This window comes from Parasegetibacter sp. NRK P23 (assembly GCF_023721715.1).
GTDB lineage: Bacteria > Bacteroidota > Bacteroidia > Chitinophagales > Chitinophagaceae > Parasegetibacter.
In genome coordinates this window covers 1,174,440-1,289,782 of record NZ_JAMDLG010000001.1, presented here as the reverse complement: position 1 = coordinate 1,289,782, position 115,343 = coordinate 1,174,440, and the positions used below count along the sequence as shown (strand labels likewise).

The window sequence follows — 115,343 nt, the reverse complement described above, 5'->3', positions numbered from 1 at the left end:
CAGATCGAGAGGGTTTCGTTTACGTTGTGGTCGGTGATCAGGATACCGATGTTCTTGAATTTGAGCCGGGCCACCACCATCTGGATATCTTCCACCGCGATGGGGTCCACACCGGCGAAGGGCTCATCCAGGAGAATGAATTTGGGGTTTACCGCCAGCGCACGGGCTATTTCGGTACGGCGGCGTTCTCCTCCGGAAAGGGAATCTCCGTTGTTTTTGCGCACATGGTGCAGCCTGAACTCGGTTAAAAGATCCTCCAGTTTTTCTTTTTGTTCGGCTTTGGAAAGTTTGGTCATTTCCAGCACGGCTGAGATATTATCTTCCACGCTCAGTTTTCTGAAAACGGACGCTTCCTGCGGCAGGTAACCGATGCCCATTTGGGCACGCTTGTACATGGGGAGTTTGGTAATGTCCTCTTCTTCCAGGAAAACGCTGCCTTCATCCGGTTTGATGAGCCCAACTACCATATAGAATGTGGTTGTTTTCCCGGCCCCGTTCGGCCCGAGCAGTCCTACGATTTCTCCCTGTTTCACATCTACGGAAACATGATTCACCACTGTTCTGCTGCTGTAACGCTTTACAAGGTCTTTGGTATGGATGGTCAAACTCAAAATAAAATGATTGAATGGCAAAAATAAGGGATGGTGTTTATACGCTTTTCCTAAAATTCAACGTATTATAATAAATTAACTGTTTTTCTTGTAGGTTTGCCCCGTTAAAAACTGCACATGAAGGTAATTGACCATATCCGACAGGCCAAAGATACCCTGGTCTCATTCGAAATTCTTCCTCCTTTGAAAGGGAAGACCATCCAAAGTATTTACGACCATCTTGATCCGTTGATGGAGTTTAAGCCGTCCTGGATCAATGTGACCTACCACCGCGCCGAAACCATGTTCAAAAAGAAACTGGACGGCAGTTTCTCTAAAATAGAAGTCCGCAAGCGCCCCGGAACTGTAGCCATTTGCGCGGCCCTGCGCAACCATTATAACGTGGACACCGTTCCCCACCTGATTTGTGGCGGTTTTACCAAAGAAGAAACGGAGAACGCGTTGATAGACCTGAACTTCCTCGGCATCGACAACGTGCTGGTGTTAAGGGGTGATGCCGCTAAAAATGAGGCCTCCTTCGAACCACATCCCGGAGGGCACCGCTACGCCATCGACCTGATGCGCCAGATATCCAACCTGAATACAGGGATTTACCTGGAGGAGGATATTCAGAACGGAGGTAAAACGAATTTCTGCATGGGCGTGGCAGGCTACCCCGAAAAACATTTCGAGGCCCCGAATCCGGAGATCGATATGGAATACCTGAAGAATAAAGTAGAGGCGGGTGCAGAATACATTATGACCCAGATGTTCTTCGATAATAAAAAGTATTTCAAATTCGTGGACGATTGCCGTGCCGCGGGTATCGAAGTGCCTATCATCCCCGGGTTGAAACCACTGACCACCAGGAAACAACTCACCGTACTGCCCCGTGTTTTCCATATTGATCTTCCTACAGAACTCAGCCTGGAAGTCATGAAGTGTAAAACCGACGCTGAAGTGGAGGAAGTGGGCACCGAATGGCTGCTGAACCAATCCCGGGAGTTGAAAAAGAACGGCGTACCCGTATTGCACTACTACACTATCGGTAAACCGAAAGTGGTGTATAATGTGGTGAAACAGATTCAATAGGAACTACCGGTTCTGTAAAATAAATTGGGGGCGAGAATATCGCCCCCATTCCTTTTGTAGTAGTTCTGCTTTTATATTATTCAAAGCCGGGATCAGAGCCCACAGGCCGGTATCGGATCACGTTTCTCTTTAGGCAGAAACTATGCCAACTACTTTCCTGCGTTTCCGAAAAGTTGCTTTCTTTCCTTTTCATGGACGGTAACGGGGTATGCTTTTTCAAGTTTTTTCACCCATTCATCTTCCAGAAATTGCTGGTAATCGTTTAGTACAAACCCCCGGGCCTCATCGAAGTTACGTGGGTGTTTTTCCGGATACAGTTTAAAAATGTAGGCAAACAGCACTGTGCCATCGGCCTGCAGTACCTGTTCTGTAAAGCCCTTTTCTTTCAACGGGGCATTGCCGCTGATGGGCAGTTGCGTCAGTTCCATTTTTGCGGAATCCGCTGTGGCCCTTCCTTCCATGCCATCTGTAATTTGCTGCCATTGCCCCGGGTTGGCCGTTATCTTTCTTTTCAGTTCACCGGCGGCCATCTGATCGGTGCAGGTGAGCAACACGGCTTCCGCAGAAGGTTCCCAGAAATATTTCTCCTTGTTTTGCTGGTAGAACCTGACCAGGCCGGAACTGTCTGCGGATGATTTGTTCCATACTTCCTGCTGCATGATCTCAAAAAGCATATTGCCCTCTTTGAACTCCCTGAACTGTTCGGCGAAGGCGGGCTGAAATTCCTCCAGGTGGTCCCGGTAATATTGCATGGCCTCGTAGCGGCGCATGGTTTCCAGCAACTCGGGATAGGATTTGGGTTGTTCCTGGTTGTTCAGTGGATTCCTGGCCACACGTATGTACCTGCACCATTCCAGTGCGTCCATTGTTCGGCTACCGGTAGACAAAACCGGGGTGCGTGTGCTGATTTTATTGTGGGGTACAATGGTATCGGTCTGAAGGTTCTTTTCAGAAAAATCGAAAAGGTCCTTTTCAGGAACGAGTAGCTTACTGCCCGCCTTTCTGATCACCATATCAATGAGTGCATCCCTGGCTTGTTCGGAGCGGCTATCCTGGTAAATCTGCTGGCGGATGGATTCCACATACAGCGGATCCGCACTGATAACAGAACGTGGGATCAGCTTCATCCTTTTGATGATGTGATAGCCATAAGCGGTAAGTACCGGTTTGCTGATAGCGCCATCTTTGGTCAGCGCAAAGGCTGCGTTTTCAAATACTTCATCGTTTTCACCCGTGGAGAATGGGGCGAGTTCGCCTCCCTGCTGGAAACTGCCGTTGTCGTCGCTCACAGCTCTGGCCACGTCCGCGAAAGGGCGTCCTTTGAGCAGTTCGTTGTAAACGGAATCTGCTTTTTTCAAGACAGCAAGGGAATCTTTTGCACTTGCTTCCGGAGGGAAAGTAAGCAGGATATGCGCCACACTCAATTGTCCGGGATTGGGGCGAACGGCTTCTTTCCTGAAAATATGGTAACCGGCGCTGCTTTTCAGTGGTGCCGAGAAAGTGCCTGGTTTTAATTCGTATAAAACAGATTCAGGCGTATACGGCAGGGTAAAAGCGGTGACCCAGCCAATGCGACCATTTTTGTGCGTACCATTTGAGGAGAACTTCGCCGCTACTTCCTGGAACGGCATTCCCTTCTTCAGCATATTGTGGGCCGCGTTGATCTGTGCAAGGGCTCCGGCTTCATCTTTGGCAAAAGGAATGAAAATCTGCGCCGCGAGTACATCTGTTTTTGCCCTGCTGATGGCTTCTTCCGTGAGCGATTGAATGCGCGCGCCATCCAGCATATATGGTTCTGCGATCTGAGAACGGAACTGCTCCGCTTCCTGGCGTTGTGCCGGCAGGGTATCGATACCTTTCGCGATGGCGGCTTTCACTTTCAGTTTGTACCTGATGTACAGTTTCAGGTAATCCTGCATTGCCTGAATACTGCTGTCGGTGGGATTGTTTTTTTTGAAGGCTTTCTTGAAAGCCTCTGTGGAAACGGATTCCCCGCCAACGGTAAAAAGCGTTTGGGTGAAAGCGGTAGCAGAGAGCAGCAGTAAACTACAGAAGAATAGGGTTTTTTTCATAAAATTGGGCATCGCTTATTTCTTTTTCATTTCTATCACCTTGTCCACCTGGTCGTAGGTAAGTTTTTTGGCCACGATGCGTTTGTTCTCGTCCAGCAGGTAAATTACCGGGGTTTGGTACACATCATACAACTGGCGGTAATTGGGGCGTCCGGCGTTATAATCGGCTTCGCGGTCGGCTTCTGTTTGGTACACATGCGTCCAGCCGGTGAGCTTATGCTCGTTGATGAACGTTTTCCAGGCGGGTAATCCGCCATCTACCATTACGCCGTACACCGCGATGCCCATGCTTTTCCATTTGGCGTTGTACATCGAATCAACTTTGGGCACCACTTCCTTGCAATGTCCGCAGGTAGGGTCCCAGAAAACCACCACGGTATAGGGTGCTTTTACCTCATAAAGCGGGCGTTTTTTTCCTGTTGTATCCACCAGGTCGAGTGGGGAAGCGGGTAAACCCAGTTGGTTGGCCATTAAACTGTATGCCCTTTCATTGATGTATTTGCGTTGCTTTTCCGACAGCCAGGTGGCTTGTCCGGCATTGATGTATTTCTCGAACAGGTAGATGAATACCTTGTCCTGCCCCATGAATTCGGGGTTGATGTATTTGTCGATGAATTCACTCAGCAGGAACTTGAACATTTCCTGGGTGCCGGTGGCTTCCTGCAACATGTAATCCGTTTCCACGATGATGGAATCCGGTTCAGGGGAAACGAGTTGCTCGTAATACCTTTTCAGTTTGGGTTTGAAGAAGGGGGTTCTCACGAGGCGGTCGTCTCCGAAATGGATACCATCCCAGTAATGGGATTTGTAGTACCGGTAAGCGAAAGCGGAATCATATTTGCCACCCGGATGTTGGTTGGCGGGCGGCACCACCGGTTCGCGCAGCGCGTTAAACAACGCGGAGAGCATACCCGAAGGGTTCTTCTTTACATAATCGGTGCGGTAATTTTCTATTTCCTTACTCAGGGCGCGCATCTGTTGCTGAAGGTTTTCTTTTTCAGCCGCATCGCCAGAGGCCTTTAGTTTACCCTGGAGTTGGTTGAGTATTTTCCCTTTTTCATCGGTGAAATTTTGATACGCGCGAAACGCTGTATTATCGGGCGAGCCGGTATATACTACCTTTTTAAGGTCCGCAGTATCTGCCGAAACAGCGAACTTTTGCAGTTTATCGATCAGCATTTCAAAAAGGATCACTTTCGCGGGCGATACCATCATATATATACCCGGGGGAAGCGGCTTTTCTCCCTTAAAGACTGCATTGCTTGAGCCATCCAGCATGGCGGAATCAGCGAGGCCTTTGATGTCGCCGTAATGGTACGCGAGGTAGATTTTTTCGTTTTTGAAAGGCTTCAGGGTTACTTTGATCTCGTAGCCCTGCGCGCTGGCAAGGGCGGAGGTAAAAGTGAGCAGAAAGGCGGAAAGGATATTTTTCATATTTATTTTTGGTCTGTCAATCTTATTTTTTTCTCGCAACGGCGCAACGACGCAAGGCATTGTGAAGTTGGCATCGCATTATTAGAAATTTCAGGTGGATTATTTTCTATACAATCATCAAATCAAAGACGGCAAACAAACGATCCCGTTGCGTCGTTGCGCCGTAGCGAGAAACTTTCCCGAAACCTGCAGCACCTGCACCACTACTTGCGTCCTTGCCCCCTTGCGTCTTTGTGTGAACCCAAAATACTTCTTCGCGTGAACCCAAAATTATCCAAATAAACGGATTGGCCCTGAATCTATTGTAATGGTTACTTTTGCACCGTGCCAAAAAGAAAAAAGAACATCGAACTCTCCAATGTACTCGTGGAGCAATACGCCGCGGAAGGCAAATCCCTCGCGCGCGTGGAAGGAAAAGTGATTTTTATAGAAGGAGCCGTTCCCGGCGATACGGTGAACCTGCGCCTGGGCAAGAGCAAAAAAGACTGGGCCGAAGGACATGTGACCGGTTTTACCGGCTATTCCCCCGACCGGGTGGAGCCTTTCTGCGCCCATTTCGGGGTTTGCGGCGGTTGCCGCTGGCAGATGCTTCCCTATGATAAGCAATTGGTTTACAAGCAGCAACAGGTGGTGGACAACCTCACCCGTATCGGCAAGGTGCCGCTTCCCCCCATGGAATCCATCCTGGGTGCGGAAGATACCCGGTACTACAGGAATAAGATTGAGTACACCTTCGGCAACAGGAGATACCTGCTTCCTTCCGAACTGAATAATCCGGACATCGATCCGAACCAACCCGTGGCCGGTTTCCACGCCAGGGGGATGTTCGATAAGCTGGTAGATATAGACGTATGCCATCTTCAGGAGGAACCCACCAACCTGATCCGGAAGTTCATCCGTGATTTCGCGGTACAAAGGAATCTTTCTTTCTATGATATACGCGCCCACCAGGGCTGGTTGCGCACCATGCAGGTCCGGTTGTGCACCACCGGGGAAATTATGGTGAACGTGGTATTCGGGGAAGAACGCAAAAAGGACCGGATCGCGTTGTTCGACGCGTTACTGGCGCAGTTCCCGGCCATCACTACTTTGTTGTACACCATCAACCTGAAATGGAACGACTCTATCTCCGACCAGGAACCCATCGCCTACCACGGCAAAGGTTTCGTGATCGAGCAACTGGAAGATTTCCGTTTTAAGATCGGGCCGAAATCATTCTTCCAGACCAATACCCGGCAGGGAACGGCGCTTTACCAGGTTACCCGGGAATTCGCTGAACTTACGGGGAAGGAAACTGTTTATGACCTCTATTGCGGTACGGGTAGTATTGGCATTTTCGTGAGCAAACTGGCCGGAAAGATCATTGGGGTGGAAATGGTACCCGAAGCCATTGAGGATGCAAAGGAAAACGCGGCATTGAACGGATTGCCGAACAGCGAATTTTATGCGGGAGATGTGATCGATATATGCGATGACGCGTTTTTCAACCAGCATGGCCGACCGGACGTGATCATCACCGATCCGCCGCGCGCGGGGATGCACGATAAACTGGTGCGGAAGATACTGGAAATGGAAGCGCCCACCGTAGTATATGTGAGTTGTAATCCGGCCACACAGGCCCGGGATTTGATAGGACTGAGCGAGAAGTACGACGTAACCCGGGTAAGACCGGTTGATATGTTCCCGCATACCCATCATATTGAAAACGTGGTTCAACTGAAACTGAAGAGCCGATCCTAAAATAAGTATATGACCCAATTTCGTCCGGGCGGATTCCAGGTATTGCCGCTCGTTATTAAGAATTTACTGATCATCAATGGACTTGTTTTCCTGGCCCAGACCGTATTGGAGCAGCAAGGCATGGGCGGAGAACTGATGAATCTTTTCGCCCTGCACCATGTTCAATCTCCGCTATTCAGCCCATACCAGCTGATTACCCACCTGTTCATGCACGGGGACCTCGGGCACATCTTCTTCAACATGTTCGCCCTCTGGATGTTTGGGAGTATCCTGGAAAACCTTTGGGGGCCGAAGCGCTTTCTGATATTTTACCTGGCTTGCGGCCTTGGAGCGGCGGTTATCCACCTGGGTACGATCTGGATCGGCTTCCACCAGTTCCTGGATACCTATGCATTGTTCAAACAAAACCCTTCTCCTGAAATCTTTGCGCAATTGTACCAGGATCATCTGAAAGGAACGGGCTTAGGTATCACTGCACGAGACGTATACGATAACTGGATGAACAACCCTCAGATGGGGTACGCACGCAGTACTGAGGCCATGACCATACTTGAAGCCTATAAACAATATACGGATTACGAACCCACCATCGGTGCTTCCGGCGCTGTTTTCGGTTGCCTTGCGGCATTCGGCTACCTCTTCCCCAACAGCTATATCTATCTGTATTTCTTCGTGCCCATCAAAGTAAAATGGTTCGTGCTGGGTTATGCGGCGGTGGAACTGTTTATGGGATTGCGCAACTCAGCAGGCGACAACGTGGCGCACTGGGCGCACCTTGGCGGCGCGCTGGTCGGCTTCCTGCTGGTGTACTTCTGGAACAAAACCAATCGCCGGACGTTTTATTAATAAGGGTTTATTTTAATTAATCGGTAACTTAGCAATACGGTCATTTTTAAATGTTGTCGTCAATATTTAAAAGCTAAAATCTCACTCATGGGCGTACTCGAACAGAACAGGAGAAGAAGAATGTTCCTGGGGCAGGAAGGAAATCAGCTCACCTACCTGATCATTTTCCTGGCCATCATTTTCGTGGCTTTCAAGTTCATTTATATTATTTACCTGTTGTCCGATATGAAGGATGAGCTTTACAGACCGGACGTGCACAACTGGCTGACCCTGCCCGCAAGTCTGGACCAGTTACTTACCCGTCCATGGACCATCCTCACTTACGCGTTTATGCATTTCAAAGTGTGGCACGCGCTGGGTAACCTGTTGTGGATTTGGGCCTTCGGCTTCATATTACAAGACCTGGCCGGTAACAATAAGATTATTCCCCTTTTCATATATGGTGCGCTGGCCGGCGGGATCATTTACCTGGTAAGTTTTAACCTGCTGCCGGTTTTCAAACCCAGTGTTCCGGTTTCCACCCTGGAAGGGGCTTCCGCCGGAGCCATGGCCATTGCTGTTGCGGCCACTACGCTGGCACCCAATTACAGACTTTTCCCCATGATCAATGGCGGCATTCCGTTGTGGGTGCTCACCACTGTATTTGTGATCATCGATTTCGCCAGCATTGATTCCACCAATCCCGGGGGACACCTGGCGCATCTTGCGGGCGCGGTGGTTGGCTTCGTTTTCGTCAGGCAATTGCGGCGCGGCCACGACTGGGGCGCATGGATGAATAACTTCGCTACCTGGCTCAACAATCTTTTCAATCCTGATAAACCAAAGAACAGAACCCCGTTGAAGGACCAGATGTTCTACAAATCCAAAGGAGAACCTTACAAAAAAATCCCGCAGATCACCCAGCAACGGATTGATGCGATACTGGATAAGATCAACCAGAAAGGGGTTCATTTATTAACGGAAGAAGAAAAGGAAATCCTGAAAAGGGCCGGAGAAGGAGAGGCGTAATCAATTTTATTCATGGCGGGGACTATCAGAAAAATAGCGAAGAAATTTTTTATTGTTTCCAACATCGTACTAACGGTATTCGTTGCAATAGCGTGCCTGGTGCCCTGGCTCAATCCGGGCACTTATTGGTGGAGCGCTATCCTTGGTTTAGGGATGCCGGTGATGATTGGGGTACAGCTTATTTTCCTGGTGTTCTGGCTGATCGCGCGTTCGCGCTGGGCATGGCTTCCCGTTGTTTCTATCCTGCTCTCGTTTCAGCAGATCGCGGCTTTTTTCGCCTTCAGTACCAGTTCCTGGAAAGAGGAAAAAAAAGAAGGAACGCTCCGCGTGATGACCTGGAACGTTTCGCGCTGGGATGAATACAACAGGAAAAAAAGAGGGGGAGTAAGTTACCGGGATGTGATGCTGGATGTGGTACGGAAACAGAACGCAGACATATTGTGTTTCCAGGAGTTTTTTGAATCGAAGATGGCAAAGCGGTACGATCCGAACATTGTTGAATTCACCCGTAAAATGGGGTATCCCTATCATTATTTCGCGGTGGAGCAGAAAATATATTCCGGAGATTACCTGATCGGAAACATCATTTTCTCTCGCTACCCAATTATTGATACCGGTAAAGTACAACTTGGAGAAAGCAAACGGGTGGAAAATATGGCTTTCGCCGATGTGTTGGTCAAAGGAAAAAAAATCAGGATAATGACCACGCACCTTCAATCTGTATTGTTTAACGAAGGCGACTACCGGGGAATCGATAATATCGGGAACAGTAAAGAGGAAACCCTGCGGGCTTCCAAAACTATTCTCTCTAAATTGAGAAGAGCTTATTACTATCGCGGTCTTCAGGCGGATAAACTGAAGGGAGAAATGGACAAAAGTCCTTATCCGATTATCCTTACGGGCGATTTTAATGATGTCCCCACATCCTATACCTATTTTACACTCAGGGGTAAAAAGAAGGATGTTTTCCTGGAAAAAGGTGGCGGAATCGGAAGAACCTTCAGGATGATTTCGCCTACTTTAAGGATCGATTTTATTCTTGCTGATCCTTCCATAAAGGTAGAGCAGTTCAAACGGCCCACCGTTCATTACTCAGATCATTACCCTCAAATTGCAGACCTGAATATTGATGCGCTGGTTCAGCCTCAGCCCAAAGATCCAGGCTAACCTTGCCGCCCGAAAACGTATATTTGCATCCTTCAATTATGAGCAACTTAAAAGTATTCAACTCCTATACAAGGCAGAAAGAGGCTTTCCAACCCATTGTTCCGGGATATGCGGGCATGTACGTCTGCGGACCTACGGTTAGTGGCGAAAGTCACCTCGGCCACGCGCGCCCCTTTATTACGTTTGACATCATTTACCGCTACCTCATGCACCTGGGGTACAAAGTCCGTTATGTACGCAATATCACTGATGCCGGGCACTTTGAAGAGGAGGGCCGTGCGGCGGAGGATAAAATTTCTTCCAAGGCGGTACTGGAAAAGTTGGAACCGATGGAACTGGTGCAGAAATACACCAATCTTTTCCATTGGGCCATGCGCAGGTTTAACAACCTGGAACCCAGTATTGAGCCTACCGCTACCGGACATATCGTGGAACAGATCGAAATGATCAAACAGATCATCGCGGAAGGATATGCTTATGAAAGCAATGGCTCCGTTTATTTCGATGTGAAGAAATACGCGGAAACGCATCCTTACGGAAAACTGAGTGGCAGGATCGTGGATGAATTGCTCGAAACCTCCCGTGAACTGGAGGGTCAGGACGAGAAGAAGAACAAACAGGATTTTGCTTTGTGGAAAGCCGCGCCACCCGAACACATCATGCGGTGGGCGAGTCCCTGGGGTGAAGGTTTTCCCGGCTGGCATATTGAATGTTCCGCGATGAGTACCAAGTACCTCGGCGAGGAATTTGACATACACGGCGGAGGCATGGACCTGATGTTCCCGCACCACGAAAGTGAGATCGCGCAAAGTTCCGTTTGCAACGGCGGTCACGTGCCCGCAAGGTACTGGCTGCACAACAATATGATCACCATCAACGGTAAAAAGATGGGAAAAAGCTACAACAACGTGATCAAGCTCACCGAGTTGTTCAGTGGCGATCATCCCATTCTCGAAAAGGCTTATAGTCCGATGACGGTGCGTTTCTTCATTCTTCAGACCCATTACCGCAGTACGCTTGATTTCAGCAATGAAGCGTTGCAGGGGGCGGAAAAAGGATTGAAAAGGCTGTGGGAAGCGTATGCGCATCTCCGTAAACTGGAAGGCACATCAGCCTCTCCGGCCGATAGCGAACTCGATGCCCGTGTAAACACGCTCGTGGATGAGTTCGAAGTGTTTATGCAGGACGATTTCAGCACCGCGAAAGTACTCGCCAATATGTTCGAACTGGTGCCCGTGATCAACTCCATTAAAGATGGGCATATTGATGTGAACGCTTTATCCGCCGCCACGCTGGAAAAACTGAAAACAGGGTTCACCACTTTTCTTGAAAATGTATTCGGACTCACCGAAGAAGAAGCCGTTCAGGACGATAAACTGAACGGGGTGATGGAACTACTGATCGAGATCAGGAAGGAAGCCCGTGCCAGGAAAGATTACGCCACTTCCGATAAGATACGCAACCAGCTCAGTGAACTGGGGATTTTATTGAAGGATGAAAAGAACGGGGGGATGAGCTTTTCGCTGAAATAAGGATTACAGATAGCCTTCAAGTAAATTGTTCAGCAGTACCTGTTCTTTAAGTTGACCTAAAGCTTTAGCTTACCCTTAAAACATCGGTACACTGCTCAGCGGCAACCTGTTCAGTTTCCTTACGATTTCTCTCTTCAACCCAAGTCCAGCCTGGCGAAGGCAATATTTATGGTGCATCCTGAACACGGGGCGGAGGAAAGGTGAAAGTGTGCGGATCAGCTTTCTTTCAGGCGTGATGGACCATTCGAAGGTGATCCGGCATCCGGCATCCACGTCTTCCAGTGTCCAGCGTCCCATCCCTGACAGGTCACCGTGGGTTTCAAACAGTATATGTGAGGGATCGGTGATCTCTTTTACGGTGTGTTCCAGGTGAAGTACGATGGGCAGGAGCCCACGGATATCCATCGCGCATTTGGCGCCCACTTCATTTGAAGGGGTATTGCCCTTCGGGAGCGATCTTTTTACTACGGAACCCCACCACTCCGGATAGGCGGAAGTATTGGTAAGATAGCCAAATACGATGGTGGATGAAACAGGTACCATCAGGTGCGCTCGGAAGTAGAATACGTTTTCTGACATGGTTTTTCAGTTTTTACGTTCGCGACAGATACGGTCCGGGACACACTACTTCATTCGTTATTTTACAAGGGGCGGGATAGGAACAGAGATACAGTTGCTTAGCAGATATCCGGGCAGACGTTAAAAATATTAAATCTTACAAGGGCCTTCCATCTACAAATGGAAATGTAATATAAGTAAATTATACTACATATAGCAAAGCCCCCGGATTTTTGTATTAGGTTTGCACCCGACTATAAAAACAAATAAAATATGTCTTTAATCTCAGTAGGAACCATGGCTTTCGACGCCATTGAGACACCTTTCGGCAAAACCGACCGTATTATCGGAGGCTCAGCAACTTATGTGGCTTATGCCGCCAGTAACTTTGTAAAGCCAGTTCAGCAGGTGTCAATTGTAGGGAACGATTTTCCCCAGGAAGAAATGGACGAACTCTCTTCCCGTGGCGTGGAACTGGATGGCGTAGAGATCGTTAAGGACAAAAAATCTTTCTTCTGGAGCGGTAAATACCACCTCGATATGAACACCCGGGATACGCTGGTAACCGACCTCAATGTACTGGCAGATTTTGATCCCGTTATCCCCGTAAGCTACCAGGGCGCCGAATTCCTGATGCTGGGTAACCTTGATCCGAAAGTGCAACTTTCCGTGATCAAACAAATGAAGCAGCGTCCCCGCCTGATCGTGATGGATACCATGAATTTCTGGATGGAGATCGCATTACCCAAACTGGAGGAAGTACTCAAAGAAGTGGACGTGCTGATGGTGAACGACAGTGAGGCCCGTCAACTCAGCGGACAGTTCTCCCTCGTAAAAGCGGCTAAGGTAATCATGGGCATGGGTCCCAAATACCTCATCATCAAAAAAGGGGAACACGGCGCATTGCTGTTCCACGAGAACAATGTATTCTTTGCACCCGCCCTTCCCCTCGAAGATGTATTCGATCCAACAGGCGCGGGAGATACCTTCGCCGGTGGATTTATAGGCCACCTCGCCCGTACCAAAGACATCTCCTTCGAGAATATGAAGACAGCCATCATTGTGGGTTCCGCCATGGCTTCTTTCTGCGTGGAGAAATTTGGTCCCACACGTCTCAAAGAGATCACCAAAGCAGATATCGACGAACGCATTCAGCAGTTTGTTAACCTGGTGAACTTCGATTTCTCATTGACTTCAGAATAGCAGCCTGATTTCCGTGCTGCTTCTCTGCGGCAGCGCGGAGCAAGTAGCTATGTTCATCCACGGAAGAATTCACCCGTGATAACGGTTTTATATAAAGGCGCCTGGTATGTAGAAACATACGGGCGCCTTTTTTGGATGGAGTACTATCTTCCATAAATGCTGATCGCCCTCTTCCAATGTCTTACGCGTCCATTGGCATGGAAGTATTGCACCAATAGCAGGTAATGCCCTGCAGGCGCCATCTTCCCGTTCTCTGCAACACCATCCCATTTGAGTAACCCCGAGGTTCCCGCCAGTAACTGCCGCGCGATGGTTTTAACGGCGCGTCCCGAAAGATCGAATACCTGAACCGTAATTATCCACCCGGGTTCAGCAAAGTTGTATTCCAATAGCAGGATATCCTGGTGACCATCTGCGTTAGGCGACACAAGGGAATAGGGCAGACTAAAAAACTGCCTCGCTGCCATCGCTTCATTTTCCACCTGCTGCGCGTTTTTATACCCCGGCGTTCCTGCCGAAGAGTGCCAGTTGTTGGGATCATTACTGTCTCTGCCCGTGAATATCCTTTCAAGGGGTACGCCTTCTTTGTTAGTGAGCAGCTGGTGGTGCCACCGTTCTTGATAGGATACTTCATCCACGATTGCTCCCCGGCTATTGAAGAGTAATACTGTACCCTTGTCATCGGGGTAGGAGGGCATAGTTTTCAACGGAAACAATCTTGCGCTATCCTTTACTAGGTATTGTTCCTTCAGGAACCTTGTTTCAGCGGAGTATACGATGTACTCACCGGGAAACAACAACCTTGTTTCAGGGCTTAAAGGCCCGGATAATGTTATGGCGCCAGCGGTATTCATCCCGCCTAAATACATTCCGGAAAGATCTATTGCGCCCGGCCCTTTGTTGTGTAATTCAATATAATCTTCTGCGGGAGGGTGTGGGTTAAACAGGAGTTCGTTCAGCAGCACTTCCTCTTTTCCGGGGACGATTGGCATTGCGGTGGGCAATACAACCGGGGCGTGCTGTACAGCACCATTGCAACCGCGCATGTTTTGAATGGCTATGCTGTATAGCTGTTTTTCACGGAATGCATCGCTGAAATGTAAGGATATCGCATCGTTCCAGAACTGCTCTTTAAAAACCGTATCCGGATTTAAGCCACTGATCTTTTCGACAAATAAATCCCGTGCTATACTCTTTGTATCAAAGCTCATATTCATTTGCACAACGATGGTGTTGAGATCAGTCATAAAACTATGTACCGGCACAATGGCAACAATGGGTAATGGTTTCATGATCCTGCCTGCTTTTCCGGGACTTCCTCCTTCGGGGTCAGCGGAGGCGCTCCAGTTTCTGCTGAAGTCGGTTTGCGTGTGTACGTCAAGGCAGGGCTGTGCCGTATCAATCATTTCCAGCGACCAGCCACCTTGCTGTTTAAAACTTTCTCTGTACCAGCTTATGGCGTAGGATATAGCATGTATTGTTGCGCCGGAGGCGTCTTTCAGTTGAAGCACATCGCCTGCATTATCAAGAGATGGGAACCTTGTAACGCCAATGGTTTGACCAAATACCTGGAACTGCGCAACATTCGAGGTGGCGCATAACAGAAGAAAGGCGCCTGGATCGAGACGGAAGTTTCCTTGTATGGAACCAGAACCGGTTCGGTCGCTCAGTGTCCATCCCTCCAGGAATACAGGGTTGCCGCTCCGGTTCAATACCTCCACATATTCAGCCGCGGGCAATTGAACGGGGGGATCGGGGTCGGCCATCAGTTCCGTGATCACCACATCGTATCTGCTTACCTGTTGGCTTTCCGACTTTATTCCTGTTAAGATCAGTAAAATCATCGTTATTATCCTTCTCCCCCAATTCATACACACTCATTTTAAGTAGGGCAGCATTCCTGCAGGGAACACCGCCCGGTTGAAAAACTCAAAGGTAGAATGGTCGGAAAAACCTGACAATGTGAAAAACACCGAAAACCCGGCAGAAAAAAGCGGAAAATATTTTTGGAAATCACGGATGTTTCACTTTAATTTTGCTCCCGCATGAACATGATGAAACATACAAAACGCATTAAGAAACAGTTTCCACTTAAGGAAGGTGCATAAGCGTTCTGTGTTTACAATAGAATTGAGGGCCTTCCAGATTGGAGGGCCTTTTTTTATACTAATAATTAACCAACTAAAAGAACAAAAACAAACATGAAAGTAGCTGTAGTGGGAGCAACCGGCCTGGTAGGCTCCAAAATGTTGCAGGTATTAACGGAACGCAACTTCCCGGTAACTGAACTTATTCCCGTGGCCTCTGAAAGATCCGTAGGCAAACAGGTGGAGTTTAAGGGAAAGCAATATTCCATTGTGAGCGCCGCCGATGCCATTGCCGCCAAGCCCAATGTAGCTATTTTCTCCGCCGGAGGAAGTACTTCCCTGGAGTGGGCACCAAAATTTGCTGAGGCTGGTATTACGGTGATCGACAATTCTTCCGCCTGGAGAATGGATCCCACCAAAGCGCTGATCGTGCCTGAGATCAATGCCGATTCGCTTACCGCGGCCGATAAAATCATCGCTAACCCCAATTGTTCTACCATCCAGATGGTGGTGGCATTGAACCCGCTGCACAAAAAATATAAGATCAAAAGGATCGTGGTGTCCACTTACCAGTCTGTAACAGGAACAGGGGTGAAAGCCGTGAACCAGCTGATGAACGAAAGGAAAGGCGTGGAAGGTGAGATGGCGTACAAATATCCCATCGACCTGAACGTGATTCCGCAGATTGATGTATTCCTGGAAAACGGTTATACCAAGGAAGAAATGAAAATGGTGAAAGAAACCAAGAAGATCATGCGCGATGACTCCATCCGTGTGACGGCCACCACTGTACGTATTCCTGTAATGGGCGGACACAGTGAGAGCGTGAACGTGGAATTTGAGAACGATTTTGACCTGGCTGAAGTTCGCTCCCTGCTCAGTGCAGCGCCTGGCGTGGTAGTGGTGGATGATCCTGCCAACGCGCAATATCCCATGCCGATGGATGCACACGAGAAAGACGAAGTATTCGTGGGCCGTCTTCGCCGCGATGAAAGCGCTCCGAATACCCTGAACATGTGGATCGTAAGCGATAACCTCCGCAAAGGTGCCGCCACCAACGCCGTTCAGATCGCGGAATACTTGAATGGGAAAGGATTGCTTTAGTGGTCTTCCAATAAACTCCGGTTTAAAAAATCCAGCAGGGGCTTCAAGGTTTTGAAGCCCTTTGCTGTTTCCGGGAGAAAATTGGTGGCAAGTACTTCTTTATCCGGCACTTCCCGTCCGGCGATAAAACTTTTCAGTTTCAGGTATTCAATGCCGGTATGGTCCTTTTCATAACCTTTCGGTGCGTTGGCCAGGCTGTATTCAGGGCTTTTGTCGAGGTCGCCGTAAGTTTGAATGAATGATTTATTGCGGATGAGCTTTCCAAACTCATCGTAACAATAATCGATTTCCTGCCGTACTTTCTTCAGTTCCGGGGCCATGGGCATGTAAAGTCCTCCGCCAATAAAACTCTTGCCAGGTTCCAGGTGAACATAGTAACCCGCAAGCATGGCTTTTTTTCCGCCCCTGCAAATGGAGGCGCCGAAATTGGTTTTATACGGAGATTTATCCTTCGAAAACCGCACGTCCCTGTTGATGCGGAACATACAGTCTTTCGCGGTAAGGTGCGCTATCGTGGGATCTAACTTAGCCATCGCGGGGATCAGCTTGTCGATGAAACCCGCGAAATCCTTTCTGGCGTTTTCGTATGCTTTTCTGTTGGCATCGAACCATTCTTTGTGGTTGTTCTTTGCCAGGTCTTTCAAAAAAGAAAATGTACTACCCTGTATCATCGTCATATCCTGGTTATATCCTGCCCCAGTTCTCCCCGCTTTTAATGCGGTACAACGTCATTTCACTCACGCCATATTTTTCAGCGAGTTGCTTGATGGTGAGTTTACGTTTGGGATCGTTGAGTGATTTTTTAATGGTTTTAACCTGTGTGGCATTGAGTTTAAGCCCTTTGGTACGCGTAGCCTGAATTTGTTTGTAGGCGATTTTCTGCGGACTTTTCTGCTGGTGCGCGATCATCTCTTCCAGCGTGGCCCATTTCAGGTTTTTAAGTGTGTTATCGGTTTTGTTGTGATTCAGGTGGATCACATACTTGTATTTAGGAGAAGGTTTCTTCAGAAAGAGTTTGGCTATTTCACGGTGGATGTAAAGTGTGCCGTTGCTATCGGGCCGGTGAAGGTTTAGGGTTCTGTAGCCTGTAGTGAGGGAGCCGTTCAGCAGCTTTCCGTCTTCGTTTACCTCTTCGGAATAACTGGCAACACGGCCGCTCGATGATAGTGCATATTTTTTCCTGAGCTGTTTCCAGCCGGGGAATGGCAAGTGTTTCCACACTTCGCCGGGCAGCTTCTTTACCATAACATGTTGATTTATTTTAAAGTTACAAAAGCTATCCCGAACTTCTCAAAATATTATCGGTGATATTTAACCGAAGAGCTGAAGAAACTCGTCTTCCGTGATCACCCTTACGGTCGGGATCTTTTTTGCTTTTTCCAGTTTGGACCCTGCTTCTTCCCCTGCCACCAGGTAATTGAGTTTGCTGCTTACCCCGCTCAGCAATTTTCCGCCGTTCTTTTCCACCAGTTCTTCGGCTTCGCTGCGCTTGAAGCGGGTGAGGGTGCCGGTGAAAAGGAAGGTCTGGCCGCTCAAGCTTCCGCCCGCCACCTGTCCTTTCTGGGTATTCTTCAGGTTCAGTCCGGCTTTTTCGAGCTGTTCAAGGAGGTGAAGGTTATCCTGGTTGGAGAAAAACTGGTGGATGCTCCCCGCTACTTTGGTGCCCACATCTTCCAGTTCGCGGAGTTTTTCTTCAGAATAATTCCTGAAATCGAGCAGGTGCTCCACGGCGCGGGCCAGCACTTTCGCGGTGGTTTCGCCCACATAACGGATGCCCAGGGCGAAAATGATCCGGTGCAGGGGTTGCTGCTTCGATTTTTCAATAGCCTCCTGTAGGTTGGTAATGGATTTTGGGCCGAAACCTTCGAGTTTCCCGATGGCTTCGAAATCAAGTGCGTAAATACCGGGGATATCGTGCAGTAATTTCAGGTCGTAGAACTTCCGGATGTTCGATTCACCCAAACTCCTGATGTCCATGGCGTCTTTGCTTACGAAATGGATCATTCTTTCCACTACCTGTGCCTCGCAGTTAAGGTTGATACAGCGCCATACGGCTTCGTCTTCGGGCTTAAAGAGGGCATCGCCGCAAACCGGGCAATTTGTCGGGAAAATGATCGGTTCTTCTTTCCCTGTTCTCAGTTCCGCTAAAGGTTTCACGATGTAAGGAATAACATCTCCGGCCCTTTCCACCAATACGGTATCACCGATATGCAGGTCCTTCTCGCGCACTACATCTTCATTGAAAAGAGAGATAGAGCCCACGGTTACGCCACCGATGGGAACGGGGTCGATCTTCGCGACTGGCGTAATGCTGCCCGTACGGCCCACCTGGAACTCCACCCTGCGGAGGATGCTGGTACCCTGGCGCGCGCGGAATTTGTAGGCCATGGCCCAACGCGGGTGGTGTGTGGTCATGCCCATCTTATCCTGAAGGTCATTCCGGTTCACTTTGATGACCATACCATCTATCTCGTAGGGCAGTTCATCGCGTCCGGCTTCAAAGCCCGCGCAGTAATCAATCACACCATCGATGCCCGGGAATACTTTCATTTGTTTTACCGGGCTCCTGAAACCCATGTTCCACAACAGTTCCAGCGATGCGCTATGGCTTTGCAGCGCTGCCGGCATTTCGCCCGTAAGGGTTACGTCGCTCACATGGTAAAGAAAGGCTTCCAGGTTGCGCCTTCCCACTTCTTTGGGGTCTTTGATGCGGAGGGAACCCGAGGCCGCGTTGCGCGGATTAGCGAGCGGGGCCAGGTTCTGGGCCACCAACTGCGCATTGTAGGCTGCGAAATTATTTTTATTGATGAGGACTTCTCCCCTGATTTCAATTTGTTGAATGCCGAATTTGGAGAAAGGCGCTGAAAGCGGCACCGAGCGGATCTGCTTCACATTGGTGGTAATTTCTTCGCCTTCCACCCCATCGCCGCGAGTGGCGGCTCTTACAAGAAGGTCATTCTCATAAATAAGAGAGATGCTGGCGCCATCGAATTTCGGTTCCACACAATATTCCACGGTATCGAGGCCTGTCAGTTCCCTGGCCTTACGGTCCCAGTCGCGAAGGTCTTCGGCATTATAGGAATTTTCCAGCGAAAGCATCGGCACAAGGTGTTGCACAGTGGTGAAAACACTGGTAAGTCCTTTGGCGACACGCTGTGTAGGCGAATCGGAAGTGATCAGTTCAGGGTGGTCTTCTTCAGTTTTTTCAAGCAGTTTATACAGTATATCATATTCACCATCGGAGATAAGCGGGTTATCTTCCACATAATACCGGTGTTCGTGGAATTTAAGGATATCGCGGAGTTGCGCGATCTGTTGTATATCAAAGGAGGAAGGCGTTCTGAGCCATTCAAGTGTTTGTTCCTGGTAAGACCTGATAATATCGCTGGTAAACATGGGATCGAGTTAGATCGCAAATATAGGGATTGACCCGGTGCCATCGCTATAGCGGTGCCACCGGGTAGGGTGAAAACCCGCCGAGTTTCGCCTTGTTTTTCTTTTGATGCGATCCGTTTCTGAACGGGTGCGGAAGGAAGAGGGTAAGAAGTTGGTTTTGGGTGGGTTTAGGGCAAATCGGTGCCACCGACGTTGTTTTCCCATAGGTGCCGAGGTGATAAAACCTTTAGAACATCGTTTTTTAAACCGGTCTTACACGATGAAAATACGTCTAATGTGAAGGCGCTGCACGAGCATAAAAGCATGAAGTGTTGCCCAAAAGAAAGCCCCTTCTCCCGTATTACCGGAAAAAGGGGCGGCAGGTTTTATAATCACGAAGTGTTTCAGCGGGTAAAAAATATTATTGTGTATTTTTTACACAACTAAGGTAAAAACTTTTTACCTTCATTCAGCGAAAAAGGACAGATTTTTTTCTGAAATGAAAACGATGCCTGCCTGAACGCATAAAACCTGTATAATGAACCGATTGCTTGTTCACCTCCTGGTGGCCGCTGTTTTCATGTGCCAGCATGCCAGCGCGCAACTGCTTACATGGTCGCCCGCATTTCCCACCGCGGAAGACACGCTCCTGATTACTTTCGATGCCGCTAAAGGGAATAAAGGACTCAACAATTATTCCGGTGATGTTTACATTCATACCGGTGTCATTACTTCTGCCAGCACTGGTCGTACAGACTGGAAGCATGTGGTGTCGGAATGGAATACCAATAACGCGGCTTTTAAACTTACGCCCATCGGCAACAACAAATACCAGATCAGGCTGGACACCTTGCGCAAATATTACGGCATCACTGCCGGTGAGCAACTGCTGCGGCTGGCAATGGTGTTCAGAAGTTATAACCCGGGCGGAAGTGTGCTGGAAGGGAAAGTATCTGACCTTTCCGCTGATCAGGGCAATATGTATATCCCTGTGTATTCTAACAATGACCTGAAGGTGGCGCTCTTTCAGCCGGAGTCGGAACCGCGTTACAACCGGTATGTGCTGCCGCTTTTGAAAACCGTGGGCGAAACGGTAAATGTGGCGGCGTCGTCTAACTTGCAAAGTACCATACGACTGCTCTTCAATGGAACGGAACTGGCCGCTGCTTCCAATGTAAAGGCGTTGAATGGGGTGGCAAATATTGTATCTCCAGGCAACCAACGCATTATTGCTGAAGCGGTGTCGGGACCAAATACTGTTCGCGATACCATTGATTTTTTTGTGGACGGGAACGTGGAAACGGCACCCCTTCCTGCCGGTGTAAAAGATGGGATCAATTACCTGAACGGGAACACGTCTGTTACCCTGGTGCTGTATGCACCCGGTAAGAACACGGTACGCGTGCTGGGTGATTTCAACAACTGGACCGAACGCCAGGAGTACGCCATGAAAAAAACACCGGATGGAAACAGGTGGTGGCTCACGATAACCGGACTCACTGCCGGAACAGAATATGCGTATCAATACCTGGTGAATGGAACATTGCGCATCGCCGATCCTTATGCTGAAAAAATACTGGACCCCTTCAACGATGGAGAGGTGATTTCCACCGGTGTTTACCCGGGATTAAAACCATATCCAGCAGGAAAAACAACGGGCATCGTAGGTGTTTTACAAACGGGAAAAACACCGTACAACTGGCAGGTGAACAACTTCGTTCGTCCCGATAAAAGAAATTTACTCGTCTACGAGGTGCTGGTGCGCGACTTCCTTTCCGGGCACAACTGGAAACAATTGAAAGATACTATTCCGTACTTCAAAAAACTGGGCATCAACGCGATCGAGCTGATGCCCTTCAACGAGTTCGAGGGCAATAAGAGCTGGGGGTATAACCCAAGTTTCTATTTCGCGGCGGATAAATTTTATGGCACTGAAAATGATTTGAAAGCCTTTATTGATGAATGTCATAGAAACGGAATCGCTGTTATTATGGATATGGTGCTGAACCACTCTTTCGGCCAAAGTCCCATGGTACAATTGTATTTTGACGCGGCGAACAACCGTCCTTCCGCGGAAAGTCCATGGTTCAATCCAACGGCAAAGCATCCTTTTAATGTGGGGTACGACATGAACCATGAAAGCGCGGCCACAAAATATTTCTTCAGCAGGGTAACGGAATACTGGCTGAAGGAATACCGCATTGATGGCTACCGGTTTGATTTGTCCAAAGGGTTTACGCAGAAAAATTCCTGTACAACGGGCGATTGCGGTTCTAATACAGAAGTGAACAACTGGAGCGTGTACGATGCTTCCCGGGTCGCCATCTGGAAGGCCTATTACGATACGCTTATGAAGCATGCCAATGGCTCTTATGTAATACTGGAGCACCTTTCTGAAAACAGTGAGGAGAAAGAACTCTCCGATTACGGCATGTTGTTCTGGGGAAAGGCGACAGAGCCTTTCAACGAAGCGACCATGGGGTATAACGATGGTGGAAAATCAGATTTCTCATATGGATTGTTCACTTCCAGGGGATGGAACAACCCGCACCTTGTTACCTATATGGAAAGTCATGATGAAGAAAGACTGATGTATAAAAACCTGCAGTTCGGCAGTACTTCCAACGCATCACACAACGTGAAAACACTGCCCGTGGCACTGTCAAGAAACGGAGCCGCCGCCGCTTTTTTCTGGCTGATGCCGGGTCCGAAAATGATGTGGCAGTTCGGGGAAATGGGCTACGATTATTCTATCAACTATTGCAGCAACGGAACGGTTCAGAACAGCTGCCGTGTAGACGATAAGCCCATCCGCTGGGATTATTTGCAGAACACGGACCGGAAAAACCTGGTGAACGTTTATGATAGCCTGTTGCAACTCCGGAACCACCCGCTCTTCAGAGATACCTGGATCAGTAAGGACATCGGCTTTTCGTTGAATGGTACAAACGGGCTGAAATATATGATCGTCCGTACTTTCAATGATACGGCCTCCGTTGTGGTGGTGGGTAATTTTGGTGTTACGGCGCAAACCATCGGCGTTACCTTCCCGAAAGCGGGCAACTGGTACAGGTATATGGTGCCTGAAATCTACACGGCCAGCGGAACGCAGCAGCAGATCAGTCTCGCGCCCGGCGAGTACAGGATTTTCCTCAGCAGGAATCTTTATGGGCTGGGTATTACCCCGGTTCAGGATATAGACAACCAGGGGCGGTTACTTAGTTTTGGCATTTATCCCAACCCGGTAAACCAGGCTTCCAGCATAGTCTATCAGCTTCCCGAACCCGGAAAATTACAGATCAGCATTCATGATATCTCGGGGCGGCAACTGGGTGGAACTTACCAGGTGAATACGATAGCCGGAAAAGGACAACTACCGGTTACGGCCATCACCGGAAGTGTACCGCAGGCGGGAACATATATCATCAGGTATTGCTGGAAGAATAAGATGTACGCGGAAAAATTCAATGTTTTTTCCTCCTGGTAGCGATGTTTTTTCACGGAGAACATTCCGGTATTATACGCACCGGTCTTGGAAATCCGTTAAACTGAAATAACTTGCGATACCCGAATAACATTAAACAGCCAGCCATGACGAGACGACCAGCAGCGCAACCGAACATCAATACCACACCCATCAGCATCGCCGATTATTTCAAGGTGGCCATATCCGTGGATTGCGTCATTTTCGGGTTCGATGAAGGGGTGCTGAAGGTGCTGCTCATCAAGTGTAACCTGGACGAATTTAATGGGGAATGGTCGCTGCTGGGAGATCTGGTGCGCCCGGATGAAGACCTCGACAAAGCTTCTTACCGCATCCTGAAAGAACGCACCGGGCTGGATGATGTATACCTTGAACAGGTGCATACATTCGGTTCTCTCAACCGGCACCCCAACGGAAGGGTGGTTACTACGGCTTATTATTCTCTTGTAAATATCCAGCACCACGAACTCCAACTTTCAGACAACGAACTGCATTGGCACCCCTTCAACGAAATCCGTTCCATGGCCTTCGACCACATGCAGATCCTGCAAACCTGTTATACCCGGCTTCAGCAAAAAGTATTGCGTGAGCCGGTGGTGTTCAATCTGCTGCCCCCGAAGTTTTCCCTCCGCGATTTACAATCTTTGTACGAAGCGATCCTCGGCGTGGAAATGGACCGGAGGAATTTCAGAAAGAAATTCTTCCAGATGGGCTTCCTGGTGGATACGGAACAGATGGAAGACAATGTGCCGCACCGCCCGGGAAAACTCTACAAATTCAACCACAGAAAGTACAGTAAGCTCAGCAAAAAAGCACTGGATATCAATTTCTGATAGTGCGGGTGAGGCAGAAGGGTTTAACTGGCAGATAAATTTTGATGCTTCTTAGCCTGTGCTATGCGGGTGGAACGGCTACATGATTGAGTTTAATGTAGCAACCTCAGCATTTAAAAGTGTAGCACTTCCCAATTCAATGCAAAAGCTTCGCGATTCAACACAGAATTGAATGAGCTGAAACGCATGCCCATCATTGTTTTAAAACACCTTATGCGTTGTAAGCATGTTTTGATACAATGGTTGTATTTCTCAGATTCGCATATTATAAAATTGTATTCCTTGATTGATGAGTCGCAGTTTTTAATGATCGATCTATCAGCTTAATGATTTTTGTATTCTTTTGATATAAGCCGGTTGAACGATTTTCATCCCTTTCAGGAAGATCGTTTAACAATACATGCTTTTGTATTGTCTCCTGTCAACAAATGAGGTTTGGTGCATCATTGCGCCGGATTACCCTGTCTTTTCTTGTAAACGATTGCGCTGGGAATTCCAAATAAAACCCCGCATTTTATTTTGGTTTAACAGAATTTTTATTTTAACATTGTGTAAAATATACACATTAGTGTATCGCGGATTATAAAACCTATTAATTGCCATTATGACTGCCAGGAATCTAACGAGGATGCTTGTTGCGCTCTGCACATTATTGTGCATGGTTTCAACAGAAGCTGCTGCCCAGCAGCGCACCATTAACGGGAAAATTTCAGATGGCCGGAACGGTCAGCCCATATTCGGGGCTTCAATTCTCCTAAAAGGAACAACCAACGGAACATCTTCGGGTGCCGATGGACTTTTCAGTTTAAGCGTTCCCGCTGATGCATCAGTATTGGTCATCACTTCCGTGGGCTATGCTTCCAGGGAAGTATCTATCGCTTCCGGAATGCTCGACATCAAACTGGATCCTTCCACCGCATCTTTCGATGAAGTGGTGGTGATCGGTTACGGAAGTCAGCGCAGGAGGGAAGTGACCGGTGCCATTACCAAAGTGACCAGCGAAAAATTAAATTCAGTACCGGTGCCCAGCTTTGAAGCGGGTTTGCAGGGACGTGCCGCGGGCGTACAGGTGGTGCAGGGCAGCGGGCTTGCAGGGTCGGGCTCGGTTGTGCGTGTACGTGGGTTGAATTCCATCAGTGCGGGAGGCGATCCGTTGTATGTGGTAGACGGTGTTCCCATCACCCAGGACAATTTCCTTCGTGGTAACAGTGGTGCCATGAACCAGAATCCACTGGCCGCTATCAATCCGCAGGACATTGAATCCGTGGAAATTTTAAAAGATGCGGCGGCGGCTGGTATATATGGAAGTCGTGGTGCGAATGGAGTGATCCTCATCACCACCAAGCGCGGTAAAAGCGGCAAGCCTTCTTTCAATTATTCCAATAGGGTGGGTTTCAGTACTTATGCGAATCGTCCGGATTTTCTGGGTACCGAAGATTGGCTCGCCTTGCGCCAGGAAGCCTGGGTGAACGATGGCAATTCAGGTTTGGCACCGCTTCCGGGAAACGTCAGTTGGGAAAAGGCCAGGCAAACGAACACCGATTGGTGGGACCTGCTTACCCGCACCGGCGTAATGCATGAACATAACCTGAGTATGAATGTGGGTTCCAAAAAGGTACGTGCATTCGTAAGTGCCAATTACAGCGACCAGCAAAGTTACCTGAAGGGAAACTCATTTGAACGTTACGGTTTGCGCGCCAATGTTGATTATACGCTCAATTCAAAATTCAAGGCGGGCATAACGGCCGGCTACAACAGGGGCAATAACCAGCGTGTACCCGCGGCGTGGGCGGGCGGTTTGGGCGATGTGATGAGTACGGCATTGCCTTTCTTCCCTGTATACAACGACGATGGTTCTTTCTTTACAGGAGGGGCTAACCCGGTTCGCGTGATAGAAGGCAATACCTGGTATAACAGAGACGATCGGATCATGAGTTCCGTTTTCTTTCAATATACGCCCGTCAAAAACCTAACCTTAAAAGTTGTAGGTTCCCTGGATTACCTGCGTGGCCTTGAAGATAAATTTGAAACGCCGGAATTCCGGAATAACAGCGACATGCTGGGTTTCACCAGGAGAAGTCCTTCAGAAACCGTGAACCAAAGTGGAACATTCACCGCTGAATATAAGTGGGATATAAAAGATGACCATCGTTTTGTGCTGCTTGCCGGTACTGAAGCGCAGGAATCAAGAACCAGGTTCTTCAGCACAGACTTTGGTAAAGCAACCAATACGCCATGGTATGATGATGTGCCCGCGTTCGAAGCGTTCAGGGATAGCCTCAGGGCAATTGGCCAGGCAGTGTGGAACGAGACCAATGCTTTCACCTTTAATTCTTTCTTCGCAAGGGTGAACTATAGTTACAAAGACAAATTCTTTGCACAGGCCTCTATGCGTGCAGACGGATCTTCCCGCTTTGGAACCAATTATAAATATGGGTACTTTCCCACAGTGGCACTCGGATATGTGCTTACTGAAGAAAAGTTCTTGGAAAATGTGACCTGGATCAACTACCTGAAACTTCGTGCAAGTGCTGGTCTTACAGGAAACTCTAATTTCCCGAGCGGTCTTTACAGATCACAGTACAGGCTCGACGGTTTATATAATAACCAGCAGACTTATTTCCTGGAGAATATTGCAAACCCGGATCTTCACTGGGAGAAGGTGGTAAACTATGATCTGGGAGCGGATTTCACTCTATTTAACAACAGGGTTACAGGTGAACTTTCCTATTACAACCGAACCACAAGAGATGTGATATTGAACGCTGGGGTAAGTCCCTCAACCGGATTCAAAGATGCCTATCGCAATGTTGATGCCGTGATCATTAACCAAGGTGTTGAACTTGCCCTGAATGCAAAACTGGTGCAGAAGAAAGATTGGGACTGGAGTGTGGGTGGCAACATCAGTAAAAATTATAACGAAGTGAAGAGTCTGGGTGATCTGAGTGCTGATGCCATTGGTGGAGGTACCAACGATACGCGTATTGCGGTTGGTTATCCGATCGGCACAAACTATGTGGTACGTTATGTAGGTGTTGATCCGAATGATGGTCTTCCTATCTGGCTGGATGTAAACGGAAAGCAAACCAAAACCTTCTCATTGGATAATCGTGTTCCTGTTGGAGCCGTGATTCCTGATTATGTTGGCGGCATTAACTCCACGCTCCGCTACAAGGCTTTTGAACTCAGTACATTGCTTAGTTTCACTATCGGAGGAAATATTTACGACGGAAGCGGCAAGCGCCAACTCGGAATCGTTACCGATTGGAATATGCGCACAGAAATAGCGGACCGATGGATGAAGCCCGGTGATATCGCACGTTATCCAAGGCTCACCATGAACCCAGCTACATATAACGGATTGTCCAGTGAATGGCAATACAATTCCACGATGTTCCTCTACGATGCCTCTTATATGCGTTTGCGGGAATTGACATTATCTTATTCTATCCCGCAGGAAACTTTACGGCGCATCGGTCTTCGTAACGCCAGGATATTCGTTACCGGCATGAACTTGCTCACTTTCACGAAATACCCCGGTGGGGATCCTGAAATCGCGCGGGACTTTGAGAATGCACAGGATCGTAACCTGAGCCCCAATGTTACCTACCTTACGCCGCCTCAGCAGAAGTCTGTAACATTTGGCCTTAACCTTTCCTTCTAACCGATAACATCAAGACAATGAAACCTATATCATTTTTGTATATAATGCTTGTCGCGGCGTTGCTCGGCAGCATGACTTCCTGCAAGAAATTCCTGGAAAGACCGCCGTCCGGTAAGTTAGATGAAGATTCTGTAATTGTTTCCAGTGAAGGAATAGAACTGATGTTGAACAGCGCCTTGAAATCAATGGCAAGTGAACAACTGTATGGCGGACGGATGGTAGTGTTGAATGAACTGGTGGCCGACCAGTTGGATGCCACGCTTCTTACCGGAGATTACGGTGAGATATATGGCCGTAGAACATCCATTTTCGGGGACTATAAGAATAATTTCTACGTGGATAATTACCATGTCATTACCCAGGCGAACAGGGCGCTTGAAAAAATGGATGTGGCAGATGCTGCGGATACCACAAGGTTCATTGGGATGGCGAAATTTATCAGAGCCGTGGCGCATTTCGAACTGGTAAGACTCTTCGCGCAGCCGTATGGCAATACTACGGATAACAGCCATCCGGGTATTCCGCTGAGAACTTCCACCGGCCTGGCATCTCTTCCCAGGGCCACTGTGGGTCAGGTGTACGCGCAGATTGTGGCCGACCTTATTGATGCCGAGGCGAAACTGCCGGAAGTGGTAGGTGGGGTTCCAGGCAAGGCCGCCGCAAGAGCGTTTCTCGCTAAAGTGTATTTCCAGATGAATAATTTCGGCGAAGCTTACAGGATGGCGAATCTTGTATTAACTGCTAGTAGCGCATCCACCTATCAGTTCAATACTTCCGCATCTGAGTTTACCACACGTTATTCGCTGAATGGAACAAAGGAGGCCATCTATAAGCTGGTAAACACCACTAATATTTTTGAACCCGGGGCGCATCTTCGCGGTCAGTTCAGAAGTGATGGAGGAAGAGTTCCCGTGCTGCACTTTACAGATGACCTCTATGCCCGTTTCCAGAATACCGGCGATCAGCGTGCGGTATGGTTCAATACCACTTTTAATGAAGGGCTGAACTCCTTCACCAAATACAACCTGGACCGCTTCGAAGTTCCGGTAATCACGGTAACTGAAATGAAAATTATCCGTGCGGAATCCGCCGCTGAAACAAATGCCAATCTTTCCGTAGCGGTAACAGATATCAACGATATCATGACCCGCGCGTACGGCAACACATCGCGCAACCTGCCTTCTAATGCCGCGGCTGCGGACATCATTAACGCCACGCGCGCCCAGTACCTGCTGGAGTTTGTTGGCGAAGGTCGCCGGTTGCAGGAAATTAAAAGGATTGGCGCCAGGAACAAAACAAACATTGACCGTCGCGGCGCCACATGGAATTGTCCCGGTATGGTGCTCCAGTTTCCACAGGGTGAAATGGCCGCCAATGTAAACTTTCAACGCAATCCGGAAGGCGGATGCAATTAAATCATGATCAATTGACGCATATGAAAAATATATTCGCATTCCTGCTTGCCGCAACGCTTTTCACTGCCTGCAAGCCTGAGACCATCGGTGATATACCACACCAGGAAACCGCGGTGATTCCCAGCCTGGCCGGTACATGGCAGCTTTCGAAAGTAACACTTACCGACAAAGGATCGGAGATCAAAAACTCGCCTTTTCTTACCAAAGACGTAACGTCACTTTTTCCCTTTACCGACTTTAAACTTACGTTCAATGTAAATGGCGCGACGCCTTCAACTTTCACCACCACAAAAGGGAATGCGCCTGCCGTAATCGCATTGGCGGGCGGCAACTGGAAGGTGGACAATGCGGAGGCGCCCAAAATGATTGAGTTCATCAACGGCACGGATACTTTAAGATCGACCATAGGCGCGTACCCTACAGGCTTCCGCACTACTTTCAGCCTTAGGGTGGAAAAGCGCGACAACGGATCCGGTCCTGTTGAAGTGATCTACGATTACATATTCACCAAACAATAAATGCCTGCACAATGAAAAAGACGCTTTTTGCTATTTTAATGCTGTGCTCCTTATCGGTGCAGCGCACAAACGCCCAGGTTACTTCCAGTCCGTTGATTTATACCGCCATTGATGAAGTGACCATCACCGTAGATGTAACCGGTACACCCATGGCGGGAGAAGCCAACGCGTTCATCTGGATTTTCAGTAATCCCGATGCCACCGATGCGGAAGCCGCTACCACACGGCCGAAAAAAGATGGTGCTGTAAACGGCGCGTGGGGGAATTCCTCCGATGCCGCAAAAATGACCGCGGCAGGTAACAATAAATGGAGTTTCACCTTTAAAGGCAACGAACTTTTCGGGTTGCCACCTTCTCAACTTGTTTCTTACGGTTTTCTGGTAAAGGCAAAAGACGGATCAAAGCAAACGCCCGATTATAAGCCATTCAAATTCGATCCCCTGGTTTTCGTTCCCACCAAAATGCGGGTGTTCCCGAATAAGGTTGGCGCCACCGATGTGATTGGCGTAAACTTCGACCAATCCCTTACAAATGTGACCGACGAACAGCGGATGATGCCGGTTTCGGTAACGGTTATTTTAGAAGGTCCGGGTAATGTAGTATTGGGCACCAAAGTAATCGCTTTGAAAAAAGAGAGTACCACTATCTGGGCCGCCTACTTCATTCCTACCTACACATTCGGAGTTACAGAAGCGCAAGCTTCCGGAGGCAGATTCCGGTATAAATTTAATGGAACCATACCAGGTGCGAATGGCGCGGTGTTGAATGTTTCCACGGAAGAAGTTACAGTCCCCCTTATTATGCTTAAATAATGCTTGTCATGAAAAAAATACTTCCATACATACTTGGCATCGCGGCTTTTGTGGCGGGATGCCAGAAAGCCAATTTTGATATGAACACCACAGGCGAGGGCCTTGGGGAGTTCACTATTACAGCACCGCAGAATGGAACGGTGCTCAACCTGAACAGCGCCACCCCCAATGCGACCGTTCAGCTTACCTGGACGGCGGCCCGGCCAGGATTGAGTACTGCACCAACTTATGCATGGATCGCGGCATTACGCACAGGAAGCCTTGATAATCCGATCCTGGAGTATCCTTCGGACAATGGCGGAAAAGCTACAACACTTACGCTGACGCAGAAACAACTGGACGATTTTCTGAAACTGAGAAACGTACCCGAAGCCGCCCCCGTTGAACTAAAATGGACCATCGTGGCCACCAACGGCGAAACCAGGATCCGTTCCAACGACTCCTTGAACATTACCATCCGGCGTTTTGGTGATGGGCTCACACCCTTCCTGCTGCTGGCTCCGGTTAACAGCATGGCTACCAACGAAATTTCTCCTTCAAGTACAACTGATAGTGTGAAATTCATTTGGCAAAAAGCCACGCCGGGAAAACCCGCCAACACTGTAACCTATAAAATTCAGGTGTTTAATGATGCTGAAGTGCCGGGTACACCACTTTTTGAGGCGCCTTCTAACAGGAACGGCCTCGATACTGTAAAAGCGTGGTCATATAAAGATTTCAGTGACGCACTCACCGCGGCGGGCTATACGGATCTTGGCTCTGTGGTAAAATTGAAATGGAGGGTAGTGGCTACTTCAGGAACTGTAACGGTAAATTCCACCTATGCCAATGATGTGGCTTACCTGCGCGAAGTGAAGATTTACCTCGTTGGTGGCAGCACGCCCGCCGGCTGGGAGCCTGCCAACGCGATACAGATGATTCCAGATGCTAAGTTTCCAAGCGTGTATTACATCTATGTACACCTGAATGCGGGTGGTGGTGGATTGAAGTTCCTGAACCAGAAACAATGGCCAGGTGGGGATCTTAATTCAACGGATTGGGGCATGAAGAAAGGTGCGCCTGGCGATCTTGCCGCTGATGACGAAGACAATGTGCCCGTTCCTGCCGATGGTGTTTACCGTGTATCCGTGGACCTGAGGAACAACAAATACTATGTACAGGCCGACCATGGCCGCATGGGAACAGTAGGTGACGCCACCAATGCGGGATGGAATCCGCCTGGTGTATTCCCCACGCAGGGAATGGCTTATATTAAACCCAACCGGTTCCTGGGATTACTAGATTTTAAAGGTGGTGGGTTCTTTAAAATGATCGATGGCAATTCCTGGCCCGATGGTGGAGGTCCTGTGAACCAATCAAAGGATTTTGGAAAAGGCGCTTCCGCTGGCGCGATGCTGGCCGAGAACGAAGGCAACTTCGATGGCCCTGCTACTGCTGGTCTATACCGCGTGATCTGGGATGGCACCGATGTGAAGAATCTCAAATACGAAATTGGTCCCGGTATCATGAAAATTGTGGGTGATGCGCTGACCGATTACCCCGCCTGGAACCCCGGAGGTTCCCCCCAGATGAACTACGAGGGCAACGGTGTCTGGAAGTTCACGCTAAAACTCACCGGTGGGAAGGATTTCAAATTCCTGGCCGGAGCCGACTGGGGCGCTTTGGATTATGAAGATGCCGGCGGCGGAAAGATCAAATATGAAGGCGGAGATAACTTTAAATCGCCTGCCACCAGCGGCACTTATCAGGTAATACTGGACGAGTATAAGGGTACAGTACAGTTGGTGCAGCAGTAATGCTATCGGCTACGAAAATTTTTCTTGAAATATATTGAACGGGGTAAAAACGCAAGAGCGGATCGTTAAAAAACGGTTCGCTCTTTTTTGCTTTTTGGAGGCGGGAGCCGGTGTTTTAACGGGTACCCGGTGCCACCGACGGGCTTTTTACGCTGCTGCTCGGCGGAAAACTCCGGCTGTGGTGGGTGAATTTCCTCCTGCAGCGTGGGTTTTTCAACTGAAATTTGCCTTCTGTCGCACATGAATAAAATTTAAGCGCAAAAATTTTATTGAAAATCAATTAATTGCAAAAGCATCATTAAAAAATAACCTGCAATCTTTTGGAATATCGCGTGCAATCGTCCTACCTTTGCCACCCGTTATAAACCAACGGGTTTTTTCACCAACATTGCCAGGGATGGCGGCAGTGTTCAAATTTTTTAACAATGAGTAAGTTACATTTTACTACCAAGCACGCCAACGCGGCTACCGTACAACGGAACTGGTATGTTGTTGACGGTACCAATCAAACCGTAGGACGAGTGTGCGCCCGTATCGCAGCAATCCTGCGCGGGAAGAACAAGGCGTACTTTACGCCCCACGTTGATTGCGGTGATTACATCGTATTCATCAATGCAGACAAAGTTGTTTTCACAGGGAACAAACTGGAAGACAAAACCTACATCAACTTCTCCGGTTACCCCGGCGGTAAGAAGGAAGAAACAGCCGGAAGCCTTATCAAACGCAGGCCAGAAGCGCTGATTGAAAGAACCGTAAAAGGAATGTTGCCTAAGAACAGACTCGGCCGTAAAATGGTGAAAAAGCTGTTCGTTTACGCTGGTGCTGAGCATCCGCATGGCGCACAAAAACCCACGGAACTGAAATTCTAATTCCCACAACTTCAAATGTATCCCGGAATCATCCGGTACAAATAAACAAATATGGAAAAGCAAAAAAATGCCGTTGGTCGTCGTAAAGAAGCTGTGGCACGCGTGTTCCTCAGCAAAGGTGAAGGAAAGATCACCATTAACGACAAAGACTACAAAGCGTATTTCCCACTGGTTTACCTGCAGAACCAGGTAGAAGCTCCCCTCAAAACAATCGAAGCGCTCGATAAATTCGATATCAAAATCAACGCCCAGGGCGGTGGTGTGAAAGGACAAGCCGAAGCTGTGAAGCTGGGCATCGCCCGCTCACTCTGCGAACTGAACCCCGAATTCCGTCCCGCGCTGAAAGCCGCCGGTCTCATGACCCGCGACCCACGCTCGGTTGAACGTAAGAAACCAGGTAAGAAGAAAGCACGTAAGAGCTTCCAGTTCAGCAAACGTTAATCGCTGTATGTTGCTCCTGCAAGGAGTTCAGAAAGCAATCCTATTCATATTATACAATCGTTTATACAAATGGAAAACAACACTTCATTACAGCAACAACTGCTCGAAGCTGGTGTACACTTTGGTCACCTGAAGAAGAAGTGGAACCCCAAGATGTTGCCTTACATCTTCGCTGAGAAGAAAGGTATTCACATCATCGATCTGAACAAAACCGTAGAAGGCTTGCAGGAAGCTGCCGCCGCTATGAAGCAGATCGCGAAAAGCGGTAAAAAAATCATGTTCGTTGCTACCAAGAAGCAGGCGAAAGAGATCGTTACCGAATGCGCACAGCGTGTGAACATGCCTTACGTTACTGAACGCTGGCTCGGTGGTATGCTCACCAACTTCAATACCGTTCGTAAGAGCGTGAAGAAAATGCAGAGCATCGAAAAAATGCTGAACGACGGTACACTCGACAGCATCACCAAAAAAGAACGCCTCACCCTCACCCGTGATAAAGAGAAGATGGAAAAAGTGCTGGGTGGTATCGCACAACTCGGTCGTGTTCCCGCTGCATTGTTCCTGGTGGACATCGGTCATGAGCACATCGGTCTCGCTGAAGCAAAACGCCTCGGCATCACCACGCTGGGTATGGTAGATACCAACTGCGATCCCAACAAAGTGGACTTCGCAATCCCCGCGAACGATGACGCTACCAAATCCATCGCCATCATCACCAACTACATCACCGCTGCTATCGCTGAAGGTCTGGCTGAACGTCAGGCTGCCAAAGACGAAGAAGTGGAAGAAACAGAAAGTGACGACAAGAACGTGAAGTTCGAAGTGGAAGGTGAAGAAACAGATAAGTCCGGAAGGAAAGTAAGAGGTACCAGCCAACCCAAACGCCGTGTTCCAGGTGGCGCCAGCCGTCGCCCTGCAACTGGTGGAGGACCCCGCTAGTACTTTGCAATAGAATTGATCAGCACCCGGCACACTTCGGTTTGCCGTGCTGGTCAATTTGGTTATAGCCCGATTTCTATTTTAAACAATATAAAAACTGAAGTATGTCTGTAGCAATTACTGCAGCCGATATCAATAAGCTCCGCCAGGCAACCGGCGCCGGTATGATGGACTGCCGCAAGGCCCTTACCGAGAACAATGGTGATTTTGAAGCAGCAATCGACTGGCTCCGTAAGAAAGGCCAGAAAGTAGCCGCCCTCAGAAGCGACCGTGAAGCAAAAGAAGGTGTGGTGCTGGCTAAAACCACCGCCGACAACAAAACAGGAATCACCCTCTGCCTGAGCTGCGAAACTGACTTCGTTTCTAAAAACGCCGAATTCGTTGCCTTCGCGCAGAGCATCATCGATGCCGCTATCGCGAACAACGTGAAAGACGCGGAAGAACTGAACGCCGTTGAAATTGGCGGACTGAAAATCGCTGATATGGTAAACGATAAACTCGCTTCCATCGGTGAGAAAATCGGTATCTCCAAATTCGTTCGCGTAGATGCGCCTTATGTTGCTTCCTACATCCATGGCGCCAACAGAATGGGCGTACTGGTAGGGTTCAACAAAGATGCCGCTGAAGCCGGTAAAGATGTGGCCATGCAGATCGCCGCGATGAACCCCGTTGCCATCGATCCCGAAGCCGTTCCCGCCGCTACAGTTGAGCGTGAAAGAGCCATCGTTACCGAAACCATCCAGGCTGATCCTAAAATGGCCGGTAAACCCGCCGAAATGATCGCTAAGATCGCCGAAGGTAAACTGAACGCCTTCTTCAAAGAAAGCACTCTTCTGGCGCAGGCTTTCGTAAAAGATGGCAGCAAATCAGTTGCCGACTACCTGAAATCTGTGGACGCAGAACTGAAAGTGACCGAGTTCGCTCGCGTGGCACTCGGATAAGCGTTTCCCGATATATTTCGCAGAGGGCGTATCATTCAACCGGTACGCCCTCTTCTATTTAATGCGCCTTAGAAGCTGTAGCCAAGAAGTGAACGCATCGCAGTACAGGGTTTCTTTGCGTCCTTGCTCCTGCGAGGCTGCGAGACTGCGAGTCTGCGACGAACGAAGCAGGAAGCAGGAAGCACGAAGCAAGTGGGCGCTTTGCGTCTTTGCTCCTTAGCGGTCTTTGCGTGAACCCCCGCATTTTTTTCTACCCGCCACCTTCATTTAAACGGTAAACATTATCTTGCAGCCGATTTTCTCATTAAAATCTTCTCTATTCATGCAGCCCAGGTACAAAAGAATCTTGTTGAAATTGTCAGGTGAGTCTTTAATGGGAGATAAATCATTCGGCCTTGATCCGGCCATGATCGCCCGTTACGCGCAATCCATCCGCGAAATACACGATCTGGGGGTAGAAATCGCCATTGTAATTGGCGGAGGAAACATTTATCGCGGCATGAACGAAGCTGAAACCGGCATTCAACGTGCCCAGGGCGATTATATGGGGATGCTGGCCACGGTAATCAACGGGATGGCCCTCCAGGCCGGACTGGAAAAAGAAGGCATGTTTACCCGCCTGCAGAGCGCCATTAAAATGGAGCAAATCGCGGAACCCTATATCCGCCGCCGTGCGATCCGTCACCTGGAGAAAAAACGCCTCGTAATCTTTGGTGCAGGTACTGGAAACCCTTATTTCACTACTGATACCGCCGGTTCGCTCCGTGCCATCGAGATACAGGCCGATGTGATCCTTAAAGGAACACGCGTAGACGGCATCTACACAGCAGATCCCGAAAAGGACCCCACCGCTACCAAGTACGATACCATTACTTTCAATGAATGCATCCAGAAGAACCTGAAGGTGATGGACATGACCGCGTTCACACTCTGCATGGAGAACCAACTTCCAATTATCGTTTTCGATATGAATAAAGAAGGTAACCTGAAAAAGGTGGTGATGGGCGAGGAAGTGGGTACATTGGTGAAAGGATAATCTATAATTCTGGATTTTGAATGTTGGATTTTGGATGGGGTGGTTGATCTGCTGCTGCTTAGCGTAACACATTCAGCAACGTATTACAAGGCTATCCAACATTTTAAATTCAACATTTTAAATTTACTATGTCTTCCATAGCTGATATCCGCAAAGATTATAAACTCCGTTCCCTCGCTGAAACTGATGTGGCGGCCGATGCCGTTGCCCAGTTTGGCAGGTGGTGGGAAGAAGCTGTTGCTTCACAGATTGATGAGGTGAATGCGATGACGCTGGCCACGGCTTCGGCAGATGGTGTTCCTTCCGCCCGCATTGTACTCCTGAAAGGGTACGATGAAAAAGGATTTACTTTCTTTACGAACTATGAAAGTTTCAAAGGGCAGCAACTGGGTGAAAATCCCCGCGCATGCCTGGTGTTTTTCTGGAAAGAACTGGAAAGGCAGGTGCGCATTACCGGTATCATTGAAAAAGTTTCGCAAAAAGAAAGCGAGGAATACTTCATCTCCCGCCCACAAGGCAGCAGGCTAGGTGCTTGGGCTTCTCCACAAAGCCAGGTGATTCCCAACCGGGAATGGCTGGAAACGAAAGAAGCGGAATTAAAAGCTATTTACGGAGACAATGATGTGCCCAAACCCCCGCATTGGGGCGGCTATCGGCTGAAGCCTATTGTTGTGGAATTCTGGCAGGGAAGAGCCAGCAGGTTACACGACCGGATTCAATATACTTTACAGGATGAAGGTGCCTGGAAGATTGAACGACTTGCGCCGTAGGAAATTTTGAATGTTGAATGCTGAATTTTGAATGGGGCCGTTTGTAAGTAACAGATGAATTTGTTCAAGCTGCTACAATTCAAGGCATTAATCCAACATTCAAAATCAACTTACTTCTTCTTCGCCCTTTGTGGCTTCGCTGGTCTTGATTTACCATAAGACCCCTGGAATATCTTTCCTTTCTTGGTTTTTTTGTCGCCTCTGCCCATAGCTTGATTTTTTAATTTGTGAATAGTATCGGATGTCAAAAATAGAAAAAGCTCCGATACAAAGTTGCACCGGAGCCTTAAACTATAAAAACAGTTCAATTATATCTTGGCGGAAAGTTCTTTACCGGCTTTGAATTTAGCCACTTTCTTTGCCTTGATCTTGATAACGGCACCTGTTTGTGGGTTGCGGCCATTACGGGCAGCACGCTTGGTAACGGAGAAAGTACCAAAACCTACCAGGGTAACTTTACCACCACCTTTCAGGGTTTTGGTAACAGCTTCTGTGAAAGAATCCAGTGCTGCGTTGGCCTGAGTTTTAGTAACGCCGGCATCATCGGCAATTTTAGCGATCAATTCAGCTTTGTTCATAGTGAGATGTTTTAATAGATTTTGTATGGAACAAATATAGACGCTTTTTCTTCCCGGCAAAATTTTTTTGGTGAATTTCCTGGTCCGTGTTTTTCCCTGTAATCCCCACGGGATAAGGCTTTGGAATGATACGTGAAAATACTGATTACCATACGGTGATTTCCCTGTTCCGCTGAAACCCTTACTGGTAAAGGATTTCAGCGGAAGGATAATGAAACCCTTACTGGCAAAGGGTTTAGGAAGAATTTACGATTTATTCCGGATAAAAAAGAGCACGCTTTTTGTTTTCCACAATTAGTTCACAACCTGTAATACGGACCGGAAAGCAAGGTACTGATCGCCCCATTTGTCTAGCACTTTCTGCCGGAGTTGAGGCGCATTTTCTGAAATATAACGGTTGTAATCTTCCGGCGTTCGTGCCGTATATTGAATGGCATAGGTGGGGCCTTCGGTTTCATCTGTTTCCAGAAGGCGCAACATCCTGTATTCAAAAAAAAGTCCGGTGGCCAGTACTTCAGGAATATGAACCTGCTTCATCCACGCAACGAATGCATCATTGATGGCCCAGGTAACTTTCGCGGTAACGTTGTAAACGATCATTATAAGGCTATTTCAAGGTAAACGGGGCAATGGTCGCTGTGTTTTACATCGGGCATAATGGAAGCACCTTGAAGGCGTGCACGAAGGTCTTCAGTAGCTGTGATATAATCAATCCTCCAGCCTTTGTTCTGTAAACGAACCGAGGGAAAACGCTGGCTCCACCAACTGTAGTGGTGCGGCTCCTGGTTAAAGTGGCGGAAAGTATCTATATAACCTTTCTCTAAGAACTGGTCCATCCAGGCACGTTCTTCAGGAAGAAATCCGGAAGACTTCTTGTTGCCCTTCGGATCATGGATATCAATCTCCTTGTGGGCGATGTTATAGTCGCCACAAATGATGAGCCTGGGATGTGTTTTTCTCAGCTCCTGTACGTAATCCTGGAATTCGTTCAGCCACTGGTATTTATAAGACTGGCGTTCGTCTCCACTTGTTCCAGAGGGGAAATAGGCGTTGATCAAAGTAAGGTCGCCCAGTTGCATCCGGATCACCCTTCCTTCAAAATCGCTTTGCTCAATGCCGGATCCCAAAGCCAGTTCATCTGGTTTGATCTTCGTTAGAAAAGCCACGCCGCTGTATCCTTTTTTCTGTGCGGAGAACCAGTAATCGTGGTAGCCAAGTTCCGCGAACAACGCGTGGTTCACGTTTTCACGGGTAGCTTTGGTTTCCTGCAAGCAGATGATATCGGCGGGATCTGTCTGAAGCCATTCCACAAAGCCTTTGTTCATGGCGGAACGGATACCGTTCACATTATAGGAGATGATGCGCAGGTTGTTCATACATTTATTTGAAGCAAATTTAACTACTTAACCGTTTCTATTGTAGTATCTTAGTTAAAGAAGAACCATAGAAAAGAAAGAATTATGAGCCAGAAGCCCAAACAAGTGCTTGAACGTATCATCCCAGCGAAAGAACCCATTTACCTGGAGGGCCCCAAGAGCCGCGGATACGAGTTCATGTTTGCCCTCAAAGTTTTTACCCAGTTCATAAAAGGTTTCCGAACGCTGCATTTTCTCGGACCATGCGTAACCATTTTCGGTTCGGCGCGCTTTAAGGAAGATCATCCTTACTACGAAGCGGCGAGGGAGTTCGGAAAACGCATGGCCGGATTGGGACTTACCACCATGACCGGCGGGGGACCCGGGATTATGGAAGCCGGTAACCGCGGGGCTTTCGAAGCAGGCGGCTATTCGGTTGGTTGTAATATCGTGTTGCCCTTTGAGCAGCATTCTAATCCCTATCTCCACAAATCCATCACCTTCGAGCACTTTTTCGTACGCAAGGTATTGCTGGTGAAGTATTCCTACGCGTTTATTATTATGCCCGGTGGTTTTGGAACGCTGGATGAGTTTTTTGAGACCGTTACACTGATCCAGACCAAGTCCATCACACAGTTCCCTATCGTATTATACGGGAAGGAATACCACAAGGAGCTAATGGAGCATATTCACGCCATGGCGAAGAATGGCACCATTTCAGAAGAAGACCTGTCTCTCGTGTTGTTAACGGATGATATTGATGAGGCGACCAACCATATTTCAACCTATATCACGGGGAATTACAAGGTGAGGCCACGCCGCCGCAACTGGTGGATGTTCGAAAAGCGATAAGTTTTATCCGGATTATTATTGTGTAAAAAATACACATTAGTATGATTTTGTACTAACTTCGGGTGGTATTGCAAAACCATAAATGACTTCCCATGTTAGTACGTAAATGGCTGTTCAGCCTTGGAGGCCTCCTGCTGGCCGTTTCTTCCTTTGCACAACAATGGCAGATGAATTCACCTACTGCTGTAACCCGGATGGAATTTAGTTTGGATGAAAGGGGCATTCCCCGGTATGCGCTTTATTACAAAGAGAAACCTGTAATTTACCCATCGGAATTGGGTGTTTCCCTCAAAGATGCGCCCGCTTTTTCACGGGGTTTTCAAATGGTGTCGATCGATTCTTCTTATACGGATGAAACCTGGCAACCGGTTTTGGGAGAAGAAAAGAACATCAGGAACAGGTATAAGGAAATGAAGATCACGCTCCGCGAGCAACTTGCGCCTGCCCGTTCCTTCAACATTATATTCCGTGTTTTCGATGATGGAATCGGTTTCAGGTATGGCTTTCCGAAGCAGGCGGGCCTGGATGATTTTATCGTTACGGAAGAAAATACCGCCTTCCGGCTCACGGCTGACCACAAAGCTTTCTGGATACCCGGCGACTATGATACCAATGAATTTCCCTACAACACCACCCGTCTCAGTGAAGTAGATGCCAGTGATCCGCGTTTCACGCAGCACATTCATGCGATGACTTTTTATGCGAAAAATGCGGTGCAAACCCCGCTGATGCTGAAAACGGATGATGGATTATACATCAACATTCACGAAGCGGCGTTGGTCAATTATCCGGCCATGCAATTGCTTGTGAACAAGAAGGACCACGCACTCCAAAGCACCCTCGTGCCAGATGCGCTGGGCAACAAGGCTTATCTTCAGGCTCCTGCCCAAACACCATGGAGAACCATCATCGTAAGTGATCAGGCGAAGGACATCCTCGCTTCCCGGATGATCCTGAACCTGAACGAACCTTCAGCAGTAAAAAACACCTCCTTCATAAAGCCCGTGAAATACCTGGGAATATGGTGGGAAATGCACGTAGGTAAGTCGACCTGGGACCTCGCTGCTACGCAAGTGGCGGGTGAAAAGCTGAAAGAGAGCAAACATGGCGCCACAACTGAACGCACGAAATTCTACCTAGATTTCGCGGCGAAACATGGCTTCCAGGGGGTACTCGTTGAAGGCTGGAATACTGGATGGGAAGACTGGTTCGGAAAATGGAAAGAGGATGTATTCGATTTTGTAACGCCATACCCGGATTATGATATCGCGGAGCTGAGCAGGTACGCAAAAGAAAAAGGCGTTGAACTGATTATGCACCATGAAACATCGGGTGCTGTAACTTCTTACGACCGCAGGCTGGATACGGCTTTCCGTTTCATGAAACAGTATGGCATCAATGCAGTAAAAACCGGTTATGTGGGCAAGGTCATTCCCCGGGGAGAACACCACGACGGGCAGTGGATGGTGAACCACATCAAACGGGTAGCAGAAAAGGCTGCTACTTATGGAATCATGGTGAATTCACATGAATCTGTGCGTCCTACTGGGTTACACCGCACCTATCCCAACTATATTGCCGCGGAAGCCGCCAGGGGTATGGAATACAATGCCTGGAGCAGCGGCAATCCACCGGAACACGAAACCATTCTGCCGTTTACAAGAATTATGGGCGGCCCGATGGACTACACGCCCGGAATCTTCCGCATCAAACTCGACTACTGGCAACCTGGTAAAAAAGAGCAGGTGCAAACCACGCTGGCCAAGCAACTTGCGCTGTATGTAACATTGTACAGTCCTTTACAGATGGCCGCTGATCTCCCTGAAGTGTACGAAGAAAAAATGGACGCCTTCCAATTCATCAAAGAAGTTTCCGCCGATTGGGACACGACAGTTATTCTGGCCGCTGAACCCGGGGAATACCTCGCCATCGCCAGGAAAGAAAAGGCTGGAAAAGACTGGTTCATCGGCGCAATCAGCGATGAACAGAAAAGGGAGATGAGTATCCCTTTAACGTTCCTTGAAAAGGGGAAAAAATATACGGCTGTTCTTTACAAAGACGCTCCCGGCGCACATTGGAAGGATAACCCGGAAGCCTATAGCATAGAAAAAAGGAAAGTAACCGCAAGAACTGAGCTAAAGCTAACGCTGGCTGCCGGCGGGGGCTGCGCCATACATATTTCGGAAGAAGAATAAGCCTTTTCAAAAATAATAGGCTTACCGTGTTTTAACCGTCCCCGGTGGCACCGCTATAGCGGTGCCACCGGGGACGGTGTTTTCACCTGGATGCCTTTCATATTCCCGAAACTTCATTTATCTTCGCATTTCAATGGGCGGATTTGTTTATTGTTCGGCCCGGTAAACAGAACTAATAAACGCTGGAAAGACATTCAAAAACCATCTTCCCCACGTTTATAGTAGGCTGTTTGCCAGGCTGTTGTATATAGTCTGCCGCTAAATTTTTGCACTATGAGCAAGCGTATTCAGGATTGTTTGAAAGAACGGATATTGATTATAGACGGCGCTATGGGTACCATGATCCAACGCTATAAACTGGAAGAGAAGGACTACCGGGGCGACCGTTTTGCCAACTGGTACTGTGATGTAAAGGGGAACAACGATCTCCTGAACATCACGCAGCCTGCCATTATCGAAGCAATTCACCGCCAATACCTGGAAGCAGGGGCAGATATCATTGAAACAAATACCTTCAGCAGCACTACCATTGCGATGGCTGACTACGATATGCAATCGCTGGCCTACGAACTCAACCTGGAAGGGGCGAAGGTGGCCAAAAGGGCCGCGGATGCCTACACCGCTATGAACCCGGATAAGCCCAGGTTCGTTGCCGGGGCGATAGGCCCGTTGAACAAAACACTTTCCCTTTCCCCCGATGTGAACAACCCCGGTTACAGAGCTGTCACTTTTGATGAAGTGGTAGCTGCTTATACCGAACAAATTCAGGGACTGGATGATGGTGGTGCGGACTTGTTGCTGATTGAAACAATCTTCGATACGTTGAATGCCAAAGCTGCGATTTTCGCGATCAAAGAATTTTACAGGAAAACTGGCAAGAAAGAACTGCCGATCATGATCAGCGGTACCATTACCGATGCTTCGGGCAGAACCCTGAGCGGGCAAACGCTGGAAGCATTCTACATTTCGGTAATGCACGCCAATCCGCTGAGCATCGGGCTGAACTGCGCGTTGGGGGCCACGCAGATGCGGCCACATATTGAGGAGTTGAGCCAGATTGCGGCCTGTAACACATCTGCTTATCCGAACGCGGGCCTGCCCAATGCTTTCGGGGAATACGATGAAGCGCCGCATGAAACGGCACACATCATTGAAGAGTGGGCCAAAGAAGGTTTTTTGAATATTGTGGGTGGTTGCTGTGGCACCACGCCGGATCATATTAAGCACATTGCGGAGCAGGTGAAGGGGTTTTCACCGCGGCGATTACCGGTGTTAGAACAGGCTTTATAAGGTGAAAAAACGGTTTCCGGGAGCAAAGTATGTGCTGAACTTGCAGTAAAAAGCAAATGAGCAGATTACCGGATACCACGAAGATCATTGAAAAAATTTACGAGGTAAGAGGGCATAAAGTTATGCTGGATGCCGATCTGGCTGAAATGTACGGCGTAGAAACCAAAGCATTGAAGCAGGCCGTTAGGCGGAACCCTGCCAGGTTCCCGGATGATTTTATGTTTATCCTTACCAGGCTTGAGTTTCAGCGTTTGAGGTCACAATTTGTGACCTCAAACGCTGAAACTGGCCGTGGTGGCGCACGCGCGCTTCCCATGGCCTTCACAGAGCAGGGTGTGGCCATGCTTTCCAGTGTATTGAAATCGGAACGCGCCATACAGGTGAACATTGCCATTATCAGGGTGTATGTTCAAACCAGGGCACTTTTCTCAGGGCAACATGAAGTGTGGAAGAAATTACAGGAACTGGAAAAGCATGTGGTGGAAAATGATGATGAGATCAAAGAGATTTTTGGCATTTTAGAAAAATTACTCGTCCAGGAAGAGAAACCACGCAATCCGATCGGTTTCAGAATCCCGGCAAAAGAATAACCCAGCATGAGCGCAACAACCATTCGTCCGTTTTTGAGACTGAGCGGCCTTGAACCCCTGGTGGTTCGGCCGGAAACGAATTTTATCAACGTGGGTGAAAGAACCAACGTTACCGGCTCTAAAAAGTTCGCCCGCCTGATCAGGGAAGGGAAATACGAAGAAGCGCTGTCCGTTGCCCGTCAACAGGTGGAGAATGGCGCGCAGGTGATAGACGTGAACATGGATGATGCCCTGCTGGACGGTGTTCAGGCCATGACCACCTACCTGAACCTGTTACAAAGCGAACCCGATATCGCAAAGATCCCGGTGATGATCGATTCCTCGAAATTCGAGATTATTGAAGCGGGGTTGAAATGTGTGCAGGGCAAATGTATCGTCAACTCCATCTCCATGAAAGAAGGAGAAGAGAAGTTCATCCGCGAAGCCATCATTTGTAAAAACTATGGTGCCGCGGTGGTGGTGATGGCCTTTGATGAAGTGGGCCAGGCCGATACAAAGGACCGTAAAGTGGAAATATGCCATCGGGCGTATAAAATACTTACAGAACAGGTAGGCTTTGCTCCCCAGGATATCATCTTCGACCCGAACATCTTCGCGGTGGCTACCGGGATCGAAGAACACAACAATTACGCGGTGGATTTCATTGAAGCCACACGTGAAATAAAAAGACTGATGCCGCTGGCCAAAGTAAGCGGTGGTGTGAGTAACGTTTCCTTCTCCTTCCGTGGCAACGATCACGTGCGGGAAGCCATTCACTCCGTTTTTCTTTTCTACGCCATCAAAGCCGGGATGGATATGGGTATCGTAAATGCCGGACAACTGGTGGTGTATGATGAAATTGAACCACAACTCCGTCAGCTCTGCGAAGATGTGTTGCTGAACAGAAATAACGACAACAACGAAGCCACTGAAAAACTGATCAACTTCGCTGAGACAGTGAAGGCAAAAGGCAAGGAAATCGTAAAAGATGAGGCTTGGCGCAATGAGCCGGTGGAAAAACGACTGGCGCACGCACTGATCAATGGTATCACTGATTATATAGATGCGGATACGGAAGAAGCAAGGCAGCAATATGCCCGTCCGCTCGAAGTGATTGAAGGTCCTTTGATGGATGGCATGAACATCGTTGGCGACCTGTTCGGTGCAGGTAAAATGTTCCTGCCACAAGTGGTGAAAAGCGCCAGGGTAATGAAGAAAGCCGTGGCGGTGCTTACGCCTTATATCGAAGAAGAGAAAAGAAACAATCCCGCGGCCTTACAAGGCGGCGCGGCCAGAATATTACTGGCCACCGTAAAAGGCGATGTACACGATATCGGAAAGAATATCGTAGGGGTGGTGCTCGGTTGTAATGGTTACGACATCATTGACCTCGGCGTAATGGTGCCGGCAGATAAAATACTGGAAACCGCAAAAAGAGAACGTGCGGACATTATCGGGTTGAGCGGACTGATTACGCCTTCACTTGACGAGATGGTGCACGTGGCCAAAGAAATGAAACGCCAGGGCTTTACCGTGCCGCTCCTTATTGGAGGCGCTACTACTTCAAGAACACATACCGCTGTGAAGATCGCGCAGGAATACGATCATGGTGTAATCCATGTGCTGGACGCGTCACGAAGTGTTACCGTAGCCGGAAGTTTATTGAGTGAGGACCAGAGAGGTGATTTCCTGGGGAATATAAAAACAGAATACACCAGGTTGAAGGATGATTTCGCCAATAAGAAATCGGTTAAACAATACCTGCCCATCGAAGCCGCGCAGCAGATCAAATCGCCCATCAAATGGGATGAATTCGTTCCGGTGAAGCCGAATATGTTGGGCGTGAAAGTCTTCAAAGATTATGACCTCGCCGACCTCGTGGATTTCATCGACTGGGGACCGTTCTTCATCGCCTGGGAATTGCATGGTAAGTTCCCGAAAATATTGGAGGATGAAGTGGTAGGTAAGGAAGCAACGAAATTGTACAACGACGCACGTGCGCTGCTGGATAGAATCATTACAGAAAAGTGGGTCTCTGCCAACGGGGTGATCGGCTTCTGGCCGGCCAACAGCGATGGTGATGATGTGGTGGTGAAAGATGGCAAGGATACCAGGTTATCCTTCCTGCGGCAGCAGATTAAAAAAGCACCGGGTCAACCGCAGTTTTGTCTGGCTGATTACATCGCACCGGCAGATTCAGGAAAAGAAGATTACATCGGTGCCTTCGCCGTAACAACCGGCATCGGCATCGAAAAATGGGTGAAGCACTTCGAGGACCAACACGATGATTACAATTCGATCATGCTGAAAGCGCTGTGCGACCGCCTTGCGGAAGCTTTTGCGGAACGCATGCATGAAAGGGTAAGAAAGGAATTCTGGGGTTATGCTCCCGCGGAAACGCTTTCCAATGAAGAACTGATCCGCGAAAACTATGAAGGTATACGCCCGGCACCGGGTTACCCAGCATGTCCCGATCATACCGAAAAGTATAAATTGTTCGATATGCTGCATGCAACGGAAAGCACCGGCATCGAGCTGACTGAATCGCTCGCTATGTATCCCGCGTCATCTGTGTGTGGCTGGTATTTCGCCAATCCCGATTCAAGGTATTTCGGTATCGGTAAAATTGAGAAGGACCAGGTAGTTCAATATGCCCAACGCAAGGGGATGAGTGTGGAAGAGATTGAGAAATGGATAAGACCCAATCTCGAATATGATATCTAAAGAAATCTGTAAGGGTGTATCAAAAAGGTACACCCTGCTTTAATCAGTTCTTATCCCTGGTATTTACTTTTATGCCGGACTCAATGCCTAAACTAACTTTTGAGTCACCTTTTTTTAAGTTATTTGCAAGCGTACCAAAAAACTTGTGCTGCTTCTTTCATACATCTTCACCCTTCTTTTAAGAAAACTCACTCCCTTTGCTAAGCAACTCACACCTTTAATAGCTCAATTCGCGGAAAACTGTTTAACTCTTCGTGGTTAAATCTTGTTCAAAATGCTGGATAAATTATCAAACACAAAATACCAGCAGTATGAAACTCAGCGTAAATTTTTGCAAGACCTTAATGGCTTTTACAGTAGCCGGATCATCGCTCCTTCTGACCAGTTGCAACGACGACGACATGGTGGAAAATGAAATGGACAATACCATTTCCGGGATAGTGATTGAAAGTAATAATTTCACCACCCTGGAAGCAGGTCTGGGAAGAGCCAACCTGGTTGACGCCCTTCGGGCCACAGGACCATTCACTGTTTTCGCCCCTGATAACGACGCATTCGCCGCTTCAGGTATCAACACCGCCGCCCTCAATGCTTTACCCCTTAACCGTCTTGATTCCATCCTCAAATACCATGTGCTAACTTCCGATATCCCATCCGGAAGCGTACCTGCGGGACCCAATGCGAAAGTGACCACACTGAGCGGAGACTCCGTGTTTGTAACACGCAATACTGCAGGTGTTTTCATCAACGGTATCCGTGTTAAAACAGCAGATGTAGATGCCAGTAACGGTACCATCCACGTGGTAAGCAATGTATTGATTCCGCCAGGAAACAGAACTATCGTGAACGTCGCAACGGAAGACACTTCACTTACTTACCTTGTTGCCGCTGTGGTGAGAGCAAGTCAGGGCTCAACTAATGTGGCTGCGGTATTAAGTTCAACAAACGGCCTTACAGTATTTGCCCCTACCAACAATGCTTTCCGCGCGGCAAACTTCCCCACAATCGCAAGCATTCAGGCTGCTGATCCTGCCACATTAACCTCAATACTCACTTACCATGTTATTGGTGCACGTGTTTTCTCTTCCGACCTTACAGAAGGAGCACAACCGGCAACAGTTAATGGCGGAACAGTTACTATCACGCTTTCCGGTGGTGCCAAAGTGAAGGGCGCAAATAATGCCACAGCATCCAACATTATAGCTACAAACATCATGGCAAGAAATGGCGTTGTTCACAAAATAGATCGTGTTTTAATGCCCATGCCCTAGAAAGGAAATGGAAACAAATGGAAGGTGTGCCATCAATTGGTACACCTTCTTTTTTTAGGTCAATATCTGTACTTATCCTCGTATCGTGCGGTTTAACGGCCCTTATAGACTGTAGAAGTAACTTAAATCACTTCACAGCTTCTTCTTATTAAATCCTCATAATTACCCTGGAACGGTTTTTGAAAACATTCGGAGCCATGGATCACAAAATATTTTAATAGAAAAAAACAGCGAACGGAATCGTTGTTTTTTTGTTAGAACATTCATCATTAAAACCATTCCGATGCGAGCCGTGATCATTGAACCTGAATTGGCCGATGCCGAAAGGCTGGAAACCATGTTATATGCATGTGATCCTTCTGTTGCAGTATTGGCGCGCCTTTCAGGTGTGGAAGATGCCGTTCATTGGTTTCGTTCACATCCTGCACCTGATTGTCTATTCCTCGATGTTCAACTTTCTGATGGCACCTGCTTCGATATCTTTAAACAAATTCAATCCAACATACCTGTTATCGTTACAACCCATCGACAGGAGTTCGCGCTCGATTCCTTCCGTCTGCTCTGTATCGATTACCTGTTGAAACCCTTCACGATAGATCAGCTCGGCGCAGCGATCCGGAAACTGCACCTGCTCCGCGGTAATACACCGGATTATTCGGCGCTCAGAAACCTGGTGTCATTTCCCAAACCACGTTACAAGCAACGTTTCCTGGGAAAGGTAGGGCAGAAATTGTTTTTTATTGATGCGACCAATATCAACTGTTTCATGGCGGAGAATAAGATCGTATACCTTTTTTCGGCTGATGGATTCCGTTATGTGGTGGAACACACCCTGGAGCAACTGGAAAATTTACTTGACCCCGAATGTTTCTTCCGCATCAACCGGAGTGTGATCGTGAACATCAATGCCATTGAACAGGTGAAGCCTTACCTCAACAGCAGGCTGAAACTGAAGATGCGCTTTTCCGGCGTTGACGAGAATGACCTGGTCATCAGCAGGGAACGGGTGCCCGTTTTCAAACAATGGGCCGATGCCTGATCAGTCTTCCAGCTCTTCGCAGTAAAATCCGGCTTTTTGCAAAACAGCTTCAATGTTCCTGGCGCAGGCTTCCTCGCTTTCTATCCGAAGGATTTTATCTATATCATAAAGGTCCACGTTCCAGCGGGAAACCATCGGCAGTGTTTCTAATAGCGGGGAAATGGCTTCCACCTCGGTATTGTTGTGTATATCGGTCTTAAATACAAGGATCTCCATACGTTTGTATTAAGGTTGAGTAGTGCTCCTGTTTTCATCCGCATCGTGCTCCCGGCTGTAAGCGCCACAGCGGTTGTACCACTTGCTTTTGAATTGTTCCCTTTGTTCCGGGCTCATCTGTTCCCATTTCTCCCGTAGGTTATTTTTCCAATGCTGTTTACCGCGTTTCCTTCCGCCGCCACCTTTGCCGCCGAATCCACCGAATAGTATTTTACTGAGGACGAGAATGCCCATGGCCTGCCAGAAACTGATGGCCTTTACCCCGAGTACTTCGGGCAGAATATTGTTCCAAAGGCTCATGACCACCCAGGTGAACGCAAGGATGGCGAGGGGAATCAGCACCACCATGAGCGCGATCTTTTTAGCTATTTTCTTTTTTCTGTTCATAATCCTGGTTTTACCGGTTCAGCATTTCATCCCGCAGCCGGGCAAGTTTGCCGCGCAGGTGCAATACCGCGTACCTTTTTCTTGAAATAAGGGTGTTTACTGTTTCACCCGTTTGTTCCGCCATTTTTTTAAAAGAGACACCTTCCATTTCGTGGAGCACGAAGGCCTGTCGTTGTTCTTCGGGAAGTTCAGCGAGCGCACGCCTGAATTCTTCCCAGAAAACCGTTCTCAGGAAACTGGTTTCGGGATCTTCCGGTCCTCCGGAGAACAGCGCCGCCCATTCTTCGTCGTCCATCAGGTGGGGACGCTGCTTCCTTTTGTTATCGGTGATCTTGTTCCGGGCCACCGTAAACAACCAGGCGGTCACCTGTTCAATGGGCTGCGTGTTGCCCGTGAACTGGAAAAATACCTCCTGTAAAATGTCTTCGGCATCCGCCTCCGTATCCACTCTTTTACGGATAAAACCCAGCAGGCGCCTGCTGTATGTGTTGATCACCCGGGTGATATTGTTTTGTTTGGTGGCCGCCACTGGTTCTATCGTAATTGAAGCATCCATGTTTGAAAGAGGTAGACGAACGATGCTTCTGGATATTTTAAAAAAGGAAAATTTATTTTTTGTACGCCCGCACCATCTCCCTTTTTCCCCAGGGACCGGGCGGTTTCGTAACCGTAAAGCCCGCCGCCATCATGGCCCGCCGCACAATGCTCTTCGAGCAGTACGTAACCAGCGCACCGCCTTCTTGCATCATATTATAGAGGTGCGTAAAGACGGGTTCTTCCCAGAGCTCAGGCTGCGCCGAAGGCGCAAAGGCATCGTAATACACCAGGTCGTATAATTTCCCTCCGGTAAAGTTTTCCAGTTTGGTTTCATATTTGGTGAGCGTAAAACCGTTATCCATTTCAAAGGGTTGGTTCCATGGTGCACTGTGCAACTGCTGAAACACGCTATCCAATGCCGGCTGCGCCAACAACGCCGGGTAATTCAGATTTTCCAGTTCCGATTCCTGTAAAGGAAAAGGTTCTAGCGTATCATATACGATCCTTCTTTCTTTTCCTTCGTTTTCCAGGTAAGTGAGCAAAGCGTTCAACCCGGTTCCGAAGCCCATCTCCAATATGTGGAGCACGGGCTTATTCATTTCCTGCTGGCGTAATCCCTGCTCAATAAAAACGTGCATCGACTCACCCAACGCACCATGACGGGAATGGTAGGTGATGTCCAGTTCTTCAATCCGGATGGTGGGAGAGCCGTCTTTGGTCAGGTGGATAGATCGTTTCATGCGCGTTGCCGGGTTTCTGGTTTTCCTTATCTTTCAACCGCAAAAATAAATGGAATACATCACTCACCTTCACAAAGACAAAAAGCTGCGCACCATTATAAGTGATGCATCGCCGCTTGCGCCTGGGAAAAAGAAAAACCTCTGGCTTTACCTGTGCGCCTCCATTACCTCGCAGCAACTGTCCGTAAAGGTGGCCGCCGTTATCTGGAAGCGTTTCCTGGATTTGTTTGAAGGAAAAGAACCCACGCCGCAGGAGGTGCTCGCCGCCGAACCGGCGCAACTTCGCGGAATAGGATTGTCGAATGCGAAGGTAAAATACGTGCAAGCCGTGGCCGCGTTCGCCCTGGAACAGGGTTTGGAATGGAAGAAGTTGTCAAAGATGGAAAATGAGGCCGTGATCAATTATGTAACCACCATCAAAGGCGTGGGCCGCTGGACCGCGGAAATGATGCTGATGTTTGCCTTAGGAAGAGAAGATGTATTCGCCGTGGATGACCTTGGTATTCAAAATGCCATGTGCCGCCTGTACAAACTGGATGCGGCCGACAAAAAACAGATGAAAACCGATATGCTGCGTATTTCCGCGAAATGGACCCCATACAGAACGTATGCCTGTCTTCACCTCTGGTCCTGGAAGGACGCGAAATAGCGGTAAGCTCCCGGTGTTATTTTTTTCCATTTCCTGAAACTCTTGCTGAACGCGGCCGCGTCTGAAAATCCGCATTCCAGCGCGATCTCACTGATGCTGGCATTACTCTGCTCCAGTAACCGCATGCTTTTTTCGATCCTGCATTTCAACAAATAACGGTATGGCGGGCAACCGAATATCTTTTTGAACATTCTCGTGAAATGAAAGGAAGAAACCGCTGAAATACGCGCCAGTTCCTCTACCGACCACGCTGATTCCGGATGGCTCCTGATGCGCTGCCCCACTTCCGATACCCGCGCGTATACATTTGCTACTGCTTCCCGCTCTTCGCACATAACCCGTTGTTTGCACGGAAGTAAATGTATTGAACACAAAGCAAATCATGGATTGTGATAAGTGGCACGAACTAGATATGTATAGAATATGCTGCAAGGAATACCACTTTGTTTGTTTTCATGTATAAGCATTTTCTTTTACACATCAATCTACATCTGGATTAAAAAACTTATCGGGAAATCATGCGGAATCATGAGATGCAGGTTGATTTTTATCTTATCTGGTCAAAACATTCATCCTTATTTATAACCTTCTGAAATTGATCGGATAATGATGACTTGATAACTTTTTATAAAGAAAATTTTATGTAACCCTTTATTATAGATGGTTTCAGGTCTGATTCATTAAAACTAAAATCATTGAAATGGGCAAAATTCAACAGCTTCGTTGTAATATTATCTAGTATAACAGTTATACACAATCGAAATTTACATGATGGTATGCTCATGAAATCATTGCCAGAATTTATTTTTGAATTTTCTTATCTAGCCCCTGAACCCAACCATCCTTTGTTCCCCCCACTACTTTCTGACTACAAGTACATTGGCATTCTAAAACTATCTTGTTTATGAAAAAACTTGTGATGCTGCTGCCCGGTATGCTGCTGGCTTTCTGCCAGCTGATGGCGCAGGGCAGGGTAATTACAGGAACGGTAACCGATGCCGCGCAGGGCACACCCTTAACGGGCGTTTCTGTATTTACCAAAGACGCGAAATCCGGTACGCTTACCGATGAAGCCGGACGTTATTCTCTTAGAGTGACGGACAATGAACGGGCACTGATATTTACTTTTGTGGGTTATGCGCAACAGGAGGTGAAGCTGGGCGCCGAAACTGTATTGAACATTTCCCTGAGCAGTGATGAAAATAAAATGCAGGAAGTAGTGGTGGTGGGATATGGAAGGCAGGTAAGAAGAGAGGTTACCGGCGCTTTGTCCAGAGTAAGCGGAAAAGATATTGAGAATGTGCCCCTCGCTTCCTTCGACCAGATGCTGCAGGGCAAAGTGCCGGGATTGCAGGTGGTATCCACCAGCGGACAACCCGGTGCCGCAACGAATGTACGTTTGAGAGGAATCGGTTCCATTTCGGCCGGAGCCGCTCCGCTCTATGTAGTGGATGGTATCCCGCTGGTAATCGGCGACAACTCAAGTTTAACCACTACCGCCAACTCACTCGCCGGTATCAACCCCAATGATATTGAAGATATTTCCGTGCTCAAAGATGCTTCCGCTACTTCCATCTACGGTTCCCGGGCCGCCAACGGGGTGATCCTGATCACCACCAAAAAAGGACGCGCCGGAAAAACAAGGATCCGCATCGACGCGGAAGCGGGCTTCAACAAACTCGCCCTCTCTGAAACCGCACGCCCGCTTACCACCATGGAGTATTTTGAACTCACGCTGGAAGGGCTCGCCAACCGCTTCGGTGGTGAACCCCGCGATTATGTGCAGGATTTCCTGGATGTGTGGGCAGCGGATACCACGAAGAACGTAAACTGGATTGACCTGGTAACCCAAACCGGAAAGCAGCAACAATACAATATTTCCCTCCAGGGGGGGAACGAGAACACACAGTTCTTCCTCTCCGGTGGCTTCTTCCGGCAGGATGGTGTAGTGATTAAATCGGGTTTTGAAAGGACTTCACTCAACATGAACCTCACTACCAAAGCCAGTAAAAATATCACGATTGGCGCCGGGCTGAACATTACGAAATCATTACAGCAATCACCCAATAATTCAGGCGGATTTTCGAATCCCGTGGGCTCGGCATTTTTCCTGATGCCCTTCGCACCGCCCTATGATGACGAGGGTAAGCCCAATATTGATCCCACTTATTACGGGGTATCCTATAACCCGCTGGCTATCGCTGAATGGGATTACAACCGGTACAGCAACCTGAAAGGGCTTTCCTCCATCTTCGGAGAATGGAAAATATTGAACAACCTGAAATTCACTTCCCGCTACGGACTCGATTATCAGGATGTTTTCGAAAAACTGTACTGGAACCCGCTTCATGGGGATGGTGTTTCCTATGAAGGATACGGGTTCAGTAATTCAAGAAGAATATGGAACTGGATTTGGAGCAATACCCTCGATTACAAAGTGCAGCCCTTCAAATCTGCAAACATTGTATTCGACCTGAAAGCCGGTTATGAGGCGCAGGAACAACGCGATGATGTGCAGGAACTTTCCACCAATACCTTCCCGCTTTCGGTAGAACAAAAACCTGAACTGGTATTGGGCGCAGCGCCGCAGTCGGCTTCCACCTACTACGATGACTGGGCGATCCAATCCGTTTTTGGTAGTATGAATGTGAACTTCTTCGACCGCTTCAACCTCTATGGTTCTTACCGGAGGGACGGTTCTTCCCGCTTCGGCATCAACAAAAGATACGGAAACTTCTGGTCGGCGGGTGCCGCCTGGAACATCGACAGGGAAGCTTTCATGAACAATCTTTCCTGGATAAGTTCCCTAAAAATCCGCGGCTCTTATGGTGTGAACGGTAATGCGGATATCGGCAACTACGAATGGAAAGCGCTCTACAGTTATGGCGTGAACTATAACCTGCAAACAGGAACAGCACCGTCCGCTATCGGGAACTTTGACCTGACCTGGGAATTGAATAAGCCAGTGGATATTGGTGTCGATCTTGGTGTATTGAATGAGAGGGTTACACTTTCTTTCGACTGGTACAGGCGGGTGTCTTCCGCATTGCTGCTGAACCTGCCGCTTTCGCTTACTTCGGGCTTCGACCAAACCATCGCGAATGTGGGAAAAATGGAAAACAAGGGGATCGAGATTGACCTGAATGTGTCTCCGGTCCGTAACCGTACCATGCGTTGGGATATCGGGCTGAATATGGCCAGCAACAAGAATAAGATTCTGGAACTTCTCCCTGACCAGGATTTTTATATCGATGGTTCTTTCATCAGGAAAGTGGGGGCGAACTTCCAAACCTGGTACACCCGTTTGTACGCTGGCGTAGACCCGCAAACCGGCGATGCCCTCTGGTACAAAGATGCTACCCGCAAGGAAACCACCACCGACTACGGCGAAGCGGAACGGGAAGAATACAATACCGCGCAACCAAAAGTATTCGGAAGCTTCAACAATAGTATCTCTTATAAAGGGATCAGCCTGATCGCGCAACTGAACTACCAGTTCGGTGGTTATATCCGCGATGGATTCCAGAATTACACAAAAAGTGACGGCTTCGATCCCTTCGAGAACAGGCATAGCTCACAACTGAGAAGATGGCAGAAACCCGGTGATATTACCGATGTGCCCAAATATGTATTCAACAACAATTCCCAATCCAACGAGTTCTCCTCCAGGTTCATCTACAAATCAGATTTCCTCCGCCTGAGGACCATCACGCTCGCATATGATCTTCCCGCTGAAGTGCTTTCTAGATTCAACATCGCTTCCGTGAAGTTCTATGCACGTGCACTGAACCTGTTCACCAAAACCTACGATAAAAACCTTGACTTCGACCCCGATGCGGCCGGTATCAATGGCATCAACGACCTGAACATGTTCCCGCTCAAATCAATGACCGTAGGCGTAAACATTGGATTATAATCAAAACTTATCATCATGAAACTCCGATCAATAATAGCTATCACCTCCCTCTCTCTGGGACTGTTCTCCTGCAGCAAGGACTTTCTTGACCGGGAGCCACCGGCCAGCCGCGATTCCGATGGCGCCATCACCAACGAAACCACCATGCGCCAGGCTGTAAACGGCATGTACGCCAAATTGCGTGACCCCGATCTTTACGGAAGAACACTCCCGATATGGGGCGACCTGCGCGCCGATAATATTTTCGTGCACCCCATCAATTCGGGCCGGTACACGGAATACAACGACTATACGTTCAACCGCGCCAATACCTACGCACAGGATACCTGGGCCGATCTGTACAACGCCATCCTCCGTGCCAATAACGTCATCAACGCGGAAGTAACCGCCTCCGATGGCATAGACCAACTGCGTGGAGAAGCTTACGCCGTTCGCGCACTGATGTATTTTGAATTGCTGCGCAACTACGCCACGCGGTATGCAGACAATCCCTCTGGCGACGGCGTTCCGCTGATCCTCGAATACGATCCTTTCGCGAAGCCCGCGCGCAGCTCCAAAGAACGCGTTTACAACCAGGTGATCGATGACCTCGAAATGGCGGCTTCCCTGATGGAAGACGACAATGAGGACAATTCTTACATGTCTGCCTGGGCGGCCAAAGGTTTACTCGCCCGTGTGCACCTTTATATGGGGAATTATGGTGATGCGAAAACCATTGCCGCGGATGTGGTCGCCAACAGCGGCTATACGCTGGCGCCCGCCGGTCAGCTGGCGAACTATTGGGAAGAGCCCGCCGCCTCCGACGCGAAGCTGGAAACCCTCTTTGAAGTGTCCATTGATGGTATCGACAACACCGGCTCTAATGGTATCGATAATATGTATGAACAGGCCGGTTATGGGGACCTCGTGCCCACCAACGGAAGCACAGGCATCACGGCTATGTATGATGGGTCCGATGCACGTTACAATGCATGGATAACGATGGGCAGAAGAAACAACGCATCCAACAACCCGCTGATTCCGATCGTAATCAAATACCCCAACAGGGGCAATACGGCGGATAAGGACAACATCAAAGTAATACGGCTCGCCGAAGTAATGCTCATACTGGCGGAATCCGCCGCACGCACTTCAGATCCCACAACGGCCAATACCGTGCTCACGGCCCTGCGCAAAACCAGGCAACCATCGTTCGGAACGTATAACCTTACCGGAGATGCGCTGATCCAGGAAGTGCTGAATGAAAAAAGAAGGGAACTCGCTTTTGAAGGCCATCGTTATTATGACCTGCAAAGGCTGGGCCTTGCCATCACCAACCGCGGTATCCCTGATGCGGAATACCCCGCCAATGTGGTGAACATCCCGAACAACAGTTTCAGAAGGATATTGCCGATCCCGCAAACAGAACTCGATAACAATACAAACATCGCGCCCAATCCGGGGTACAATTAGTTGATGAACGGTTGAAAATGAGCAGGTTTTGACAATTGTTTTTCTCCATGAAATTGCAACTTTGTACAGGATTCCATTATGGCGAAAACAATTTTTAAAGGCGCGCATCTTACGGACAGAAAGCTGAAACAGTTGATGGAACTATTTTGTGAGGACCTTACCGCCACACAAATCGCCAACATCACCGGCGTAAGCCGGATCACGGTAAACAGTTATATCCGTAAGATGCGCCAGCTGATGACCTTCCAGGTGGAATTTGAAAAAGCGGGCGCCATGGCCTTCCGGACCGACCTGAAAGCGGAGACCATGCAACTGCGTACCGATGAACAGCAGCCCGATGAAAAAGAACTATCGGGCTACGGACTGATGAAAATCGAAGGCCGCGTGTTCTCCGATCCACTCTTCAACCTTTCCACCACTGTACGGACATTGGTGAAGCAGAAAAAATGGGAGGAACTAACGGAAACAGATGAACGTTTTATGAAAAGGTATTCCGGACTCATCGCGCCGGATCTTTCAAAAATGACCCGCTTCCAGGGAGAAATGGACATCGCCGACAGCTTCTGGGCCTTCACCCGGAGCCGACTGGTAAAATTCAAGGGCATCAGCAAACAAACCGGGTACTACCACCTGAAAGAATCAGAATTCAGGTTCCTGTACCGCCAACAGCCGCTGTTCCCTGTACTGATGAAACTCATCCGGCAACATACCGCCGGCAACAGGTTCCCGCTTTCCATTTTCTTCGGGAACGAAAAAATATAAGCCGTAAGAGAATCACGGCAAAGAAGTTCTGCTGAATACAAGCGGCAGGATATTTACAAGTTTTCTCATGTCGCGGGCTTTTTTTTAATCGCCCGCTCTTTTTTGCCCACAAACACTAACAGGTGTTAGTTTTTTTCTGGAAATGCCTTATATTTGAACCATGATGGAACAGCAAACTTCCCTTACTTTTCAGGAAAAGGTCGACCGCGAGATCAAGATCGAGCCGAAGGATCAGATGCCGGAAAAATACCGGCAGATGTTGATCCGCCAGATATCGCAGCACGCGCACTCCGAGATTGTGGGCATGTTGCCCGAAGGCAACTGGATCACGCGTGCCCCAACGCTGAAACGCAAAGCCACGCTGATCGCGAAAGTGCAGGACGAGGCAGGGCACGGTTTGTACCTCTACTCCGCGGCCGAAACGCTGGGTATTACCCGCGATGAAATGTACGCGCAGCTGCATTCGGGGAAAGCGAAGTATTCTTCCATCTTCAATTATCCCACACTCACCTGGGCCGATATCGGCGCCATCGGCTGGCTCGTGGACGGTGCGGCCATCATGAACCAGGTGCCGCTTTGCCGTTCTTCCTATGGTCCGTACGCCCGCGCCATGGTGCGCATCTGCAAGGAAGAGAGTTTTCATCAGCGCCAGGGATTTGAGATATTGCTCGTGCTGTCAAGAGGTTCGGAAGCGCAACGCGCCATGGCCCAGGATGCGCTCAACCGCTGGTGGTGGCCCTCGCTCATGATGTTCGGCCCGGCCGACGAATCTTCCCCGCATACCGCGCAAAGTATGCAGTGGAAGATCAAGCGCTTTACCAACGATGAACTCCGGCAGAAATTCGTCGACATTTGCGCCGAGCAGGTGAAATTACTTGGACTCACTATTCCCGATCCCGATCTCCGCTGGAACGAAGCCACCGGCCACTACGATTTCGGCCCCATCAACTGGGAGGAATTCTGGAACGTGGTGAACGGCAACGGACCCTGCAACCGCGAAAGGCTCGCCGCACGCAACAACGCCTGGGACAACGGTGCCTGGGTACGCGAAGCGGCCGCCGAACATGCCCGTAAAAAAGCAATGCGCAACAGTGCCGAAGCCGCGGCATAGATGGGAGCCGGCAGCGGTAACACTGCGCAGCGCCTGTTGTGTCACTCACTTGTACGCTATATCAATATGCAGCTTATGTTTCAACCGATCAACATACACCGTTCTCCGGAAACGAATTCCGGCCCCGGAAACAACGCCACACCCGGCGGCAACGAATGGCCGCTCTGGGAAGTATTCATCCGCAGCCGCCAGGGCCTCGACCATAAACATGTAGGTAGCCTACATGCCGCCGATGCACAAATGGCCATAGAAAATGCCCGGGATGTATACACCCGTCGCATGGAAGGCGTAAGTATATGGGTGGTGGAAAGTAAATTCATCCATGCTTCCAGTCCCGATGAAGCCGCTTCGCTTTACGAACCCGCCAACGATAAAGTGTACAGGCACCCTACATTTTATGACCTGCCCGATGAACTGAAACACATGTAGGGAATGCAGTATTCAAAATTAAAATTATGGCACTTCTCCAATACGTACTCTCCCTCGCCGATACCGCACTGATAGCAGGCCACCGCAACAGTGAATGGACCGGCCACGGACCCATTCTGGAACAGGATATCGCACTCTCCAACATTGCGCTCGACCAGGTAGGGCAGGCAAGAATGTTGTACCAGTACGCGGCCCTGCTTACAGGTGATGGCGCTACGGAAGATACGCTTGCTTATCTGCGTGATGCCCGGGAATACAAAAACTGCCTGCTGGTGGAATTGCCTAACGGTCATTGGGGCAACACAATTTTGAAGCAGTTCTTCCTCAGCGCATATCAATTTCCGTTATACGACCAGCTGAGGAAATCTGAAGACGCGCAACTCGCCGCTATCGCCGAAAAATCTATCCGTGAAGTTACTTACCACCTGCGCTGGAGCAGCGAATGGGTGATAAGGCTCGGGGATGGCACAACAGAAAGTAAAACAAAAATGCAGGAGGCGCTCAACGAACTCTGGCGCTATACCGGAGAATTTTTCACACCCGCGCCTTATGAAGAAACGCTGGCTGCTTCCAATAATGCTGCTGATCTTTCCCAACTGAAAACTGACTTTACACAACGTGTGGAGCAGGTGCTTTCCGAGGCCACACTAACTATTCCTCCAAACCAACCCTGGCAAACGGGCGGAAAAACGGGCATCCATACCGAACACCTGGGTTTCCTGCTCGCCGAAATGCAATTCCTTCAAAGGGCTTATCCCGGTAATGAATGGTAAAACATGGAAAATGCCGATAAACATATTATACTCGGATGGCTCGATGAAGTGAAGGATCCTGAAGTACCGGTGCTCTCCATCACCGACCTCGGTATTGTACGGGCCCTCGACTGGGAAAACGGGAAACTGATCGTATCCATCACACCTACATACAGCGGATGCCCGGCAATGGAGGTGATAGCCGCTGGGATCAAGATGCTCCTTGCCGAAAAAGGCATCGCGGCCACCGAAGTAAGGACCGTGCTCTCCCCCGCATGGACCACCGACTGGATGACAGAGAAAGGAAAGCAGGCCTTGAAAGCCTACGGCATCGCGCCACCCAATCCTGTACAACAGGTATGCTCACCCGAAGCCTTCGTAATGGAAGAACAGGTGGCTTGCCCGCGCTGCGGCGCCTCGGCTACCACCCAGGTGAGCCGCTTCGGATCCACGGCCTGCAAAGCGTTGTACCAATGCGATGTGTGTAAGGAACCGTTCGATTACTTCAAGTGTCATTAAATAACTACATTCGGAACATGGAACCTGTATTGCTTGATAAAAACGGCGCGGTTGCCCGCATTGCCCTCAACCGTCCCGATAAACTTAATTCCTTCAACAGGGCAATGGCTTTCGCCCTTCAGGATGCTTTAAAAGATTGCGCTGAAGACAACACCATCCGAGCTATCGTAATAACCGGAAATGGAAAAGCGTTCAGCGCCGGCCAGGACCTGGCCGAAGTGACCGATCCCAACGGCCCCGGCATGGAAAAGATTTTAAGTGAACATTATAACCCTATTATACTCGCCATAAGGAATATGCCGAAACCTGTAGTTGCCGCTGTGAATGGCGTAGCGGCAGGTGCAGGCGCCAACATTGCCCTGGCCTGCGATATTGTCCTGGCTTCGGAAGAGGCGGCTTTCATCCAGGCTTTTTCAAGGATCGGACTGGTGCCAGACAGCGGCGGAACCTGGTTCCTGCCACGGCTGGTAGGCTGGCAACGTGCCTTGGCCCTCGCCATCACCGGCGATAAAGTAACGGCAAAGGAAGCACAACAAATGGGTATGATCTATAAAGCGCTGCCTGCTGAAAGCTTTCAGGCTGAAACTGAAACCCTCGTTAATAAACTCGCCGCAATGCCCACCAAAGCGGTTGCGTTCATCAAAGATGCATTGGAGCGATCCTGGCAGAATACTTTGGAAACGCAACTGGCCATAGAAGATGTGCTGCAACAGAAAGCCGCCGCCACAAACGACTTTAAAGAAGGTGTTGCCGCCTTCCTCGAAAAACGACACCCCTTATTCACCGGAAACTAAACCAGCTATGACCGCAACAGAAATCATCAATGCCATGATGGAAAAGGATGCTTTCAGCCAATGGATGCACCTCGAACGGCTGGAAGAAAGCGCCGGTTCCTGCACACTGCAAATGAAAGTGGCGCCTTCCATGTGCAATGGCTTCGGCGTGGCCCATGGCGGCACATTGTATTCCTTCGCGGATAGCTGTGTTGCGTTCGCCGTGAATGCGCTGGGAGAAGTAGCAGTTTCCGTGGAAACATCCATCTCTCATTTATTGCCCGCCAAACCCGGAGATGTGCTGACCTGTACTTCTAATGAAGAACGTGTAAGCGCGCGGATGGCCGTTTATACCGCCACCATCACCAATGAGGCGAACCAGAAGGTGGCGCTTTTTAAAGGGGTGTATTTCCGTACCGGGAAAAGCTGGTAATATTTTGTTGTGGTGCCGTGGGTTTGATCCGGTATGCGATACCCGGTTATTGCTGTGCAATGAGAATTATGCAGCGCATATTTATTCAATGCCATAACAGATACAGTGATAAAACGGCAGGTGTTCAGTGAAAAAACGGAGCTTCTTTGCCATACGGAATGATTAATTTGCAACCATGTTTTACGCGTTCAAGGGATTTCGGCCGGTCGTTCATCCATCTGCGTTTGTGCATCCAACTGCTGTGGTTACAGGGAATGTAATCATCGGGAAGCGGGTGTACATTGGTCCCGGCGCTGCGCTTCGGGGCGATTGGGGCGCGGTGGTGGTGGAAGATGGTTGTAATGTACAGGAGAACTGCACCCTGCACATGTTTCCGGGCAAGCGGGTGGTGCTGCGAGAAGGTGCGCACATCGGACATGGTGCCGTGATCCATGGTGCGGAGGTGGGAAGGAATACGTTGGTGGGGATGAACGCGGTGGTGATGGACGATGTGGTGATAGGCGAAGAATGTATTATAGGGGCGTTGAGTTTTATCCGTGCGGGAGAACAGGTGGCGCCACGGAGCCTGATGGCAGGAAACCCGGCAAGACTGATCAAACAGGTGTCGGAGGAAATGTTGCAATGGAAGACCCAGGGAACGGCTTTATACCAGGCCCTCCCGGATGAGATGCGTGCATCCTGGGAACCTTGTGAGCCACTGCCCGAGGTGGAACCGGATCGTCCATCGCAGGAAGTATTGTACCAAACCTGGAAAGAACTGAATACAAAGCAATGAACTGGATCATCCTAATTATAGCCGGCTTCTTTGAAGTAGGCTTCGCCACCTGCCTGGGAAAGGCGCGCGAAACATCGGGCAGTACAGCCGCCTGGTGGATGGCAGGCTTTTTTGTTTGCCTCATCATCAGTATGTATGGACTATACAAGGCTACGCAGACGTTGCCCATCGGCACGGCGTATGCGGTTTGGACCGGCATCGGGGCGGTAGGATCCGTACTGATGGGGATATTTGTTTTCAAAGAACCTGCAGATGCCTGGCGCTTGTTTTTCCTGACCACCCTAATCGCCTCCATCATCGGGCTGAAAGTGGTTTCGCACTAAAGGCGGTAATAATTTAATACTTTCGCAGTTCCGGGAGGAACGAGTGTAATGGAAAAAACAAACTTTGTAGATCAGATCAGGATATTCTGCCGCTCCGGACACGGAGGTGCGGGCAGTAAACATTTTATGCGGACCAAATTCAACGCCATGGCTGGTCCTGATGGCGGAGACGGTGGCCGGGGCGGACACGTTATTCTTCGTGGCAACAGTCAGTTGTGGACCCTCCTTCACCTTCGTTATTTCAAGAATGTGATCGCGGAAAACGGTACGAATGGTAGTGGCAACAACAGTTCCGGGCGCTTCGGGAAGGATGTGTATATAGACGTGCCGTTGGGTACAGTGGCACGGGATGAAGAAACCGGAGAACAGGAAGCCGAAATTCTCGAGGATGGCCAGGAAATCATCTGGATGCCCGGCGGAAGAGGGGGCCTGGGGAACAGTAATTTTAAAACGCCTACCAACCAGGCACCTGAATATGCACAACCGGGTGAGCCTGGAATTGAAGGATGGAAGGTGCTGGAACTGAAAGTATTGGCCGACGTGGGATTGGTAGGTTTCCCCAATGCCGGGAAATCGACACTGCTCAGTACCATCACGGCGGCAAAACCTAAAATAGCCGATTACGCTTTTACTACGCTTACCCCGCAACTGGGGATGGTGGAATACCGTAACGAGCGTTCTTTCTGCATCGCCGATCTTCCTGGTATCATAGAAGGTGCGGCGGAAGGAAAAGGGCTGGGGCACCGCTTTCTCCGGCACATTGAGCGGAACTCCGTATTGTTGTTCCTGATCCCCGCCGATAGTGCGGACCACCGCAAAGAGTTCAACATCCTCAAGAAGGAACTGGAAGAATACAACCCGGAAATGCTCCATAAAAAGTTCATCATCGCCATCTCAAAAAGTGATATGCTGGACGATGAACTGAAAGAAGCCATCAGCAGGGAACTGCCGAAAGATATTCCGCACCTGTTCATATCATCCGTAACACAACTCGGGTTACAGCAGCTGAAAGATGTATTGTGGGAAGCTTTGAATGAAAAGACGATGGCTGGTTAACGCTGGTCGAAGTCGATTTCCACTTCATCGCTGCGGGGATGCGCCTGGCAGGTTAATACAAACCCTGCCGCGAGTTCATCCTTTTCCAATGCGTAGTTGATGTCCATGTCCACTTCGCCTTTTACTACTTTCGCGCGGCAGGTACAGCATACCCCGCCTTTGCAGGCGAAGGGCAGGTCGGCTCCTTTGGCCAGTGCGGCATCCAGCACCGAAATACCGTTCCAGGGAAGATCGAAGGAGAAGGCGTTGCCATCCAGTCGGATGGTGACCTTGCTTGTTTTACCCTGATTTTCTTTAAAAGTGATTGGCTTGATGTCGTTGGTTTGTCCGGGTGTGTTGAACAATTCGAAATGAATCTTCGCTTTGTCGACGCCGATTGCTTCAAGCGATTCTTTTACAGCGAAGATCATGGTTTCAGGTCCGCAAAGGTAGATGGCGTGCATCTGTAGTGGATCGATGAGTTTATGGAACAGTTGCAGGCATTTTTCAGCATCTATCCTGCCGTTGCCAATTGGAGTGTCTGATTGCTCCCTGCTCAGGATATGGACCACGCGGAACCTGGAAACGTATTTGTTCTTCAATGCCTCCAGAGCTTCGCGGAAGATGATGCTGCCCCGGTTCCTGTTGCCGTATACCAATGTAAAACTGCTTTGTGGCTCCGTTACCAGTGTGGTTTTGATCAGCGACAATACCGGTGTGATCCCGCTTCCCGCAGCGAAAGCAAGGTAATTCCTTTTCGTACCTGGATCCAGCGGTGTAAAGAAGCGTCCGGTGGGCGGCATCACTTCCAGCACATCACCGGGTTTCAGCTTTTTGTTGGCGAGGCCCGAGAAGGCGCCGTTAAAAACTTCTTTGATCGCCACCCGCAATTCGTTTTCAGAAGGAGCGGCGCAGATCGAGTAGGACCTTCTGATCTCCTCCCCGTTTACCTGTGCGCGCAACGTGATGTTCTGGCCCTGGATGAAACGGAAAGTGTCTGCCAGTGCTTCGGGTATATCGAAGGCGATGGAAACGCACTCGGGTGTTTCTCTTCTTATGTCTTTGATCGTGAGGGGATGAAAATGTACGGCCACGGCAATTATTTCTTTATTCCTTCAATGAGATACTTCACCATGTTGTCCTCCATTGTTTCAGGGGGAATGGACTTACGCGAGCGTTGCCATGATTCCAGTCCGCTGATGGCGGAGAGGATGGTGAGCACGGCCACGTAGGGTTCAATGTTTTTCATCTCTCCCTGTTGTATGCCTTTTTCGATGAGTGCCCCGAGCCTTTTCCGGTAACTCCGCCGCTGGTTGAGGAAGTTGGACAGATAGGGTTCCGGAAGGTGCCGCCATTCATGATCGGAGATGTACACATTTTCATACTGGTCCAGCATCATCCGTATATGAAAACGGATGATCGCTTCCAGCTTATGCAACGCGGGTTCCTCACTGTGTTCGATGGCATCGATATGGGTGATGAACTGGTTGGCCACCCGGAAACAGATTTCCTGGAGCAACTCGGCTTTGGATTGAATATGGTTGTACAGACTGGCGGCTTCCACGCCTACTTTTTCGGCGAGGTCGCGCATGGAGGTGGCGCTGAAACCTTTTTCGCGGAAAAGATGGGAGGCGGTCTCAATAATGGCTTCCTTCTTCGTGCTGTTTTTGCGGCTTTTAATCTTAGACATACCTTCCAAAGATAAGTCAAAAAAGCTAACAGTCGTTAGGGTTTGCTGGCTACTTCCCTACATATTTCTCTACAGGTAAACGGTTGGCGATGGAGCGGGCGAGGGTCATCTCATCGGCGTATTCCAGTTCTCCCCCAAAAGAAATACCCCTTGCGATGGTGGTGATATTCACCGGGAAGGGCTGGAGTTTTTTCTGGATATAATAAATGGTGGTATCACCCTGAATGTTCGGGTTTAAAGCAAAAATGAGTTCACGTGTACCTTCTGTGCCAACCCTTTTCACCAGTGATTCTATGTTCAGCTGATCGGGGCCCACGCCGTCAAGTGGTGAAATCACCCCACCCAAAACATGGTATGTACCACTGAATTGCTGGGTGCTTTCAATAGCGATCACATCACGGATGTTCTCCACCACGCAAATGGTATCCTGTTTCCGGAGCGGATTGCTGCAGATACCGCAGGTATCGGTATCGGAGATATTGAAACAACGTTTGCAGAATTTTATTTCCTGGCGCATCTTAACGATGGCTTCGCCGAACCGGCTGGCATGTTCGGGGTCCTGCTTCAACAGGTGTAGCACCAGGCGGAGCGCGGTTTTTTTACCGATGCCGGGCAATTTACTGAACTCCGCGACGGCGTTTTCGAGCAGGGAAGATGGAAACTGCATGGCGCAAAGATAGTTACAATTCTATGGAGAGTTCGTTGTCCCAATTGGCTTTTACCGATAGTTTCTTTTCGTAGGGACGCACCTTTTCCGGTTGTTTTCGTCCGCCGAAAAAGCTGCCGGGATCCCATTTGCCGTTGTTGTTTTCATCTATCAGTATCCGGAGTTCATATTCGCCGGGCGGGAAAAGTTCCCTGTACACCACACCTGCCGAAACCGGTATGGACGCTTTTACTTCATTGTTGGCCACCAGTTGCAATACGAGCGGTGTGCCGGCTGAATTGTAATTGGTGAACCGGAGTCGCAGGCTGCCGTAATCGCGTTTGCGTTTGGTGGTGAATGTAAGCGTATCGGTGGGCAGTGACCCGCCCAGTGAATCGATGACCGAGCCTTCGGTAGAAAGCAGGTTGAACCCGGTTTCCGCGGGCCACGGATAGGTGAGCGTAAGTATGGTGCGGGATGTGTCAAACGAGTAAGTATACCCAGCCACCGGTTTATACGTGGAATCGGTCAATTGCAGTTTTGTGGAATCGAAGGTGGCGATGGGCCGGGGGAAAGTGAGTGTCAGCGCTTTCAGCAGGTCCATCTGTTGTCCATCTAGATTGGGCTGGAAGCGCAAGGTGGAATCTTTTTTGCTGAGTTGTGGTTTGGCGCCGGGTTTCGTGGCTTTCGGCTTCTCTTTTTTGCTTTCTTTTTCTTCCACGTAAGCGAACAGTTCGATGTTCTCGTTCGCGGCGGCGGTATTGATGATTGAGTCGCTGAACGCGAACATTTGGTCGGGCTTCATATATCTTCCCATGCCGCTCTCATCTTTCAGGGCGTACAGTTTGAACTGGCCCGGGGGCAGGTTCCTGAAGGTAAATGCTCCTTTGTTGTTCACCCGGGTATAATAACGGGGCTTCTCCTTTACAACGGCGGAATCGTCCAGGTTACGGTGGAGCATCACCATCAGTGTGGTGTCGGTTTTGCCGTCTTCGGCGAGGGTGATTTTACCAGACAAGCTTAGTGAGTCGAGGTAATTGCCGGTGGAGAAAGTATAACGGAAGTTTTTAAAGGGATTGCCTTCGTTCAGGTCCTTGATGCCGTTTCCGAAATCGAGGGTGTACGTGGTGTTTTCGTCCAGGGTATCCTTGATGCGCACGGTAACGGTACGGAGTTTCCGGGTTACGAACGGGGTTCCTTTGAGCGTGGGGGACACGATCAGGTTCTGCTGGATATTATCGAGTTCAATGTATTCATCAAAATCGAATACGATCCTGGTTTCTTTGCCGCCTTTCAGGTTGAGGGTGGAATCGGGTGGGGAAGCCCGGAGTAATATTGGCGGCAGGGAATCGCGCGGTCCCCCGGTGGGCGCGGCCATATTGGCGCAACTCTGCAGCCAGATTAGTATTACAGCGGTGATTATACTGAAAGAAAGCCCGTTCTTTAATTGCATCATCTTACGGAAAAATATGTGCAAACTTAGGGAGATTTCACCCAGCGTACGGAAGCAGCCGGTTAATTTCTCCCTAAAGCTTACGCTTCCCCCTCATCGGGGTTCAAAGTATGCAGGCTTACGGCCAGTTCGTTCGTTTTCACAAAATTGCACCAGTGGCAGTCGGATGCGCCGCAGCCGGTGTAAAAATCGTGCGCCTGTATGCGTTCCCACACGGTTTTGATCTGTTGTTTCACGGTGGTGGTATCGGCATCGGTGATCAGCACTTTTTCCTTGCGGTATTGCTTCTTTTTATCGGGTTCAATGAAATCAAATTCGGAACTGATTACTTTCCAGTCGCGGTTCTCGTAGCCATCCACCAGGATTTTATAGAAAACGGCCTGCCGCCAGTAGTCGCCGCCGTTGGGGTCTTTTTCAGAAGGACCAGACAGTTTTTTGATCCCGTTGTCCGGGTCGCCGGATTTATAGTCCACAACGTTCACATGACTGCCGTCAAATTCGAGTTTGTCCAGTTTTCCTTTCAGCGGCACCCCATCCACTACCACGTTCCGGATATTCCTTTCCACCACCACTACTTTATTCCATTTGTCGATGTAATGCTGGTAGTAATTGGCGAGAATCTCCTTGCCATATTCCATTCTCCTTTCAAACTGTTCTTTGGTAAAACTCTCGCGGTGGCGGTACATGTACCAGGAGAAATCTTCCAGGAATACCTGCATGGGCGGGAACTGCTTGTTCATGTCCTGCATTTTCCTGAACAGTTGCTCTACGGCGTGGTGTACGGCGGATCCAAATTCGGTGGCTTCGTTTTTGGGGGAAGGAATGCGGATCAGACTTCTGAAATAAAATTCCAGCGGACATTTCAGGTAATTGCTCAATGCCGTAACGTTCATGGTAAAGCGTTCCAGCACCCGCGTAATGAATTCCGTTTCCAGTCTTTCTATCTCCGGCGCGGCTGGTTGCGAGAAGTTTACGATATTAAATTCCGCCATCGTTTCAGGGGAAACCACCGGTCTTTCCACCGGCAATGGACTTTCCTGCTGAATTTCAGCGATGAACATGGAAGGTTCCAGTTCCTTGTTATCGTCTTTGAAACGTGCGTAGGAAATGTACAAATGCTTTTCGGCCCTGGTGAGCGCCACGTAAAACAGGCGGCGCAGTTCTTCTTTGCTGTTCTCATTCCCGGAGGAACCTTCTGTGGAAGAGAACAGGGTATCGGGCATTTTATAACCACCGCCGGGCTTTCTTTTCTTCTCCCAGAAAGAAGCGTTGCAGCCAGCGAGGAAAACATATTCGTATTCCAGGCCTTTGGAGCCGTGGGCGGTAAGCAGGTTCACACCTTTGTCGTTGCCACTCACCTGCACCAGGGGCAGCACGAGTCCTTCCTTCTCCATGGTGTCCAGGGTTTCCACCAGTTGGTGCAGGCGCAGGGTCGGGTTACGGCGGGTTTCTTCCTTCACGAATTCGAACATGGCCGTGAGCACCTGCATTTGCCATACCTTATCGGGCTGTTTCAGGATGTGTGCCAGTACGCCCGCTTCGCGGATGATCTGTTCCATTAATCCCTGTAAAGTAGTATTGGGAACGGCGGCCAGCAGCGCTTCGATGATGCGGGAGGCCCTTTTCAGGTTTTCGTGGATGCCGGTGCTGAACAGTTCGCGTTGCGGCTCGGTGGATTTGGTATGCAGGTATTGCCGTAAACTGCTCCTGGGGCCCGCGCCACTGCTGTTTTTATCGGCCAGTTCCGCGGTGAGCCGGGCAATATCCACGGAAGGAATATTGAACCAGTTGATGTGCAGGATTTCGAACAGGAAGCCGTCGCCGCCATAGGTGGTATCGTGCTCCGCATCAAGGTATTTTAGTAGCCGGATCAGTTGTTGCGCCAACGGGATGGTGAACAGGTTGAGGTTTCGTTTACTGTACACCGGTACATCTCGGGCCTGGAGAAACAGCGCCAGTTCTTCGCCGTATTTGTTTTCCTTGTAAATAACGGCGATGCGCCCTGGCGGCACCAGTTTTTCTTTCACCAGTTGCGCTATTTCCAGCGTAATGGCCGTCATTTCCTGGCGGGGCGAAAGGTATTCGCGGATCACGGGGGTATGGGTAAGCTCCATGAGTCCCGGCCGACTGGAAAGCAGTTCCTTACTGAGGCCGGGCAATTGTTTCACCAGCCGTTCTTCGTTGGAATCGATCAGTTTTTTGGAAGCGTCAAGTATCGGTTGGGTGGACCGGTAGTTCTGCGTAAGCACCAATGTGCGGAGTTGCTGCTGGTAGGTATCGGCGAAGTTCAGCATATTCTCCACGTTCGCGCCCTGGAACCTGTATATCGACTGGTCATCGTCGCCCACCACAAAAATGTTCGGGGTATCCCAGTAGGCGATCAGTTGCTGCACCAGTTTATTCTGGCTGCCGCTGGTATCCTGGTATTCATCCACCAAAATATAGAGGAACTGTTCCTGGTAGCGGCGCAGCAGTGGTTCATTCTCCGAAAAAGCGCGGATCACCCAGTTGATCATATCGTCGAAATCGTAGCGGTTCTTTTGGCGCATGATTTCCTGGAAAGGTTCGAAGGCGTTCACGGCGGCCCGGAGCTTTTCGATTTTGCCTTTTTCTTCTTCAATTTTATCGGTACGGAGATCGCCTTTTTTGAATTCCTTCGTGGCCCTTTTGGTGATGTATTCTTCCCTTTCGGGCAATGAAGTGATGTATTCATCGATCTTTTGGTTCATGCCTTCAGGTGTCCATCCCTCTTTCTTCATCACGCTGAACAGGTCGGTGAGTCCCTTCATTTCGTAATACACATTGCCGCGGTACCTTTTGAGCGGATGGTTCTTTGGAAAACCATCGATCAGCTCCTTCATCATTTCAATCCTTTCCAGGTCGGAAACCGGGTCCAGTACATGCTTTTCGAACAAAGGCAGGTTCTCCTGGATCACGTCGTTGCAGAAAGCGTGGAAGGTGTAGATGTTCACTTTATAAGCGTCGGGGCCAATAAACTGCAACAGCCTTTTGCGCATGGCCACCACCCCGGCATCGGTATAAGTAAGGCAGAGTATGTTTTCGGGGCGCGTATCGGTATCCAGCAGGATCTTCGCGATCCTGGCGCCCAGGATCTGTGTTTTTCCCGTTCCCGGTCCGGCGATCACCATCACCGGTCCTTCGATGGTATCCACGGCTTTTTGCTGGGTAGGGTTGAGGGCGTTATAGGCTTGCCGGTATTGCTGCCGGAGTTCGTTGTTCATTTTCACCATAGCATAAAGTTGAACTTTTTCCGTCCAATCTTGTAAATCTATGTAAATATTTCACCCCTATGTCCGTTCATTGCATCAAAGCGGTTCAGACCATTCCCATTGGACTTGAAGCCACCTGGGATTTCTTTTCCCGTCCCGACAACCTGCAGGCCATAACGCCGGCGTACATGCGTTTTCAGATCACGAGCAAGCATCGTCCCGAACGGATGTATCCCGGCCAGATCATTGAGTATAAAGTGCGTCCGTTGCTGGGCATCCCCCTTTACTGGATGACCGAGATCACGCATGTGGTGGAAGGAAAACTATTTGTGGATGAGCAGCGGTTCGGGCCATATAGTTTATGGCACCACCAGCACCATTTCCGCGAAGTACCCAATGGTACGGAAATGACGGATATCGTGCACTACAAACTTCCATTGTGGGTATTGGGCGATCTGGCCCATACATTGTTCGTGGAGAAACAACTGGCAGATATATTTGAATACCGCCGTAAAAAAGTAGCGGAAATGTTTGGTACATTTCCGCCGTTGTAAGAAGTTATCCGGGTATCCGTGAGATGTATTTTTCGATCTCTTTGATCTGGTTGACGATCTCCGGAGTAGTGGGTTTTTCAGCTTTAGCCTTTCGGAAGAAGTCTTTCGCGGCGCGAAACTCTCTTTTGTTCATCATGATGGAGCACATCTGGAGGTAAGCTGCCGCTTTGTTCTCCTTATCGGGCAACCCTTTGCGGAGGGCGCTGCGGATGTAGTTTTCGGCCTGTTTCAGGTCGTTCCGCTGCAGGGAGAGCATCCCCATCTGCAGCAGGCTGGCGCCTTCGGCTTCTTTCATGGGCATACCCAGGTCGAGTCCTTTCTTCATCATTTTCTCGGCGCCGTCGAAATCCTGTTTCATCATGGCGATATTGCCTTTCAGCGTATAATATACCGAACGGATGGGTTTGTACAGCAGGTTGGGGAACTGAACGGAATTGAGGATTTTCTCCGCCCCGTCCATATCGCCGCTTTCCATATATTCCTGGATCAGCCGCATGGGGCCGAAGAAAAAATGGCTGAACAGCAGGATCACACCAACCAGGTACAGGGGGGACGAGGGCCAGAAACCAGCATAAACATTGGTAACCACGGCCAGAATAATGATCAGGACGGCCAGCGGAAGACGGTAACGGATGAGCGTATTGTAAAATTTCATAAATAATCCCCTTAAAAATGGATGGCAAAGATAGGGATTTGCCTTATTTTTGCGCTCCCGCCACAAAACAATAGGATTTGTAAGGTGGAATGGCCTCGTAGTTCAATGGATAGAATAGAAGTTTCCTAAACTTTAGATACAGGTTCGATTCCTGTCGAGGCTACCAGAAAAGCTACATTGCAAATTTTTAAAGCAGTGTGGCTTTTGTTTTTTGAGAAAATGCCTAGCAAGCAATGTTTGAAGTCGCATTGAATTTCGCTCGATTGTTTTCGGGCTGTAGATGTTTCTGTATAGAAAAGCTGAAGTCTTAGTTCTTCGATAGCCGCCTTAATTTTAAATTAGAGCGTGGTTGTTTAGAATCAACGATTGAAGAATCCGATGCACAATTCATATTTTACATTCATAACCATAATATCGTAAGGTTGCGTATTATGAGGAAAAAATATTTGCATGGCAATTTCAATGATACCAACCTTGCCCTTTACATACGATATTGAGAGCAAGGTTGTATTGAAAAAACTTTCTTTGGCTCATAAAGCGCTTGCAGCGTTAAATGGGGGCGCTGAAACTATCCCAAATGAAGTTATTATTCTAAATACCTTATCGCTGCAGGAAGCGAAGGATAGTTCAGCTATTGAGAACATTATCACTACGCATGATGAATTGTATAGCAGTGACACCATTGCACAACGGGCCAGCAAAAACTTAACACGTTCCGAAAACGTGTTAACAAAATTGATAAACGTTAACATGTTTTCTGCTCTGAGTGACGAAATCAAGATTTTGTTAACATGACATCAGGTGGCCAATGGGATCATCCAGCCTGGACACCCCCCATTACCCTCATCACACTATCCAACCCTCTTCCCCCGACCCCTGAACAAGATTTTCCCGCCGCTGTCAATTAGTATAAATGTCGGGAACTCTGATACCCGGAATTGCTTTGTTAATCCCTCCTGCTGTTCCATTCCTTCTTCCAAATGATCTCACACCGTTTTATTGGTATCTGCATACGCCTTAACTTTCTTCACATCATCATCAAAAGCAATACTCACGATCGCTACCTTATCCTTGTATTGCTCCGCGAACATTCTGAACTTGGGCATCAGTCCAAAACATGGGCCGCTGACACACCAGGTTCCCCAGAAATCAATAAGAACATATTTTTCAGAAAAAGGGGGAATCGTGATCTTATTCCCGGCAATAGTGGTGATTGTTAGGCCAGACTTTAATTTCACCCCCTATTTTCTATTTTTTTATACCCTTTAGGGTATATTATCTATAAATTCTCATAATTTATACCCTATAAGGTATAATTAAAATTAATAAGCTAATTTTATACCTCAAAGGGTATAAAATGAACCTCACTAAAAGATTGCCTGAATTTTTAAAGGACAAACGAAAACAGGCACGACTTACACAACCTGAACTTGCGGAAAAAGCCGGTGTCGGCCTTCGTTTTATTAGAGAACTGGAGCAAGGAAAAACATCATTACGAATGGATAAAGTAAATCAGGTGCTTAAGTTATTTGGACATGAGTTAAACCCTGTGCCCATAAACCGCCAAACTTTGATTGATGAGGAAAGCTAATGTTTTTATGCAGGATAAACTGGCAGGATACCTATCTGAAACTGATAATGGATATCACTTTATTTATGACCGGAGTTATTTACAAATTCCCGGCGCAGAAGCGGTAAGTCTAACGCTTCCACTGTCAGAAAAAGGGTATGTTAGTTCAGTAATGTTTCCCTTCTTTGATGGACTGATACCGGAGGGTTGGCTCCTGGAGGTAGCGGAAAAAAACTGGAAACTGAATCAGCGGGACAGAATGGGATTGCTACTGGCCTGTTGCCGCGATTGCATTGGAGCGGTGAGTATAGTTGAAGCACAAAACACAGAAGGATAATGCGTTGTTTATATTGCTATAAAGCACTGGAGCCCGGTCAGATAGACTTCCATCCTGCCTGTAGTCGTAAGATGTTTGGGAAACCACAGCCCCCTGTGTTGCCCTACACTGAAGAACAGATGCTTGAATTAGGCGGGGAAGTGATCAAAAGCCAGATAGCGGTTACCGGCGTGCAGCCCAAACTTTCGCTTGATATTGAAAAATCGCCCAAAGGGGATACTGAAACCAAAACCCCCGGGCGGTTCACCATCGTTGGCCTATGGGGTGGCTATATATTGAAACCTGCTACAAAACAATACCCGCACTTGCCGGAAGTTGAAGACCTGACGATGCACTTAGCGGAGCTGTCAGGTATTGCTACAGTGCCCCACACTCTTATCAGGCTGCAAAATGGAAGCCTTGCCTACATTACAAAACGAATTGACAGAGTGAAGAAAAAAAAGTTGCACATGGAAGATATGTGCCAGTTAACAGAGCGGCTGACAGAAGACAAATACAAAGGGTCGTATGAACAAATAGCAAAAGCTATTCTAAAGTATTCCGAAAATCCCGGATTAGATCTGATCAACTTTTTCCAACAGGTTATCTTTTCTTTTTTAACCGGAAATGCTGATATGCATTTGAAGAATTTTTCTTTGATCAAAGACCCGCAAACAGGCTATGTTTTGGCACCCGCGTATGATATGGTTGCTTCTGCGCTGATTGTAAAAGGTGATGCCGAAGAACTGGCATTGAATCTTAATGGCAAAAAAAGAAAATTAGGGCGGAAAGATTTCGATACAGTCTTATCCTCATTTAAAATCATCGACGATAAAGCAATAGAAAACCTGTATCAAAAATTTTCTACCAGCATTGAGCAATGGATGCAGTTTATAGCGATAAGTTTTCTTCCGGAGGAACTGAAAGATCAATACAGACTTTTGATAAAAGAAAAAGCTGCGAAGCTGAATTTATAATGGGTTACGATGAAGATAACAAATCGCACATTGTATAAATACACCTAACTAGCGGACTCACAAAAAAGCCGTCTCACCTAAGAGACGGCCCTCGTTTCCTCATGCCCGCCGTATATAACTACATCCTATCCCTGAATAAATGCCAGTATATCTTTATTAATAGTAGCCGCTTCTGTAGTGGGCATGCCATGCGAGAACCCAGGGTAAATAATCAGTTTGCCGTTCTTCAGCAATTCATTCGCTTTTACCGCGGTGGTAGCATACGGCACGATTTGGTCGTCATCGCCGTGCAGCACCAGTACCGGTACATCCACACTTTTCAGGTCTTCGGTAAAATCGGTTTCTGAGAATACTCTGATGCAATCGTAATGGGCCTTGATGCCACCCATCATGCCCTGGCGCCACCAGTTGTCCTGGATACCTTTTTTGATGTCCGCGCCTTCCCGGTTGTAACCATAGAAGGGGAAGGTGATGTCGTGGTAGAATTGTTGCCTGTTGGTGAGCGTATTGTGGCGGATATCATCGAAAACGGCCAGGGGTACGCCATCTGGATTGTTTTCATCCTTAATCATGTAGGGGGTGATGGCGCTGATGAGCACTACTTTCGATATGCGGTCACGGCCGTATTTCGCGGCGTAACGGATGGCCTCGCCTCCGCCAGTGGAGTGGCCGATGTGGATGGCGTCTTTCAGGTCCAGGAAAGCCGTGAGTTCGGCTACATCGGCGGCGTAGGTATCCATATCGTTACCGGTAGCGGTTTGTGTGGACCTTCCATGCCCGCGCCTGTCGTGGGCGATCACCCTGAAGCCTTTGTCGAGGAAGAACATGATTTGCGCGTCCCAGTCATCGGAAGATAAGGGCCATCCGTGGTGGAAAAATATGGGTTGCCCGGTGCCGAAGTCTTTGAAATAAATTTCTGTGCCGTCTTTTACTGTGAACTTGTTCATTGCTTTGTACTTTAAGGTGTATAATATTTAAACGGAATGGTGGATCATCAACTGAAAAAACCGTTCCCGTTGCTGTATGGGATTGATTTTCCTGTTTGACGAAGCAAAGTTCCTCCAAATAGCGGCCGCTGTAAATGGATATATATCCCTTTGAGTTGTACTTTTTTCTCCTTCTTTTAGATGGATGGGCGATTTTGCGTAAAGATGCTTTGCGAAGTTTGAATGAAATGTTCCGGATAGGAAAGTATGCGATCTGTGAAAATCGCGGCTACAACCGGTTCAGCACAATGCTTCCCCTGTAGAAAGCATTCGTACTCTGAAAGCTGGTTTTCAGGTTCAGCACGATATCATCATCCAAAGGATTACCGGTATAATGAAGGTTGCGTATCCTGGAAAGGTAATACGTGATGATACCTTTCAGTTGCTCATCTATTTTCCCGATGATTTCGATGTTCCCGATGGTTCGGTTGGGCATGATCGTGAATTTGATCTTCGCGTCATAACGGGGGATGTTCTTTGGGGTGGCGTAGAGTTGCAGGAGTTCATAGGAGAAACCAGAAAAATTCCTCCCCGGCGGACGGTGCCTGTAGTAACGGAGTTCTTCTTTCTTCGTCATCGCATTGCCAAGTACACGGATCAGCAGGGCGAAATTCTGATCTGGACTAACAGGCGCTTCATCTATCACTGGCGGGCGGCGGGCCACCAGGAAGGAACGCAATTGGTAGCGGCCATCCCGGGTGCGTGCGAAGATAAAGTCTGAATGAAGCCGCTCCAGCGCCTCGAATTTTTCGGGATAGAGTGTAAAATATTTGAAGGGGCGGTTCAGTACTTTTCTTTCGCGAACATTGTCTTCCGGATTGCCTAATGCCCGCATGAATTTATCGTGTACATAGTTTTCAGAAACCACGGTTTTCCGGAACTGGGTGCTCCGCTGCGGGCCGAACACTGTAAATAAGGCGGTATATTTCCAGGTCCCTTCTTTCAGGCCGTTCCGTACTTCACCTTCCCAGGAAAAATCGGTGGGATAAATAATATCGTCGTAGTCGCTGGTGCGGATTCTGAATTTTCCATTGCCGTTTTCGAGCAGTACTTTCCCTTTTTTGTTGCGGAGAAACAGCGGGGTGAAGGTTCTTTCATCGGCGCAGTTGAATGCCGCGCGCAAGGTGCCGTCTTCGTTGAAGTACGACCATTTACCCGTCATGGTACCGTTGTTGAACCAGCCGTGTATTTTCACATTGCCGTTGGGGAAATAGAAGGTGATCTCTCCGTGAAGATCGCCAAGCGGGCTGTAGGTAGCTTTCATTTCAGGGGTTCCGTTCATATAGAAATCCTGTGCCGGGCCGATGTAACGGGCGAGACTATCAATACGCATGGTGCCGATCCGGTAATAAGTAGCAGCGGGGCGTTCACAAATACTCCAGCGCGCGTCGTAAAAAAGCGTATCGGTAATATCCTGCCCTGTCACATGAAGTGAAGAAATAAACAGGCAGGTAAGGTAGAGCAGAACAGCGCGCATACAGCAGGTTGTTTGCTAATTTAAACAGAAAATCGCCATTATAGTTTTTCTGTGCAGGGAATTTCCACAATGATTTCACAACCTTTTCCGGGAGCGGAATTAATGTTGATGGTACCGCCGAATGAAATGGCCCGTTTCCGCATATTACTCAGCCCTATGCCCGATTTTACCGCGGACGGGTGAAAACCTTTTCCGTTGTCCACTGTACGCATCTGCACCCGGTCTTCTTTCAGCGAAACGGATACTTCTATCCGGCTGGCTCCGGCGTATTTCAGGATGTTTTTCAGCTGTTCCTGGAGAATGCGGTACAGGTTCACCTGTATGTCTTCGGAGGTACGGCTGTTGATGCATTCATCAAATTCGAGTTGTGTTTCCAGGGTGCCTGTTGGGTTTACGCTTTGGAGCAGGTCCTCGAAAAGTTGTTGCAAAGTACTGTCGTCCAGGATGGCCGGGGCCATTTTGTGCGATAACTTACGGATTTCATCGATGGCCAGGTGGATATGTTCTTTGGTGGCCCTGAGGAATGCGTCGCCCTGTATGGGATCACGTGCCATATCGATGGTGAGCAACGCGGTGGCCAGGATCTGGTTGATGTGGTCGTGCAATTCCTGTCCGATGGAGCGGCGCTCTTTTTCAATCGCTTCAATTACGGCGCGGATCATTTTGTGTTCTTCCTGCGCTATGGCGTCGTCGGAGTGCGTTGCCGGATCGTTGCAGGCATTGGCGGGAAGGGAAAAAGATGGGTACGGATTGGTTTGGTTTTCATGGGATGATGGAACGGCTTCGGTAGCACGGTAGGGGTAAACAGGACTTTCGTCGTCGAAAGAAGGTGTATGTTGGTTTTTCAGTATTTCTTCAGTTCCGCCTTTGCTTCTGATGAAAAGTAGGAAGGTGATTACGACAAGCAGCAGGGACATCACAATGGCCGCGTTGTGCATGGAGCCTTCGTTCCGGAGAACGTGCTGAACAGATCGGGTGAAATATGCTCCGTACAGAATCGCGAAAAAGCTGATGGTGAACCATACGATGGCTTTTTTACAATCCCAGCTGTTGGTATTCTTTAATGGCCTGCGCATGATGATGGTTGGTTTTATTGAAGCGATTCCGACAGCTGTCTGGTCATGATCTCCCTGATCAGGTCCGGCAATACTTCGAAATCGCGGTATTTATCAATGAAATGGGTGACGCCCAGTAAACTGCATTTTTCCTTCACATATTCGGGCAGGCTGATGAACAATACCATGGTGTTGACCTTTAGGGAATGTTGGCGTACCTCTTCCAGGAAACCAATCGCGGCATTCGCGTCCATGCCCATCCCCAGCAGAATGATCCGTGGCGGGTGAAGGTGAAAAAGCTCCATGCCTTCCCGGTAGGAAAGGGCGCTTTTTACCTTAAAGGGGGCGCCGGTTTCCAGCAGCATCTCTTCCAGTCGCTGAATAATCTCTTTTGAACTATCTATGATCAGTACCTTCATCCGTTTAAATTCTGGTGCAAAGAACCGACGAAATAAACGGTTGGAAAATAGAGGAAGGAGCCTTATTGGGTTAGAAAAGGGTGGAGAGAGGGGGTAGTAGATGTACTACAAATGCTCATACATCTGAAATCAAATGATGCGTTATCGCGTACCTCGTTAATTCAGCATTCGTTGAAAGGCTAAGTTTCTCCATCACCCGGCTTCTGTGTGTACTCACTGTGGTGGGCGCCAGGGAAAGCGCTTCGGCGATCTGGCTGGTGGTTTTGCCGGAAGCCAGCATTTTGAAGATTTCGAACTCCCGGTTGGAGAGCAGTTCGTGGGGCTTTTTTTCAGAAGCTGGCGTTTCCAGCAGTTTTTCGGCAATCTCAGGTGTGATGTATTTTCTGCCGAGTTTGATGCGTTGCACTGCGGTAATCAGTTCTTCGGGAGCGGCGTTTTTGTTCATATAACCGGCGGCGCCGGCTTTTAATACGCGCACGGCGTAAAGGTCTTCCGGGAAGATGCTCAGGATCAGCACCGGAAGTTCAGGTTTCAGCAATTTAATTTGTTCCAAAGCCTCAAGGCCGGTTTTTCCGGGCATGTCCAGGTCGGAGATTACCAGGTCCCATTCTTCGTTCATCACTTCTTTGATGAGGGCGTTGCCGTCGGCCACCTCTTTTATTTCGGCGGAAGGATATTCATCCTGGAGCAGTTGGATGAGCCCGAGTCGGATGAAGCTGTGGTCGTCGGCGAGTAGTATTCTTTGCATCTAAAGGGATTAAAGGGGAACTTGAATGTGAATATGGGTGCCCTCACCCGGTGCGGACCTCAGGGTGAAACTGCCGTTCAGCGACAATATTCTTTCTCTCATGCCCATGATACCGAACGACTGGTTATGTTGAACAACATCGGGATCAAAGCCTTTCCCGTTATCTGAAATGGTGAGTACAATGGTGTTGCCGTTCCGTTGGAAGGAGGTGTTCACTTCGGTAGCGGCGGCATACCGCATGATGTTGGTAAGGGCTTCCTGGTACACCCGGAACAGGGAGGTGGAAATATTTTCCGGCAGTTCAAGGTGAGTTTCTTTGCAATGCACCTGTACGGTTATCCCGGTGTTCGCGGTGAACTGGATGCCCAGCCATTCCATGGCCTCCAGCAGGTCGCGGTTATCGAGTATGCCCGGCCGCAGTTCGCTCAGTATCCGGCGGATGGAGCGGTTGCTGGTGTCGAGCAGTTCGATCATGTTGCGGATCTTTCTTTTGATATCGGCATTTTCGGGTGGCGTTTTTTTATCGATCCAGGCGATATCCATTTTAATGGCGGTCAGTTGCTGGCCCAGTTCATCGTGTATTTCGCGGCCTATTCTTTTCCGCTCCTCTTCGCGGATGCCCTGGAGGTGGGCGGTCAGTTGCCGGAGCCGGGCGGTGGTTTCCCGCACCTGCTCCTGCGCTTTTACTTTTTCGGAGAAATCAATGCCCACGCCCATCAGGCAGGTTTGTCCTTCATATTCCACGGTTTTACCGGTGAAGTAATAGGGGATTTTCGCACCCGATTTCAGCATGAATTCAGCCTGCACACTTTCTTCTCCTTTTTCAAAAGTGCCTGTTATCTTTTCGGCCAGCAAGGCTTTCTGGTCTTCATCAAAAAGATCCAGCGGATGGATGCGTTTCATTTCTTCGGAAGAATAGCCCGTTACCAGTTCGAAGTTCCGGTTCCAGCGCAGGAATTTCCCGGTGGTATCGTAGAGGTAAAAAACGCCGGGCAAACTGTTGATGATGGAGTCGGAGAGGTACCGTTCTTTCACCATCTCATCCCGTGTTTTAACCACCGCTTCCTCGGCCTTTCTCCGCTCCGTGATATCGGTGATGGTACCCACATAGCCGATGGTCTTATTATCCGCTCCTTTTTCCGGAATGGCCTGCCCGAGTACCCAGGCTATGGAACCATCGGGACGGAGGAAACGGTATTCCGATACGGAGAAGATAGAAGTTTTGGCGGCGGCGTGCCATTCTTTTTTCAGTTGCTCCCGGTCATCAGGATGTACGGCCGTGAGCCAGCCTGCACCCAGGGCTTTTTCGCGGGGAAGCCCCGAAATTTCCGACCAGCGCGGGTTCACATAAGTGGTTTGTCCATCCGGATCGGTATGGAAAATGCCCACGGGCGCTACTTCGGCAAGGGTCTGGTATCTTTTTTCACTTTCAGCGAGGTGGCGTTCCGCTGCGCGGCGTTGCCGGTCCTTCTCCAATTGTTCCAGCGCGAAGGATATATCGCCGGTACTTTCTTCGAGCAACGCGATTTCTTCGGCGTCGAAAAAATCTTTGGTATCGGCGTAAGCTACAAAAGAGCCGGTCACCTCTCCGAATTTGCGGATCGGCACACTGATGGACGACTTGAAATGGTGTTCCAGCGCAGCTTCCCGCCAGGGCGCCATTTCAGGAGCCGTTTCAATATCGTTGCAGTAAACGGTTTCATTCGTGCGGAGCGCCTTTCCGGTAGGACCATTCCCTGATGGGGCCCCTTCCTGTAAAGTAATGTTGATACGGTCCAGGAACTTTCCGCCCTCACCCTCATGCACAACCGGGATCACGCGCTTGCGTGCGGTATCCACCTTCCCGATCCATGCCAAACGGAACATGCCGATCTCCACCGCAATGCGGCAGGCTTCGCGGAAAAGCGTATCCTCATCTTTTACCTTCACGATCATCTGGTTGATCTGGCTGATGAAGCGGTAAAGGCGGTTCAGTTTATTGATTTTCTGTTCCGCCGCTCTCTGAAGCGTCGTATCACGCAGGTTCAATACAAGGCCCTTTATATCAGGATCGTCAAGTTTATTGGTAATGGTGCCTTCCAGCCAGATGTAATGACCATGAGCATGTTGAAACCTGAAAGCATAAGGAATGGGGATGTTGGGTTGCTGAAGCGCGGCCGCAATGCATTGCTTCCCGTTTTCCTGGTCATCCGGGTGCAACAGGTGCACGGGCAACTGCTGAAATGTTTCCGTGTTCCATCCCGATATCCTGTTGGTGGAACTGCTTCTGAAAACATAATTCAATTCCGCGTCAATTAATGCGATGATCCCTTCATTGTGTTCAATAAGTGCCCGGAAACGCTTTTCATTGGTTTCGGTCTCATGAAAGGATGAAGGGGATACATTGTGCATTGTAGGCGAATTATCCTGTTGGGAAACAATGTATTAAAGATAAGGGAAATACGTAAGAAAACGACCTGCTTACAAGAGCCTGGTGCTTTTTGCGGCATAGGGTTGCAGTACGGGGTTGCTGGGATCAAGTTCTGTGATCAGGTAGTTGACCTCATTCATTGCCGCGAACTGTATCGGCATGGAAGAATTCAATTTCTCCGAGATGGCCAGCACGGCAGTGGCCGAAGCTGCTTTAAGCATCGCTTTCTTCACCTGCACGGTTTCCCAGTCGGAATCAGTCAGGCCATTCATGGGATCGATGGCATTGGTGCCGATGATGCAGAGGTCGGCTTTGATGCGGGCGAGTTGTTCAAACACTTCCCCACTCACGGTCATCTGGCTGTAAGCGGATATTTGTCCGCCGATCATGATGGTGCGGATATTGGGTTTGTCGAGCAGTTCCATGGCCGTGAGTACGTTCACGGTAATAAAAGTGCCGCGGAAGCTGGTTGGAATTTGTTTGATCACTTCACGTATCGTGGTGCCGCCACCGATCAGAACGGTCATGTCTTCTTTTAGGAGGGAAACCGTTTTGGCCGCGATGCGCAATTTGTTGTCGCGGGCATAAGTTTGTGACGCATCACCCGCATGGTAAGCCGCGGCCATGGCGCCACCTTTTATTTTAATGAGCGCTCCTTCTGCCGCAAGTTCGTTCACGTCGCGCCGGATGGTGTCTTCGGAAACTTCCACCAGGCGGGCCAGTTCAGCGTACATCAGGCGCGTATGGATGTTCACCTGTTTACGGATGAGTTCCTTTCTTTCCTTTTTAGGAAGCGCGGTTGAATCTGATGCGGTAGGCATATAACGCTGAAGTTGCAATTTTTGCGAATGTAGTACAAAATTCAGGAAGGATTGGCTGGTTATTATGCACTTGGGTTCAATAAAATTTGCAATATGGAATAAGTTTTTGCAAAAAATTTGCAGAATTAAGGAAATGAACTAGGTTTGATCCTTCTTATAATGTCTATCCTCATCGTCATAATTTGTCTGCTGCTCCTGGTGCTGCTGGTAACCTGGGGGAAATGGAACGCGTTTCTTGCTTTCCTTTTGGTCTCGGTGCTGGCGGGAATATTATTAGGGTTGCCGTTGAACAAAGTGGTGGCCTCGGTACAAAAGGGGATGGGCGATACATTGGGTGGTTTGGTGGGCATTATTGTGTTGGGAGCCATGTTGGGTAAACTGGTGGCTGAAACTGGTGCGGCGCAACGGATCGCCTCGGTGCTGATGCGTGGTTTCGGAGCGAAGAACGTGCAATGGGCGCTGATGCTTACCGGGTTCATCATTGGCATTCCGCTTTTTTATGGTGTTGGATTTGTATTGATGGTGCCCCTCATCTTTTCGGTTGTTTATCAATATAAGCTTCCGGCGGTTTATGTAGGTTTGCCCATGCTGGCGGCGCTTTCGGTAACACATGGTTTTCTTCCGCCACATCCATCGCCAGCGGCATTGGTGGGACAGTTCAATGCGGATATGGGCATTACTTTACTGTATGGGATCGTAATTGCCATTCCGGCTATCCTGCTTGCCGGACCAGTATTCACCCGTTTTGTAAAACATATCCATTCCGAACCACTCGAAGTGTTCAGGCCCAAACCCATGCCTGTGGAACAAATGCCTGGTACGGGAACCAGTTTTTTCACTGCGTTGCTGCCTGTTTTTTTACTGATGCTTACCACGGCTTTGCCCTATATTTTTCCAGATGGTTCGCCTGCGCTGAAGAATGTTTTTTCCTTTATGGGAGAACCTGTTATCGTGATGCTCTGCTCCATCATGGTGGCGGGAATTTCCTTGGGCAAAGGAAGCGGTCGTTCTATGAAACAGGTCATGGCATTATATGGCGATGCCGTGAAAGATGTGGGCATGATCCTGCTGATTATTGCCGGTGCCGGTGCTTTGAAGCAGGTACTCGAGGAAAGTGGCGTGAGCAACGAAATTGCTGCCGCCCTTCAAACCTGGGATATGCCGCCGCTGTTGTTGGGATGGCTCATTGCCGCGCTCATACGTGTTTGTGTGGGATCGGCCACCATTGCGGGTTTGACGACCGCTGGCATCATCGCGCCGCTTATGGTGCAGGCCAATGTAAATCCAAGCCTGATGGTGCTTTCCGTAGGCGCGGGTAGCCTGATGTTCTCGCATGTGAATGACTCCGGGTTCTGGATGTTCAAAGAATACTTCAACCTGAGCGTAAAAGATACCCTGAAAACCTGGTCGGTCATGGAAACGATCGTTTCTATCGCAGGATTACTGGGCGTTCTACTGTTGAATCAACTGATCTAAATAAAGCTGCATGAATACTATTACAATGAACGCGGAAGCCAATTTCGCGAAGCTGGGATTAACACTTCCGCCCGCGCCTACCCCATTGGGGGTTTATAAGCCCTTTCTTATTGATGGCAAATACCTGTATGTTTCCGGACACGGTCCGGTGCAGGATGATAAGTCGCTGATCATTGGTCGTATTGGCCGCGAACTGGATATGGAGCAGGGGAAACTGGCCGCAAGGCAGGTAGGACTTACCATTCTTTCCACCATCAAAACGCATGTGGGCGAACTGGATAAAGTGAAACGTGTGATCAAAGTATTGGGCATGGTGAATTGTACGCCTGAATTTGAACGACATCCTTACATCATCAACGGGTGCAGTGAGTTGTTCGCCGCTGTGTGGGGGGAAGAGAACGGTATTGGCGTAAGAAGCGCCGTGGGCTTCGGTTCATTGCCCGATAATATTCCCGTGGAAATTGAAGCGTTGTTTGAATTGTACTGATATGAAAGCATCTAAAGCACATTGGTATACGGTCCGGAACATTGCCTCCGTTGATTCGCCCGCATTGCTGGTTTATCCGGATCGTGTATTGAAGAACATTCGTCATGCGTTAAAAATGATGCCGGACAAAACATGTTTGCGTCCGCATATAAAAACGAACAAGATGGCGGAAGTATGTACCATGATGCTGAAAGAAGGCATTACGAAATTCAAATGCGCCACTATTGCAGAAGCGGAGATGCTTGCCCGCGTGAACGCGCCGGATGTATTGCTGGCCTACCAGCCGGTGGGGCCGAAGGCGGAACGTTTCCTGGAACTTATAGACAAATACCCTCAAACCCGCTTCTCCTGCCTGGTGGACGACGAACAGGTAGCGGCGTATTTGTCTAAGCTGGCTGTAGCATCCAAAAAGAAAGTAGCGGTTTGGATCGATCTGAATGTGGGGATGAACCGCACGGGCATCGTTCCAGAAAAAGTCCCTGTGCTTATCGACTCTTGCCATGCGTTGGAAGGCATTGAAGTAGAAGGTTTCCATGCTTATGATGGTCACAACAATGCGCCGGATCTTGCTGCCCGTAAAAAAGAAGGGGATGCTGTTTTTGAACGTGTTCACGCATTGGTATTGAGCACGGAGCAACAATTCGGTAAAACCCTGCGTATCTTATTGGGCGGTTCTCCCAGCTTTCCTGCTCACCTGAACAGGAAAAACGTGGAGTGCAGTCCGGGCACATTTGTTTTCTGGGATGCCGGGTACCAAAGTAAGTATCCGGAACAACCTTTTGATATTGCCGCACTGGTGGTGACGAGGGTAATCTCCATTGTTGACCGGCACACCATCTGTACCGATCTTGGCCACAAGTCGGTTGCGGCTGAGAATCCTTTACCCCGCGTTCATTTCCTCAATCACCCTTCGGCTACACCTGTTGGTCAGAGCGAAGAACATCTTTTATTGGGCGTGAACGATGCTTCAGCTTACAAAATCGGCGATGTGTTGTATGGCGTACCCGTTCATATCTGCCCTACCGTTGCTTTGTACGAACGTGCCATTGTGGTAGAGCAAAAAGAAGCTGGTAAGGAATGGAAAGTAATTGCGAGGGATAGAAAAATATCTGTTTAAAGAATTGCCGGATGAGGCTCAAAACCGAACTATGTTCACAATAGACGCGCACCTCGACCTCAGTATGAATGCCATGGAATGGAACCGCGACCTGCGGCTACCGGTATCGGATATCCGAAAACGTGAGCTTGGATTAACCGATAAGCCCGATCGCGCCAAAGGAACCGTTTCACTGCCGGAACTCAGGAAAGGAAATATCGGTCTCGTGGTGGCCACACAGATCGCAAGGTATGTGGCGCCAGACAATAACCTTCCCGGCTGGCATTCGTCCCAGCAGGCATGGGCGCAAACACAAGCGCAGCTGGCCTGGTACAAAACCATGGAAGAACTGGGGGAAATGACGATGATCCGGAACCTGGAGGAACTGGAACGGCATATCGCGCTTTGGACGAATGACACTACTGAAACGCAGAAGCCCGTTGGGTATATACTGAGCCTGGAAGGGGCAGACTCACTGGTGTCTGTATCTTATCTTGAAACCGCGTACCGGTATGGTTTGCGTGCCGTTGGCCCCTCGCATTACGGGCCTGGAAGGTATGCCAACGGAACCGATGCAACCGGCGGATTGAATGCGCAGGGGAAAGCGCTGTTGAAAGAAATGGACCGCCTCGGCATGATCCTCGATGCCACGCATTTGTGTGATGACGCGTTTAAAGATGCGATGGATATCTTTACAGGACCAGTATGGGCCAGTCATAACAACTGCCGTACTTTGGTGCCCCACAACCGCCAGTTCTCGGATGAACAATTGAAATTGCTGATAGATAGAGGTGCCGTGATCGGCGGTGCACTGGATGCCTGGATGATGGTGCCAAACTGGGTTCGCGGCGTATCTACCCCGGAATCCATGCAATGTGACCTCCATAAAATGATCGATCACCTCGATCATATCTGCCAGCTCGCGGGAAATTCATTGCATGTGGGCATCGGCTCCGACCTGGATGGCGCCTTCGGGAAAGAGCAGTCGCCACACGACCTGGAAACCATCGCCGATCTGAATAAACTACCTTCCTTGCTGAAAGCCCGGGGTTATTCAGATGAAGATGTAGCCAACGTTATGCACGGCAACTGGCTCCGGTTTTTAAGAAGGGCCTGGGGGTAAAAAGAAGACGGCCTGCCGGTTATGGCAAGTCGTGTCCCTCGAACGATAGGAGAAGCATGTCAGTGCCCCCTACAGTTCTTTTATGATCCCCTTTTCACCTTGGCTGATTTGATTTCGTTCTGTTGTTGTTCGATGGTGGTTTCTTTGGCGATGAGCTCCCTTTCTATTTCCGCGAGGCGGTTGTCGATCATGGCTTTCTTTCCCTGTAATTCACTTCGTTCGTTTTTTAATTGTTGAAGTGCGCGTTCTTCTTTTTCAACGGTTCTGATCTGATCCGCTATGGCCAGGTCGGAAGCGTAATTGCCTGCCTGCTGCGAAAAGTTTACCAGAAAGGTTTTTACGTTTTCAGTGATGATGCTGTCGTCGGCCTGGTTGGTGAAATTATTGTATCCCCTGGAAACGGCGATATATACATTGCTGCCTTCATTGATCGCTTTTTCAACTTTGGTATAGATGTCCATTTTGTCGGAGCTGAGTTCCGAAAGCACTACACCTGAATACCGGTCAATTCCATTGCGTGTCTTTTTCTTGAGTCCCGATTTTTCGAGTTGCTGGCGCAGGGCGCTTCTTGTAATGTCTTCCGTTTGTGGAACGGAGATGGTTACCGCGTTGCGGTTTTCCTTGTCTATTTTCAGTGATACATCCCGTGCCTGGCCAGTAGCCAGCAGGGTTGAGAAAAGGGCTACAGAGGTAAGCCATATTTTTATATTTTTTTCATGATACAAAGAACTGTTTAATGGCACCGATCCAGATTGAATCATCCATACATTCAGCTACAAAGTTGCGCCGTTTCCGGCCGGAATTGTTATATCATTGCGTTCCCTGTTTACATAATTCCTCTATTTAAGTGTCAATGAGAGAATTGCCCTTTGAAATGCTTATATTTAGTGTATTCCCGTTACCATACGATACAATTTTCCGCTTTGCCTGTTATAAAGCTTCTGATAAATGAATCGTGAAAACTGATTATCCTAAAAAGTTTTGTCTTCATTGCGAAATGAAGGTAATGAAGTCGTCCTCCGTTCCGGAACATGTATTCACAGGGCCACGTTGGGGGTACCTTCAGGTTGATACTGATGAAAGAAGATTACGGTTGTGGAAGGCCGTACCCTTAAAGGGAGATTTTGAATCCGGAGAGGGAAGAAAAAAGCAGATTGTTGAACAGATGAAACTGCTGATCAGGGAAACGGTCCAGTTTTCCGACGAACCCATGCAGATGAACTTATCGAATTACCTCCATGAACACTTGCAATACAGTTATACTTACCTCGCAAACATCTTCGTGGAACTGGAGGGGTACAATATCGAAAAATTCTACATTGGCTGCAGGATCGAAAAAGTGAAGGAGTTACTGCACTTTAGCGCGCTCAGTGTTACGGAGATTGCTTACAGGATGCATTACAGCAGTGTAGCGCATCTTTCCACGCAGTTCAGGCGTACCACAGGCAGCATGCCATCGCAATACAAACGGCATTGCCTGAAGCATCTTTCCCGGTTCAGTAACAAAGATGGAACCATGCCGGAGACATAAATTCCTTCCATTAAAATTAACACATGAGACAGGGTATTGTATCGAAAAGAAGACTGATGCAGCGCATCATTTCCCTTTCTTCAAAAATTGGCGACGCGCAACCTGCCTTGTATTCGTTGCTGGAGGAGTCGCCCTTGTTTTACCTCCAACCGGAGGAGCCAGGTATCCATATCACCGATCTGAAGATGTACATGGATACCATAAAGGCGCAATTGAATACATTTGAATCGCGCGACAATGGAATGACGCAACGGGCCAACGCATGAACCGGGCTATGCCTGATGAAGTTAAAGCCTGTAGCAAACGGCGTTCACATTCATGCCCGCGCCCACCGAAGCGAAAACGACCACATCGCCTTCATTCAACTGATGTTCGGGAAGTGATCCCTTCAATACCAGGTCGTACAGGGTTGGGATAGTGGCCACCGAACTGTTTCCTAGCCACCCGATGCACATCGGCATCACGTTTTCCGGCGCGGGCACGCCATACAACTGGTACAGTCGTGCAATAATGGCTTCATCCATTTTCTCATTCGCCTGGTGGATGAAGATTTTTTTAACTTCCTTAATATCTACCCCGCTTTTATCAATGCAGGCTTTCATGGCCGCGGGAACATGCGTGATGGCGAACTCATATACTTTCCTGCCTTTCATTTTCAGAAAGCGGACATGGGGATCACTCCCCGGACAATTTGATGCGCCCATGTTGATGTAGTCCGCTTCTTCTGTGGCATAAGTCTGGGCGAGGGCCGAGAGTACGCCTTTCCCTCCGCTGTTTTCCCGCGCTTCCAGCACAGCCGCACCTGCGCCATCGCTGAAAATCATGCTGTCGCGGTCGTAAATGTCCACTACCCTGGAAAGCGTTTCCGTTCCAATGATCAGCGCTTTCTTCGCGATACCGGCTTTGAAGAAAGCATCGGCATGGATCATACCCTGTAACCATCCCGGGCAACCGAAGATGAGGTCGTAGGCCACACAGGACGGGTTTTTAATACCGAGTTCACTTTTGATGATGGTGGCCAGGGAAGGCACTATGGCCGTTTGAACGGAGTGTTTCAGTACGTTCCCGAAGTTATGGGCCACAATAAGCTGGTCGAAGGTTTCCGGGTCAACGCCGCTGGCGGCAATGGCTTTCCGGGCAGCTTCGGTACCAATATGTGAAGCGGTGAGTTCATCGGAAGCATAGCGCCGCTCCAGGATTCCCGTGATCTTGCTGAACTTGGCAACTATTTCAGTGGGCGGGGTGGCAAGCGGGTGCTGGTCCTCCGCATAAAAATTGTGCTGCGTAAAATCGTTGTTGGATACTACCTGCTCCGGAATATAACTTCCCGTTCCTGAAATAACCGTTTGTATGCCCACCTGAATAGTTTAAAAGGTTCCTGGAATAAATTCGCACGCCTAAAGGTACGAAAACTACAGGTAGGCTTTACTCAGTTCATCCTGAATACGGAAGGCGACAACGCTGTATGCTTCTTAAAGAAATTGTTGAAGTGGGCAGGTTCTTCGAACCCGAGGCAATACCCGATATCCGAGATCGGCCAGTCGGTGTGTTTGAGCAGCACCTTCGCTTCGCTGGTAACGCGTTCCGCGATGAGGGAAGAGGTGGTTTTACCCGTGGTTTCCCGGATGGCCCTGTTCAGGTGGTTCACGTGCACATACAGTTGCTCCGCGAAATCTTTTGCAGAGCGCAGCGTGAAGCGTTGTTGTGTGGATTCGATGGGGAACTGCCGCTCCAGCAGTTCACTGAAAATAGTGGTGATGCGTGTATTGGCATTGGTTTGGCGGTGCAGGGTGACCGTGGGCTCCATTTTCAGCGCCAGGTGAATCAGTTCCATCGCGTAATTCAGTTGCAGGTCCTCCCTGAATTTATAAGCTGAATTTTCTTCTTCCATCATTTTTCTGAAAACATCCGTTGCGAGAGCGGTTTGCGCTTCATTCAAAAGATAGGACGGGTTTCCCCCGATATGGAACATCGGAAGTTCCGGGAATCGGGGTTTGAGTTTTTCCAGGAACAGCGCTTCGCGGAGAATGCAGAAATAGCCGGTATTCGTGCAGTCGAGGGGTTCAAGCGTATAAGGCACCTGCGGGTTGAAGAACATCAGCGCGGAGCCGTTCATGTGCAATGTCCTGTCCGCGTAATGATAGAGGTTGTTCCCGGTAACGAGTGATATCTTGTAAAAGGCCCGTCGTGCGTAGGGGATCACCGTTTCTCCGTTTGCACCCACGCAATCTTCCATCCGGAAAACATTGAAGTTGCCGGTTTGCTTGCGGGGATGGCGCAGATGTTCCGGCAGTTTATGCCGGTAAAATTCTTCCAGACTTTCAGTAAAAGGAGTACCCGTTTTTTTCACGTAATTAAAGGTAGAAAAATACCGCATATCGAATGGTTTTTTCCCACCGGTGGCACCGCTATAGCGGCACCCCCGGCGGGAGCTTCGCCGTTAAGAAAATGACGTGGCGGTGGCCAGTGTTTTCACTGCTTCCATATCTGTTTTTACCACATCCATTTTGGCTTCCGCGAACTGGTAGGCATCTGGGCCCAGGAAAAGGTGGATCGGCGGATTGTCCTGTTCTGCTACCGCGATCATTACTTCCGCGGCTTTTTCAGGATCACCCTGCTGGTTGCCATTGTACTGGTTGGTATGCGCGTCCTGTACTTCCCGAACAGTTTTGTATGCAGCGATCTCCTGTTGCGGTGTAGACAAAGAGCCACTGGTGAGGAAATTCGTTCTGAAATAGCCAGGCATCACCACCGTGGCCTTTACATGGAACGCTTCAATTTCATGTGCGAGGGATTCCGTTAAGCCGTGTACCGCGAATTTGGTGGCGCAGTAAATGCCGAAGCCGGGGAAGCCGCCCGCAAAGCCACCAATAGACGCGATGTTGAAGATATGTCCCGCCTGCTGTTGGCGCAAATGAGGCATGGCATGCCGGATCACGTTGAGCGTTCCGAATACGTTCACATCAAAATTGGCCCTTGCTTCCTTGTCGCTCAGTTCTTCCAGTGCGCCCGCGAGTCCATATCCCGCATTATTCACCACTACATCCAGTTGTCCGAAGTGAGAGAGGGTATCCTGGATGCTTTGTTCCACGCTTTGCTCGTTCAGGATGTCCACCGCGAGGGGGAGGAAGTTTTCGGAACGCTTTCCTGCGGCTTTCTCCAGGTCGCTGATGCTGCGGGAAGTAGCGGCCACCTTGTAACCCTGCTCAAGCAGTTTTTTAACCAGGGACAGCCCCAGGCCTTTGGAGGCTCCCGTAATGTACCATACTTTGTGTTTCATTGCTGTAAATTTTTCAGGTGTTTGATACATCAAAGGTAGGCCTGGCAGGAGGGGTCACGGTAGCGAACACGAAACAGGAACTTGCAAAATTCAAACAATCTTCTTCAGCCAGTTTATCGGCGTTTATACATAGGTGTTCCTGCCGGTTTTGTGTGATTTTCAAGGCGCTACGCTCAAACAGTATGCTTGTCATTGGACTCAGAAAGTTATATTTGAAAGCAATACCATAGCGAACCTGTCCAACGTATTAAAATGAACGAACACCGATCAGCAAAGGAAATAAAACACGACCTCTATCAGCAAGCGAAAAATGAACTGACCAATATTCTTTCTTACTGGAAAAAAAACATGACCGATCGCCACTATGGCGGATTCTATGCCAGAAGGGACGGTGACAACCGGCTGGATCAGTCGGCTCCGAAAGGCGTTGTGCTGAACGCCCGTATTTTATGGACCTTTTCCGCCGCCAGCGAAGTGACCAATACCCGGCAATGCATCGCGGTGGCAAAACGTGCCTTTAAATACATGCTGGATTATTTCCGCGATGCGGTAAATGGCGGCGTTTACTGGACCGTTGACCGGAACGGCGAAAAGCTGGACGGTAAAAAGCAAACCTATGCCCAGGCCTTCGCGCTTTACGGCTACACGGCTTATTTCCAGGCCACGGGAAACGAAACCGCTAAAAACGAAGCCATTGCGCTCTTTCACTCCATCGAAACACATTGTTACGACCGAATTCACGGCGGCTATACGGAAGCGTTGGATGAAAACTGGCTCCCGTTACCGGACCAGCGCCTGAGTGAAAAAGATGCCAACGAGCCCAAATCAATGAACACGCACCTCCATGTACTGGAGGCCTATACTGCTTTGTACCGCGTCTGGCCCGACGCGCTGTTGAAGCAGCGGATCAGCGAACTGCTCGCAATTTTCCGGGATAAAATCATTTGTAAAACATCCGGGCACCTGCAGCTCTTCTTTTCCGTGGATTGGGTGCCCCGTTCTGAAGATGTGTCTTTCGGGCACGATATTGAAGCGGCCTGGTTACTCTATGAAGCGGCGCTGGCGTTGGAGGAGAACACCGGTACCACTGAAATGCGCAATGTGTCTCTTCGGTTAACGGAAGCCGCTTGCGCGGGCCTTGATGCGGATGGCGGACTGTGGTACGAATCTAATCCCGATCACACACTTTTCGTACGGGAAAAACATTGGTGGCCACAGGCCGAGGCGCTGGTAGGGTTCTGTAACGCCTGGCAGTTGAGCGGTGAAGAAGTCTGGTTGAAACATGCGCAACAAACCTGGATGTTCATCCAGGAAAAACTGATGGATAAAGATAAAGGTGAATGGTTCTGGGGAATTGATGGACAAAATACCGTACTCCGGAACGAAGACAAGGCTGGCTTCTGGAAATGTCCCTACCACAATGGCCGTGCCTGTCTGGAGTTGATGCGCAGGTTATCCTGAAAACGGCCAAGGCCTGGTTTTTTCATTACCTGTTCAGTAAACCGATTCTTCACCAAAATGAACAGCAATGAAAAACGAAGCAACTGAAAAAGCAATACTGGCCTGCCTCTCCTGCATGCGGGCCTGCAACTGGTGCGCCTCGGAATGCATTCGTATGGCAAATGCCGACCATGTGGGGTGTGTGGAAAAATGCCTGGATTGTGCAGCGATCTGCACAATGTGCGCGGAATTTCTTTCCCGGGACTCTTCCTTCGGAAAACCGGTCATGGTACTCTGTGCCGAAATTTGTACCGCTTGCGCCGAGGAATGTGAAAAGCATGCGCATCACCATGAGCATTGCAGGATATGCGCTGAAGCATGCCGCGCCTGTGCCGAAGCGTGCCGGGCCTGATGGTGTCGCATTTCCCCTGAAATTGGTCGGAACCGCACCGCTGGTTCCATGTGCCAGAGAAGTAGGTTTGCTGCACACAAATCTTCCTTATGGTACGTGATCTCCTTGCGGAACTTGACCGCAGTACAATTGAATTCGCGGAAACACTCACGCAGTTTTCCGCCAGCCAGTTGAATGCTGTTCCTTCCTCCGGTGGCTGGACCGCCGGGCAGGTGGCAGAACATATTCTCCTTTCTGAAAGTGGCGTGCCTGAATTGCTGCGCGGGCCAACGGTTGAAACCATGCGTAAGCCGGATGAGAAAGTGGCCACCATCAAAAGTATATTCCTGAATTTTGACATGAAGATGTCTTCTCCGGAAATGATCCTGCCCTCAAAAAGTGAAAAAGATCTTTTGACGCAGGTGAGCAATTTCCTGCAAACACGAAAAGCCATCCGGCATGCCATCGCTACATTGGACTTCTCCCATTCCTGCACGGCTTTTCCTTTCCCGGAACTCGGTGTTTTCACACGTTGGGAATGGGCCTGTTTCGTGATCTGTCATGGGCGAAGACATACCAGGCAAATGCAGCAGATACTTCAGGCGCTCAATACAAAGTCACTTGAAATTCAGGAATGAAAACAACATACAATGACAAAAGAAGCAATAGCGAAAGCATTTTCAGAAGGCGCTTTTGAAAAGACGTACGATTTCATATCGGATACCGCTGAGTGGACGGTGGTAGAAGAAGCGGTGTATCAGGGCAGGACGGCGATCATGGAGCAATGTGAAAAAGTAAGCGCTTATTTCAAAACGGTGGATACAGATTTTAAAACGTTCCATGTAATTGACGGCGGCAGCAAAGTAGTGGTGAATGGCACAGCGGAATTTTTGCGGGACAACAATCGTGTTTCGTTTGTTGCTGCCTGTGATATTTATGAGTTTAATACGGAGGGTGAGGTACAATATATTACCTCTTATTGCATTCAGAAAAAATGATTCCACCAACAGCCTGATGAGTGATATTTGTAGTGATCCGTTGAATATGGCGGCTGACCGCGCACTATATTAAGCAAGCACAATCGCGTCTTTGTTGTATTTGTTTTTATAGGCGACAGGCGATAAGCCCGTGGTTTTCCGGAAAATTGTACGGAAGGCTTTCATATCAGAATAGCCCACATCATACATCACCTCATTGATGTTCTTCCGGCTGGTTTCAAAGCTTTTCTTGGCGGCTTCCATTTTTACCCGTTGGATGTATTCAATCACGGTGTTGCTGGTCGCTTTTTTGAAGCGCCGTTCAAGACTCCTTCTGCCCAAAGCGAGCATATCGGCCAGTTGGTCCACGGAAATTTTTTCGGTGAAGTTTTTTTCGATGAATTCCTGGGCCTTTTTGATTTCCGTATCGTCGTGTTCCTTTTGACCGTTGAAAATGATGAAGGGGGATTGGCTGTGGCGGTCGATATCGATCATAAAAGACTTCGCGGTAATTACAGCGATGTCCCGGCCCGCATATTTCTCCACGAGGTATACCAATAGATTGAGGTATGAATATGCGCCTCCACTGGTATAAATGCCTTTGTCTTCAGTAAGAATGCGGTCATCTACCAGGTTTGCGTCCGGGAACATGGTCCTGAATTCATTGGCAAACCTCCAGTGCGTGGCGCATTTGCGTCCGTTGAGTAAACCTGTTTGGGCGAGAAAGAAAGAACCGATACAGAAGCTGGCTACTTCAGCACCATCGGCGTATTGTTGGGTGATCCAGGGGAGGAAATCCTTGTTCATGGCGAAGGCCTCGGGCATCTGACCAAAGAGCGCCGGGATAATGATAAGATCTGTTTTGAGCACTTCTCCGATTAAAAAATCCGGGCTTACCGTAAAGAGCCCGTTCCTTTGTTTGGAGGAGCGGGTTAGCCCTACCAGTTTGATGTCGAAGATGGGATCGCGCCCCATTTCCAGCATCATGCTGTTCACTTCCGAAAGCAATTGGTAGGAACCTTCAATATTGGTAAGGCTGCTCATGCCTCTTGGTACGAGTATGGATACGTGTTTCATCGGATGGCGTTTGGTATTGGCAAGACAGGTTGTTGAACCTTAAATATACGCTGAAAAAGCTGCCGGTAAGGCCGCTTTATTTTCCCGTGAGGTCATAGATCTCCTGGATGTTGTGCAGGATTTTGGGGAAGTCGAGTTCCAGGTCTTTCAATAACCCTGATTCCAGATCGAAGACCCAGCCGTGCACTACGGGGTACCCGTTTTTCAGGAAGCCCTGTTGTACGGTGGCGAGCTTGGTGACGTTGATGCATTGTTCCTGTACGTTCAGTTCCACGAGGCGGTTGTAGCGTTGGCGTTCATCCTGGATGGCGTTCAGTTCTTCCTTGTGCAGGCGGTACACGTCGCGGATATTGCGCAGCCAGGGATTGAGGATGCCCAGGTCCTGTGCCTGCATGGCGGCTTTCACGCCACCGCAGTTGTAGTGCCCGCAAACGATGATGTTTTTTACACCCAGGTATTTCACGGCATATTCGATCACGGCGAGCACGTTCAGGTCGCCGGCGTTCACCAGGTTGGCGATGTTACGGTGTACGAATACTTCTCCGGGCTCAAGGCCCATCATTTCTTCCGCTGTTACCCGACTGTCGCTGCACCCGATGTACAGGTACTCCGGTTCCTGTGATTGCGCGATCTTCTTAAAAAAGTCGGGGTTTTTCCCTGTTTTGGAGGCCACCCATTGGCGGTTGTTTTCGAAGATTTCTGCGTAGGTAGTCATGAAGCGGAATTTTGTGGTTTCAAAAGTATGGATTCCGGGAAAAAGAATGGCAGGTGTAGGGTAAACACTTGTAAGAAAGCGGTTTACAGGAAAACTTGTTCATATCGGATACTTTGCTATCTTTGCCGTCCTGAAAAATACGGAGACGTGTCCGAGTGGTTGAAGGAGCACGCCTGGAAAGTGTGTATACGGGAAACCGTATCGCGAGTTCGAATCTCGCCGTCTCCGCCGATAGAGCCCTGCATTATTGCGGGGCTTTTTATTTTGCAAACCCTTGCGTTTTAAATCGTCTTCATGAAACCTGTTTTTCCCGCCACCTATTCCACCCTCGACCCTGAATCATTAGCGCAACTGATTACAAGCCACTACGGCCTCGGCAATGTTCAATGCACTTTCCTGGTGCGTGGTGTTGGCGACACCTATCTTGTTGAATCGCAAAACCTAAAACACATTCTCAGGGTGTACAGGTCGTCCCACCGCACGCTTCCGCAAATAAAAGAAGAAGTTGATTTGTTATTGCACCTGAAAAATGCTGGTGTTTCCGTTTCTTACCCAATTACAGCCGCCGCCGGCGAAGCCATCCTGGAGATCAATGCGGTAGAAGGAACCAGGTATGCGGTACTCTTCAGTTACGCTTCTGGAAAATCGGAGCGAATACCGAATGAACGCCAGCTCCAAAATCTGGGCCGGGAAGTGGCCGACTTCCACCTTGCCGCGTCAACGTTTCCAAAAGGAAATGCCCGGTGGACATTCGATTTCAATACCACCTTGTTTACCCCGCTCGAAAGACTGAAACCTGTATTCTCGGACGACCAGGAAACATATACCTGGCTGCAGCAAATGGCAAAACAGGTGGAGACAAGGTTCTCACAAACGGATACATCCCATTTCTCACATGGGTATTGCCATTTCGACTTCCTCCCAAAGAATTTCCATTTTGATGGCGACGCGGTCACGCTTTTCGATTTCGATTTTATGGGGTACGGCTGGCAGGTGAACGATATGATGTCGTTCTGGCAACACCTCGTGCTGGATGTTTACACCAACCGCATCACACAGGACGCGGCGGATAATGCTTACCAGGTTTTCCTGGAAGGGTACCGGGAACGCCGCGCCGTAAGTGAGGAAGAACTGAAAGCCGTGCCTTACCTCTCCATTGGTTTCTGGCTTTTTTACATGGGGTTTCATACCACGCACGATCAGTTCAGGGTATTCACGCAACCGCCGCATCCAAAAGCTTATGCAGGGATAATCAAGTATATCGTGGAACAATATTGGGAAGTATAGCTCAATAGCCCTCCGGACGATGCAGTGAGTGACACAACGGAAGGGGAAGGTTGTTATAGTGCCAGTCCAAAAGATTGATGAACATTATTTCCTGCGCATATGCAACATTTGTTTCAGCCCTGCGCTGCCTTCGGTTTTCAGGCCAGGTCACTTTTCGCTAGGCTGTGCCGCCCGCATAATTCCCCATCATTTTCTCCACCCGCTTTTTGATCCTGTTTTGCAGTGCCCTTGGCGCCAGCACTTTCAAACATTCGCCAAAAGCGAGCAGCTCTTTTTCCAGTTCAAAGTTCAATACCACATCTAGCCGGAGGATGATCGATTTTTCATCTTCTTTCAGAATGGTTTGCGAGGGATGAATAGGTTTCGTTTTCACGTAAGGCGCATTTGCGGCATCCACTTCCAGGATAACTTTAAAGGCGCGGTCGCGTTCAGATTTGGTAACCCCCAGCAGGTCGGAGAAATACCGTTCGAAAGGGATGCCCTTGTAGGGAACGAATGGTTCATAAGGAAGTTGCTGGAAACTGAGTATCCTGTCCAGTGCAAGCGTGATCAGTTGTGCGTGTCGTTTCTCGCGCGCGATCAGGAACCAGCGGTTGCGGTATTCCTTCAGAAGATAGGGGAAATAGATTTGCTGTGCGGGGTGTTTCGCTTTGAAAGATTGGTATTCGATGAGCAAAGATTTTTGCTGAAACACCGCCTGGTACAGCGGGTTGAGGTTTTCCAGTCCTTTCAGGAGCGGGTTCTGCTCGAATTGAATACAGGTTTCCCCTTGTTGTGCCGATTGGTTCACATGGCTTTCCAGTCGTGTCACCATTTCATTGAAGGCGTCGAAATAGCTGAATCCTGAGAATTGTTTCAGAATACCCACCACTTCTTTCATCTTTGTAATATCGGCCTTATTTACGGGATTTTTGGTGATGCTGAAGGAAGGGTCTTCGTAACAATAATATTTTTTCTCCCGCACAATGATGGGCGCGTTGTAGCCGAGCTTGCTGCTGCGCATCACCTGGATATCGGCCTGAATCGTACGTTTGCTGGCACCGGAATCAATGCCCTCCGCCTCGTACAGGGTTTCGCTCACTTTATTAACCAGGTCTTCGAGTGTCCATTTCCGGTATTTGTTGCGGAAACATTCGTCCAGTGTTTTATAACGGATCAGGGCCAGTTTGTGGATCGCCATAAAAATATTTTTGGTGTGAATGTACGGCAAGTTGCAAAAGTACTGCGCAATAGAGTTGCGTAGATTTTAAATAAACAAATGAAATTCTTCATTTTCTTGTCACTAAATATTGATTATCAAATAACTGTATCTTTCTCTGAAAATATAACTTACTGCGCAGATAGGCTGCACTACAACATGAACATCTTTGCAACGCAGCAGGTAAATAACAACACGGCACATCCCTTGCGGTCTTCCTTAAAGGGATAAGCCGCCCGGAAACAAGTGCTCCAACGTTGCGCCGTTGCGAGAAACAAATCAGCAAGCGGGATAAACGAAGCAGTGCGACTTTGCGAGCAAACAAAAAAGTGTTCAACCCTGCGCGAAACATGTTTACTAACGGATCAATTGTAAAAAATGGAAAAGAAAATCACCGGCGAAACCCTTAAAGACGCCGGATTTAAAGAAGGAAAGATACTCGGAATGATCCTGGAGCTTTCCCACCAGTTTGCAACACTGGAAACTGAAACGTTGATGGCCCTTTTGACCAAACTGAATCAACACCCGGAAAACTTTCTCGATGATCCCGTTTGGGGAGCCGTTGCCGCCGCTATGGTGGAAGAAGCGAACGGTCCGGTTTCGAACGAGATTCCACTTATTGATAACGCTGCCGGATTCGCTGTTTACGGAGAAGCATTCATAGAACCCGGTGCCCATGCGCAGATGAGCACCGCCATGAAATTACCCGTTACGGTTGCCGGCGCCCTGATGCCCGATGCCCACCAGGGTTATGGGTTACCTATCGGCGGCGTATTAGCGACACGGAACGCGGTTATTCCTTATGGTGTAGGCGTGGACATCGGTTGCCGGATGGCCTTATCCATTACAGATATTCCAGTTGATTTCTTCCTGGAAAACCAGGCGAAGTTCAAACGTGAACTGATTGCGCAAACGAAGTTCGGTGCCGGAAACGGTTTCCGGGGGAAAGAAATGGCCGAACATGCGGTGCTGGAAAGTGAAGTGTTCCGGGAAATCAAAACAGCGGCTGCTTTGAAAGATAAGGCCGCCACGCAACTGGGTACTTCAGGCGGAGGGAATCACTTTGCTGAATGGGGGATCATGGAATTCGCAGCGCAAGACGAAGCCATGGGGATAGCGAAAGGGAAATACCTCGCTTTCCTGACGCACTCGGGTTCCCGTGGTCTTGGGGCCACCATCGCGGGACATTACACGCGGCTGGCAAAAGAACTGTGCGTGCTGCCCAAAGAAGCGGCCAACCTGGCCTACCTTGATCTTGACACAGAAGCAGGGCAGGAATACTGGCTGGCCATGAACCTGGCGGGCGATTACGCTTCCGCCTGCCATGCGGTGATCCACCAGAAAATGCTGCATGCCGTTGGTGCGCAGTTGCTTGGAAAAGTGGAGAACCACCACAACTTCGCCTGGAAAGAAAACCTGAACGGGGAAGAAGTGATCGTGCACCGGAAAGGCGCCACCCCTGCGGGAAAGGGGGTGATGGGGATTATCCCCGGAAGTATGACCGCGCCCGGTTTCCTGGTGCGCGGTAAAGGAGAAACGCAGGCAGTTTTTTCCGCCTCCCACGGCGCCGGTCGCCGGATGAGCCGAACCCAGGCTTTCAAAAGCATCACCAAACAGGAGATGCGCGATGTGCTGAAGGCGCACGGCGTTACTTTAATAGGCGCGGGTTTGGATGAAGCACCCATGGCTTACAAAGACATCCATCAAGTGATGAGTGCACAGACCGGATTGGTGGATGTGGTCGCGAACTTTGTTCCTAAAATGGTGCGTATGGCCGACGATGGGAGCAGAGAAGATTAGGTGATAACGGTATGTACAATTTTGTATAGATAATCGGATTTTTTCCGATTATCTATATTTTATTTCACAATTAATTGTAAGAAAATTTGATGATAATCGGATTTTTTCCGATTATTGGTTAAATATTTTACAAGATGAGATTTGAAACTGCTGCCAGAAATTATGCGGAAGAGCCACTCACGCGGCAACTCATTTTGAATATGCTCAGGGAGTACAAGAGGCCGAATGATAAAGTGAACGAATTGATGAAGCAGGGCAAACTGCTGGCAGTAAAACGTGGACTTTACGTGCCGGGCCCCGAGCTTGGGATAGCCGGGCCTGAGCCTTTTTTGGTGGCCAATCACCTTTGGGGTCCCAGCTATGTTTCGCTTGAAAGCGCACTCTCGCATTGGGGACTTATTCCAGAACGTGTATATGAAGTGAGTTCCGTAACGTTGAAATCTTCGAAGAATTTTAAAACCCCTTCCGGCAGATTTCAGTACATCCATGCATCCATGCCTTATTATGCTTTCGGTATAAAAAGTTTACAACTCACTCCCCGGCAAACAGTGTTGATCGCCTCGCCGGAAAAAGCGCTGTGCGATAAGATTGTGGTTACTTCAGGGATTGCGCTCCGGAGTATAAGGCAAACACAGGATTTCCTGTTGGAAGACCTGCGCATAAACGAAGAATCGTTACATCAACTCGATCTCGCAGTCATTCATGCATGGAAAGAAGATGCTCCTAAGAAAAGCAGTCTGGAAATGCTCATTAAAACGATTGAAGTACTATGATCAAAGAATGGATACAGGAATACCAACCGGCCAACAGGGTTGAGGCGGAAGCCGCTTTGCGCGAGATCATGCAGGAAGTGGCGCTGGCTGGTTTGCAGCGGGCGGGGCTCTTCGAAAAAGCCGCTTTTTATGGCGGTACGGCGCTGCGGATATTTTATGGGTTGAACCGGTTTTCAGAGGATCTTGATTTCTCGCTGCTGGAAGCTGAACCCGACTTCTCTTTTGAACCCTATTTCAATAGCATTGTAACGGAGTTTCAGGCCATAGGTATGCAAGTTAGCGTGAAAGAGAAAAAAAAATCAGTTCAGTCGGGGATTGATTCCGCCTTCCTGAAATCAGAAACGATCTGGAAAGAACTGGTGTTGGAAAACATCATTCCACAGGCAGGCGTTCAGTTGTCGCCAGGCATCAAAATAAAACTGGAAGTGGATAAGGCCCCACCACCAGGGTTTGAAACAGAAGAAAAACTATTGCTGCGTCCATTTTCATTTTATGTAAAATGCTTTACCCTGCCAGATCTGTTTGCTGGAAAAATGCACGCCCTTTTATTCAGAAAATGGAAGCAACGGGTAAAAGGAAGAGATTGGTACGACCTTGAATGGTATATACGGAAGAATATACCTGTTAACCTGCATCATTTTATGCTGAGAGCAAGGGATACCGGGGATTGGAAGACCGACTCCATCACCCGGGAAGAACTGGTGCGGCTGCTGAAAGAAAAATCAGACCAGGTTTCGTTTTCCCAGGTAAAGGAAGATATCGTCCGCTTCATTCCCGATCCTTCAGTACTTGATATCTGGAGTGCTCAATACTTCAAGGATCTTGCTGAAAAAATAAAAATAAGCTGAGGTTTTCAATTGTTTGACCCCGATTCACCTATTACCCCTGCCTATCCTTAATTTTGGCGCATGCAACCCAACACCAACCTCCCATCCGATGAGGCGGCGCTGCTCCTGCAACTGAAGCGCGGAGACGAAAACGCCCTGGATGTTATATACCGTAAATATTGGGAGGGGTTGTTCTTTTATTCCTACCATTTGCTGAAAGACAAACACGCTTGCGAAGACGTGATCCAGGATCTTTTTGTGCGTTTATGGGAGAACCGCGAACAACTCGATGTGCGCCTTTCCCTGAAAGCATACCTGTACGCATCGTGCAGGTACGCCCTCTACAAACTCATCAGGAAGGAACAGGTGAGGGAAGACATCTTTGACGCCATCTATGAAAGGCTGCATACGGAAACCGCTTATGGTAACCTGGAACACAAAGAATTGGTGCAGCAAATCAATGTGATCGTTAACGGACTTCCGCCAAAGTGCCGCGAAGTATACGAACTGAGCAGGAAAGAAAACCTGAGTTACAAAGAGATTGGTGAACGCCTGGGCATTTCCGTAAAAACCGTGGAGAACCATATCAACCGGGCTTTGAAAGAATTGAAACAGTCGCTTGGCGGATTGGTCAGCACCGGACTGCTGGTATGGCTGCTGGGAAAATAGCGCCCTCAATATTTTTTCCTGCACACTAGGGGATACCCCCATCTTTTTACTCTACTCATCATCAACACACAGTTTGCGTGACAAAAAAAGAACTATTTGATATCATAGACAGGGTGCTGGACGGCAAAGGCACCATCCGGGAAGAAGAAATGCTGGTGAACTTCCTGGGAAGTTTTCAGCAGGATGAACTCACCTGGAACGAACCGGAATGGGGCAGCAAAAAGGATTTTGAAGCAGGAATGGCCGGAAGAATCAAACAGGCTGTTGCGCAGCAACAGCGGGAAGTGTCTGTTCCCAAAATGCCCGGTCGCGTGCGGAAAGGTTACTTCGTTCGTCGTTGGTGGGTGGCCGCTTCAATCCTGTTCGCGATGCTTGTTGGTGCATATTGGTGGACGAGCTACAACAGCAAGCTGGCTGCCCCTGCCGTTGCTGGGAATTCATTGCCGGTTGTTCCCGGAAGCAACGGGGCGGTGCTGACGTTGGCCGATGGATCGAAGGTTTTGCTGGACAGTATTCAGCAAGCTGTTGTCGCTTTGCAGGGAGGCGCCACCGCCAGCGTGGTTAACGGCGAACTGGTATATGAGGGAACCGGCAACGAAGTGGTGTACAATACCATGACCACCCCGAAAGGACGCCAGTTCAATATGACACTTGCCGATGGCACAAGGGTGTGGTTGAACGCGGCCAGCTCCATCCGCTATCCCACCGTGTTCTCCGGGAAGGAACGAAGGGTGGAAGTGAGCGGTGAAGCTTATTTTGAAGTGGCGAAAAATGCCGCGATGCCTTTTAAAGTGCAGGTGAAGGATGTTGCGGAAGTAGAAGTGCTTGGTACACATTTTAACCTGAACGCTTATGAGAACGAAGCATCCATTAATACCACTTTGCTGGAGGGCAGCGTGAAAGTGAACGGCACCATTATACGGCCCGGACAACAGGCACAGGTAATGGCAAACAGCCCGGAAACAAAAGTGGTGCAACGGGCCGATATTGAACAGGTGATGGCCTGGAAGAATGGCATATTCCGGTTCCAGGACGCCGATTTAAAACAGGTAATGAAACAACTGGAAAGATGGTATGATATTGAGGTGAAGTATGAAGGTGCAATACCCGATATACACCTGCAGGGGAAAATGGACAGAGGGGTTGCGCTGGAAGATGTAATGCGTTTTTTAGCTGATTATAACATTGCCACAAGGCTTGAAAACAGAACGCTTATTATTTCAAAAAACAGGTAAATATGGTATAATACATTCAACATGGTTCCAACAAAAAGCCGGAGGTGGTTGCAACACTTCCGGCAGTATGTTCAGGTAACCAACAAAACAAAGTCTTCGAGAACTGTTCATTCATCACCCAAACACTGCGAAAGTATGTTAAAAACTGCTTATTGTGGCGGATCCGCCCGTTGGGACCGCCGTTTCATTACCAAAACGTTGTTAGTTATGAAGCTAACATTTATCCTCACCATGCTGGCTTTTCTGAATGTGAGCGCCGAAAGCTTCTCGCAAACAGTGAGTTACTCCGGGAAGAACGTAACGCTGGAAACCGTATTCACGGAAGTGGAAAATCAAACTGGTTATTTTTTTCTATATCCTAAAAACGCGCTGGTCGGTGCCAGGAAACTCCGGCTGAACGTCAGCAACATGCCACTGGTCGATTTCCTGAACATGGTTTTCAAAGATCAGCCGCTGAAATACAGCATTGCCAGTAAAACAATCAATGTATCACCCTTAAAAGCAAGGGTTACAGAAGGGAAGCCATCTGATTCGTCGCTGATGGAAGCGCCGCAACCTGTTTCAGGGAGGGTGGTCGACTCTTTGGGGAACCCGGTTGCCGGTGCTTCGGTAAGGCTTATGCCTGGCAACAAAGGGACTTCCAGCGATCTGGACGGAACATTTCTTCTCAGCAATGTATCTCCAGGGAACTATACCCTGGAAATATCGCTGGTAGGGCATAGGCGCATCAGCAGAGAGATCGTGGTGGCGGGCAATGAGCCGCTCACGGTGGGTAACCTGTTGCTGCGACCGAACCCGGAAGCGATGGTGGAAGTGCAGGTCGTGAACACAGGCTACCAGAATCTTCCGAAAGAAAGGGCCACCGGCTCGTTCAGTACGGTTTCCAACAAACAACTGGAACTGCGGCCAACGCTCAATATACTGGATAGATTAGAAGGATTTGCAGGTGGCGTTTCCTTTCACCGGAACAGTGTAGATCAGCAGCCCAGGGTAGTAGTCCGGGGCAGAAGCACGATCTATTCCAATGATCAGCCCCTGTATGTGGTAGATGGATTTCCTATTGAAGGAGACATCAGCAATATCAATCCTAACGATGTGGAAAGCATTACCATTCTTAAAGATGCGGCGGCCTCCTCCATCTGGGGGGTACGTGCGGCAAACGGTGTGGTGGTGATTGTTACCAAAAAAGGATCGTTCAACCAGAAGCCGGTGGTTAAAATGCGCAGCCACCTCATGGTGGCGCAGCAACCGGATCTTTTCTACCTGCCTTTTATGGCTACCCCGGATTATGTAAACCTGGAGAAGTCCTGGTTCGAAGATGGGCGCTTCGATAATTATTTCAACCAACCTCCCCTTCAGCGGATTCCTTTGTCGCCAGTGGTTCAAACTTTGTTTGATGTGCAAAACGGTGTTATTTCCGCCGCGCAGGGAGATGCTGAATTAAAAAGGTTAAGCGGTATTGATCTGAGAAATCAGTATTCAGATGAGTTTTACCGCAACCGCGTGCAACAACAGCATGTGTTGAACATACAGGGTGGCAGCGAATGGATGCGTTACTTTTTTTCAGCTGGTTATGACAAAGAATTAAGTGCGGAAAGGGGCAATGGATTGGATCGGATTACCATGCGTGCTGATAACGCCATCAAACTATCTTCACGGCTGGACCTGAATGTTGGGGTGAACCTGGCCTGGACGAAGAATGAGGCCAACGGCCTGGGGCTTTTCGGTCTTCAGGGAGAATCGCCTATGTCGCTCGGTTCCACACTTACAACGCAGTATGCCTACCTTCCGTACCAGGAACTTAGAGATGCGGCCGGAAACGCCCTGTCGGCACCCAGAGACATCTCTGAAGAATACAACAACTACCTGCAGGGCTTTGGTATGCAGGACTGGAGTTACCGTCCGGCCGATGAACCCCGTTTCCGCAACAATACTACCCGGGGACAAGATACACGCATCACCGTTGGATTGGCCTACCGCCTCCACAAGAACCTGACGGCCGATCTTAAATATCAGTTCGAAGGAAACTTCTCTGAAAACAAAGACATACGCAGCCCTGAATCCTACTATGCCCGCAATATCGCGAATACGTTCAGCCAGATAATGCCCGACAGCAGCGGCGTCATGAATTATGTGCCGGTGGGCGGCGTATTGCTCAACAACCATGGCAAACGTGGCTCAAACACCTTCCGCGGACAAATGAACTATACCAACGAATGGGGATCCGATCACGCACTGGCCTTAATTGGCGGGATGGAACTCCGCGATATTCTTTACCAGACTTCCAGAAACACCTACTATGGTTACAACGACCGTACATTGCTTTCTGTAGATATAGATCAGTCTGGCTACTTCCCCCATTTGATATACAATTTCCCGGTTCCTTTAGCATTCGCGGGCGCTATGCAGGATCAGATGAGGCAAATCCAAAACCGCTATGCCTCTTTTTACAGCAATGCCTCTTATACCTTCCGCCACAAATACACCGTTTCGGCCAGTGGGCGTATGGATAAATCAAGTTTGTTTGGGGTAAGCCCCAGGGATAGAAATGTACCGCTTTGGTCGGCAGGCGCTGCGTGGGATGTGCTGCAGGAGCCATTCTTAAACGCGCCATTACTATCCAGGTTTAAACTGCGTGCCACTTATGGTTTCAATGGAAACGTGAGCCCGGCACAATCGGCTTTCCCCATTGCCGAAGCCAGTATTGATCCCATGACCAATCAGCCAACGGCCAACATTACCTCCCCGGCCAATCCGTTGCTGCAATGGGAAAAAGTGAGCCAGCTGAACCTGGGCATTGATTTCGGTATCGCAGGCAATAAATTATCCGGTAGCGTGGAATGGTTCAGCAAATCCGGCCGCGACCTGCTGGGCGATCACTTCCTGGACCCATCCAGCGGTTTCGCCACCATCCGCTCTAACGTGGCAGCTATGCGGGGAAAGGGTTTCGATGTTGAACTGAATTACCATACCGGTAAAACCGTCACCTTCAATTCAAGATTGATCTTCAGCCATGCCAAAGACAAAGTAACCGCTATCGCCACCGTTGAAACCAATGATATGTTTGGCGGTACCCAAAACTTTATGAATGCCGACCGCAACGTAATGCCCATACTCAACAGGCCGGTGTATTCCATATACAGTTATAAATGGGCTGGGCTCGACAACCAGGGTAATCCACAGTTGTTCGATGAAAAAGGAAATATTGGCGACTATGCCACCATCCTCGCCAGTTTACCCCCCGACCAACTTGTGTACAACGGCCCCGTGCAACCCACCTACTTTGGCGGATGGAACAACAACGTGGGATGGAAAGGGTTTAACCTGAGCGCTACTGTCACCTACAAATTCGGACACAAGTTCAGGAGGTCTTCCATCAATTATTACGCCCTCAACGCCATCGGCATTGGAAGAGGAACAGGACATAGCGACTATGCCCTGAGGTGGCAGCAACCCGGTGATGAACTCATCACCAACGTTCCCTCCGCGGCAGATTACAACAGCTACGATTTTAACAGAGATGAAGCCTACCGCTTCGCAGATATCCTGGTGGAAAATGCAGCCCATATCCGCCTGAAAGATGTAACCCTCTCTTACGACCTGCCGGCCGCTATCGTGAAAAAAGGGGTGCTGAAATCGGTGCAGCTGTATGTATACCTCGACAACGTTGGGATACTCTGGCGGGCCAACAAACATGGCATAGATCCCGATTTTGTACCGCTCGGTTTCTCCAATTACCTGCCCATACCTTTCTCCTGCACCGGAGGTATTAAAGTTGATCTTTAAAACGACACCAATGAACAGAAAAATAAATTATATACTCCTGCTTTCAATGGCGCTCATGTTAAGCGCCTGCGAAAAATTTGTGGACATTGAACCCAAAGGTCAACTGATCCCCTCAACCCTGGCAGATTTCAGAATGATACTCGACCAGGTACAGAAAATGAATTTTACCGGATCGGTAAGCGAACTGGCCGCGGGAGATTTGTACCACAATGACCTTGATTTCCAAAGCATCACCAACGCCTTCGAAAAGAATGCGTACACCTGGAGCAAAGAGATATACCTGCCCAACGACCAGGCAACAGACTGGAACGTACCTTACAGCCGCATCTACAATGCCAATGTGATCCTGGAAGGATTGGAGGGCATCAGCAGTGGAAGTGAAACAGAAAAAAATACCATAAAGGGGGAGGCCCTTTTTCAGCGCGGGATGGCCTTGTACGAAGTGGCCACGTTGTATGCGCCATTGTACGAGGCCGCCACAGCCGGCACCCTGAAAGGCGTGCCCATAAGAACTGCATCGAATGTGTTTGCCATTTCCAAACGCCCGACACTCCAGGAAACCTACGATCAAATACTGAAAGACGTGGAGCTGGCCGCCAACCTGCTGCCCGCGCAGGCGAAATTCAAATCGCGCTCCTCCAAAGCAGCCGCCTACGGCTTGCTCGCCCGCATTTATCTGAGCATGAGCAGGTACGACAAAGCATTGGAGAATGCCCTGAAACAACTGGATATACAAGACGAATTAATGGATTACAATGACCTTGATCCATTCGCGTATCCCCGTTTTCCCACCATGAATGAGGAGGTACTCATGCATTTGACCATCCCCAATTTTGCGTATAGCTTCGATTATAAATTTCCCGTCACGGAATCATTTTACAATTTGTATGATGCCAACGACCTGCGCAAAACATTTTTCTTTGACGTGGAAGATCCGGGAACCGGAGTGCTTACGATCACATTTGGCGGCAATTATGGTGGCGCATGGTCAAGGTTTACCGGACTGGCAACAGATGAAACATACCTCATTGCCGCTGAATGTTATGCCCGGGATGGCGATTATACCAAGGCACTTTTTTACCTGAACAGCCTGCTCGGAAAAAGATATGTTCAGGGCACTTATGTGCCGCTGGTTTCAACCGATGAAACTGAAATATTGGAAAAGATAATCCTGGAACGCAGGAAAGAACTGGTGGCGCGCAACATCAGGTGGACGGATCTCAAAAGGTTCAACCGCGATACCAGGTTCGCCATGAAATTGCAACGCACCGTTGCAGGACAAACCTTTGAATTGCCGCCCAACGATCCCAGGTATGTATTTCCTATTCCTCAAACGGTGATCGCCGCCACCGGCATGGACCAGAACCCACGTTAATAAAGGTTATAATCAATCAACATGTCATTTACTTTCCATAAAGCGCTGCTACTGGCAGCGCTCACTATCTGCTCCTGCGCGGGATTTTCCCAGCAAAAGGGAATGGTGTTTTTTGAAGGCTCCTGGGAACAACTCATGGCCGAAGCAAAGCAATCGGGGAAACCGGTTTTTGTAGATGTTTACACCACTTGGTGCGGACCCTGCAAATTGATGGCTAAAAATATTTTTCCGCAACATGCGGTGGGCGAAACATATAATGCCTCCTTCATTAATTATAAACTGGATGCGGAAACGACTGAAGGAAGCGTTTTGGCCAAACAATACAATGTAGGGGCATATCCCACTTTCCTGTATCTTAAAAATGATGGCGAACTGGTACACAAGGCCATTGGCTATTTCCCCGATCAGCAGATTTTCATCGGTGAAGCCGCAAAGGCGCTGAAAGCTGTTTCAGATCCATATACGGTTCATAGAATGAGTAAGGAGTTTGAAACCGGCAAGCAGGATACTGCTTTTCTGAAAATGTATATAGCCAAACTTTCGCTGCTGGAAATGAACAATACCGCTCCGCTGGATGCGTACCTGAACACCCTGTCTTTGGCTGAAAAAAAGCAATTGCCCGCGCTTGTATTTTTGGCGGACAATGTAAACAGTATTGCCGCGAAAAGTTTCGATCACATCATGCGCCACAAGGATATTCTGTTCACCGGCGATAGCGCTCATGCTGCAAAAGAAGCCGATATGGCCTACAAATTCGCTTCCCTGTTACAGCAGGAGGTGGAAAAATGCCTGGAAAATGACAGTCTGGAACAGGCAAAAAAATGGATCGGTACTGCGCAACAAATACCAGGTATGCCCATATTCTTCCAACATTTTTTTGAAGCGAAACAAATCGGTTACTTCGATAAAGCGGGGAAGGTTCCTGAGCTGATAGCGGCCGTCAATCTGTTTTTGCAGGAATTTCTGCCCATGTCTGTTCAGCAGGTAAGGGAGGAAAACCAAAAACGGTACGATGCTTTCATGCAGCCTTTTTTAACCGGCCAGTACGACAGCACCAAACAGGAAGAGTTTGATAAATTGAAGGAGTTCATGAAAAAAAGTTACGTAGAAGGCGTGGCGGATCGTTTTTTTGTATGTGCTTCTCATTTTTACAATGCGGTAAAGGACAAAGGCGAATTGAAACGTGCGCTACATTGGAGTACCATGGCCGCGGAACTGGTGCCGGAACAGGAAGCATACAGGCAGCTCCGGGAAAAAATGGCCACCAGATTAGAGGGTCGCACCCCGCATTAAAATCTATTTAACATACGGAGATTTCATATTTCAAACCATTGTACTAATTTAGCCACTTCAAATGAAGTGGCTATTTAGAATACTTTTACCCCTCGCCGTTTTCCTTTTCTCCGGAAATCATGCTACGCAGGCAACCGCGTACCATGCGGTGAGGTCGTATGCCCCGGCCCTGAAGGTGGACCATGCGCACCAGCACTTCAAAACACAACTACTCCCCATCTGCGCCAACGATTTGCAGTTTCAGAAAGTGCCCGCCGAACAGGAGGTAGAACTGATTGTAGCCGAAGAAACTGAAGACGATACACTTCAATGGACGCTGCTTAAAAAATCGAAACTTTTCGGTTACGACCTCGTTTCCATCTTCGCACCTTATTACCCCGGATATTCCTTCTTCTTCATCGATCGCTTGCCATTTCCCGCACACCTTTCCCGCACTGCATCCTTTCGCAGTAGTCTGTTGCAGGTTTTCAGAATATGATTCCTTCTTTCTTACAACCATTTCATACCCGCCAGTAACGGGTTAATCCTTATTATTTCTATCACCTCCCAGGTAATAAAATTTCTCCCGATCATGAAGAATATGTTCATGCTGATGAGCCTGTGCGCCGCATTGACTTATGTCGGCTGCTCCTCGCACCACGAAGAAAAAGAAGCGGAAACAAAATATACCGTTACCACACCCTTGCAAATGGATACCGCTGTTGTAAGGAATTATGTATGCCAGATCAGGTCCATACAACACATTGAACTGCGGGCCCAGGAACGGGGCTATCTCCAGAAAATATTTGTGGATGAGGGCCAGTATGTGAAGAAAGGGCAACTGCTTTTCCAGATCATGCCGCAGCTGTACGAGGCCGAAGCCGAGAAAGCCCGCGCCGAAGTGGAATTCGCTGAAATCGAATACCAGAACACGAAAAAACTGACCGATAACAAAGTTGTTTCTCCCAACGAACTGGCCATGGCCAAAGCGAAGCTCGCCAAAGCGAAGGCTGAACTGGGTTTAACGCAGGTGCATCTTCAATTTACCAGCATCCGTGCACCCTTCGATGGTATTATCGACCGGTTCCTGGTCCGGCCCGGAAGCCTGGTTGATGAAGGGGATTTGCTCACCAGTTTGTCCGATAACAGCCAGATGTGGGTCTATTTTAATGTGCCGGAAGCGGAGTACCTCGACTATGCTTCCAAAGAAAGGAAGGAAAAACTCCAGGTGCAACTGCGCATGGCCAACAACGTGCTATTTCCTTACACCGGTGTGGTGGAAACCATCGAAGCCGATTTCGACAATGAAACAGGTAATATCCCCTTCCGGGCTACTTTCCCCAATCCGAAAAAACTGTTGCGGCATGGAGAAACAGGTAATGTTTGCGTAACCGAACTTCAGAAAAACGCCCTGGTGATCCCGCAAAAAGCCACTTACGAGGTGATGGATAAAAAGTTCGTGTACGTGGTGGATAAGGATAAGAAGGTCCATGCCCGTGAAATCACTGTGGGCGCTGAACTGGACGATTTGTTCCTTGTTTCTTCCGGCCTTTCCCCCAACGAACAGATTCTCCTGGAAGGCATCCGTAAAGTGCAGGATGGCGACCGCATTGATTTTGAAGTAGAGGCCCCGCGTGAAGTGATGGCCCACCTCAAACTGCCCACCCAATAGTTTGCTCACACAAAATGAAGTAGATGTTCAAGAAATTCATACAAAGGCCGGTGCTCGCCATTGTGATCTCGCTTGTGATCATATTTATGGGCGCCCTGGCCATTCAAACGCTTCCCGTTTCTCAATTCCCGGCCATCGCGCCGCCCATGGTGGTGGTGAATGTGGCCTACCCCGGCGCCAGCGCGCATGTGCTCGTGGAATCGGTACTTATTCCCATGGAAAAGGCCATCAACGGTACGCCAGGCATGAAATACATGACCTCCGACGCCACCAGCGCGGGGGAAGCAACCATCCAGGTCGTATTTGATCTCGATACCGATCCAAGTCTGGCCATGGTAAACGTAAAGACACGGATCGAACAGGTCACCAACCGCCTTCCACCACTGGTGCAAAGAGAAGGACTGGTGGTGAGTTATACCTCTCCCAACATGCTCATGTACGTGAACGTGTTCAGCCACGATAAAAAAGCGGATGAGAAATTCCTTTACAACTTCGCGAGCGTGAACATCGTGAATGAACTGAGCAGGTTGAAAGGCGTTGGCGCCGCGCGGATCCTCGGCAGCCGCCAGTACGCGATGCGGATATGGCTCAAACCCGACAGGATGCGCGCTTACAATGTTTCGACGGATGAAGTGATGGAGGCGCTGGCCGAACAAAGTGTGATCGGTTCCCCAGGAAGGCTTGGCCAGAGCACGGGAAAAAGATCGCAGTCGCTGGAATATGTGTTAACCTATTCCGGTCGTTACAACAAGACCGAACAATACGAGCAGGTGATCGTACGGGCCACGCCCAACGGTGAAATCCTCCACCTGAAAGATATCGCCGATGTGGAACTTGGCAGCGAGTTCTACGATATTTATTCGAACCTCGACAACCATCCTTCCGCGGCCATCATGCTGAAACAAACTTATGGCAGCAACGCTAGCGAGGTGATCAAAGAAGTGAAAGCCAAGCTGGAAGAGATCAAAAAAACATCGTTCCCGCCTGGCATGGAATACCAGATCAGTTATGATGTGTCGCATTTCCTGGATGCCTCTATCGATAAGGTAATGCACACACTGGCCGAAGCGTTCATCCTGGTGGCCATCGTGGTGTTTCTGTTCCTTGGCGACTGGCGCTCCACGCTGATTCCCACACTCGCGGTGCCGGTATCGCTGATTGGCGCGTTCATGTGCATGAAAATGTTCGGACTCACCATCAACCTCATCACGCTGTTCGCGCTGGTGCTGGCCATCGGCATCGTGGTAGACGATGCCATCGTGGTCGTGGAAGCCGTGCACGCGAAGATGGCGGAAGAGCACCTCTCGCCGTACAAAGCCGTGAAGAAAGTGCTGAACGAGATCAGCGGTGCCATCATCGCCATCACGTTGCTCATGACCGCGGTATTCGTTCCGGTGGCGTTTATGTCTGGCCCCGTGGGCGTGTTCTACCGGCAATTCTCCATCACCATGGCCTCCTCCATCGTGATCTCGTGCATCGTGGCGTTAACGCTCACCCCGGTACTGTGTGCAATGATCCTGAAAGATACGCATGCGCATCCCCGTAAGCGAACGCCCGTGAACCGTTTCCTGGATTGGTTCAACCGCCGGTTCGACGGCCTTACGAACCGCTACACTTCGTTGCTGCGCAGGATTGTGCACAGGCGCACCGTTACTTTTGCACTGCTCCTTGCCTTCTGCGGCGGCATCTGGCTCACCACGCATACGCTGCCCGCGGGCTTTATCCCGGGCGAGGACCAGGGCATGATCTACGCCATCATTCAAACGCCACCCGGCTCCACGCTGGAAAGAACCAATGATATTTCGCGGCAGTTGCAACAGGTAGCCGAACATGTGGAAGGCGTGCAATCCGTTTCAGCGCTGGCAGGTTACGAAGTGCTGACGGAAGGACGCGGTTCCAACGCCGGAACATGTCTGATCAACCTTAAAGACTGGAAAGAACGCAAGCATTCCGCCCGTGAAATCATCGAGGAACTGGAACACGATGCGAAAAATATTCCGGGTGCCACCATTGAGTTTTTCGAACCCCCGGCGGTTCCTGGTTATGGCGCGGCTGGCGGTTTCTCCCTCCGGTTGCTGGACAAAACGAATACCGGTGATTACAAGGAATTCGAAAAAGTGAACGACTCCTTTATGGCCGCGTTGAAAAAGCGGAAGGAACTCACGGGATTGTTCACGTTCTTCGCGGCCAACTATCCGCAGTACGAACTGGAGATCGACAACCAGGCCGCCATGCAGAAAGGTGTTTCCATCGGGAAAGCGCTCGACAATCTTTCTATTCTTATCGGCAGTACTTATGAGCAGGGGTTCATCCGCTTCGGTACTTTCTTCAAAGTATATGTACAGGCTTCGCCTGAATACCGTGCGCTTCCGAAAGATATCCTTGATCTCTATGTGAAGAACAACCGGGATGAGATGGTGCCCTATTCCGCATTCATGAAAGTGAAAAAAACGCAGGGGCTGAACGAGATCACGCGTTTCAACATGTACACTTCTTCGGCGATCAACGGTGCGCCCGCAAAAGGTTTCAGCAGCGGCGAGGCCATCCGGGCCATACAGGAAGTGGCGAAGCAAAACCTGCCCCGCGGCTACGATATAGACTGGCTGGGGCTTTCAAAGGATGAAGTGGAACGGGGCAACGAAGCCTTATACATCTTCATCATCGTGCTGGCCTTCGTATATATGGTACTGGCGGCGCAGTACGAAAGTTTCATCATCCCGCTATCGGTGGTGTTGTCGCTGCCCGCCGGTGTTTTCGGGGCATTCATGTTGCTGAAACTGATGGGCCTTTCCAACGATATCTACGCGCAGGTGGGATTAGTGATGCTGGTGGGATTGCTTG

At 49.1% G+C, this 115,343-nt stretch carries 106 protein-coding genes and 2 tRNA genes (2 of these 108 cut by a window edge); 70 read left to right on the top strand and 38 right to left on the bottom strand.

Annotated elements, in window-relative coordinates; translation table 11 throughout:
- Window positions 1–611: the 5' portion of an LPS export ABC transporter ATP-binding protein gene (lptB, locus tag M4J38_RS05175; protein WP_251758468.1), read on the bottom strand. Its footprint begins 184 nt before the window's first position; only the first 611 of its 795 coding nucleotides appear in the window; its start codon is at window positions 609–611; its stop codon lies beyond the left edge, outside the window.
- 117 nt (window positions 612–728) lie between these two features.
- Here lptB and metF point away from each other — a divergent pair, with 117 nt between their 5' ends.
- Complete coding sequence (gene metF / locus M4J38_RS05170; protein ID WP_251758467.1) at window positions 729–1,682, top strand: methylenetetrahydrofolate reductase [NAD(P)H]; 954 nt, start codon at window positions 729–731, stop codon at window positions 1,680–1,682.
- Window positions 1,683–1,831: 149 nt separating this feature from the next.
- Here metF and M4J38_RS05165 read toward each other — a convergent pair whose 3' ends face one another.
- A complete protein-coding gene (locus tag M4J38_RS05165) occupies window positions 1,832–3,754 on the bottom strand; it encodes a peptidylprolyl isomerase (protein WP_251758466.1) in 1,923 nt (640 codons plus the stop codon).
- Between the two features lie 15 nt (window positions 3,755–3,769).
- On the bottom strand, window positions 3,770–5,188 hold the full coding sequence (locus M4J38_RS05160; protein ID WP_251758465.1) for a TlpA family protein disulfide reductase: 1,419 nt from the start codon (window positions 5,186–5,188) through the stop codon (window positions 3,770–3,772).
- A gap of 324 nt (window positions 5,189–5,512) precedes the next feature.
- Here M4J38_RS05160 and rlmD point away from each other — a divergent pair, with 324 nt between their 5' ends.
- From rlmD to cysS, 5 genes are all read left to right on the top strand, one after another.
- On the top strand, window positions 5,513–6,928 hold the full coding sequence (rlmD, locus tag M4J38_RS05155) for a 23S rRNA (uracil(1939)-C(5))-methyltransferase RlmD (RefSeq protein WP_251758464.1): 1,416 nt from the start codon (window positions 5,513–5,515) through the stop codon (window positions 6,926–6,928).
- A gap of 9 nt (window positions 6,929–6,937) precedes the next feature.
- A complete protein-coding gene (locus tag M4J38_RS05150; RefSeq protein WP_251758463.1) occupies window positions 6,938–7,774 on the top strand; it encodes a rhomboid family intramembrane serine protease in 837 nt (278 codons plus the stop codon).
- A gap of 87 nt (window positions 7,775–7,861) precedes the next feature.
- The gene (locus tag M4J38_RS05145) at window positions 7,862–8,782 is read left to right on the top strand and encodes a rhomboid family intramembrane serine protease (protein WP_251758462.1); all 921 of its coding nucleotides are present in this window, start codon (window positions 7,862–7,864) and stop codon (window positions 8,780–8,782) included.
- 12 nt (window positions 8,783–8,794) lie between these two features.
- Window positions 8,795–9,949 carry an endonuclease/exonuclease/phosphatase family protein gene (locus M4J38_RS05140; RefSeq protein WP_251758461.1) on the top strand — a complete coding sequence of 385 codons (1,155 nt, stop codon included), beginning with the start codon at window positions 8,795–8,797 and terminating at the stop codon, window positions 9,947–9,949.
- Between the two features lie 38 nt (window positions 9,950–9,987).
- Window positions 9,988–11,481, top strand: a complete 1,494-nt coding sequence (gene cysS / locus M4J38_RS05135) for a cysteine--tRNA ligase (protein ID WP_251758460.1) — start codon at window positions 9,988–9,990, stop codon at window positions 11,479–11,481.
- 75 nt (window positions 11,482–11,556) lie between these two features.
- On the opposite strand, the gene M4J38_RS05130 is transcribed toward cysS, so the two are convergent.
- Window positions 11,557–12,060, bottom strand: a complete 504-nt coding sequence (locus M4J38_RS05130) for an SRPBCC family protein (protein ID WP_251758459.1) — start codon at window positions 12,058–12,060, stop codon at window positions 11,557–11,559.
- Between the two features lie 252 nt (window positions 12,061–12,312).
- Here M4J38_RS05130 and M4J38_RS05125 point away from each other — a divergent pair, with 252 nt between their 5' ends.
- Window positions 12,313–13,242, top strand: coding sequence for a PfkB family carbohydrate kinase (locus M4J38_RS05125; protein ID WP_251758458.1), 930 nt, complete (start codon window positions 12,313–12,315; stop codon window positions 13,240–13,242).
- A 143-nt stretch (window positions 13,243–13,385) separates the two neighbouring features.
- Here M4J38_RS05125 and M4J38_RS05120 read toward each other — a convergent pair whose 3' ends face one another.
- Entirely contained in the window at window positions 13,386–15,113 is a 1,728-nt protein-coding gene (locus M4J38_RS05120; protein ID WP_251758457.1) for a lamin tail domain-containing protein, read from the bottom strand.
- A 330-nt stretch (window positions 15,114–15,443) separates the two neighbouring features.
- Between M4J38_RS05120 and M4J38_RS05115 the strand changes: the two genes are divergently transcribed.
- On the top strand, window positions 15,444–16,433 hold the full coding sequence (locus M4J38_RS05115; RefSeq protein ID WP_251758456.1) for an aspartate-semialdehyde dehydrogenase: 990 nt from the start codon (window positions 15,444–15,446) through the stop codon (window positions 16,431–16,433).
- On the opposite strand, the gene M4J38_RS05110 is transcribed toward M4J38_RS05115, so the two are convergent.
- The 3 genes from M4J38_RS05110 to ligA form a co-directional block, all read right to left on the bottom strand.
- A complete protein-coding gene (locus M4J38_RS05110; protein WP_251758455.1) occupies window positions 16,430–17,110 on the bottom strand; it encodes a DUF2461 domain-containing protein in 681 nt (226 codons plus the stop codon). The genes M4J38_RS05115 and M4J38_RS05110 overlap by 4 nt on opposite strands.
- Window positions 17,111–17,117: 7 nt before the next feature.
- The gene (locus tag M4J38_RS05105) at window positions 17,118–17,678 is read right to left on the bottom strand and encodes an NUMOD4 domain-containing protein (protein ID WP_251758454.1); all 561 of its coding nucleotides are present in this window, start codon (window positions 17,676–17,678) and stop codon (window positions 17,118–17,120) included.
- Between the two features lie 66 nt (window positions 17,679–17,744).
- A complete protein-coding gene (gene ligA, locus M4J38_RS05100; RefSeq protein WP_251758453.1) occupies window positions 17,745–19,829 on the bottom strand; it encodes an NAD-dependent DNA ligase LigA in 2,085 nt (694 codons plus the stop codon).
- Between the two features lie 517 nt (window positions 19,830–20,346).
- On the opposite strand from ligA, the gene M4J38_RS05095 reads away from it, so the two are divergent.
- From M4J38_RS05095 to pdxH, 13 genes are all read left to right on the top strand, one after another.
- On the top strand, window positions 20,347–23,295 hold the full coding sequence (locus tag M4J38_RS05095; protein ID WP_251758452.1) for an alpha-amylase family glycosyl hydrolase: 2,949 nt from the start codon (window positions 20,347–20,349) through the stop codon (window positions 23,293–23,295).
- 104 nt (window positions 23,296–23,399) lie between these two features.
- Window positions 23,400–24,125 (top strand): NUDIX domain-containing protein, encoded by a 726-nt coding sequence (locus tag M4J38_RS05090; protein WP_251758451.1) that lies wholly within the window; start codon window positions 23,400–23,402, stop codon window positions 24,123–24,125.
- Between the two features lie 658 nt (window positions 24,126–24,783).
- On the top strand, window positions 24,784–27,789 hold the full coding sequence (locus tag M4J38_RS05085) for a TonB-dependent receptor (protein ID WP_251758450.1): 3,006 nt from the start codon (window positions 24,784–24,786) through the stop codon (window positions 27,787–27,789).
- Between the two features lie 17 nt (window positions 27,790–27,806).
- Entirely contained in the window at window positions 27,807–29,204 is a 1,398-nt protein-coding gene (locus M4J38_RS05080; protein WP_251758449.1) for a RagB/SusD family nutrient uptake outer membrane protein, read from the top strand.
- A gap of 20 nt (window positions 29,205–29,224) precedes the next feature.
- Complete coding sequence (locus M4J38_RS05075) at window positions 29,225–29,722, top strand: DUF5004 domain-containing protein (protein WP_251758448.1); 498 nt, start codon at window positions 29,225–29,227, stop codon at window positions 29,720–29,722.
- Between the two features lie 11 nt (window positions 29,723–29,733).
- Complete coding sequence (locus M4J38_RS05070) at window positions 29,734–30,534, top strand: hypothetical protein (RefSeq protein WP_251758447.1); 801 nt, start codon at window positions 29,734–29,736, stop codon at window positions 30,532–30,534.
- Between the two features lie 8 nt (window positions 30,535–30,542).
- Window positions 30,543–32,330 (top strand): SusF/SusE family outer membrane protein, encoded by a 1,788-nt coding sequence (locus M4J38_RS05065; protein ID WP_251758446.1) that lies wholly within the window; start codon window positions 30,543–30,545, stop codon window positions 32,328–32,330.
- 425 nt (window positions 32,331–32,755) lie between these two features.
- The gene (rplM, locus tag M4J38_RS05060; RefSeq protein WP_251758445.1) at window positions 32,756–33,199 is read left to right on the top strand and encodes a 50S ribosomal protein L13; all 444 of its coding nucleotides are present in this window, start codon (window positions 32,756–32,758) and stop codon (window positions 33,197–33,199) included.
- 51 nt (window positions 33,200–33,250) lie between these two features.
- Window positions 33,251–33,640, top strand: a complete 390-nt coding sequence (gene rpsI, locus M4J38_RS05055; protein WP_251758444.1) for a 30S ribosomal protein S9 — start codon at window positions 33,251–33,253, stop codon at window positions 33,638–33,640.
- A gap of 69 nt (window positions 33,641–33,709) precedes the next feature.
- Entirely contained in the window at window positions 33,710–34,579 is an 870-nt protein-coding gene (rpsB, locus tag M4J38_RS05050) for a 30S ribosomal protein S2 (protein WP_251758443.1), read from the top strand.
- 104 nt (window positions 34,580–34,683) lie between these two features.
- On the top strand, window positions 34,684–35,520 hold the full coding sequence (tsf, locus tag M4J38_RS05045) for a translation elongation factor Ts (RefSeq protein ID WP_251758442.1): 837 nt from the start codon (window positions 34,684–34,686) through the stop codon (window positions 35,518–35,520).
- Window positions 35,521–35,842: 322 nt separating this feature from the next.
- Window positions 35,843–36,556: a UMP kinase gene (pyrH, locus tag M4J38_RS05040; RefSeq protein WP_251758441.1), complete on the top strand. Its 714-nt coding sequence runs from the start codon at window positions 35,843–35,845 to the stop codon at window positions 36,554–36,556.
- A gap of 128 nt (window positions 36,557–36,684) precedes the next feature.
- Window positions 36,685–37,326 carry a pyridoxamine 5'-phosphate oxidase gene (gene pdxH, locus M4J38_RS05035; protein WP_251758440.1) on the top strand — a complete coding sequence of 214 codons (642 nt, stop codon included), beginning with the start codon at window positions 36,685–36,687 and terminating at the stop codon, window positions 37,324–37,326.
- Window positions 37,327–37,436: 110 nt separating this feature from the next.
- On the opposite strand, the gene M4J38_RS05030 is transcribed toward pdxH, so the two are convergent.
- The 4 genes from M4J38_RS05030 to M4J38_RS05015 all read right to left on the bottom strand — a co-directional run bounded on the left by M4J38_RS05030 (window position 37,437) and on the right by M4J38_RS05015 (window position 39,280).
- The gene (locus M4J38_RS05030; protein ID WP_251758439.1) at window positions 37,437–37,535 is read right to left on the bottom strand and encodes a 30S ribosomal protein THX; all 99 of its coding nucleotides are present in this window, start codon (window positions 37,533–37,535) and stop codon (window positions 37,437–37,439) included.
- A 99-nt stretch (window positions 37,536–37,634) separates the two neighbouring features.
- Window positions 37,635–37,904 carry an HU family DNA-binding protein gene (locus M4J38_RS05025; protein ID WP_251758438.1) on the bottom strand — a complete coding sequence of 90 codons (270 nt, stop codon included), beginning with the start codon at window positions 37,902–37,904 and terminating at the stop codon, window positions 37,635–37,637.
- 294 nt (window positions 37,905–38,198) lie between these two features.
- Window positions 38,199–38,504 carry a DUF4286 family protein gene (locus M4J38_RS05020; RefSeq protein ID WP_251758437.1) on the bottom strand — a complete coding sequence of 102 codons (306 nt, stop codon included), beginning with the start codon at window positions 38,502–38,504 and terminating at the stop codon, window positions 38,199–38,201.
- Entirely contained in the window at window positions 38,504–39,280 is a 777-nt protein-coding gene (locus M4J38_RS05015) for an exodeoxyribonuclease III (protein WP_251758436.1), read from the bottom strand. The genes M4J38_RS05020 and M4J38_RS05015 overlap by 1 nt, the downstream gene beginning before the upstream one ends.
- Before the next feature lie 84 nt (window positions 39,281–39,364).
- Between M4J38_RS05015 and M4J38_RS05010 the strand changes: the two genes are divergently transcribed.
- The 7 genes from M4J38_RS05010 (at window position 39,365) to M4J38_RS04980 (ending at window position 49,199) form a co-directional block, all read left to right on the top strand.
- Window positions 39,365–40,111 (top strand): TIGR00730 family Rossman fold protein, encoded by a 747-nt coding sequence (locus tag M4J38_RS05010; protein WP_251758435.1) that lies wholly within the window; start codon window positions 39,365–39,367, stop codon window positions 40,109–40,111.
- Between the two features lie 92 nt (window positions 40,112–40,203).
- The gene (locus tag M4J38_RS05005; RefSeq protein WP_251758434.1) at window positions 40,204–42,306 is read left to right on the top strand and encodes a glycoside hydrolase family 97 protein; all 2,103 of its coding nucleotides are present in this window, start codon (window positions 40,204–40,206) and stop codon (window positions 42,304–42,306) included.
- 273 nt (window positions 42,307–42,579) lie between these two features.
- A complete protein-coding gene (locus M4J38_RS05000) occupies window positions 42,580–43,596 on the top strand; it encodes a homocysteine S-methyltransferase family protein (protein WP_251758433.1) in 1,017 nt (338 codons plus the stop codon).
- A gap of 56 nt (window positions 43,597–43,652) precedes the next feature.
- Window positions 43,653–44,186: an ORF6N domain-containing protein gene (locus M4J38_RS04995; protein WP_251758432.1), complete on the top strand. Its 534-nt coding sequence runs from the start codon at window positions 43,653–43,655 to the stop codon at window positions 44,184–44,186.
- Window positions 44,187–44,192: 6 nt separating this feature from the next.
- The gene (metH, locus tag M4J38_RS04990; RefSeq protein WP_251758431.1) at window positions 44,193–46,889 is read left to right on the top strand and encodes a methionine synthase; all 2,697 of its coding nucleotides are present in this window, start codon (window positions 44,193–44,195) and stop codon (window positions 46,887–46,889) included.
- 311 nt (window positions 46,890–47,200) lie between these two features.
- Window positions 47,201–48,160 carry a fasciclin domain-containing protein gene (locus M4J38_RS04985; protein WP_251758430.1) on the top strand — a complete coding sequence of 320 codons (960 nt, stop codon included), beginning with the start codon at window positions 47,201–47,203 and terminating at the stop codon, window positions 48,158–48,160.
- Between the two features lie 283 nt (window positions 48,161–48,443).
- A complete protein-coding gene (locus M4J38_RS04980) occupies window positions 48,444–49,199 on the top strand; it encodes a LytTR family DNA-binding domain-containing protein (protein WP_251758429.1) in 756 nt (251 codons plus the stop codon).
- On the opposite strand, the gene M4J38_RS04975 is transcribed toward M4J38_RS04980, so the two are convergent.
- Genes M4J38_RS04975 through mnmD form a run of 4 tightly spaced genes read right to left on the bottom strand, consistent with a single transcriptional unit; the run spans window position 49,200 to window position 51,079 of the window.
- Entirely contained in the window at window positions 49,200–49,415 is a 216-nt protein-coding gene (locus tag M4J38_RS04975) for a hypothetical protein (RefSeq protein ID WP_251758428.1), read from the bottom strand. It abuts the gene before it with no gap.
- Between the two features lie 9 nt (window positions 49,416–49,424).
- Entirely contained in the window at window positions 49,425–49,802 is a 378-nt protein-coding gene (locus M4J38_RS04970; RefSeq protein ID WP_251758427.1) for a hypothetical protein, read from the bottom strand.
- A 10-nt stretch (window positions 49,803–49,812) separates the two neighbouring features.
- Window positions 49,813–50,358 (bottom strand): RNA polymerase sigma factor, encoded by a 546-nt coding sequence (locus tag M4J38_RS04965; protein ID WP_251758426.1) that lies wholly within the window; start codon window positions 50,356–50,358, stop codon window positions 49,813–49,815.
- A gap of 52 nt (window positions 50,359–50,410) precedes the next feature.
- Window positions 50,411–51,079: a tRNA (5-methylaminomethyl-2-thiouridine)(34)-methyltransferase MnmD gene (gene mnmD, locus M4J38_RS04960; RefSeq protein ID WP_251758425.1), complete on the bottom strand. Its 669-nt coding sequence runs from the start codon at window positions 51,077–51,079 to the stop codon at window positions 50,411–50,413.
- A 49-nt stretch (window positions 51,080–51,128) separates the two neighbouring features.
- Between mnmD and M4J38_RS04955 the strand changes: the two genes are divergently transcribed.
- Window positions 51,129–51,728, top strand: a complete 600-nt coding sequence (locus tag M4J38_RS04955; protein WP_251758424.1) for a DNA-3-methyladenine glycosylase — start codon at window positions 51,129–51,131, stop codon at window positions 51,726–51,728.
- Here the strand turns inward: M4J38_RS04955 and M4J38_RS04950 are convergent.
- Window positions 51,698–52,063, bottom strand: a complete 366-nt coding sequence (locus M4J38_RS04950) for a helix-turn-helix domain-containing protein (RefSeq protein ID WP_251758423.1) — start codon at window positions 52,061–52,063, stop codon at window positions 51,698–51,700. The two genes, M4J38_RS04955 and M4J38_RS04950, sit on opposite strands and share 31 nt — an antisense overlap.
- 569 nt (window positions 52,064–52,632) lie before the next feature.
- Between M4J38_RS04950 and M4J38_RS04945 the strand changes: the two genes are divergently transcribed.
- The 12 genes from M4J38_RS04945 to obgE all read left to right on the top strand — a co-directional run bounded on the left by M4J38_RS04945 (window position 52,633) and on the right by obgE (window position 64,029).
- A complete protein-coding gene (locus tag M4J38_RS04945; RefSeq protein WP_251758422.1) occupies window positions 52,633–55,644 on the top strand; it encodes a TonB-dependent receptor in 3,012 nt (1,003 codons plus the stop codon).
- Window positions 55,645–55,659: 15 nt separating this feature from the next.
- Entirely contained in the window at window positions 55,660–57,096 is a 1,437-nt protein-coding gene (locus tag M4J38_RS04940) for a RagB/SusD family nutrient uptake outer membrane protein (RefSeq protein WP_251758421.1), read from the top strand.
- A gap of 78 nt (window positions 57,097–57,174) precedes the next feature.
- Window positions 57,175–57,858 (top strand): hypothetical protein, encoded by a 684-nt coding sequence (locus tag M4J38_RS04935; RefSeq protein WP_251758420.1) that lies wholly within the window; start codon window positions 57,175–57,177, stop codon window positions 57,856–57,858.
- A 160-nt stretch (window positions 57,859–58,018) separates the two neighbouring features.
- On the top strand, window positions 58,019–58,969 hold the full coding sequence (gene paaA / locus M4J38_RS04930; RefSeq protein WP_251758419.1) for a 1,2-phenylacetyl-CoA epoxidase subunit PaaA: 951 nt from the start codon (window positions 58,019–58,021) through the stop codon (window positions 58,967–58,969).
- A gap of 75 nt (window positions 58,970–59,044) precedes the next feature.
- Window positions 59,045–59,398, top strand: coding sequence for a 1,2-phenylacetyl-CoA epoxidase subunit PaaB (paaB, locus tag M4J38_RS04925; protein WP_251758418.1), 354 nt, complete (start codon window positions 59,045–59,047; stop codon window positions 59,396–59,398).
- 26 nt (window positions 59,399–59,424) lie between these two features.
- Window positions 59,425–60,171, top strand: a complete 747-nt coding sequence (gene paaC / locus M4J38_RS04920) for a 1,2-phenylacetyl-CoA epoxidase subunit PaaC (RefSeq protein WP_251758417.1) — start codon at window positions 59,425–59,427, stop codon at window positions 60,169–60,171.
- 3 nt (window positions 60,172–60,174) lie between these two features.
- Window positions 60,175–60,669: a 1,2-phenylacetyl-CoA epoxidase subunit PaaD gene (gene paaD / locus M4J38_RS04915; protein WP_251758416.1), complete on the top strand. Its 495-nt coding sequence runs from the start codon at window positions 60,175–60,177 to the stop codon at window positions 60,667–60,669.
- A gap of 17 nt (window positions 60,670–60,686) precedes the next feature.
- Window positions 60,687–61,463 (top strand): enoyl-CoA hydratase-related protein, encoded by a 777-nt coding sequence (locus tag M4J38_RS04910; RefSeq protein ID WP_251758415.1) that lies wholly within the window; start codon window positions 60,687–60,689, stop codon window positions 61,461–61,463.
- A 7-nt stretch (window positions 61,464–61,470) separates the two neighbouring features.
- A complete protein-coding gene (locus M4J38_RS04905) occupies window positions 61,471–61,875 on the top strand; it encodes a PaaI family thioesterase (protein ID WP_251758414.1) in 405 nt (134 codons plus the stop codon).
- A 175-nt stretch (window positions 61,876–62,050) separates the two neighbouring features.
- Window positions 62,051–62,650: a transferase hexapeptide repeat family protein gene (locus M4J38_RS04900; RefSeq protein WP_254004470.1), complete on the top strand. Its 600-nt coding sequence runs from the start codon at window positions 62,051–62,053 to the stop codon at window positions 62,648–62,650.
- Entirely contained in the window at window positions 62,647–62,973 is a 327-nt protein-coding gene (locus tag M4J38_RS04895) for a multidrug efflux SMR transporter (protein ID WP_251758412.1), read from the top strand. Before M4J38_RS04900 ends, M4J38_RS04895 begins: the two co-directional genes overlap by 4 nt.
- Before the next feature lie 48 nt (window positions 62,974–63,021).
- Window positions 63,022–64,029, top strand: coding sequence for a GTPase ObgE (gene obgE, locus M4J38_RS04890; protein WP_251758411.1), 1,008 nt, complete (start codon window positions 63,022–63,024; stop codon window positions 64,027–64,029).
- Here the strand turns inward: obgE and paaE are convergent.
- The 5 genes from paaE to M4J38_RS04865 form a co-directional block, all read right to left on the bottom strand.
- Entirely contained in the window at window positions 64,026–65,102 is a 1,077-nt protein-coding gene (gene paaE, locus M4J38_RS04885) for a 1,2-phenylacetyl-CoA epoxidase subunit PaaE (protein ID WP_251758410.1), read from the bottom strand. The two genes, obgE and paaE, sit on opposite strands and share 4 nt — an antisense overlap.
- A 5-nt stretch (window positions 65,103–65,107) precedes the next feature.
- Window positions 65,108–65,698, bottom strand: a complete 591-nt coding sequence (locus M4J38_RS04880; protein WP_251758409.1) for a TetR/AcrR family transcriptional regulator — start codon at window positions 65,696–65,698, stop codon at window positions 65,108–65,110.
- 49 nt (window positions 65,699–65,747) lie between these two features.
- On the bottom strand, window positions 65,748–66,365 hold the full coding sequence (recR, locus tag M4J38_RS04875; RefSeq protein ID WP_251758408.1) for a recombination mediator RecR: 618 nt from the start codon (window positions 66,363–66,365) through the stop codon (window positions 65,748–65,750).
- Between the two features lie 13 nt (window positions 66,366–66,378).
- A complete protein-coding gene (locus M4J38_RS04870) occupies window positions 66,379–67,800 on the bottom strand; it encodes an Ig-like domain-containing protein (protein ID WP_251758407.1) in 1,422 nt (473 codons plus the stop codon).
- A 77-nt stretch (window positions 67,801–67,877) separates the two neighbouring features.
- Window positions 67,878–71,048: an ATP-dependent DNA helicase gene (locus tag M4J38_RS04865; RefSeq protein ID WP_251758406.1), complete on the bottom strand. Its 3,171-nt coding sequence runs from the start codon at window positions 71,046–71,048 to the stop codon at window positions 67,878–67,880.
- Between the two features lie 59 nt (window positions 71,049–71,107).
- Between M4J38_RS04865 and M4J38_RS04860 the strand changes: the two genes are divergently transcribed.
- The gene (locus M4J38_RS04860; protein WP_251758405.1) at window positions 71,108–71,581 is read left to right on the top strand and encodes an SRPBCC family protein; all 474 of its coding nucleotides are present in this window, start codon (window positions 71,108–71,110) and stop codon (window positions 71,579–71,581) included.
- Between the two features lie 4 nt (window positions 71,582–71,585).
- On the opposite strand, the gene M4J38_RS04855 is transcribed toward M4J38_RS04860, so the two are convergent.
- Window positions 71,586–72,236 (bottom strand): lipopolysaccharide assembly protein LapB, encoded by a 651-nt coding sequence (locus M4J38_RS04855; RefSeq protein ID WP_251758404.1) that lies wholly within the window; start codon window positions 72,234–72,236, stop codon window positions 71,586–71,588.
- A gap of 91 nt (window positions 72,237–72,327) precedes the next feature.
- Between M4J38_RS04855 and M4J38_RS04850 the strand changes: the two genes are divergently transcribed.
- Both M4J38_RS04850 and M4J38_RS04845 read left to right on the top strand, forming a co-directional pair.
- Window positions 72,328–72,402: transfer RNA gene (locus tag M4J38_RS04850), tRNA-Arg, on the top strand.
- Window positions 72,403–72,686: 284 nt separating this feature from the next.
- Window positions 72,687–73,031 (top strand): Fic/DOC family N-terminal domain-containing protein, encoded by a 345-nt coding sequence (locus tag M4J38_RS04845; RefSeq protein WP_251758403.1) that lies wholly within the window; start codon window positions 72,687–72,689, stop codon window positions 73,029–73,031.
- A gap of 191 nt (window positions 73,032–73,222) precedes the next feature.
- On the opposite strand, the gene M4J38_RS04840 is transcribed toward M4J38_RS04845, so the two are convergent.
- Window positions 73,223–73,474 carry a TlpA disulfide reductase family protein gene (locus M4J38_RS04840; RefSeq protein ID WP_251758402.1) on the bottom strand — a complete coding sequence of 84 codons (252 nt, stop codon included), beginning with the start codon at window positions 73,472–73,474 and terminating at the stop codon, window positions 73,223–73,225.
- Between the two features lie 119 nt (window positions 73,475–73,593).
- Here M4J38_RS04840 and M4J38_RS04835 point away from each other — a divergent pair, with 119 nt between their 5' ends.
- From M4J38_RS04835 to M4J38_RS04825, 3 genes are read left to right on the top strand one after another with little or no spacing between them, the layout of a single operon-like run.
- Complete coding sequence (locus M4J38_RS04835) at window positions 73,594–73,827, top strand: helix-turn-helix transcriptional regulator (RefSeq protein WP_251758401.1); 234 nt, start codon at window positions 73,594–73,596, stop codon at window positions 73,825–73,827.
- Window positions 73,814–74,143 carry a HipA N-terminal domain-containing protein gene (locus tag M4J38_RS04830; protein WP_251758400.1) on the top strand — a complete coding sequence of 110 codons (330 nt, stop codon included), beginning with the start codon at window positions 73,814–73,816 and terminating at the stop codon, window positions 74,141–74,143. The genes M4J38_RS04835 and M4J38_RS04830 overlap by 14 nt, the downstream gene beginning before the upstream one ends.
- Window positions 74,143–75,099: a HipA domain-containing protein gene (locus M4J38_RS04825; RefSeq protein ID WP_251758399.1), complete on the top strand. Its 957-nt coding sequence runs from the start codon at window positions 74,143–74,145 to the stop codon at window positions 75,097–75,099. The genes M4J38_RS04830 and M4J38_RS04825 overlap by 1 nt, the downstream gene beginning before the upstream one ends.
- A 125-nt stretch (window positions 75,100–75,224) precedes the next feature.
- Here the strand turns inward: M4J38_RS04825 and M4J38_RS04820 are convergent, their stop codons facing one another.
- The 7 genes from M4J38_RS04820 to M4J38_RS04790 all read right to left on the bottom strand — a co-directional run bounded on the left by M4J38_RS04820 (window position 75,225) and on the right by M4J38_RS04790 (window position 83,015).
- A complete protein-coding gene (locus tag M4J38_RS04820) occupies window positions 75,225–76,046 on the bottom strand; it encodes an alpha/beta fold hydrolase (protein WP_251758398.1) in 822 nt (273 codons plus the stop codon).
- 268 nt (window positions 76,047–76,314) lie between these two features.
- A complete protein-coding gene (locus M4J38_RS04815; RefSeq protein ID WP_251758397.1) occupies window positions 76,315–77,562 on the bottom strand; it encodes a toxin-antitoxin system YwqK family antitoxin in 1,248 nt (415 codons plus the stop codon).
- Between the two features lie 38 nt (window positions 77,563–77,600).
- Entirely contained in the window at window positions 77,601–78,638 is a 1,038-nt protein-coding gene (locus M4J38_RS04810; protein WP_251758396.1) for a sensor histidine kinase, read from the bottom strand.
- Window positions 78,639–78,652: 14 nt separating this feature from the next.
- The gene (locus tag M4J38_RS04805; RefSeq protein WP_251758395.1) at window positions 78,653–79,036 is read right to left on the bottom strand and encodes a two-component system response regulator; all 384 of its coding nucleotides are present in this window, start codon (window positions 79,034–79,036) and stop codon (window positions 78,653–78,655) included.
- 115 nt (window positions 79,037–79,151) lie between these two features.
- Complete coding sequence (locus tag M4J38_RS04800; RefSeq protein WP_251758394.1) at window positions 79,152–79,784, bottom strand: response regulator transcription factor; 633 nt, start codon at window positions 79,782–79,784, stop codon at window positions 79,152–79,154.
- A 9-nt stretch (window positions 79,785–79,793) separates the two neighbouring features.
- Window positions 79,794–82,175, bottom strand: a complete 2,382-nt coding sequence (locus M4J38_RS04795) for a PAS domain S-box protein (protein WP_251758393.1) — start codon at window positions 82,173–82,175, stop codon at window positions 79,794–79,796.
- A 69-nt stretch (window positions 82,176–82,244) separates the two neighbouring features.
- Window positions 82,245–83,015 (bottom strand): DeoR/GlpR family DNA-binding transcription regulator, encoded by a 771-nt coding sequence (locus tag M4J38_RS04790; protein ID WP_251758392.1) that lies wholly within the window; start codon window positions 83,013–83,015, stop codon window positions 82,245–82,247.
- A 144-nt stretch (window positions 83,016–83,159) separates the two neighbouring features.
- On the opposite strand from M4J38_RS04790, the gene M4J38_RS04785 reads away from it, so the two are divergent.
- From M4J38_RS04785 to M4J38_RS04770, 4 genes are read left to right on the top strand one after another with little or no spacing between them, the layout of a single operon-like run.
- Window positions 83,160–84,491: a gluconate:H+ symporter gene (locus tag M4J38_RS04785; protein WP_251758391.1), complete on the top strand. Its 1,332-nt coding sequence runs from the start codon at window positions 83,160–83,162 to the stop codon at window positions 84,489–84,491.
- 10 nt (window positions 84,492–84,501) lie between these two features.
- Window positions 84,502–84,978 carry a RidA family protein gene (locus tag M4J38_RS04780; protein WP_251758390.1) on the top strand — a complete coding sequence of 159 codons (477 nt, stop codon included), beginning with the start codon at window positions 84,502–84,504 and terminating at the stop codon, window positions 84,976–84,978.
- Window position 84,979: 1 nt separating this feature from the next.
- Window positions 84,980–86,095 (top strand): D-TA family PLP-dependent enzyme, encoded by a 1,116-nt coding sequence (locus tag M4J38_RS04775; RefSeq protein ID WP_251758389.1) that lies wholly within the window; start codon window positions 84,980–84,982, stop codon window positions 86,093–86,095.
- Between the two features lie 31 nt (window positions 86,096–86,126).
- Window positions 86,127–87,197, top strand: a complete 1,071-nt coding sequence (locus M4J38_RS04770) for a dipeptidase (RefSeq protein WP_251758388.1) — start codon at window positions 86,127–86,129, stop codon at window positions 87,195–87,197.
- An 80-nt stretch (window positions 87,198–87,277) separates the two neighbouring features.
- On the opposite strand, the gene M4J38_RS04765 is transcribed toward M4J38_RS04770, so the two are convergent.
- A complete protein-coding gene (locus tag M4J38_RS04765) occupies window positions 87,278–87,922 on the bottom strand; it encodes a hypothetical protein (RefSeq protein WP_251758387.1) in 645 nt (214 codons plus the stop codon).
- Window positions 87,923–88,203: 281 nt separating this feature from the next.
- Between M4J38_RS04765 and M4J38_RS04760 the strand changes: the two genes are divergently transcribed.
- Both M4J38_RS04760 and M4J38_RS04755 read left to right on the top strand, forming a co-directional pair.
- The gene (locus M4J38_RS04760) at window positions 88,204–88,728 is read left to right on the top strand and encodes an AraC family transcriptional regulator (RefSeq protein WP_251758386.1); all 525 of its coding nucleotides are present in this window, start codon (window positions 88,204–88,206) and stop codon (window positions 88,726–88,728) included.
- 23 nt (window positions 88,729–88,751) lie between these two features.
- Window positions 88,752–88,994, top strand: a complete 243-nt coding sequence (locus tag M4J38_RS04755; RefSeq protein WP_251758385.1) for a hypothetical protein — start codon at window positions 88,752–88,754, stop codon at window positions 88,992–88,994.
- Window positions 88,995–89,015: 21 nt separating this feature from the next.
- On the opposite strand, the gene M4J38_RS19695 is transcribed toward M4J38_RS04755, so the two are convergent.
- From M4J38_RS19695 to M4J38_RS04740, 3 genes are all read right to left on the bottom strand, one after another.
- Window positions 89,016–90,086 carry a 3-oxoacyl-ACP synthase III family protein gene (locus M4J38_RS19695; RefSeq protein ID WP_251758384.1) on the bottom strand — a complete coding sequence of 357 codons (1,071 nt, stop codon included), beginning with the start codon at window positions 90,084–90,086 and terminating at the stop codon, window positions 89,016–89,018.
- Window positions 90,087–90,157: 71 nt separating this feature from the next.
- Window positions 90,158–91,105, bottom strand: coding sequence for an AraC family transcriptional regulator (locus tag M4J38_RS04745; RefSeq protein ID WP_251758383.1), 948 nt, complete (start codon window positions 91,103–91,105; stop codon window positions 90,158–90,160).
- A gap of 63 nt (window positions 91,106–91,168) precedes the next feature.
- A complete protein-coding gene (locus M4J38_RS04740; RefSeq protein WP_251758382.1) occupies window positions 91,169–92,008 on the bottom strand; it encodes an SDR family oxidoreductase in 840 nt (279 codons plus the stop codon).
- Window positions 92,009–92,260: 252 nt separating this feature from the next.
- Here M4J38_RS04740 and M4J38_RS04735 point away from each other — a divergent pair, with 252 nt between their 5' ends.
- The 4 genes from M4J38_RS04735 to M4J38_RS04720 all read left to right on the top strand — a co-directional run bounded on the left by M4J38_RS04735 (window position 92,261) and on the right by M4J38_RS04720 (window position 94,837).
- Window positions 92,261–93,469 carry an AGE family epimerase/isomerase gene (locus M4J38_RS04735; protein WP_251758381.1) on the top strand — a complete coding sequence of 403 codons (1,209 nt, stop codon included), beginning with the start codon at window positions 92,261–92,263 and terminating at the stop codon, window positions 93,467–93,469.
- A 67-nt stretch (window positions 93,470–93,536) separates the two neighbouring features.
- Window positions 93,537–93,860 carry a four-helix bundle copper-binding protein gene (locus M4J38_RS19795; protein WP_308217812.1) on the top strand — a complete coding sequence of 108 codons (324 nt, stop codon included), beginning with the start codon at window positions 93,537–93,539 and terminating at the stop codon, window positions 93,858–93,860.
- Window positions 93,861–93,949: 89 nt separating this feature from the next.
- On the top strand, window positions 93,950–94,477 hold the full coding sequence (locus M4J38_RS04725) for a DinB family protein (protein WP_251758380.1): 528 nt from the start codon (window positions 93,950–93,952) through the stop codon (window positions 94,475–94,477).
- A 12-nt stretch (window positions 94,478–94,489) separates the two neighbouring features.
- Window positions 94,490–94,837, top strand: coding sequence for a nuclear transport factor 2 family protein (locus tag M4J38_RS04720; RefSeq protein WP_251758379.1), 348 nt, complete (start codon window positions 94,490–94,492; stop codon window positions 94,835–94,837).
- Between the two features lie 69 nt (window positions 94,838–94,906).
- Here the strand turns inward: M4J38_RS04720 and M4J38_RS04715 are convergent, their stop codons facing one another.
- Both M4J38_RS04715 and M4J38_RS04710 read right to left on the bottom strand, forming a co-directional pair.
- Window positions 94,907–95,893 (bottom strand): GlxA family transcriptional regulator, encoded by a 987-nt coding sequence (locus M4J38_RS04715; RefSeq protein WP_251758378.1) that lies wholly within the window; start codon window positions 95,891–95,893, stop codon window positions 94,907–94,909.
- A 76-nt stretch (window positions 95,894–95,969) separates the two neighbouring features.
- Entirely contained in the window at window positions 95,970–96,608 is a 639-nt protein-coding gene (locus M4J38_RS04710; RefSeq protein WP_251758377.1) for a carbonic anhydrase, read from the bottom strand.
- A gap of 141 nt (window positions 96,609–96,749) precedes the next feature.
- Here M4J38_RS04710 and M4J38_RS04705 point away from each other — a divergent pair.
- Window positions 96,750–96,836 (top strand) — tRNA-Ser (locus M4J38_RS04705).
- 66 nt (window positions 96,837–96,902) lie between these two features.
- On the top strand, window positions 96,903–97,895 hold the full coding sequence (locus M4J38_RS04700) for a phosphotransferase enzyme family protein (protein ID WP_251758376.1): 993 nt from the start codon (window positions 96,903–96,905) through the stop codon (window positions 97,893–97,895).
- Between the two features lie 157 nt (window positions 97,896–98,052).
- Here the strand turns inward: M4J38_RS04700 and M4J38_RS04695 are convergent, their stop codons facing one another.
- On the bottom strand, window positions 98,053–99,075 hold the full coding sequence (locus M4J38_RS04695; RefSeq protein ID WP_251758375.1) for a YafY family protein: 1,023 nt from the start codon (window positions 99,073–99,075) through the stop codon (window positions 98,053–98,055).
- 396 nt (window positions 99,076–99,471) lie between these two features.
- Here M4J38_RS04695 and M4J38_RS04690 point away from each other — a divergent pair, with 396 nt between their 5' ends.
- The 11 genes from M4J38_RS04690 to M4J38_RS04640 all read left to right on the top strand — a co-directional run.
- Window positions 99,472–100,893 carry an RtcB family protein gene (locus M4J38_RS04690; protein WP_251758374.1) on the top strand — a complete coding sequence of 474 codons (1,422 nt, stop codon included), beginning with the start codon at window positions 99,472–99,474 and terminating at the stop codon, window positions 100,891–100,893.
- Window positions 100,894–101,027: 134 nt separating this feature from the next.
- A complete protein-coding gene (locus M4J38_RS04685; RefSeq protein ID WP_251758373.1) occupies window positions 101,028–101,666 on the top strand; it encodes a hypothetical protein in 639 nt (212 codons plus the stop codon).
- Complete coding sequence (locus M4J38_RS04680) at window positions 101,663–102,514, top strand: nucleotidyl transferase AbiEii/AbiGii toxin family protein (protein WP_251758372.1); 852 nt, start codon at window positions 101,663–101,665, stop codon at window positions 102,512–102,514. The genes M4J38_RS04685 and M4J38_RS04680 overlap by 4 nt, the downstream gene beginning before the upstream one ends.
- Window positions 102,515–102,574: 60 nt before the next feature.
- Entirely contained in the window at window positions 102,575–103,162 is a 588-nt protein-coding gene (locus M4J38_RS04675) for an RNA polymerase sigma factor (protein ID WP_251758371.1), read from the top strand.
- A gap of 77 nt (window positions 103,163–103,239) precedes the next feature.
- Window positions 103,240–104,397: a FecR family protein gene (locus M4J38_RS19790; RefSeq protein WP_251758370.1), complete on the top strand. Its 1,158-nt coding sequence runs from the start codon at window positions 103,240–103,242 to the stop codon at window positions 104,395–104,397.
- Between the two features lie 207 nt (window positions 104,398–104,604).
- A complete protein-coding gene (locus tag M4J38_RS04665) occupies window positions 104,605–108,183 on the top strand; it encodes a SusC/RagA family TonB-linked outer membrane protein (RefSeq protein ID WP_251758369.1) in 3,579 nt (1,192 codons plus the stop codon).
- Window positions 108,184–108,193: 10 nt separating this feature from the next.
- Window positions 108,194–109,558 (top strand): RagB/SusD family nutrient uptake outer membrane protein, encoded by a 1,365-nt coding sequence (locus tag M4J38_RS04660; protein ID WP_251758368.1) that lies wholly within the window; start codon window positions 108,194–108,196, stop codon window positions 109,556–109,558.
- A gap of 21 nt (window positions 109,559–109,579) precedes the next feature.
- Complete coding sequence (locus M4J38_RS04655) at window positions 109,580–110,851, top strand: thioredoxin family protein (RefSeq protein WP_251758367.1); 1,272 nt, start codon at window positions 109,580–109,582, stop codon at window positions 110,849–110,851.
- 61 nt (window positions 110,852–110,912) lie between these two features.
- Entirely contained in the window at window positions 110,913–111,329 is a 417-nt protein-coding gene (locus tag M4J38_RS04650) for a hypothetical protein (RefSeq protein ID WP_251758366.1), read from the top strand.
- 93 nt (window positions 111,330–111,422) lie between these two features.
- Window positions 111,423–112,502: an efflux RND transporter periplasmic adaptor subunit gene (locus M4J38_RS04645; RefSeq protein ID WP_251758365.1), complete on the top strand. Its 1,080-nt coding sequence runs from the start codon at window positions 111,423–111,425 to the stop codon at window positions 112,500–112,502.
- Window positions 112,503–112,525: 23 nt separating this feature from the next.
- On the top strand, window positions 112,526–115,343 hold the 5' portion of the coding sequence (locus M4J38_RS04640; RefSeq protein ID WP_251758364.1) for an efflux RND transporter permease subunit. Its footprint extends 365 nt past the window's final position; 2,818 of the gene's 3,183 nt are visible here — the first part of the coding sequence; it begins with the start codon at window positions 112,526–112,528; its stop codon lies beyond the right edge, outside the window.

Bases quoted from the DNA above. Each gene is read 5' to 3' on its own strand.
- M4J38_RS04900 (WP_254004470.1), top strand. From the start codon at position 62,051: ATGTTTTACGCGTTCAAGGGATTTCGGCCGGTCGTTCATCCATCTGCG.
- M4J38_RS05115 (WP_251758456.1), top strand. From the start codon at position 15,444: ATGAAAGTAGCTGTAGTGGGAGCAACCGGCCTGGTAGGCTCCAAAATG.
- recR (WP_251758408.1), bottom strand. From the start codon at position 66,365: ATGCAGTTTCCATCTTCCCTGCTCGAAAACGCCGTCGCGGAGTTCAGT.
- M4J38_RS04980 (WP_251758429.1), top strand. From the start codon at position 48,444: ATGCGAGCCGTGATCATTGAACCTGAATTGGCCGATGCCGAAAGGCTG.
- M4J38_RS04650 (WP_251758366.1), top strand. From the start codon at position 110,913: ATGAAGTGGCTATTTAGAATACTTTTACCCCTCGCCGTTTTCCTTTTC.
- M4J38_RS05105 (WP_251758454.1), bottom strand. From the start codon at position 17,678: ATGGTAAAGAAGCTGCCCGGCGAAGTGTGGAAACACTTGCCATTCCCC.
- M4J38_RS04800 (WP_251758394.1), bottom strand. From the start codon at position 79,784: ATGCAAAGAATACTACTCGCCGACGACCACAGCTTCATCCGACTCGGG.
- M4J38_RS04845 (WP_251758403.1), top strand. From the start codon at position 72,687: ATGGCAATTTCAATGATACCAACCTTGCCCTTTACATACGATATTGAG.
- M4J38_RS04675 (WP_251758371.1), top strand. From the start codon at position 102,575: ATGCAACCCAACACCAACCTCCCATCCGATGAGGCGGCGCTGCTCCTG.
- M4J38_RS04715 (WP_251758378.1), bottom strand. From the start codon at position 95,893: ATGAAACACGTATCCATACTCGTACCAAGAGGCATGAGCAGCCTTACC.
- paaC (WP_251758417.1), top strand. From the start codon at position 59,425: ATGGCACTTCTCCAATACGTACTCTCCCTCGCCGATACCGCACTGATA.
- M4J38_RS04805 (WP_251758395.1), bottom strand. From the start codon at position 79,036: ATGAAGGTACTGATCATAGATAGTTCAAAAGAGATTATTCAGCGACTG.
- M4J38_RS04660 (WP_251758368.1), top strand. From the start codon at position 108,194: ATGAACAGAAAAATAAATTATATACTCCTGCTTTCAATGGCGCTCATG.
- M4J38_RS04725 (WP_251758380.1), top strand. From the start codon at position 93,950: ATGGTACGTGATCTCCTTGCGGAACTTGACCGCAGTACAATTGAATTC.
- M4J38_RS04645 (WP_251758365.1), top strand. From the start codon at position 111,423: ATGAAGAATATGTTCATGCTGATGAGCCTGTGCGCCGCATTGACTTAT.
- paaA (WP_251758419.1), top strand. From the start codon at position 58,019: ATGATGGAACAGCAAACTTCCCTTACTTTTCAGGAAAAGGTCGACCGC.
- M4J38_RS05065 (WP_251758446.1), top strand. From the start codon at position 30,543: ATGAAAAAAATACTTCCATACATACTTGGCATCGCGGCTTTTGTGGCG.
- M4J38_RS05075 (WP_251758448.1), top strand. From the start codon at position 29,225: ATGAAAAATATATTCGCATTCCTGCTTGCCGCAACGCTTTTCACTGCC.
- M4J38_RS04680 (WP_251758372.1), top strand. From the start codon at position 101,663: ATGATCAAAGAATGGATACAGGAATACCAACCGGCCAACAGGGTTGAG.
- M4J38_RS04740 (WP_251758382.1), bottom strand. From the start codon at position 92,008: ATGAAACACAAAGTATGGTACATTACGGGAGCCTCCAAAGGCCTGGGG.
- M4J38_RS04655 (WP_251758367.1), top strand. From the start codon at position 109,580: ATGTCATTTACTTTCCATAAAGCGCTGCTACTGGCAGCGCTCACTATC.
- M4J38_RS04820 (WP_251758398.1), bottom strand. From the start codon at position 76,046: ATGAACAAGTTCACAGTAAAAGACGGCACAGAAATTTATTTCAAAGAC.
- M4J38_RS04780 (WP_251758390.1), top strand. From the start codon at position 84,502: ATGAATACTATTACAATGAACGCGGAAGCCAATTTCGCGAAGCTGGGA.
- M4J38_RS04965 (WP_251758426.1), bottom strand. From the start codon at position 50,358: ATGGATGCTTCAATTACGATAGAACCAGTGGCGGCCACCAAACAAAAC.
- M4J38_RS04855 (WP_251758404.1), bottom strand. From the start codon at position 72,236: ATGAAATTTTACAATACGCTCATCCGTTACCGTCTTCCGCTGGCCGTC.
- M4J38_RS04905 (WP_251758414.1), top strand. From the start codon at position 61,471: ATGACCGCAACAGAAATCATCAATGCCATGATGGAAAAGGATGCTTTC.
- M4J38_RS04700 (WP_251758376.1), top strand. From the start codon at position 96,903: ATGAAACCTGTTTTTCCCGCCACCTATTCCACCCTCGACCCTGAATCA.
- M4J38_RS19795 (WP_308217812.1), top strand. From the start codon at position 93,537: ATGAAAAACGAAGCAACTGAAAAAGCAATACTGGCCTGCCTCTCCTGC.
- M4J38_RS04665 (WP_251758369.1), top strand. From the start codon at position 104,605: ATGAAGCTAACATTTATCCTCACCATGCTGGCTTTTCTGAATGTGAGC.
- rplM (WP_251758445.1), top strand. From the start codon at position 32,756: ATGAGTAAGTTACATTTTACTACCAAGCACGCCAACGCGGCTACCGTA.
- M4J38_RS04695 (WP_251758375.1), bottom strand. From the start codon at position 99,075: ATGGCGATCCACAAACTGGCCCTGATCCGTTATAAAACACTGGACGAA.
- obgE (WP_251758411.1), top strand. From the start codon at position 63,022: ATGGAAAAAACAAACTTTGTAGATCAGATCAGGATATTCTGCCGCTCC.
- M4J38_RS05085 (WP_251758450.1), top strand. From the start codon at position 24,784: ATGGTTTCAACAGAAGCTGCTGCCCAGCAGCGCACCATTAACGGGAAA.
- M4J38_RS04940 (WP_251758421.1), top strand. From the start codon at position 55,660: ATGAAACTCCGATCAATAATAGCTATCACCTCCCTCTCTCTGGGACTG.
- M4J38_RS05160 (WP_251758465.1), bottom strand. From the start codon at position 5,188: ATGAAAAATATCCTTTCCGCCTTTCTGCTCACTTTTACCTCCGCCCTT.
- M4J38_RS04970 (WP_251758427.1), bottom strand. From the start codon at position 49,802: ATGAACAGAAAAAAGAAAATAGCTAAAAAGATCGCGCTCATGGTGGTG.
- M4J38_RS04910 (WP_251758415.1), top strand. From the start codon at position 60,687: ATGGAACCTGTATTGCTTGATAAAAACGGCGCGGTTGCCCGCATTGCC.
- M4J38_RS04735 (WP_251758381.1), top strand. From the start codon at position 92,261: ATGAACGAACACCGATCAGCAAAGGAAATAAAACACGACCTCTATCAG.
- M4J38_RS04945 (WP_251758422.1), top strand. From the start codon at position 52,633: ATGAAAAAACTTGTGATGCTGCTGCCCGGTATGCTGCTGGCTTTCTGC.
- M4J38_RS05110 (WP_251758455.1), bottom strand. From the start codon at position 17,110: ATGACGATGATACAGGGTAGTACATTTTCTTTTTTGAAAGACCTGGCA.
- M4J38_RS04870 (WP_251758407.1), bottom strand. From the start codon at position 67,800: ATGATGCAATTAAAGAACGGGCTTTCTTTCAGTATAATCACCGCTGTA.
- M4J38_RS04830 (WP_251758400.1), top strand. From the start codon at position 73,814: ATGAGGAAAGCTAATGTTTTTATGCAGGATAAACTGGCAGGATACCTA.
- M4J38_RS04810 (WP_251758396.1), bottom strand. From the start codon at position 78,638: ATGCGCAGGCCATTAAAGAATACCAACAGCTGGGATTGTAAAAAAGCC.
- M4J38_RS04760 (WP_251758386.1), top strand. From the start codon at position 88,204: ATGAAGTCGTCCTCCGTTCCGGAACATGTATTCACAGGGCCACGTTGG.
- rpsI (WP_251758444.1), top strand. From the start codon at position 33,251: ATGGAAAAGCAAAAAAATGCCGTTGGTCGTCGTAAAGAAGCTGTGGCA.
- mnmD (WP_251758425.1), bottom strand. From the start codon at position 51,079: ATGAAACGATCTATCCACCTGACCAAAGACGGCTCTCCCACCATCCGG.
- M4J38_RS05150 (WP_251758463.1), top strand. From the start codon at position 6,938: ATGACCCAATTTCGTCCGGGCGGATTCCAGGTATTGCCGCTCGTTATT.
- metF (WP_251758467.1), top strand. From the start codon at position 729: ATGAAGGTAATTGACCATATCCGACAGGCCAAAGATACCCTGGTCTCA.
- tsf (WP_251758442.1), top strand. From the start codon at position 34,684: ATGTCTGTAGCAATTACTGCAGCCGATATCAATAAGCTCCGCCAGGCA.
- M4J38_RS04825 (WP_251758399.1), top strand. From the start codon at position 74,143: ATGCGTTGTTTATATTGCTATAAAGCACTGGAGCCCGGTCAGATAGAC.
- M4J38_RS05020 (WP_251758437.1), bottom strand. From the start codon at position 38,504: ATGATCGTTTACAACGTTACCGCGAAAGTTACCTGGGCCATCAATGAT.
- M4J38_RS04790 (WP_251758392.1), bottom strand. From the start codon at position 83,015: ATGCCTACCGCATCAGATTCAACCGCGCTTCCTAAAAAGGAAAGAAAG.
- M4J38_RS04690 (WP_251758374.1), top strand. From the start codon at position 99,472: ATGGAAAAGAAAATCACCGGCGAAACCCTTAAAGACGCCGGATTTAAA.
- M4J38_RS05090 (WP_251758451.1), top strand. From the start codon at position 23,400: ATGACGAGACGACCAGCAGCGCAACCGAACATCAATACCACACCCATC.
- M4J38_RS04755 (WP_251758385.1), top strand. From the start codon at position 88,752: ATGAGACAGGGTATTGTATCGAAAAGAAGACTGATGCAGCGCATCATT.
- M4J38_RS04685 (WP_251758373.1), top strand. From the start codon at position 101,028: ATGAGATTTGAAACTGCTGCCAGAAATTATGCGGAAGAGCCACTCACG.
- M4J38_RS05015 (WP_251758436.1), bottom strand. From the start codon at position 39,280: ATGAACAACCTGCGCATCATCTCCTATAATGTGAACGGTATCCGTTCC.
- M4J38_RS04860 (WP_251758405.1), top strand. From the start codon at position 71,108: ATGTCCGTTCATTGCATCAAAGCGGTTCAGACCATTCCCATTGGACTT.
- paaB (WP_251758418.1), top strand. From the start codon at position 59,045: ATGTTTCAACCGATCAACATACACCGTTCTCCGGAAACGAATTCCGGC.
- M4J38_RS04770 (WP_251758388.1), top strand. From the start codon at position 86,127: ATGTTCACAATAGACGCGCACCTCGACCTCAGTATGAATGCCATGGAA.
- M4J38_RS05145 (WP_251758462.1), top strand. From the start codon at position 7,862: ATGGGCGTACTCGAACAGAACAGGAGAAGAAGAATGTTCCTGGGGCAG.
- M4J38_RS05165 (WP_251758466.1), bottom strand. From the start codon at position 3,754: ATGAAAAAAACCCTATTCTTCTGTAGTTTACTGCTGCTCTCTGCTACC.
- M4J38_RS05005 (WP_251758434.1), top strand. From the start codon at position 40,204: ATGTTAGTACGTAAATGGCTGTTCAGCCTTGGAGGCCTCCTGCTGGCC.
- M4J38_RS04895 (WP_251758412.1), top strand. From the start codon at position 62,647: ATGAACTGGATCATCCTAATTATAGCCGGCTTCTTTGAAGTAGGCTTC.
- M4J38_RS04955 (WP_251758424.1), top strand. From the start codon at position 51,129: ATGGAATACATCACTCACCTTCACAAAGACAAAAAGCTGCGCACCATT.
- M4J38_RS05125 (WP_251758458.1), top strand. From the start codon at position 12,313: ATGTCTTTAATCTCAGTAGGAACCATGGCTTTCGACGCCATTGAGACA.
- M4J38_RS05025 (WP_251758438.1), bottom strand. From the start codon at position 37,904: ATGAACAAAGCTGAATTGATCGCTAAAATTGCCGATGATGCCGGCGTT.
- M4J38_RS05120 (WP_251758457.1), bottom strand. From the start codon at position 15,113: ATGAATTGGGGGAGAAGGATAATAACGATGATTTTACTGATCTTAACA.
- M4J38_RS04865 (WP_251758406.1), bottom strand. From the start codon at position 71,048: ATGGTGAAAATGAACAACGAACTCCGGCAGCAATACCGGCAAGCCTAT.
- M4J38_RS04935 (WP_251758420.1), top strand. From the start codon at position 57,175: ATGGCGAAAACAATTTTTAAAGGCGCGCATCTTACGGACAGAAAGCTG.
- M4J38_RS05080 (WP_251758449.1), top strand. From the start codon at position 27,807: ATGAAACCTATATCATTTTTGTATATAATGCTTGTCGCGGCGTTGCTC.
- paaD (WP_251758416.1), top strand. From the start codon at position 60,175: ATGGAAAATGCCGATAAACATATTATACTCGGATGGCTCGATGAAGTG.
- M4J38_RS05000 (WP_251758433.1), top strand. From the start codon at position 42,580: ATGAGCAAGCGTATTCAGGATTGTTTGAAAGAACGGATATTGATTATA.
- ligA (WP_251758453.1), bottom strand. From the start codon at position 19,829: ATGTTTACCAGCGATATTATCAGGTCTTACCAGGAACAAACACTTGAA.
- M4J38_RS04815 (WP_251758397.1), bottom strand. From the start codon at position 77,562: ATGCGCGCTGTTCTGCTCTACCTTACCTGCCTGTTTATTTCTTCACTT.
- cysS (WP_251758460.1), top strand. From the start codon at position 9,988: ATGAGCAACTTAAAAGTATTCAACTCCTATACAAGGCAGAAAGAGGCT.
- pyrH (WP_251758441.1), top strand. From the start codon at position 35,843: ATGCAGCCCAGGTACAAAAGAATCTTGTTGAAATTGTCAGGTGAGTCT.
- M4J38_RS04775 (WP_251758389.1), top strand. From the start codon at position 84,980: ATGAAAGCATCTAAAGCACATTGGTATACGGTCCGGAACATTGCCTCC.
- M4J38_RS05140 (WP_251758461.1), top strand. From the start codon at position 8,795: ATGGCGGGGACTATCAGAAAAATAGCGAAGAAATTTTTTATTGTTTCC.
- M4J38_RS05070 (WP_251758447.1), top strand. From the start codon at position 29,734: ATGAAAAAGACGCTTTTTGCTATTTTAATGCTGTGCTCCTTATCGGTG.
- M4J38_RS04745 (WP_251758383.1), bottom strand. From the start codon at position 91,105: ATGCGGTATTTTTCTACCTTTAATTACGTGAAAAAAACGGGTACTCCT.
- rpsB (WP_251758443.1), top strand. From the start codon at position 33,710: ATGGAAAACAACACTTCATTACAGCAACAACTGCTCGAAGCTGGTGTA.
- M4J38_RS04710 (WP_251758377.1), bottom strand. From the start codon at position 96,608: ATGACTACCTACGCAGAAATCTTCGAAAACAACCGCCAATGGGTGGCC.
- M4J38_RS04985 (WP_251758430.1), top strand. From the start codon at position 47,201: ATGAAACTCAGCGTAAATTTTTGCAAGACCTTAATGGCTTTTACAGTA.
- M4J38_RS04795 (WP_251758393.1), bottom strand. From the start codon at position 82,175: ATGCACAATGTATCCCCTTCATCCTTTCATGAGACCGAAACCAATGAA.
- M4J38_RS04995 (WP_251758432.1), top strand. From the start codon at position 43,653: ATGAGCAGATTACCGGATACCACGAAGATCATTGAAAAAATTTACGAG.
- M4J38_RS04880 (WP_251758409.1), bottom strand. From the start codon at position 65,698: ATGTCTAAGATTAAAAGCCGCAAAAACAGCACGAAGAAGGAAGCCATT.
- metH (WP_251758431.1), top strand. From the start codon at position 44,193: ATGAGCGCAACAACCATTCGTCCGTTTTTGAGACTGAGCGGCCTTGAA.
- M4J38_RS05095 (WP_251758452.1), top strand. From the start codon at position 20,347: ATGAACCGATTGCTTGTTCACCTCCTGGTGGCCGCTGTTTTCATGTGC.
- M4J38_RS04835 (WP_251758401.1), top strand. From the start codon at position 73,594: ATGAACCTCACTAAAAGATTGCCTGAATTTTTAAAGGACAAACGAAAA.
- M4J38_RS05010 (WP_251758435.1), top strand. From the start codon at position 39,365: ATGAGCCAGAAGCCCAAACAAGTGCTTGAACGTATCATCCCAGCGAAA.
- M4J38_RS04950 (WP_251758423.1), bottom strand. From the start codon at position 52,063: ATGTGCGAAGAGCGGGAAGCAGTAGCAAATGTATACGCGCGGGTATCG.
- pdxH (WP_251758440.1), top strand. From the start codon at position 36,685: ATGTCTTCCATAGCTGATATCCGCAAAGATTATAAACTCCGTTCCCTC.
- M4J38_RS05130 (WP_251758459.1), bottom strand. From the start codon at position 12,060: ATGTCAGAAAACGTATTCTACTTCCGAGCGCACCTGATGGTACCTGTT.
- M4J38_RS05030 (WP_251758439.1), bottom strand. From the start codon at position 37,535: ATGGGCAGAGGCGACAAAAAAACCAAGAAAGGAAAGATATTCCAGGGG.
- M4J38_RS04975 (WP_251758428.1), bottom strand. From the start codon at position 49,415: ATGGAGATCCTTGTATTTAAGACCGATATACACAACAATACCGAGGTG.
- M4J38_RS04720 (WP_251758379.1), top strand. From the start codon at position 94,490: ATGACAAAAGAAGCAATAGCGAAAGCATTTTCAGAAGGCGCTTTTGAA.